We start from the raw sequence: 115,343 nt of genomic DNA, 5'->3' as shown, positions 1-115,343 counted from the left end.
AGGCGGCCGGGCTCGCCCTCGACCGTCCCGCCATGGGCGTGCTGGTGACCCTCCGTACGGTCGACCAGCCGCTGCGGATCGGCGAGATCGCCGACCGGATGCAGGTCGTGGGTCCGCACGTCACCCGCCAGGTGCAGGCGCTGGAGAAGCGCGGTCTGGTCCACCGGGTCGCCGACCCCCACGACCGCCGCGCGAGTCTCATCGAGCCGACCGGGGCGGGCATGGAGGCCGCCAACCGGTATGTGACGTCCGTGCTCGGCTGGTTCGCCGAGGCGCTCGCCGACTGGCCGCAACAGGACCGCGAGGACCTCACCCGCCTCCTCACCCGCCTCGCCGACGACGTGACGGCGCGTCTGGCGCGGTTCGACGCGGAGGAGTGAGCAGAGGGACCTACCCGGCGGTGGAGCGGGCCCGCCACAGGTCGCGCAGGAGGGCGATCTCGGACATGTGGTGGATGAACTCGAGGTTGTCCCCGGCCACGACGCCGATGTAGGGGTCGTCGGGGTCGGAGCCGTACGGGTACTGGGAGAAGCCGACGGTGTCGAGCTGCTCCTCGGTGACGTGGGCGACGTCCTCGCGCCAGCGGTCGATCACCGCCCAGAACCGTTCGAGTTCCAGGGCGGCGGAGGGGGTGAAGTCGACCAGCAGCCGCGGGTCCCGGCGTCGTTCACCGAAGGTCCACTCCCACTGGCCCGCGAAGCAGGAGTGCAGGTGCGCCAGCCGCCAGGCGATGGTGGTCACCGGCGTCGCGTCGGGCTCCGGCGTGCCGGTGTGGGCGAGGACCTGCTCGACGCGCTCGACGCTCACGCTCCAGTCGTCGGCGATCTTGGCGACCGGCATGCCGCTCGCGGCCTGCCGGGCCACCTCCGCGTACTCGCTCGCCGGGATGTCGGGGGCGCCCTTGTCGAGCACCCACTCGCCCGGCCCGTACGCCCTGGGTGTCACCGCCTCGCCCCGCCGCCGGATCGACCAGCAGCCGGCCACGGGCTCCCACAGGTACTCCTCGTCGCCGAGTCCCGCCAGCCGCACCTGGGCCATCTCCCTGGCCTGGTCGAACTGGTCGAGCAGCACGCCCAACCGATCCGTTCGCGCGCCCTCGATCTCCATGCCCGGCCCCTTCCACGGTTTCCGCGGTACCCCGTGCCCCGCGCCACGCGGCGCTCCGGCGGAGGCCGAGGCTAACGACTCACGTCCCGTGGGCGCGACCGATTTCCCGCCCGCACGGCGACGCGTGCCGCGGTCCGGCCTCAGGCGTCCGCGGACCCGGCCAGGGAACGCGGGCGCAGGTCGGTCCAGTTGGCCTCGACGTAGGCCAGGCAGGCGTCCCGGGTGTTCTCCTCGAAGACGGTCGTCCATCCGCCGGGCACCGCGGCGAAGGACGGCCAGAGCGAGTGCTGGCCCTCGTCGTTCACCAGGACGAGGAAACGGCCGTCGGGGTCGTCGAAGGGGTTGGTGCTCATCCGCGCTACCTCCCACTGAATTAGGTTAGGCTCGCCTAATGCGCGATGAGCTTAGCCTTCTGGATTTCCGCTCCACAAGGAGACGTTCATGACGCCGTCGGGGCCGGACCCCTTCGCCGCGTTCGGGCTGCCCGGCGCGCCCGGCACCGACGCCTTCTGGGCCGCCGTGACAACGCCCGTGGCGGTACCCGACGGTGACGGGTGGACGACCCTGTTCCTGTGGCGCGGGGTGCAGCCGGCGAGCGTCGTCTTCGAGAGCTGGTCGGCCCCGGTGCCGCTGCGCCGGTGGGACGACACGGACTGCTGGTACGCCGAGGTGCGGATGCCGGCGCGGCTGCGGGTGACCTACCAGTTCCTGGTGGGCGACGCGGCGTACGCCGACCCGTGCAACCCGGCGGGCGCGGGCGGCGACCGGTCCATCGCCGCCACCCCGGACGCCCCGGCCCAGCCGCACTGGCCCCCGGTCGGCGCCTGCGATGTCCTGCCGCTGCCCCGCACCCGGCTGCGCTGGACCAGCGAGCGGCTCGGCGGGCGGCGCACCGTGCGGGTCCATCCGGTGGGCGGGGGCGGGCCGTTGGTGCTGCTGCTGGACGGGGACGACTGGCTGTACCTGCACCCGGCGACGGCCGCCTTCGACTCGGCCGTCGCGAGCGGTGAGATGCCTCCGGTCACCCTGGTGTTCCTGCCCGCCAAGGACCGCGGGGCCGAGTTCGGGTGCCGGCCCGCGCTGTGGGAGGCGGTGCGGGACGAGTTGCTGCCCCTGGTGGCCCAGAGCGGGGTACCCGCCGACCCCGGCCGGACGGTGGTCGCGGGGCAGAGCCTCGGCGGGCTGAGCGCGCTGTACGCGGCGCTGGAGTTCCCGGAGTTGGTGTCGCGTGTCGCCTGTCAGTCGGCGTCGCTGTGGTGGACGCCCGGCGCCGAGGATCTGGCGGACCCGTTGGGCGGCCCGGTCGGCGGCACCCTCGCGGCACGCCTGCGCGCGCGTCCCGACCTGTCCGGGCTGCGGATCGCGTTCGACGTGGGCGAGCACGAGACGCGGATGCTCCCCCACTGCGCCCTGGTGGAGACCCTCACCGAACAGGCCGGTGCGACCGTGCGGGTCTCCAGGTCGGCCTCCGGCCACGACCGCGCGGGCTGGCGGCACGCCCTGCTCCGGGACGTGGCCTGGGCCCTCGGGTAGGGGTCACCGCGCCCGGCCCACCGGGCCACCCGGCCACCGGGCCTCCGGGTCACCGAGCCACCCGGCCACCGGCTCACCAGCTCACCGGCCCACCGGGTCACCTGGACCACCCGGCCACCGGATCACCGGGTCACCGGGTCACCGGGTCACCAGCTCACCGGGTCACCGCCAGGCAGTACGCCTCGTCGGTGGCCAGGAGGTTGCGGTGCGTGTCCTCGGCGGTGATGACGCCGTCGTCCAGGACGAGGACGCGGTCGGCGGCGTCCAGGAGGGCGGGGCTGCTGGTGATCACGAGGGTGGTGCGGTCCCGGCGCAGCTTGGCGACACCGCGCGCGATGAGCTGTTCGGTGACCGCGTCCACGGCCGTCGTCGGGTCGCGCAGCACCAGGACGTCGGTGTCGGCGGCCAGCGCGCGGGCCAGGGACAGCCGTTGGCGCTGCCCGCCGGAGAGGTTGGCGCCCCGGTCGCGGACGGCGTAGTCGAGCCCTTCGCGGTGCAGCGCGACGACGTCGGTCAGCATCGACGCCTCGACGGCCTCGGGGACCGTCCGGCTGGTGCCCGACGGGTCGATGTTGGACCGCAGGGTGCCCGCGAAGATCTCGCCGTCGTACGGGTTGACCAGCAGGTGCTCGCGGACGCCCTCGACCGCCAGGTCCGCGAGGTCCCGTCCGCCGACCCGCACCGTCCCCTCGTACCCGCCGGGCGGCACGTGCAGCGCGAGGACCGCCGCGAGGTCGGCCGCCGCCCGGGGCTGGTACGCCGCGACGGCCACGAACTCACCCGCCCGGACCCGGAACCGCACCTTGCGCAGCGCGCCGTGCCGCACGCAGTCGACCTCCAGGTCCCCGCCCGGGGCCGGTCGCTCCGTCCCCGGTGTCGTCACCGGCGGTGCGGTGAGGACGAGGGCCATCCGCTCGGCCGAGGCGCGCGCGATCATCACGTACTTCGGCATCTCAGAGAACAGTTTCAGCGGTTCCATGATGAACTGCGCGAGGCCCACGGCCATGACCAGTTCGCCGATGGTGATCCGGCCCCGGAAGGCCAGCCAGCCCGCCGTGAGGGTGACGGCGGCGGCGAGCACCGCGTTGAGGGCCAGGGCGGTGCCCGCGTAGACGCCGCTCACCCGGGCGACGGTGACGGACTGGCGCTTCGCCTCCGCGCTGACCTCGCGGTAGGAGCGGAACGCCGCGTGGTTGCCGCCGAAGCCGTGCAGCGGGCGCAGGCCGGTGATGAGGTCGGCGACCTTGGCGCCGGCCCGTGCCACCCGGGCCTGCTGCTCGCGGGTGCTGGAGCCGATGCGCTTGGACATCACGCTCAGGACGGACAGGATCGCGACGGTCCCCACGATGACCAGCAGCCCGAGCCGGAGGTCGGCCAGGCCCAGCGCGACCGCGGCGATCAGCACCGCCACGAGCGAGCTGATCAGCAGCGGCACCACCTCGATGATGTCGGCGGTCTGGTCGGCGTCCTCGGTGGCGATGGTCAGCACCTCGCCGGACTTGAGGTCGACGTCCCGGGCCACCGGCTGGAGTCCGCAGCCCGCGACGCGGACCCGCCAGCGGTGCGCCTCGGTCGTGTTGGCCTTCTGGAGGATCCGCATCCCGAACCGCCAGGACAGGGAGACGGTCGTGATGATGACGGCCAGCGCGGCGACGGAGACGCCGAGCGCGTGGAGGCTCCGGTCCCGCATGGTGTGTTCGACGATCAGGCCGAGGGCGATGGGGAAGGCCGTCTCACCGGCCTGGTAGAGGCCCATGAGGACGGTGCCCCAGGCCATCGCGCCGACGTTGCGCCGCAGGGCGGTGCGGAGGATGTCGGACCCCGCGCGGGGCCGCTGTGTGTCAGGAGTGGTCATCGAGGTGGAGGGCAATCGCTTCCGGGGTTCGCAGGGTGAACAGATCGCGGATCGTGATCACTGGACCGTACTCCCGGCGGAGCAGCCCGGTCAGCCGCACCGCCAGCATGGAGTGGCCGCCGAGGGCCACGAAGTCGCTCACGGCGCTCACCTCGTCGTCGTCCAGGTCCAGGGCCTCGGCGAAGAGTTCGCACACCGTCGTCTCGGTCTCCGTCTCCGGCGCGCGCTCCCCCGCCGTGGTCAGCGCGCCCAGCGGCTTGGCCGCCGGGAGCGCCTTGGTGTCGGCCTTGCCGTTCACGGTCAGCGGGATGGCGTCGACCTGGGCGTAGTGCGTGGGGCGCAGGAAGTCCGGCAGTCCGGCGCCCACGTCGGCGGCGACCTCGGCCAGGCCGGCGCCGTCCAGCACGAGGTAGGCGGCCAGCCGGTGGGCGCCGTCGACCTGCGGGTCGGGCTGGGCGACGGCGGCGACGAACCGCACCGCGGGATGGGCGGCGAACACGGCCTCGACCTCGCCGAGTTCGACCCGGTGGCCGCGGATCTTGACCTGCTGGTCGGTGCGGCCGAGGTACATCAGGTTCCCGTCGGGCCGCCGCACCACCAGGTCGCCGGTGCGGTACATGCGCTCGCCGGGGACACCGAACGGGCAGGCGACGAAGCGGTGCGCGGTCTGGGCGGGCTGCCCGAGGTAGCCGCGCGCGATGCCGGCGCCCGCGACGTACAGCTCGCCGGGCACGCCGTCGGGCAGCGGTCGCAGCCACGGGTCGAGCACGTACACGTCCGTGTTGTCGATCGCGACGCCCACCACCGGGTCCGGGCACTCGAAGGTGCCGACGCCGAGGGTGTTGATGGTGTACTCGGTGGGCCCGTACAGGTTGTAGCCGACGGTGCCCTCGGTCTCGGCCAGCCGCCGCCACAGCGCCGGGGTGACGGCCTCGCCGCCGAGCAGCACCAGCGCGGGCCGGCGGGCCGGGTCGTCGAGCAGGCCCTCGGCGACCAGTTGCTGCGCGTAGGTCGGGGTGACGTTGACGACGTCGATGCCGTGCTCCAGGCAGTACGCGACCAGTCGGGGCGCGTCGCGGCGCAACTCCTCGTCGCAGATGTGCACTTCGTGGCCGTCGGCGAGCCACAGCAGCTCCTCCCACGACATGTCGAACGCGAACGACACGGTGTGGGCGACGCGGAAGGTCCGGTGGCCGTGCCGCGCCAGGACCGGTTCGAAGATCCGGCGCTGGTGGTTGACCAGCATGTTGGTGAGTCCGGCGTACTCGGTCACCACCCCCTTGGGCCGGCCGGTCGAGCCGGAGGTGTAGATGGTGTACGCGGGGTGCCGCAGCCGGTGCGGGTCGTCCGGCGCGAAGGTCACGAACGGCTCGGCCTCGGGCAGCGGCCGGTCCAGCTCGATCAGGTCGAGGCCGCCGGTGAGCCGGTGCGAGACCGCGCTGGTCGTGAGGACGGCGTCCGGGCGGGCGTCCGCGACGATCGCGGCGATCCGCTCGTCCGGGTGGTCCAGCTCCAGCGGTACGTAGGCGGCGCCGGTGCGCAGGACGGCGAAGAGGGCCACGATCGAGTCGAGGGAGCGCGGCAGGGCGAGGCCCACGGTCGCCTCGGGTCCGACGCCGCGCCGGGCCAGTACACCGGCCACCGCCCGGCTGCGATCCCGCAGTTGCGCGAAGGTCATGGTGGAGCCGTGGGCGACGAGCGCCGTCCGTCGCGGGTCGCGGTCGGCCGCCCGGTCGAAGCGGTCCACGACGGTGTCCGTGCCGATGTCGGTGCGTGCGGCGGGGCGGGGTGCGGGGGCCAGGCCGGGGAGGGACCCGAGCGGCTCCTCGGACCCGGTGCGCGCGGCGAGGTCGTCGAGCACGCGCAGGTAGTCGTCGAGGAGGCGCCGGGCGCCCTCGGTGTCGTGGTCGCGGTACTCCAGTTTGACGGTGAGCCGGTCGCCCGGGGTGACCACCCACGTGAACGGATAGTGGGTGGAGTCGTCGGCCCGCACCGAGGTGATGCCGTGCCGGGCGTTCATCTCCGCGAAGGCGTCCGGGTCCAGGAAGTTCTGGAGGACGAACAGGTTGTCGAACAGCGTGTCGTGGCCGCCGGCCCGCTGGATCTCGCCGAGCCCGAGGTGCTCGTGCTCCATGGCGTCGACCCTGGCCGCCTGCACGGCCGTGAGGTAGGCGCGGACCGTGTCGTGCGGCCGGGCCCGCGTCCATTGGGGCACGGTGTTGAGCAGCACGCCGACGACGTCGGCCAGCCCTTCGCCCTCCCGGCCGGAGACGGTCACGCCGAAGACGGCGTCGGCGCGGCCGGTGCGGGCGCCGAGGAGGAGGCCGAAGGCGCCGGTCAGCACCGAGTTCAGCGTGACGCCGTACGTCCTGGCGGCAGCCCGCAGCGCGTCGGACTCCTCGAAGGTCAGCGTGTGCACGAGTGCGCGCGGCAGGTCGTCGGTGAGGGCGGGTGCCGGTCCGGCGAGCAGGGTCGGGCCGGGCAGTCCGGCCAGGTGCCGTGCCCAGAAGCGTTCCGACGCGGCCGGGTCCTTGGCGGCGAGGGCCCGGGTGTGGTCCTCGAAGGCCGGCGTGGCGGGCACGGCGTCGAGGGGCGCGCCCTCGACGGCGGCCTCGTAGGCGTCGAACAGGTCGCGCAGGACGATCTCCCGCGACCAGCCGTCCCACAGCAGCAGGTGGTAGCTGAGCAGCAGGCCGTCGCGGTCGTCCGGCAGCCGCACCACGGTCAGCCGGATCAGCGGCGGCTCGCCGGGGTCGAATCCCCGTTCCCGGTCGTCCAGCCGCAGGGCGTCGACCTCGGCGTCCGTCGCCGCCTCGACGGTGTGGACGTCGACTTGGCGGCCCGCCGCGAGGACCTGCACCGGGTTCCCGTCCTCGTCCGTGGTGAAGCCCGCGCCCACGGCCGGGTGCCGTGCCAGCAGGTACCCCGTCGCCCGGGACAACGCGTCGGCGTCCAGGCGCCGTTCGAAGGTGAAGTAGCTCTGGGCGACGTAGTGCCCGGCCGGGCCCGTCAACTGGGCCTGGAAGTACAGGCCCCGCTGGAGGGGGCCGACCGGTGCCGTGCGCTCGGCCGTCGCGGCGGCCGCCGCGATCCCTTCCAGCGCGCGGCACCAGTGCTCGGTGATCTCGTCGGGGACGCCCTCGGCCAGGGTGAAGGCCGCGTGCAGGCTGCCGGTGGCCGCGTCGGTCCACGCGTTCACCTCGACCGCGTACGGGGTGCCCTGGCCGCCGCCCGTGAGCCGCGGTGCCTCGGACTCGCCGCCCCGGCCCAGGTAGTGGAAGAGGACCTGCGGCCGGGCGGTGAGCAGCGGGGCGGTCTGCGGGTTGAGGTACCTGAGGCCGCCGTAGGCGACGTGCGCGTGCTCGTCCGGCTGGCGTGCGGCGACTTCGCGCGCCGCGGCGACGGGGTCGGTGTGCGCGGTGAGCCGTACGGGCGCGATGGCGGTGAACCAGCCGACGGTGCGGGTGTAGTCGTGGTCGTCGCGGGCCGGGGCCCTGCCGTGCCGCTCCAGGTCGACCGCCAGGTCGGTGGGCGCCGGCTGGACGCGGGTCAGCGCGGTGCGCAGCGCCCCGCACAGCAGCTCGGTGAGACCGACGCCCAGCGCGGTGGGCGCGGTACGGGTGACGCGGTCGCTCAGGTCGGGGGCGAGGACGACCGTCCGCTCGCGCGGGTTGACCGCGGGGGGCAGCGGGGCGGGCGCCTGGAGGGTGGTGATCCAGTGCGCCAGGCCGTCGGTCCCTTCCCCGGCCCGGTACGTCAGTGCTCGGGCGTACTCGGCATACGGCGTGGTCTGCGGTGCCGGGTCCGCGCCGCGCATCGCGTCGGCCAGGTCGTCCAGCAGGATCAGCCAGGACACGGCGTCGACGGCGAGGTGGTGCACGGCGACCACCAGCGTCCGGGTCGCCTCCAGCCACGTGAAGGCGATGACGTCGCCGTGCTCGGGATCGAGGCGGCCGGCCGCCTCGTCGGCCGCGCCCGCCGCGTCGGTCCCCAGGGCCCGGACCACGGTGACCTCGCGGACGGGTTCGGTGCGCAGGGACCACGCCCCGTGGTCGACGCGCAGCCGCAGCCGCAGCGCCGGGTGCGCGGCGACGACGGCCTGCGCGGCGCGCTCCGCGTCGGCGAACCCGGTGCCTTCGGGTGCCGCCAGCGTCCTGGCCTGGGCGAACCGGGCGAGCGATCCGCCCAGTTCCCGTTGGCGCAGGATGATCGGCGTGGGCGGCAGCGGGCCGTCCTCCTGACGGGCGGGTGCGGAGGCCGCGGGCCGTGGGGCGCGCGTGCCCAGGTGCTCGGCGAGCGCGCGGGGCGTCCTGAGCAGGAACACGTCGCGCGGCGCGATCGGCAGGCCGAGCGCCCTGGCCCGGTTGATCACCGTGATGGCGACGATGCTGTCGCCTCCGGCGGCGAAGAAGTCGGTGTCGGCGTCCGGGTCGGAGCCCGGCAGCGTCGCGGCGAAGAGGTCGACGAGTGACGCGAGCACGGAGTCCTCGCCGCCGTCCACCGCGCCCCCGTCCCCGTCCCCCGCAGCGCCGTACGACGCATCGCCGCTTTCGGGGGGTGTCAGTGCCGCGCGCTCGGTCAGCGCCCCGCGGTCGAGCTTCCCGTTGACCGTGAGCGGCAGGGCGTCCACGGGCAGCACCCGGCCCGGCACCATGTGCGCGGGCAGCGTCGCCGACAGCAGCGCGGTGAGGTCCGCGGGCGCCCGGCCCACCACGTGCGCGACCAGGTGGTCCGCGCTGTCGGCGACGGTGACGGCGGCGTCGACGACGCCGTCGAGGTCCCGGATCGCGGACTCCACCTCGCCCAGCTCGATGCGGAACCCCTTCAGCTGCACCTGGTCGTCGGCGCGGCCCACGAACTCCAGCTCGCCGTCGAGCGTGCGGCGGGCGAGGTCGCCGGTGTGGTACATGCGGGACCCGTCCGCCCTGAACGGGTCGGCCACGAAACGGGCGGCGGTGAGCCCCGGCCTGCCCAGGTAGCCGAGCGACACCTGGTCGCCGGCGACGTAGATGGCCCCGACCCGGCCCGGCGGCACCGGGCGGAGCCGGTCGTCGAGGAGATGGGTGACCAGGCCGGGGACCGGGCCGCCGATCGGGCTGGTGGTGGCCGCGCCGGGCGCGAAGTCGGCGGCGGTCAGCACCCGGTGGGTGACGTGCACGGTGGTCTCGGTGATGCCGTACATGTTGACCAGCTCGGGCGAGTCGGTGCCGTGCCGCTCGACCCAGTCGCGCAGCCGCCCGAGGTCCAGCGCCTCGCCCCCGAAGACGATCCGGCGCAGCGCGGGCAGCGGCTCGCCCGCGTGCCGGTCGGCCTCGGCGAACCGGTGGAACGCCGACGGGGTCTGGTTGAGCACGGTCACCCCGCGCTCGCGGACCAGGCGGTGGAAGTCGACCGGGGAGCGGGTCAGTCCGTACTCCGGCACCAGCAGCTCACCGCCGTGCGCGAGCGCGCCCCACAGCTCCCAGACGGCGAAGTCGAAGGAGAAGGAGTGGAACTGGACCCACACGTCGTCCGGGCCGAAGGACATCGCGGGCCGGGTCTGGGCAAGCAGCGTCACGACACTGGAGTGCGGGACGACGACGCCCTTGGGCCGCCCGGTCGAACCGGACGTGTAGATCACGTACGCGGGGTCGTGCCAGTCGGCCGCGGGTCCGGGCTCCGCGGCGGGGGGCGGGTGCTCCTCCCCCGGTACGAGCACGCGGGCCGGCCCGCCCGCGCGGTCCAGCAGCCCCGTGAAGCGGTCGCGCTGCTCCGGGTCCACGAGGACGACCTGCGGGGCGGAGTCGGCGAGGACGTACTCCAGGCGCGCGTCCGGGTACGCCGGGTCCAGCGGTACGTAGGCCCCGCCCGCGGCGACGACGGCGATCAGGGCGACGACCTGCTCGACGGAGCGCGGCACGGCGACCGCGACCCGCTTGCCGGGACCGACACCGGCCGCACGCAACTTGGCGGCCAACTCGTCCTTCGCCGCGGCCAGTTCGCCGTACGTCAGGGTCCGGGTTGCGCCGTCGAGGGCGCACTGGGTGACGGCGGTGGCGGCCGGGTCGCGGCGGGCCGCGGCGTCGAACAGGTCGCCCAGGGTGGTCGGGGTGACCGGCTCCACGTGTCCGGCGCCACCGGCCGCGGTCAGGTCGCCGACCGGGGCGTCCGGCCGGGTGAGCAGGGCGGTGAGGTGCCGGGTGAAGGTGTCCAGGATCTCGCGGACGCGGGTGTGTCCCAGCAGCTCGGCGTCGTGGATCACGTTGAAGCGCGGGCGGCCGTCCGGCGTGCGTTCCACCACCAGCGTCAGCGGGTAGTGCGGGGCGCCCTCGTTGACGACGGCGGTGACGGCGAGGGTGTCGCCGGGGCGCCGCAGCCCGGCCACGTCGGTCGCCACGTCGAACACCACCAGGGTGTCGAAGAGCGCTCCGGTACCCGCCCTGCGGGCGATCCGGGCCAGCGAGACGTGCTGGTGGGGCAGTACCGCGCTCTGGTGCGCCCGGACGGAGGCGAGCAGTTCGCGGGCGGTGGTGGTGCCGGACCAGCGGGCGCGCACGGGAACCGTGTTGATGAGCAGGCCCACCATGTCCTCGATGCCGGGCACGTCCGCCTCCCGCCCCGACACCGTGGAGCCGAACACCACGTCGTCGCTGTGCAGGAGGCCGCCCAGGGTGAGCGCCCAGGCGCTGTGCACGGCGACGCTCAGCGGCACACCGGCCGACCGGGCGGCCGCGTCGACGTCGGTGTCCGCCGTCACGGCGGTGTCGGCGAAGTGCGCGGAGGGTGTGTGGCCCTCGGCGATCAGCGACGGGCCGGGGAGTCCGGCCAGTTGCTCCTCCCACACCCGGTCGCTCGCCTCGTCGTCGCGGGCGGCGAGGCGGCGTACGTGGTCGGGGAAGCCGCCGAGCGCGTGGCCGGAACCCGGCGCGTGGTATTCGGCCAGCAGGGTGCGCAGCATGGGCGGCACGGACCAGCCGTCGGCGACGATGTGGTGCACGGTCTGCACCAGGACGTGCCGGCCGGCTTCCGTGCGGATGAGGGTGTACCGCATCAGCGGACCGGTGGCCAGGTCGAATCCGGCGCGGCGGTCCCGTTCGGCGAGGGCGCGGATCTCGTCGTCGGTGATGCCGGGGCGGTCCAGCGCGGTGAAGGGTGCCTCGACGCCGTTCTCCAGCACGGAGACCACCCGGCCGTCGGCCAGGGCCACGAAACGCGCGGCGAGGTTCGGGTGGAGGGCGAGCAGGCGGGTCGCCGCCGTCGCCAGCCGCTGCGGGTCCACCTCGCCCTCCAGAGTGAGCAGTTGCTGCTCGACGTAGCTGCCGGTGGCGTCGCCGTCGTAGACCGAGTGGAAGTACAGGCCCTCTTGCAGCGGGGTCAGCGGGAGGATGTCCCGCAGCGCCGGGCCGTCCAGCGCGTCGACGTCGGCCTGGGTGAGCGGCAGCGGGCGGAAGTCGCTGGGCGAGTGGCTGCCCTGCTCCAGCGCGGCAAGTCCCGTGAGGGCCTGCTCGTAGTAGGCGCCGAGGGTCGTGATGTCGGCGTCGGTGAACATGCCGTCGGGCCAGGAGATGGCAGTGATCAGCTCGTACCCGCCGGTGGGGCCGGGTTCGGCGATCGCGTTGAACTCCAGGGCGCGGGGCAGCCGCATCCGCGGGTCGCGCTTCTCGCCCAGTTGTCCGGTGGTGCGGGCGCGTTGCCAGTCTCCGGAGGAGCCCGCGTCGAAGCGGCCCAGGTAGTTGAAGAGGACCTGGGGTGCGGGCGCGTCGAAGGTGGCCTGGGCCAGGTGGCGCAGGGCGCCGTAGGAGACGCCGTGGTCGGGTACGCGCGCGAGGTCCTCCTTGACCGCCTTGAGCGCGGCGGCCAGGTACGCGGGGGCGGTGGGGTCGGTGGCGATGCCGGGGTCGACGGTCACCGGGAAGAGGGTGGTGAACCAGCCCACGGTCCGGGAGAGTTCCGGCTCGAAACCGGCGGTCGGGGCGACGAACGCGGCCTCGCGGCCGTGGCCCTCGAGTTCGAGGTGCGCGAAGGTCTGACTCTGGCCGAGGTCCCGGCGCCGTCGGGCGAGGGCGACGGCGAGCGCGGTGACCAGGACGTCGTTGACACCCGCGTGGAACTTCGCGGGGGTGTCGCCGAGGAGCGCCGCCGTGGTCCGGGCGCCGACCGTGACGGTCCGGGTCCGCTCGCGGGCCACGGTGTCGTCCTCGGTGAGGGCGCGTCTGCCCAGTGGTTCGTCGGGTCCCGGCAGGGGGCGCCGGTAGTAGGTGCTGTCCGCGTCGAACGCGGCGCGCTCCAGCAGTTGGGTCCAGCGCCGGAACGACGTTCCGACCGGCGGGAGTTGGATCGCCGTGCCCGAGGCGAGCTGCCGCCAGGCCGTGGCCAGGTCGTTCATCAGCACCCGCCAGGACACGCCGTCGATCACCACGTGGTGGACGACGACGGCCAGTTGCCGTGCCTCGCGGCGCCAGACGGCGCGCAGCATCGTGCCGCCCGTCGGGTCGAGTTCCCCGGTGGCGAGGGCGATGCACGCGTCCAGCGGCTCGTCGCTCTCCTGCCAGAGGGGCCCGGCAGGGACGGCGTCCGCATCCGGGATGTCGAAGCTCCAGCGGTCAGCGCGCACCAGCCTGGCCCGCAGCATGGGGTGGTGGCGGACGAGGGCGGTGAGGGCGGCGTCGAGGGCTTCGGCGGTCAGGTCCGCCGGGGTGTTGAGCACGACCGACTGGACGAAGCCGTCGATCGCGTCCGTGGTCTCGCCGAGCCACTGCACGACCGGTGATCCGACGACGGTGCCGGTCGCCACGTCGCGGTGGTCCACGGCCGTGGTGTCCTCGCGGCTCGCCACCGCCGCCAGCGCTCCCACCGTGCTGTGGGCGAAGATCTGTCCGGCCGTGACATGGAGTCCGGCGTCGCGCAGCGCGCTCAGCAGGGAGATCGCCAGGATGCTGTCGCCGCCCAGCTGGAAGAAGTCCTGGTCGACCCCCACCTGGTCCAGTCGGAGCAGTGCCGCGACCGCGGCGCACACCGTCCGTTCCTCGTCGGTGGTGGGCGCGGCGACGGTGGCCGTGGCGACCACGGGTTCGGGCAGCGCGTTCCGGTCGAGCTTGCCGTTCGCGGTGAGCGGGAACTCGGTCAGCACGACGATGTGGGTGGGCACCATGTACTCCACCAGGTGCGCGCCGGCCCACGCCTTGACGTCGTCCGCACGCAGGTCCTCGTGTCCGGCGGCCGGGATGACGTAGCCCACCAGGTAGGTGCCGCCCGCCGTGTTCGTCTTCGCGACGACGCAGGTGTGGCGCACGTGAGGATGCTCGGCGAGGCCGACCTCGACGTCCTCGATCTCCAGCCGCATGCCGCGGATCTTGATCTGGTTGTCCGCGCGGCCGAGGAAGTCGAGCGAGCCGTCGGGGGCGAAGCGCGCGAGGTCGCCGGTCCGGTACAGCCGGGAGCCGTCGTCCGCGAAGGGGTTCGCCACGAACCGGGAGGCCGTCAGGCCCGGCGCGTTGACGTAGCCGCGTCCCAGCAGCAGTCCTCCCACGTACAGTTCGCCGCCGACGCCGACCGGCACCGGGCGCAGTTCGTCGTCCAGGACGTACAGCTGGGTGTTGGGGTTGGCCCGGCCGATCGACGTAGACAGGCGCTCCGCCGCTCCCCGGTAGACGACGTGCGAGACGCCGATGGTCGTCTCGGCGGGGCCGTAGCCGTGGTAGAGGGGGATGTCGAGCCGGGTGCGGAAGCGCTCGTACAGTTCGGGCGTGAGCACCTCGCCGCCGCACCAGACGTGCCGGAGGCTGTCGAGGCGCCCCGAGTCGCCCGCCATCTCCAGGAGCACGTCCAGCATGGAGGAGACCAGGTAGGTGAAGGTGACGCGCTGTTCGTCGATCACGCTCAGCAGGTGCTGCGGGTCGCGTTCGCCGCCGGGGCGCAGGACCACGAGTCGGCCGCCGCTGACGAGGGGCAGGAAGATCTCGTTGATGGAGATGTCGAAGGACAGTGGCGCCTTGAACAGGGACGCGTCGTCGGGTCCGAAGCCCAGGATCTCGTGGATCTGCCACAACAGGCGTTCGCTGATCGCCTCGTGCCGGATCATGGCGCCCTTGGGCCGCCCGGTCGAACCCGAGGTGAAGATCACGTAGGCCAGGGCGTCGCCGGGGACGGTGATCCCGGTCCCCTCGGTGGGGTGGGCGGCGAACCGCCAGTCGCCGAGGTCCACGGCCACGGCATCCGGTTCTGTGCGGGCGTGCTCGCCGGAGGAGTTGAGCTGGACGACGACGCCCGCGTCCTCGATGACGACGGCCCGGCGTTCGGCGGGCCAGTGCGGGTCGAGCGGGACGAACGCACCGCCCGCCTGGAGCACGCCGAGCAGCCCGATCACCATCTCGGCGGAGCGTTCCAGGGAGATGCCGACGACGTCCTCTTCGGTGAGTCCCCGGGCGATGAGGTGATGGGCCAACTGGGCGGACAGCTCGGCCGTCTGACGATAGGTCAGCGTGCGGCGTTCGTCGACGACGGCTACGGCGTCCGGCCTGGCGCGTGCTTGTTCGCGGAACATCTCCACCAGGGTGGGGCGGACCCGGTCGGCGTCGGTGTCGTTCCACCGGGCGAGGTGCGCCAGCCGCTCCGCCGGGCCGGAGGGGCCGATGGTGCCGAGCGGGCGGTCCGGGAAGTCGGCGAGGTCGTCGAGGGCACGCTGGGCGTCGTCCGGTACGACGTCGTCCGGGAGCGTGATGGTCCGGCCGTCCGCGCCCACGCGCCAACCCCCGGGGGCCGTACCGCCGTTGTCGGCCCAGCCGAGCACGTCGGTGAACAGGGTGCCCGGGGTGAGGTCGAGCCCGGCGGGGCCGCGGCCCGAGGCCCAGTACGCCAGTCCGACGGCGCACGCCTCAGCGACCACCCGGTCGGAGAAGTCGCCGGTGCGTCGGCGTATACCGGTCAGCTGCGCGGGAGAAAGCCGTATGAGAGAAGCGGTCGGTTCCATCATCGAAGACTCAACGCCCCTTCCAAGGAGTGAAGGCAGGCTAACCTAACTTAGGCTTGCCTAACACCCCGCCTAACTGCCCTCGCGCCAGGCCCGCCACAGCCGTGCGTAGCGGCCGCCCAGGGCCACCAACTCCGCGTGCGTGCCCTCCTCGACGACCCGTCCGGCGTCCAGGACGGCGATCCGGTCCGCCGCCATCGCCTGGGTGAGGCGGTGCGCCACGAACAGCGTGGTACGGCCCGCGCACGCGGCCAGCACCGCCCGCTCCAGCTCGGCGGCGCCCTCGCTGCCCGCCTCCGCGGTCGACTCGTCGAGGACCACCACCGGCGCCCGACCGAGCACCAGCCGGGCCAGCGCGATCTGGGCGACCTTGGTCACGTCCAGGCGCTCTCCGCCCTCGCCCACCAGCGTGTGCAGCCCGTCGGGCAGCGCGTCGACCCACGGGCCGGCGCCCACGGTGCGCAGGGCGTCCAGGAGTTCGGCGTCCGTCGCCCGCGGCGCGGCCAGCCGCAGGTCGTCGGCGAGCGGCCCGGAGAACACGTGGGTCTCCTGGGTCAGGATGCTCACCAGGGCCCGCGCCCCGGCCTCGTCGAGCCCCGCCAGGTCGGTCTGCCCGACCCGCACCGACCCGGCCTGCGGGGTCCCGATGCCCGCGACCAGCGCGGCCAGGGTCGTCTTGCCCGCGCCCGTCGCCCCGACCAGGGCGAGCGAACCACCCGCCGGGATCGTCAGGTCGACGTCCCTGAGGACCGGCTCCTCGGCCCCTGGATAGGTGAACGTCAGCCCCCGCACCGTCACCGGGTACGGTCCGGCCGCCGCGCCGACGGACTCGTCGCCCACCAGCCGGTCCGCCGCGTCCTCCCCCAGCACGCCGACCAGGCGGGTCAGGCTCGCGCCGGACTTCTGCGCCTCGTCGAAGGTGAACATGATGGCGCCCAGCGGGGTGAACAGCCGGTGGAACAGCAGCGGGGCCGCCGACACCTCGCCCAGCGTGGCCGCGTCCGCCTCCAGCAGCGCGTAGCCCACCACGACGATGAGGGTCAGCCCGATGAACTCGGCGCGGTTCTCCCGGCCGACGAACCGGCCGAAGAACCGGAACACCTCGATGCCGAGGTCGCGCACCCGCCACGACTCGCGGGTGACCCGCTCACGGAAGGCGTCCTCCAGCCGGTACGCCCGGACGGTGTCGATGCCGTTCAGGCCGCTGATCAGGGCCTGCGCCCGGTCGGCCTGGGCCACCCGCTGCTTGCGGTACAGCGGGGCGGACCGCGGCAGGTACCAGCGCAGGGCCAGCGCGTAGGCGGGCAGCGCCCCGGCGCCCGCAAGGCCGAGCCGCCAGTCGAGGCCGAACATGCCGGCCGTGGCGATGGCGACGAGGACGCCCGCGGAGAACACCGTGGGAACGGCGGTGCGGATGCCCTTGGAGATCACGGCGACGTCGTCGCCGACCCGGGACAGCACGTCGCCGCGGCCCACCTGTTCGACGCGGGCGCTGGGCATGGCCAGGACCGCGCGGACGGCGCCCTCCCGCAGCCGGGCGAGCAGGTCGGCGCCCAGCCGCCCGATCAGGTAGGTCGACACGGCGGTCGCCGCCGCGCCGAGCAGCGCCGCGGCGACCATCAGGGCGCCGATCGTGACCAGGACGGACTGCGACTCGCCCCCGGCCACCGCGTCGACCACGCGACCCAGCAGCAGCACCGGGAGGACCTGGAGCGCCGCCCCGGCCACCGTGGTGAGCACCGTGGCGGCCGTCAGCCACGGCACCTCCCGGCAGTGGGCCGCGACCCATCGGGCCGCCTCGCGTCCGGTCGCCGTACGCAGGACGGGCGGGGCGGCAGGGGCGTCGGTCACGCCCACCCCTACCCGGCCGCCTTGACGAGTTCGTCGACGGCGTACGGCATCGACAGCAGGGTGCCCTGGGAGATGGCCGCGCCGACCGCCGGGCCCTCGCTGTCCAGCAGGTACGACACCTTGCCCTTCTTGACGGCGTCCAGGTTGCCGAACAGCTCGAACTTCTTCAACGCGTCCTGATCCGCCTTGTCGTTGATGACGAAGACGCGGTCCACGTCGACCAGGTCGACGCGCTCGGGCGAGAGCGTGGTGTAGAAGTCGCCGCCGGCGATCTTGTCGATCTCGGTCTGGTATCCGAAGCCGATGCCGGTCACCAGCCGTCCGCGCACGTCGGTGGAGGTGAACGGGGCCACCGAGTCCTTGTACCAGGAGAGCACCACGGCGGTCTGGTCCGCGAACCGGGGGTGGTCCTGCTTGGCCGCGTCCAGCTTGCCCTGGATGCCGGCGACCATCTTCTCGCCCTCCTCGGCCTTGCCGAGCGCCTTGGCGATGTGCAGCGCGTTGTCCTGCCAGGGAGCGCTGAACGGCTCCTTCTCGCCCTTGGTGCGGCCCACCGTGGGCGCGATCCTGGAGAGCTTGTCGTAGGCGGCCCGGTCGATCTCGGAGTAGACCGCGACGATCAGGTCGGGGCGCAGGGCGGCGATCTTCTCGTAGTTGGGGCCCGTGTCCCCGTTCTTCATGATGACCTCGGGCTTGGTGTCGCCCCACTTGTCCTTCACCCAGGGCCACTGGGTGTTGATGTCGGGACTCCGCCCGGCCGGGTTCGGGTACTGGTCGACCATGCCGACGGGCTTGATGCCGAAGGCCAGGACGGTCTGGTCGTCGGTGTAGCCGACGGAGACGACCCGCTCGGGGGCCTTCTCGACCTTCGTCGTGCCGAACGCGTGCTCCACGGTGACCGGGAAGGCTCCGGCGGCGGCCGGGGTGTCGCCGCCGGACCGGTCCGCCGAGTCGTCCGAGTCGGAACCGCAGCCCGCGAGGAGTCCGACGCCGAGCACGGCGGCGGACAGGGCCGCCGCGAGTCGTCGCCAGGGCTTCGTACGCGTCGTTCTGAGGAGCATCCCGAGATCCCTTTGCTGTCGCGCCGTCCACTGCGCCCGCCTGAGGGCAGCAGACCTTGTCGCGCCCGAGTGAGGTTAGCCTACCCTCACCGTGGCAACTACGGGGCCGGCCGGTCGAGTTCGACGTGGGTGCGTCCGATCGGCACGACGAGGGGGCGGTCCCCGACCGGGTCGTCGATCACCTTGGCGCGCAGTCCGAACGCCTCGTGCAGCAGGTCGGCGGTGATCACGTCGCGCGGATGCCCCTGCGCCAGGATCGCGCCGTCGCGCATGACGACGAGGTGGTCGCTGTAGCGCGTGGCCAGATTGAGGTCGTGCAGCACCATGACCACGGTGCGCCCGGACTCGTGCAGGTCGTCGACCAGGTCGAGCACGTCGACCGCGTGCGCGAGGTCCAGGTAGGTGGTGGGCTCGTCCAGCAGCAGCAGGTCGGTGCCCTGGGCCAGGGTCATCGAGATCCACACGCGCTGGCGCTGTCCGCCGGAGAGCGAGTCGACGGGACGGTCCGCGAGGTCGGACACGCCGGTCATGGCCAGCGCCCGCCGTACGACGTCGGCGTCGTCGGAGGACCACTGCCGCAGCCAGCTCTGGTGCGGGTGGCGGCCCCGGGCGACCAGGTCGGACACCGTCAGTCCCTCCGGGGCCACCGGCGCCTGGGGCAGCAGGCCGAGTTTCTTCGCCACGTCGCGGGTCCGGAGCGAGGCGATGTCCTCGCCGTCCAGCACGACCGTTCCGCCGGTCGGCCTGAGCAGCCGGGACAGGGTGCGCAGCAGGGTCGACTTGCCGCAGCCGTTGGGTCCGATGATGGTGGTGATCACCCCGGGCGGGATCGCCACGTCGAGCCCGTCGATGACGGACCGGGCCCCGTACCCGACGGTGACGCCCCGGGCCGCCAGCCGTGAGGCGCCGTCAACTCCCGTGCCGACAACTCCCGTTTCGGTCCCGGTGATGGACTGAACGACCACAAGGCCCCCTCGATTAGGCTCGCCTTACTTTGTACCAGCTATCTGCGGTTCGCCCGCACCAGCAGATAGACGAGGAAGGGCCCGCCGATGGCGGCGGTGACCACACCGACCGGCAGCGAGACGGGCAGCGCGGTGCGTGCGACCAGGTCGGAACCGGTCAGCAGCAGCGCCCCCACCAGGCCGGAGGCCACCAGCGGCGGGGTCGGGCACCTGGCCAGCCGCATCGCCACCTGCGGCGCCACCAGCGCGACGAACGGCACCGGTCCCGCCGCGCTCACCGCCACGCCGGCCAGCAGCACCGCGCACAGCAGCAGGACGGCGCGCACCGCGCCGTACCGGACGCCGAGCCCGGCGGCGACCTCGTCGCCGAAGTGCAGCGGCTTGAACTGGAAGGCGACGCAGGCCACGACGGCCAGCAGCACGAGCGTGCACCACAGCGCGACGTGGACCTCGTCCCACGACCGGTCGTCCAGCGAGCCGACCAGCCACGCCTGGGCCCGGGCCACGTCCCTGATGTCGGCGGTGACCAGCAGCCACGTCGTGATCGCCTGCATCACGGCGTTCACCGAGATGCCGATGAGGATGAGCCGGAAGCCGTCGATCCCGCGGCGCCACGCCATGACGTACACGAGCAGTCCGGTGCCGAGGCCGCCCGCGAGCGCCGCCGCCGACAGGCCCACGGAGTCGGTCACGGCCGTCGCGGCACCGCCCGACACCGTCACCAGGAACACCGCGACCGCCCCGGCGCCGCTGGTGATGCCGAGGACGTCCGGGCTGGCCAGCGGATTGCGGGCGATGGACTGGGTGAGGGCGCCGGAGACCCCGAGCGCGACGCCCACGACGAGCCCGGCGAGGGCCCGGGGCATCCGCAGGTCCATGATCACGAACTGGTCGACCCGCTCGCCCCGGCCGAGGATCGTGGCCACGACCCGGGGCAGCGCGATGGGGAAGTCCCCGACGCCGATGGACAGGCAGAACACCAGGAAGGCCGCCACCGCCAGGAGCAGGGTGACACCCGCGATCCAGGGCCGCCACACGAACGACACGCCGCCGAACCGCACCCCGGGCGCCACCGGGGCCCGCACGTCCGCCTTCGGCTCCACTGCCGCGTCCACCGCCGTATCCGCCCCGTTCGCCTTCATGCCCGCCCCGTTCACGCGTTCTTGAACTTCCCGCGCCACACCAGGACGGCGAAGAACGGTGCGCCGAGGAGCGAGACGACGACCCCGGCGTCCAACTCCCCCGGCCGTACGACCAGGCGCCCCACGATGTCGCAGACCAGCAGCACCACGGCCCCGAGCAGACCGGCGTACGGCACCAGCCAGCGGTAGTCCGGGCCGGTCAGGTACCGGGCCACGTGGGCCACCATGAGCCCGAGGAACGCGATGGGGCCGCAGGCCGCCGTCGCCGCCCCGGCCAGCAGGGTGATGGCGACGATGCCGACGGTACGGGTCAGCGCGGTGTTCACGCCGAGCCCCCGTGCCACGTCGTCCCCCAGGTTGAGCAGGTTGACGGAGGGCAGGGTGGTCAGCGCCAGCAGCAGCCCGGCGGCGATGAAGGCGGACACGGGTCCGATGACGTCGAAGCCGACGCCGGTCAGCGAGCCCGCGTTCCAGAACCGCAGGGCGTTCAGCGAGGCCTTGTCCGTCAGCGCGACCGCCGTGGTCATCGCCGCGAGGAACACCGTGACCCCCTGCCCGGCGAGCGCGAGCGTCAGGGGGTTGCCCGCCCCCCGGCCGATGCTGGACAGCCCGAACACGACGGCACCGGCGACCGCCGCGCCCAGGAAGCCGAACCACACGTACTGCAACGGGCTGGTGAACCCGAAGGCGGCGATCCCCGACACCACGGCGAACGAGGCGCCGGAGTTCACCCCCAGCAGCCCGGTGTCGGCGATGGGATTGCGGGTGTACCCCTGGATCAGTGCCCCGCCGACGCCCAGCGCGAGGCCGGCCACGACGGCGAGCACCGTGCGGGGCACCCGTACGGTCCGCACGATGAGCCTGATCTCGGTCAGCCGCTGGTCGGACTCGGGCGCCGCGAACAGCCCGTGCCAGACCTCGGCGGGACTGAGCGCCCGCGCGCCGACGGCCAGCGACGCCGCCGCCGCGACCACGAGGAGCGCCGCCAGCACACCCAGGCCGGCGAGCCGACGCCGGCGGGCCTTGGTCGGGCCCCTGGGCGCGGACGCGGGACGCTGGGCCGCAGTCGTGGTCATGGCGACGTACCCTAACGCGCGCCGGTGCCGGTCCCGTCGGCGACCGTACGGGCCTCGTCGGCAGCGGACTTGAGGCCCCGGTCGAGGAGCGAGTCGAGGATCTCGCCGACCCGGACGGCGGTGTTGGACAGCAGCGACGACGTGATGCCGTGCGTGTGCTCCGTGCCGCCCTGCAGATAGATGCCGCAGCGCAGGGAGGGGTCGGTGGCGACGCGGTAGTCGCGCTCGACGCGCACCCGGCCCTCGTCGTCGCGCAGGCAGCGGTCGGCGACCTCGCCGAGCAGGCCCAGGGGGTCGGCCGGGCCGTAGCCGGTGGCGAAGACCACGACGTCGGCGTCCAGGTGGCTCTCCTCGCCGCTGACCAGGGAGGTCACCGTGGCGCGCACCCGGTCCGGTGTCTCCTTGACGTCGGAGAGCCGGGACACGTTGAGGAAGCGCAGCCGCTCGGTGCCGAGGACCTTCTCCCGGTACAGCTCCCGGTACAGGTCGTCGATCAGGTCGATGTCCACCACGGAGTAGTTGGTGTTGCCGTGGTAGTCCATCAGCCGTCGTTTGACGCTGCCGGGCGCGGTGAAGTAGTCGTCGACCGCCGCCGGGTCGAAAATCCGGTTGGCGAACGCGCTGTCGTCGGCGGGGCTGTAGCCGTAGCGGGCGAAGACCGCGCAGACCTCGGCCGCGGGGAAGCGGCGGTGCAGGTAGGCGACGTTCTCGGCGGCGCTCTGACCGGCGCCGACGACGATGAACCGGGAGGGCGAGGTGCCCTCCAACGCGTCCACCCTGGCCAGCAGTTCGGAGTTGTGCCAGACGCGGTCGCCGCGCTCCACCCCCTCCGGCACGAGGGGGCGCAGCCCGGTGCCGACGACGAGGTTGCGGGCCCGGTGGACCTCCAGACCCTCCCCCGAACGGACCGTCACCTCCAGGTGGTCCACGGCTCCGTCCCGCACGACGGGTGCGACGCCGACGACCTCGTGGCCGTAGGAGACCATGTCGTCGACCTTGCCCGCGGCCCACTCGAAGTAGTCGTGGAACTCGACCCGCAGCGGGAAGAGGTTCTTGTGGTTGATGAAGTCGATCAGCCGCCCCTTGCTCTTCAGGTAGCAGAGGAAGCTGTACTCGCTGGCCGGATTGCGCAGGGTCACCAGGTCCTTGAGGAAGGACACCTGCATGGTCGCGTCGTCGATCAGCATGCCGCGGTGCCAGCCGAAGCGCGGTTGCTGCTCGAAGAAGAGGGCGTCGAGCGCCTCCTGCCCGCCGGCCTGTGCGTTGTGTTCGCGGATCGCGATCGCCATGGCGACATTGGACGGACCGAAGCCGATACCAATGAGGTCGTGGACCAGCGTGGAGTCAGCAGGAAGAACCTGTGACATGTCACTCCCCTCGAGCGCCGGAAACTTAGGTGAGCCTAAGCTAATGAGATACGGCTGTCGATAGGGCGGGTCGGGGGTCGATTCGAGCCAACTGACCGGTCTCACGGCGGTGTTGCGCACTAAGGTAAGGCTTGCTTAACTGCCCGGGTCAGTCCCTGCCTCGAGGAGGAACGCCCATGCGGGTCGTCATGTTCGGCTACCAGACCTGGGGGCACCGCACCCTGCGAGCCCTGCTGGACTCCGAACACGATGTGGCCCTGGTGGTGACCCATCCCAAGAGCGAGCACGCGTACGAGAAGATCTGGAGCGACTCCGTCGCCGACCTCGCCGAGGAGCACGGTGTCCCGGTGCTCATCCGCAACCGCCCGGACGACGACGAGCTGTTCGAGCGCCTCAAGGACGCCGATCCGGACATCATCGTCGCCAACAACTGGCGGACCTGGATTCCCCCGCGCATCTTCGGCCTGCCGCGCCACGGCACGCTCAACGTGCACGACTCCCTGCTGCCGAAGTACGCCGGGTTCTCCCCGCTGATCTGGGCGCTGATCAACGGCGAGACCGAGGTGGGCGTCACCGCGCACCTGATGAACGACGAGCTGGACGCCGGGGACATCGTCCGGCAGGAGGCGGTGCCGGTCGGGCCGAGGGACACCGCCACCGACCTGTTCCACAAGACCGTCGACCTCATCGCCCCGGTCACCATCGGCGCCCTCGGGCTCATCGCGGCCGGGCAGACGGAGTTCACCCGGCAGGACCGGTCGCAGGCGAGCTTCTTCCACAAGCGGTCCGCCGAGGACATCCGCATCGACTGGACCTGGCCGGCCGAGGACCTGGAGCGTCTGGTCCGGGCCCAGTCCGAGCCGTACCCCAGCGCCTTCACCTTCCACCGGGGCAGGCGGCTCGAGATCCTCGCCGCGGTGGTCTCCGAGGGCCGCTACGGCGGTACGCCCGGCCGGATCTTCTACCGCGAGGGCGAGGGCGTGGTGATCGTCGCCGGGGCGGACGCGCGCCGGGGCCGCAATCACGGCCTCGCCGTCACGCGCGTACGCACCGAGGACGGGCGGGAGTTGGCCGCGACGGAGTACTTCACCTCCATGGGCGGCTATCTGACCTCCCGTCCCTGAGGAACACCCCCGACCGGCCGTCCACGACGGGCGGGGCCCGACCGTGCTGCCACGGTCGGGCCCCGCGCGGGACGGTCGGGCGCGGCCTCAGCCGCTCTTGCGCCGGAACGAACGCTGGCTGGCGGCGGGGCCGTGGGTGCCCCGGATCTTCGCCACGTCGGTGCCCTCGGCGAGGGCCGCGGCCTCCGCCTGTTTGCCGCGCTTGCGCTCCAGCGCCTGGCGGAACTTGTCCTTCAGGTCGTACTGACCGTCGGCGTCGGGTGTCAGGGCGGGGCGCTCGTCCTCCGCCGGTTCCGAACCTGCTTGCGATGAAGACTCTTCAGTCATGACGACCTCCTGGGCTCGGACAACAGGAGCACAGCTTGTCACGACCGGCCGCCGGGAACCACCGAGTACGTGCCCGGGCCCGCCGGCAGGGTCACCGTGTACTGGCGCAGGTACGTGTCCAGGTACGGCGACCGGTCGCCCGGGGTGGCGATGTCGTCGGCCGGGTCGTCCAGGGCGAGCCGCAGCTTCGCCCCCCTGACCTCGATGGTCTCGCCGGAGGGTGTGTCGCGCCAGGAGCCGGTCTGGATGGAGCCGATCTCCACGGCCAGGACGTGCCCGGCGGCGAGCGTCCAGTCGGTCGCCTTCAGGTCGACGCTCAGGCGGCCCGACTTCACCAGGGAGACCTGCTCGTCGAACATGACCGCGGTGCCGTCGGGGGCGACGTCGTACAGCTTGAGCATGACGTTGCCCTCGCCGCGGGCCGTCAGGGAGACCTGCGGGGTGCCGGTGACGCGCGTGGCCTTCTTCAGCGGCTTCGACCAGACGAAGAAGCTGGAGGCGGTCTCACCGGAGCGCTGGCGCTTCGCCAGTTCCGCGGCCAGCCCGGCCGGGGCCGGCTGCTCGGTCGCGGGCGCGTTCTCCATGTCCCATGTGCCGGTCGGCTGCGGCGGTGCCTTGGGTGCCGGCCCGCCGGAGGCGGTCAGGGCCGCGCGGGCGGACGCGCCGCCGTCGTCCACGTAGGAGCCGCCGCCCAGCGGGAGGGTCACCGACCGCTCGGTGACGGGCCAGGTGCGCTGGGCCCGCCAGGCACCGGTGTTGTCCTCGACGGCGTAGGCCGGGTAACGCACCGTCGGACCGGTGCCCTTCAGGTACTGGTCGTAGAAGGCGAGGGTCTCGTCGTACCAGCCCTCGCGGCCCATGGCCAGGCGTCCGTCCTCGACGCGGTCGCCGCCGCGCACGTGGTCCCACTGGCCGAGCCAGCCGCGCTCGGGGCCGCGGTGGTTGTCGAGGTACTCCTCCATCTCCTCGGGCTTGGTGTTGTTCTCGATGAAGCCCTGCGTGACGAAGAGCGGGGTGTCGCTGCCCCTGGCCATCCTCGCCAGGTCACGGGAGGTCCAGTGCTCGTCCCGCTGGTCGGATATGCGGTAGCCGGCCGAGTTCTCCGTCAGGCACTCCGGGTGGCCCTCCTCGTAGCGGGCGGCGGCCTGGTAGCGGGGGTCGTCGTCCGCCATCGGGGGCATCGAGGCGATGGAGTTGTACGCGTCGGCGGTGCCCGTCACGTTCGGGCGCGGCACGCCGTTGGAGTAGATGTACTGGTACGTGTCCCACACGGGTTCCTGGGCGACGACGGCCTTGAGCGCGCGCTGGTCCAGGTTGTTGCCGATGAGGCCGGTGACGGCGTCGTAGGACTTGCCGTACATGCCGACCGCGCCGGTGGACCACGGCTGCTTGGCGGCCCAGTCGATCGCGGCCTTCACGTCGGCCTGTTCGCCCGGGCCGCCCCAGTCCAGGCAGCCGGTGGAGCCGCCGAAGCCGCGCAGGTCCACCATGACGAAGGCGTACCCCTGGTCGAACAGGTCGGTGCCCTCGATGAAGTCCTGGAAGCGGGCGGAGGGGCCGGTGTGGGACCAGCCCTCGGGGCCGGTCTGGCCCGCGTGGGCGAAGTACGGGCCGATCGACACGATGACCGGCACCTTCTCCTTCCGCTTCAGCCCTTCGGGCAGCAGGACGTCGGCATGGAGCCGGGTGCCCGAGCGGTCGGAGGACGGGAAGTAGTGCTGGGTCCAGACCGAGCCCTCCGGGACCCGGTCGTTCTCCTCGTGCGTGACGGGGCCGGTCCCGGCGGCGGTGGCCGGACCGTCCTCCGCCTCGTGCGCCGCGACGGCGGTGCCGCCCAGGCCGACGGTCAGGGCGAGGGCGGCGACGAGTGCCGATGCGGTCCGGACGACCGCGCGACGTGGTCTCACATGCTCCTCCTTGGAAGGCGGGTGCAGGCGGTACGGGTGGTGCAGGTCTAGCAGCGAAGTCCCCCGCGCGTCGATGGGGCCGAATCGCAACTTCCCCTGTCACATCGGGCGTTGGCGGACGCGACCGGGCAGCACCTGTCTCCGGCCGGGGCTGCCGGGCAGATGGGTCCACGTCGGGCCTCGCCCCCCGGTGCACGCCGACCGTGCCCGCCGGAATCGCCCGCGCCGCGGTCCGCGCCTAGGGTGGGGCACGCCGACGGAACCGGATTGCTTGCCGACCGCAGGAGAGTGGGGCGCCATGGCGCGGGGTGTCGAATCGATCCGGCGCACCGCCCTGGGCGCCCTCGGTGCCGTCCTGCTGCTGCTCGGCGTCGCGCTGCTGGTGCTGCCCGGCCCCGGCCTGCTGCTCGTCTTCGCCGGGGTGGTGCTGCTGGCGCGCGCCGTTCCGGCGCTGGACCGGTTCGTCGCCCCGGTCCGCACCCGGGCGATGCGTGCCGCCGAGGAGAGCGTCTCCTCCCCCTGGCGCATCGCCGGCTCCGTGCTCGTGGGGCTGTTCCTCCTCGCCGCCGGCGTGGCCTGGGGTCTCGTGCCCGAGCTGCCGTACTCCGGATGGGCCACCGGGGCGAGTCTGATCGTCTCCGGCTTCGTGCTGTTCGCCCTGCTCTGTTGGAGCCACCGCCGCGTCCAGGCGGCGCGTCGCGGCTCGTCACCGGCCAGAGGACACGGGCGTTGACCAAACGGGACGACGTTCCGTATATTTAACCGGGACAGCGTCCCGCTTATTCTTGCGCCGACGCGCCCCCTCCCGGCGGCCTCGCCGTCCCCGCCGTCGATTCATCGAACGGACCCACGCATCATGAGCGCACCGACCCACCCCACCGATGTCGTCTCCCCGCCCGCTCCCGTCCTCTCCGTCGCCCCGGTGGTCCTGCCGGCCCCGGGGCGGCCGGTGGACCTCCAGGTGCGGGTCTCCGCGCCGGTGACCGGGACCGGCCTGCCCGTCCTCCTGCTCTCGCACGGCCAGGGCTACTCGAACCACCTCTCCTCCCTGAACGGCTACGCCCCGCTCGCCCACTACTGGGCCGCACACGGCTTCGTCGTGATCCAGCCGACCCACCTCAGCTCGCGGTCCCTGGCGCTGGACCCCGGCACCCCCGGGGCACCCCTGTTCTGGCGGTCGCGCGCCGAGGACATGACGCACGTCCTCGACGGGCTCGACATCCTGGAGGAGGCCGTCCCGCAGCTCTCCGGACGGCTGGACCGGAGCAGGGTCGCGGTCGCCGGGCACTCGATGGGCGGACACACCGCGAGCCTGCTGCTCGGCGCCCGGCTCACCGATCCGGACGACGGCACGGAGGCGGACCTGGCCGACCCCCGCGTCAAGGCGGGCGTGCTGCTCGCCGCGCCCGGCCGGGGCGGCGACGCCCTCAGCGCGTCCGCCGCCGAGAACATGCCCTTCCTCCTGACCACGGACTTCTCCCGCATGGCCACGCCCGCGCTCGTCGTCGCCGGCGACCAGGACGACTCCGCCCATCTGACGGTGTCCGGGGCCCAGTGGCATGCCGACCCGTACACCCTCTCCCCCGGCCCCAAGTCCCTGCTGACCCTGTTCGGCGCGGAGCACGGCCTCGGCGGGGTGGCCGGATACGACGTCGCGGAGACCACCGACGAGGACCCCGCGCGGGTGGCCGCCGTACAGCGGCTCACCTGGGCCTATCTGCGCTCCGCGCTGTATCCCGGTGACACCGCCTGGCAGCGGGCCCAGCAGACGTTGGCGGCCGGGCCGGACCCGCTCGGGCGGGTCGAGTCCAAGTAGGCCCGCACGGTCGGCCGCGGGGCGCGGGCGGGGCCGCTGGTAAAATGGCGGCACGCTTTGAAGCGCCCGGGTCCGTACCGAGGGGTACGGACCCGCTCGCGTTCCGGGCGGCTGATCAGAAAGGTCCCCCATGAACGCGAAGCCGACCGCATCCTTCGACGGCCTCGGACTGCCGCCGGTGCTGGTGGAGACGATGGCCGCCCTCGGGGTGACCGAGCCGTTCCCGATCCAGGCGGCGACCCTGCCCGACGCGCTGGCCGGGCGCGACGTCCTCGGCCGGGCCCGGACCGGCTCCGGCAAGACGCTGGCCTTCGGGCTGGCCCTGCTCGCCAGGACCGCGGGCCGCCGCGCGGAGTCGAAGCGGCCGCTGGCCCTCGTCCTGGTGTCGACCCGGGAACTGGCCCAGCAGGTGAGCGACGCGCTGGCGCCGTACGCGCGGGCGCTCGACGTCCGCCTGACCACGGTCGTCGGCGGACTGTCGATCAACCGGCAGACCCAGGCGCTGCGCGACGGCGCCGACGTGGTCGTCGCCACGCCGGGCCGCCTGACCGACCTGGTCTCCCGCCGGGACTGCCACCTGAACCAGGTGCGGATCACGGTGCTGGACGAGGCGGACCAGATGTGCGACATGGGGTTCCTGCCGCAGGTCTCCGGCATCCTGGAGCAGGTGCCCTCCGACGGGCAGCGGCTGCTGTTCTCGGCCACCCTCGACGGCGACGTCGACCAGTTGGTGCGGGACCACCTCCACGACCCCGTTCCGGTGTCGGTCGACCCGGCGTCGGCCTCGGTGAGCACGATGGAGCACCACGTGCTGACCGTCCACCCCGCCGACAAGTACGCGACCGCCACCGAGATCGCGGCCCGCGACGGCCGGGTGCTGATGTTCCTGGACACCAAGGCCGGGGTCGACCGGTTCACCCGGCAGCTGCGGGCCGCCGGGGTGTCCGCGGGCGCCCTGCACAGCGGGAAGTCGCAGCCGCAGCGCACCCACACCCTCGCCCGGTTCGTGGAGGGCGAGGTCACCGTGCTGGTGGCCACCAACGTCGCGGCGCGGGGCATCCATATCGACGACCTCGACCTCGTCGTCAACGTCGACCCGCCGGCCGACGCCAAGGACTACCTGCACCGCGGCGGGCGCACGGCGCGCGCCGGGCGGGCGGGGAGCGTGGTCACGCTCGTCACCCCCGACCAGCGGCGCGAGGTGAACCGGATGATGTCCGAGGCCGGGATCCGGCCGACGGTGACCCCGGTGCGCTCGGGCGAGCAGAAACTGACGGCCCTCACCGGCGCGAAGCGCCCGCCGACCGGTCCGGCGCAGGAGGGCGGCAACGCCCCCTTCCGCGGGATGGGCACCCGGCCGGGCCGCGCCGCCAAGGGCTCCCGCAAGGCCGTCGAGGCGCGCAAGGCCGCGGAGGCGCGCGCGGCCGCCCGGGTGCGCAGGGGCCGCTGACCGCCGACCGCCGACCGGGCGGGCCGATCACGGCGCCGGGGAACGGGACTTGACGCCGGATCGGCACCGAGAACTTTGAACACACCGATGACAAAGTATGGACATGCCAAGCGGAAGTCTCCTACCTTGGCGGCGGAACGTCCGTCCTACCGCACAAGACCGGAGCGATATCCGGCACGGTCCGGTCCCCATCCCCCGGAGGACCAATGCACCCACGGTTGTTCTCGCGTGCCCGAAGACACCTCATCCTCCTGCTGACGTCGGCCGTCGCGCTCGGCGGCGCCTGGGCCGCCCCGGCGTCCTCGGCGGCGCCCGCCGACATCCCGCCGCAGGAACCCGGCGTCACCCTGCGCGTGTTCGACGTCCAGACGCCGCTGAACGAGCTGTGCACCCTCAAGCCGGGCCAGACCCCCAACCACGACAAGCTGATGCCGACGGTCGACTGGTCGAGCACCGCCGACTTCGGCGGCATCGCCGACAACTTCGTCTCCCAGGCGTCCGGTTACCTGGTCGCCCCGCGTGCCGGCACCTACGTGTTCCGGCTCGTCAGCGACGACGGCTCCCGGCTGACCCTCGACGACGCCACGGTGATCGACCACGACGGACTGCACGGCGCGGAGCCCAAGGACGGCACGGTCGACCTCACCGCGGGAGCGCACCCGCTGCGCATCGACCACTTCGACCGCGGCGGCGGCCAGCAGGTGCAGCTGTCCTGGATGCCGCCGGGCGAGAGCGAGTTCACCGTCGTCCCCACCGAGGCGCTGAGCACCGACGCCGGGGTGGTCCGGGTGACGGCGCCGGGCCGCAAGGAGTGCGAGGCCGGGCGCGACACCCCCGGCGACGGTCTGCCGCTGACCTCCGTGCGCCCCGACCTCGACCTCACCGACCTGCGCCCCGACGGCTTCGAACCGCAGGTCACCGGCATGGACTGGCTGCCCGACGGACGCCTGGCGCTCAGCACCTGGGGCGGCACCGACAACGTTGCCGGAGAGGTGTACCTCCTGGACAACGTCACCGGTAGGACCAGCCGCGACCGGGTGACCGTCGAGAAGGTGGCCAGCGGGCTGCGCGAGCCCATGGGCATCAAGTACGTGGACGGTTCGCTCTACGTCTCGCAGAAGCACGAGCTGACCCGGCTCGTCGACCGCGACGGCGACGACGTGACCGACGAGTACCGCACGGTCGCCACCTGGCCCTACGGCGGCAACTTCCACGAGTTCGCGTTCGGCCTGCTCTACCGCGACGGCTACTTCTACGTGAACCTCTCCGTCGCCATCGACCTCGGCGGCGCGACCACCACCCCGCAGCCCGCGCCCAACCGCGGGACGACGTACAAAATCAGCAAGAAGACCGGGAAGATCAGCCCGATCGCGGGCGGGCTGCGCACCCCGAACGGCATCGGCTGGGGGCCGGGCGGCGACCTGTTCGCCACCGACAACCAGGGCGGCTGGCTGCCCGCCTCGAAGCTGGTCCAGATCAAGCAGGACCGGTTCTTCAACCACTACACCGAGCCCGCGGGGCCCTTCGAGGACTCCCCCGTCACCGAGCCGGTGCTGTGGCTGCCGCAGAACGAGATCGGCAACTCGCCGTCCACCCCGCTGTACCTCACCAAGGGCCGGTTCGCGGGCCAGATGCTGATCGGCGACGTCACCTACGGCGGCCTCCAGCGCGCCTACCTGGAGAAGGTGAAGGGCCAGTACCAGGGCGCCGTCTTCCGCTACACGCAGGGCCTGGAGGCAGGCGTCAACCGGGTCTCCATGGGCCCCGACGGCGCGATCTACACCGGCGGCCTGGGCGCCGACGGCAACTGGGGGCAGGAGGGCAAGCTCAAGTTCGGCCTCCAGAAGCTGACGCCCAACGGCGGCAACACCTTCGACGTCCAGAAGATGCGGGCGGTGCCGGGCGGCTTCGACCTCACGTACACCCAGCCGGTGTCCGAGGAGACGGCCGCGGAGCTGGCCTCCCGCTACGAGGCCGAGCAGTGGCGCTACACGCCGACCGGCGACTACGGCGGCCCGAAGATCGCCGAGGAGGAGCTGGCCGTGCGGTCCGCGACGCTCTCGGACGACGGCCGCACCGTGCGGCTGCGGCTGGACGGCCTGAAGCCGGACCGCGTCGTGCACGTGCGCTCCCCGCGCCCGTTCACCTCCGCCTCCGGTGAGACGCTGTGGAGCACCGAGGCCTGGTACACCCTCAACGAGATGCCCGGCAAGCAGCCGCCGGCGGCCACCCGGTACGAGGCCGAGGAGGCGCGTCTGACGGGGAAGGCGGGCATCCACACCGACCACGCCGGCTACTCCGGCAGCGGCTTCGTCGACCGCTACGCCACCGAGGGCAAGGTCACCACGACCTTCGACGTGACCGTCCCGAAGACCGGCACCTACGACGTGGGCCTGCGCTACTCCAACGGCCCGAACCCCTTCGAGGGCACCAAGTCGCTGTCCCTGTACGCGGACGGGAAGAAGGTGCGCCAGACACAGCTCCCCTCCACCGGGGACTGGGACACCTGGTCCACCCGGACCGAGCCGGTGCGGCTGCGCGCCGGGCACAACACCGTCTCCTACCGCTACGACCCCGGCGACACCGGCCACGTCAACCTCGACCTGATCACCGTGCGCCCGCACGGCGCCCGGGTCGCCCTGTTCGACGGCACCGCCGCCTCGCAGGACCAGTGGCAGCACACGGACGGGAGGAAGGTGGCCTGGCCGCTGGCCGAGGAGCGGTCGATGGAGGTGTGCTGCGGTGACATCCGCACCAAGGACGCCTACCAGGACTTCAAGCTGCACGTGGAGTTCCGCGTGCCCCTGCTGCCGGACGACGTGACCGGCCAGGACCGCGGCAACAGCGGCATCTACCTCCAGGACCGCTACGAGCTCCAGATCCTCGACTCCTACGGCGACACCACCCCGGACACCAACGAGGCCGGGGCGATCTACCTCAAGAAGGCTCCCGACACCAACGCGGCCACGGCCCCGGAGACCTGGCAGACGTACGACGTCGTCTTCCGTGCCGCCCGCTTCGACGAGAACGGCGCCAAGACCGCCGACGCGCGGGTGACGGTCGTGTGGAACGGCAAGACGGTCCACGACGACATCGTGCTCGACGGGCCCACCGCGGCCGGCCGGGCCGAGACGCCCGCCGCCGGGGCGATCCGGTTGCAGGACCACGGGAACAAGGTCCGGTTCCGCGACATCCGCATCGAGCCGCTGGACTGACCCCCAGCCGTGGGGGGCGGCCCCTGACGGCCGCCCCGCACCTCCCGCTCCACCGGACGGTGGGTCCGAGTTCCCCGGCCGCCTGTGGGTAGGGTGAAACGAGAACTGCCCTGCCCGTCGAACAAGGAGCGGAATTGAGCGAGCCGGCGTCCATCGCCCTGCAGAAGGAGATCGCCCGGGAACTGGAGGTCGCGGAGACCTTCGACGCCGAACGGGAGATCGAGCGCCGGGTGGCCTTCCTCGCCGAGCGGCTGACCTCCACCGGTCTGCGCGCGCTCGTGCTCGGGATCAGCGGCGGGGTCGACTCGACCACCGCGGGCAGACTGTGCCAGCTCGCCGTGGAGCGGGCCCGCGCCGCGGGGCACGAGGCCCGTTTCTACGCGATGCGGCTGCCGCACGGCGTCCAGGCCGACGAGCACGACGCCCAGCTCGCCCTCTCCTTCATCCGGGCCGACCACGTACTGACCGTGGACATCAAGCCCGCGAGCGACGCTGCGCTCGACGCCCTGCTCGCCGCCGACGTGGCCTTCCGCGACGCCGGCCACCAGGACTTCGTGCACGGCAACATCAAGGCACGGCAGCGCATGATCGCGCAGTACGCGGTGGCCGGGGCGCACGGCGGCCTGGTCGTCGGCACCGACCACGCGGCCGAGGCGGTCTCCGGCTTCTTCACCAAGTTCGGCGACGGTGCCGCCGACCTCGTGCCGCTGACGGGCCTCACCAAGCGCCGGGTGCGCGCCGTCGCGGACGCGCTGGGCGCCCCCGCCGAGCTGGTCCGGAAGGTTCCCACGGCCGACCTGGAGACCCTCGACCCGGGCAAGGCCGACGAGGACGCCCTCGGAGTCACCTACGAGGAGATCGACGACTTCCTGGAGGGCAAGCCGGTGAAGGAGCAGACCTTCGAGAAGATCCTCACCCGGTACCGGCAGACCGACCACAAGCGCCGGCTGCCGATCGCTCCCTGACCGCCGGCCCCGGCCGATGGCGGGCGGCGGCCCCCACCGGCGGCCGCCGCCCGCCGATCAGGTCCTTTATGTGCGGTTTGCCAGAAGTCGCCTTAGTCTGGCCGATGAGGTGCCCGCACCAGGACCGACACCGGCCGGAGAGACGGAGCGAACATGGCGGACTTCATCGGCGCGGTGGACCAGGGGACCACGAGTACCCGGTTCATGATCTTCGATCACGGCGGCAACGAGGTCGCGAAGCACCAGTTGGAGCACGAGCAGATCCTCCCGCGCTCCGGGTGGGTGGAGCACGACCCGGTGGAGATCTGGGAGCGCACCAATTCGGTGATGCAGAACGCCCTGCGCAACGGCGGACTGTCGGGCACCGACCTGGCGGCCATCGGCATCACCAACCAGCGGGAGACCACGGTGGTCTGGGACCCGCGGACCGGCCGTCCCTACTACAACGCCATCGTGTGGCAGGACACCCGCACCGACGCCATCGCGGCGAGCCTGGAGCGCTCCGGCCGGGGCGAGGTCATCCGCCGCAAGGCCGGGCTGCCGCCCGCGACGTACTTCTCCGGCGGGAAGATCCAGTGGATCCTGGAGAACGTCGACGGCGTCCGCGAGGCGGCGGAGCAAGGACACGCGGTGTTCGGCAACACCGACTGCTGGGTCCTGTGGAACCTGACCGGCGGTCCCGACGGCGGCATCCACGCCACCGACGTGACCAACGCGAGCCGCACCATGCTGATGAACCTGGAGACGCTCGACTGGGACGACGAACTGCTGGGCTTCTTCGGCATCCCCCGCAGCATGCTGCCGACCATCAACCCGTCCTCGCACCGCGAGGCGTACGGCACGACCCGGACCTCCCGGCCGCTGCGCGCCGCCGTGCCCATCACGGGGGTGCTGGGCGACCAGCACGCGGCGACCGTCGGACAGGTCTGCTTCTCGCCCGGCGAGGCCAAGAACACCTACGGCACCGGCAACTTCCTGGTCCTCAACACCGGCACCGAACTGGTCCGCTCCCGGCACGGCCTGCTGACCACCGTGGCCTACCAGTTCGGCGACAACCCGCCGGTATACGCGCTGGAGGGCTCCATCGCGGTGACGGGGTCCGCCGTGCAGTGGCTGCGCGACCAGATGAAGATCATCAAGACCGCGGCCGAGAGCGAGGAACTGGCCCGCACCGTCGAGGACAACGGCGGCATGTACTTCGTCCCCGCGTTCTCCGGTCTGTTCGCCCCGTACTGGCGCTCCGACGCGCGGGGCGCGATCGTCGGGCTCGCCAGGTACAACGACAACGCGCACCTGGCACGGGCGACGCTGGAGGCCATCTGCTACCAGAGCCGCGACGTCGTCGAGGCCATGGAGCAGGACTCCTCGGTCCACCTGGACGTGCTCCGGGTCGACGGCGGCGTGACCGCCAACGACCTGTGCATGCAGATCCAGGCGGACGTGCTCGGCGTTCCCGTCAGCCGCCCCGTGGTCTCGGAGACCACCGCCCTCGGCGCGGCCTACGCGGCGGGACTGGCCACCGGCTTCTGGCGGGACACCGACGAACTGCGCACCCACTGGAGCGAGTCCAGGCGCTGGGAGCCCCAGTGGTCCGAGGACAAGCGCGCGGAGGGGTACGCGGGCTGGAAGAGGGCGGTGGAGCGCACCCTCGACTGGGTCGAGGTCCCCGAGAGCTGACCCCGGGGCGGACCACCTTAGGGTGATCCCATGTCTGCCGGATTGAGCGCCCCCAGAACCCGGGCCGCGCTGCGCACCAGCGCGCGTTTCTCGGGCGAGTTGCTGCTGATACTCGTCATGCTCGCCGTGACCCTGTGGGTCCTCGGCCGTATGTGGTCGGTGGTGTGGCCGCTGCTCGTCGGCCTGCTCCTGACCACGTTGACGTGGCCCCCGGCCCGCTTCCTGCGGCGGCACGGGTGGCGTCCGGCACTGGCCGCCACGGTGGTGACGGTGGGCTTCCTGCTGGTCGTCCTGGGCATCGTGGCCCTGATCGCCGTGCCGATGTCCTCGCAGACCGATGAGTTGACCGACGGCGTGGTCGAGGGCATCCAGCGGCTGCGCGAGTGGGCCGCGGGACCGCCGCTGAACATCGGGGACGACGAGATCACCGGTGCGGTCGACGCATCGGTGGCCCGCATCCAGGACAGCGTCGGCAGCATCACCACCGCGGTGGCGACGGGGGTGGGCGCGGTGGTCAACGGCCTGATCACCGCTGTCCTGGGCGTCTTCCTGATGTTCTTCTTCCTCAAGGACGGGCCGCGGTTCCTGCCCTGGCTGGCCCGCCAGTTGCCCGGCCGGCTGGCCACCGACGTCCCGGTCGTCGCCCTGCGGAGCTGGGAGACCCTGGGCTCCTTCGTCCGGTCGCAGGCCCTGGTGGGGCTGCTCGACGCCGTGTTCATCGGCCTCGGCCTGTGGATCCTGGGCGTGCCGTTGGTACTGCCCCTGGCGGTCCTGACGTTCGTGTCCGCGTTCGTGCCCATCGTGGGCGCCCTGTTCGCGGGCTTCGTGGCCGTGCTCATCGCCCTGGTGTCGAACGGCCTGATGGACGCGCTCATCGTGCTCGCGATCATCGTGGTCGTGCAGCAGTTGGAGGGCAACGTCTTCCAGCCCATCATCCAGAGCCGCGGCCTCGGTCTGCACGCGGCGGTGATCCTGCTGGCGGTGACGCTGGGCGGCAGCCTGTCCGGGATCGTGGGCAGTCTGCTCGCCGTCCCCCTCGCCGCGCTGATCGCGGTGGTGTGGAACTACGTGCGCGAGCAGTTGGCCGAGCCGCCCGAGGAGACCGCGACCGCCGAGGGCTGAGCCGGCGGACGAGCCCGCTCACGTGAAGGACGCGCCCTCGCGCGAAATGGCTCGCGGCCGGGCGGGCGGTGGTGTTGGCTGTCGGGCGTGGAACTCTTCAGCCGCTCCTGGTCGGCCCTGCTCGCCGCGGTCGCCGACCTCTCCGACGAGGACTTCGCCCGGCCGTCCGGCTGCACCGGCTGGCTCGTCCGGGACCTGGTCTGCCACCTGGTCATCGACGCCCAGGACGTCCTGATCACCCTGGCCACCCCGACCGCCGAGGAGCCGACCCGGGACGCGGTGACCTACTGGCAGGTCGTCGAGCCGCCGACCGGGGACGACCCGCTGGACGCGCTGATCGTCCGCCTGGCCGCCGCCTACGAGCAGCCGTGGCTGCTCAAGTTCCATCTCGACGACGTCGGTTCCGCCGCGGGCCGCGCCGCGGCGCTCGCGGACCCCACCGGCCGGGTCGGTACCCAGGACCAGGTGCTCACCGCGGGCGACTACCTCTCGGCGTACGTCCTGGAATGGTCCCTGCACCACCTCGACCTGATCGCGCATCTCCCGGAGGCCGCGGCACCGCCCGCGGAGGGGCTCAGCCGCTCGCGGGAGCTGCTGGAAGGGGTCGTCGGTGCGGCGTTCCCCGCCTCGTTCACCGACCGGGACGCGCTGCTGATCGGCACCGGACGGCGGGCGCCGACCGCGGCGGAGACGGCCGCGCTGGGCGAGTTGGCGGGGCGGCTCCCCTTCCCGATCGGCTGACCTGCCCATCGGGCCCCGGTGTGCCGCCCAGCGGATCGTCCAGCGGGTCGTCCGATCGGACGACGGGGCCCTCGTCCGATCGGCAGGGGCAACGGGGCCGGTGCGTCGACCCGTGCGGGTGCTCCGCGGGCCCACGCTGGAGGCACCCGTCCCCGACACCGCGGAGCCGTCCCACCATGACCGCCAAGCCACCCACCCCCGCCGACCTCGCCCTGTCGGACGCCGTGCGCCGCGGCGACCCCGACGCCGTCCGGGCGGCCCTGCGGGCCGGTGCCGACCGGGAACTGCGCGACGAGCGGGGCCGCACCCCGCTGCTGCTGGCGGCCCTGGCCGACCGGGTCGCGGTCGCCGAGGCCCTGGTCGCGGCCGGCGCGGACGTCAACGCGCAGGACGCGCGTGACGACAGCGCGTGGCTGGTCACCGGGGTCACGGGCAGCGTCGCGATGATGCGGGCGCTGCTGCCCGGGGGCCCGGACGTCACGCTGACCAACCGCTTCGGCGGCGTCTCGGTCATCCCGGCGAGCGAACGCGGTCACGTGGCCTACGTACGGGCGGTGCTCGCGGAGACGGACATCGACGTCGACCACGTCAACCGGCTCGGCTGGACGGCGCTCCTCGAAGCGGTCGTCCTCGGCGACGGCGACCGCGCGCACCAGGAGGTCGTGGCGGCCCTGCTCGCCGCGGGCGCCGATCCCGCACTGCCGGACGGCGACGGTGTCACGGCCCGTGTCCACGCCGAGCGCAGGGGCTTCGAGGCCATCGCGGACCTGCTGCGGCGGGCCGAGTCACGCGCCGGCGACGGCGCTCGCGAAGAGGGCGGGCGGCGGTGAAGCCGCGCTCCCCGGCGGGCCGCCTCGCCGCGCTGGCCGCCGTCACCGCCACGCTGGCCGGATGCGCATCGGACGGAGGTGGCGACGGGGCCGCGTCACCCGCGCCCGCCCCGCCCTCCAGCACGGCCCCGCGTACGCCCGACTCCGGCGGCGCGTCCGCGCGCACGCCGGAAGGCACCCTGCTGGTCACGGACTTCGGCGCGGACACCGTCACCTTCGTCGACCCCGCCGGGCGGGGCCGGGCGGCCGACCTGGGCTCGGTGCGGGTCGGGACGGCGCCGTACGGGATCGCCCTGGGCGAGGACGGCACGGCGTGGGTGGCGACCGCGGAGGGGGTGGCCGCCGTGGACACCCGCACCCGCGAGCGCACCGCCCTGATCCCGTACCGGACGGACACCGGCCCCGTGACGACCGGTGAGTACCGGGGCGGCGGCATGGGCATCGCCCTGTCCCCCGACGGCGGCCGCGTCTACGTCGGGGTCAACGTCCCCGGCGGCGACGGCGCACTGGAGGTCGTCGACACCGGGCGACGGCAGGTGACGGAGGTCGTGCCGGTCGGACGCCGTCCCTTCGACGTCGACGTCTCGGGCGACGGGCGGCAGGTCTACGCGACGAACCACGACTCGTTCGACGTGAGCGTCGTCGACACCGGCGACTGGACCGCGCGCCGCATCGAAGTCGCCCCCTACGGCACCGAGGGCGGCCTCGGCTCCTGGCTCAAGCCGCACTACACCGCCGTACGCCCCGCTGACGGAGCCCTGCTGCTGCCGTTCGAGGGTGAGCGTTTGGCGGTGGTCGACCCCGGCACCGGGCGGGTCCGGATCGAGGAGATGACCGCCGACACCCACCAGCACGGCGTCACGGCGGGCGCCGACGGCACGCTCTACGTGGTGGGGACGGGGCCGATCGACCCGTCCGAGGACGACGGCCCGTCCCTGACCGTCCGCACGCCCGACGGCGACGAACGGGTCATCCCCCTGGACGGCCCGCACGAGACCGTAGCCCTCTCGGCCGACGGCGGCACCGCCTACGTGTCCGGCGGCTTCACCCGCGACGGCTACTGGAACGGCCTGAGCGTCGTCGACCTCGGCACCGGCCGGGTGACCCGGCTCCCCGTGGGCGAGCGCCCCCTGGCCGTCGCGGTCCTGACGGAGCCCGGCATGACAGTCCCTGCCGTCACGTAGAATCCGCGGCATGGGTCGATGGGAGCCGAACGCGCGCGGCCGCCTGGAGCAGGCGGCGCTGGAGCTGTACGTGGAGCGCGGTTACGAACAGACCCCGGTGGCCGAGATCACCAAGCGTGCGGGGCTGACGGAGCGGACGTTCTTCCGGCACTTCGCCGACAAGCGGGAGGTCCTCTTCGGCGGTTCCGGCAGGCTGGAGGAGCTGTGCGCGGGCGCCGTCGCGGCGGCGCCCGCGACGGCGACGCCGATGGAGGCGGTGGCCGCCGCCCTGGACGCCGCGGCGGCCGCCTTCGAGGAGCGCGGCGATCTGGTCCGCCTGCGGCAGGGCGTCATCGACGCCAACGCCGAGCTGCGGGAGCGGGAACTGACCAAGCTCGCCTCCCTGTCCGGCGCCCTCGCCGACGCGCTGCGTGAGCGCGGCGTGGCGGAACTGACGGCGCGGCTGGCGGCCGAGGCGGCGATCGCCGTGCTCAAGGTCGCCTACGGACGCTGGATCGACGGGGGGCAGGAGTCACCGCTGCGGCCGCTGCTCGCCGAGTGCTTCGACATCCTCCGCACGGCCTCCGCCCGCGGCACGGCGAACGCCCGCTAGGGGGTGTCGTCGGGACCGGGTCGGCTCCGCCGCGGCGGTGCCCGGCGCGTTGCCGGGGTGTGCCGCACCCAGGCGGGGACCGTCCTGGTCCGTCCCCGCCGCACCGCACAGACTCGATGGCGCAGACAGCTGCGAAACCATCCATCGGGAGGACATCGTCATGACACGGACCAGCAAGGTCGTTCTGGTGACCGGCGCGAGCAGCGGGATCGGTGAGGCGACGGCCCTGCGCCTGGCCGCCGACGGCCACCGGGTGTTCCTGGGCGCGCGCCGCACCGACCGCCTGGAGAAGCTGGCCGGGCGGATCACCGCGGACGGGGGCACCGCCGGCTTCCGGCGGCTCGACGTCACCGACGCCGCCGACGTACGGGCCTTCGTGTCGGCCGCCGCCGAGCGCTGGGGCCGCGTGGACGTGATCGTCAACAACGCCGGCGTGATGCCGCTCTCGCCCCTGTCGGAACTGAAGGTGGACGAGTGGGACCGGATGATCGACGTGAACGTCCGCGGGGTGCTGCACGGCATCGCGGCGGCCCTGCCGCTCATGCGGGAACAGGGCGGCGGGCACGTCGTGAACGTCGCGTCGGTCGGCGCGTACGAGGTGGTGCCGACCGCCGCCGTCTACTGCGCGACGAAGTTCGCCGTGCGCGCCCTGTCCGAGGGGCTGCGCCAGGAGTCGGCCGGGGACATCCGGGTCAGCGTGGTCTCCCCGGGCGTGACCGAGTCCGAGCTGGCCGACTCCATCTCCGACCCGCGGGCGCGCGAGGACATGAAGACCTACCGCTCGGTGGCCGTGCCGGCCTCCGCGATCGCCGACGCCATCGCCTTCGCCGTCTCCCGGCCCGCCGAGGTGGACGTGAACGAGATCGTGGTGCGCCCGGCCGCGAGCGCCCAGTAGGCCGCCGGTGGCCGTGGACGCCGTCCGGCCGCCACCGTCCGGACGGGGCTTCCCGGTCCCGTCCGGGCCGTCGGCCAACCGGTGTACAGAAGGGGGCCGTTGCGACGTAGGTTGTGGTCAAGCACCCACGCCTCGGCTGAAAGACGGACCGCACCCATGAGCGACCCCTCGACGACCCCCGGCCACGCCGCGCAGCAGAAGATCGACACGTCTGTGCCGCACTCGGCCCGGATCTGGAACTACTGGCTGGGCGGGAAGGACAACTACCCCGTCGACGAGCAGGCCGGGGACGCGTACACCGCCGTCTTCCCCGGCATCGTCACCATCGCCCGCAGCAGCCGCGCGTTCCTGCGCCGCAACATCACCCACCTGGTCGCCGAGGCGGGCATCCGGCAGTTCCTGGACATCGGCACCGGGCTGCCGACCGCCGACAACACCCACGAGGTCGCCCAGCGCATCGCGCCCGAGAGCCGGATCGTCTACGTCGACAACGACCCGATGGTCCTCGCCCACGCCCGCGCGCTGCTGTACTCCACGCCCGAGGGGGCGACCGCGTACATCGACTCCGACGTGCTCGACCCCGACACCGTCCTCGCGGCGGCCGCCCGGACGCTGGACTTCGACCAGCCCATCGCGCTGATCCTCAGCAACATCCTGGGCCACATCCCCGACTACGACCAGGCGCGTTCCGTCGCCGCCCGGCTCGTCGACGCCCTGCCGTCCGGCAGCTACCTCTCGATCAACGACGGTTCGCGCGGCATCGACCCGGAGTTCGACCGGGCCCAGGACGCCTACAACGAGAGCGGTGCCGCGCCGTACGTCCTGCGCACCGTCGAGCAGATCACGGCGTTCTTCGACGGTCTCGAGCTGGTGGAGCCCGGTGTGGTCCCGGTGACCCAGTGGCGTCCGGACGCGGACACCGACGCCCCGAAGCTCATCGGCGAGCACGGCGGGCTCGCCCGCAAGCCGTGACGTCCTGACCGGCGGCCCGGGGCCGCACCCGGCGGTCCCGGACCGGCTGGTCGAGCCCTGGGTCGGCGAAACGGGGCAGCCGTCCTTCTCACGGCAGATCGCCCAAGCGGACCAGCGGTACGAGAGGCGGGACCAGTACGCCCGGATCGACGCGAACCGGGCCGGTCCGATCCCCGGTGCCCGCTGACCGCCGCCCGTCCGCGGGGCGACGCGCCACAGGGCGGGGTCGCGGGGAAACGAACGCTTCCCCGGGACCCCGCCCTGCTCGGCGATCTCCCGATCAGGCGGGGGTGATGTTCTCCGCCTGCGGGCCCTTCTGGCCCTGGGTGATGTCGAAGGTCACGGCCTGGCCTTCCTGCAGCTCGCGGTAGCCCTGAGCGTTGATGTTGGAGTAGTGCGCGAAGACGTCGGGACCGCCGCCGTCCTGCGCGATGAAGCCGAAGCCCTTTTCAGAGTTGAACCACTTGACAGTTCCGCTGGCCATGCCATTTGCCTTTCAGCCGTTATCGGATCCGCACCGCGCGAACCCGGAGGTGGTCGTCCTGGTCCTCCGGCGTTGCACAGCAAACCGCCCGCACTACGGCGCGGGCGGTCTGGGCGAACCACGACATCTGCTGCTGACGCTACACGGCATGTCCGAGCCTCACCAGTGAGTAAGGGGGGTGAGCGACAACCTTGTTGCCGACCGGAGACCTCGGCCGCCGCCGTGCGGGTCCCCACTGCGCCATCCGGGGGAGACGGCGAGGCGGCCGCACGACGCGGTTCCTGAAGTGGTCTAGCTATGAAGAGTCCACCCACGGAGTCGGAGATCGATATGACCGTCAGGAAAGCGCTGGCCCTGGTGATCGGCGCTGTCATGTGCACCGGCGTGCTGGCCACCGGCTGCACCCGGGAGCCCGCGGGCTCCCCCTCGCAGGACGCGCACGCACCCGGGAGTTCCACGGCCCCGCGCCCCGCTCCCCCGCGCTCCTTCCCCCGCCCCCTGCCCGGGGTCGGTCCGGTCATGCGGGAACGGCTCCCGGAGGGCACCCGGCAGGCCGTGGTGGTCACCGGCGAGGACGAGAGCTCGTCGCGGTCCCGGGTGGTGGTCTACGAGCAGTACCCGGCCGAGGGCTGGCGTGCGGTCGCCGGTCCCTGGCCCGCGCACAACGGCCTGCGCGGCTGGACCGACGACCACGAGGCGGGCGACCTGCACTCGCCCATCGGCGTCTTCGGCCTCAGCGACGCCGGGGGCCGGCTGCCGGACCCGGGCACCCGGCTCCCCTACGACGAGGACCCGGAGTTCTCCGTGTCGGGCACCGGGTACCTGGGCGAGCCCCTGGAGGGGTCGTTCGACTACGTGGTCGCCATCGACTACAACCGGGTGGCCGGCACCACCCCGCTGGACAAGACCCGCCCCCTGGGCGAGGACAAGGGCGGCGGGGTCTGGATCCACGTGGATCACGACGGGCCGACCAACGCCTGCGTGTCCCTGAGCGAGGAGCACATGCGGGCGCTGCTGACCGTCCTGGACCCGGACAAGGAGCCGGTCGTCGTCATGGGCCCGGAGCAGGTCCTGACGCGGTAGGGCGCCCGGGAGAGGCCGCCGCGGGGCGGGCCGGCCCGTAGGCCGTGCTCAGCCGACGGGCGGCATGTCGGTGGGCGCCGAGTCCAGGCCGGGCCTGCGCTCCCGCCAGGCGCCGCGGGTGAAGTCCGGGATCTCGACGGGGCGGCCGCCCCTGGCCAGCGACGTGACGCTGAGCGGGACGGGCGAGCACCAGGCGGCCGAGTCGTAGACGTCGATGTCCGGTACCAGGCCCGCGCGCATCAGCTGCACGGTGCGCCATTGCAGGACGTAGTCCATGCCGCCGTGGCCGCCGTTGTTCGCGGCGTCGTCGCCGACCTTCTGCCACAGCCAGTGGTCGTACTCCTTGCGGTAGCCCTCGAAGTCGCGCCAGGTGTGGCCGCTGTGGTCCGGCTCGATGTAGACGCGGGCGCCGGTCGGGGCGGGTCCGGCGTAGTCCTCGACGATGCCGCGGCTGCCCGCGAGGGTGTTGATCCGGCTGTAGGGCCGGGGCGAACTCACGTCGTGCTCCGCCCGGATCGTCCTGCCCCTCGCCGTTTCGATCATGCAGGTGACCAGGTCACCGTTGATGTAGGTCTCTTTCCAGGACGGGTGGTCGCGCGGGACGAAGCGGGCCCGGTAGTCGGCCAGTCCCTTCGGGGCCGTCGCGGTGGCGCGCAGGGTGGTCATGCGGTCGCCGCGGTTGACGTCCATGGCCGCCGCGATCGGCGCCAGCCCGTGCATGGGGTAGAAGGAGGCGGTGCTGCGGGTGTGCCACAGCCGCCGCCAGGAATCGGTGTAGTAGGTGTCCGAGAAGAGGAGTTCGCGCAGGTCGTGCAGGTAGCCGCCGTGTCCGTTGGTGAGGTCGCCGAACAGGCCGTCGTGCGCCGCCTTCAGCATGGCCAGTTCGTTGCGGCCGTAGTTGCAGTTCTCGGACAGGAGCAGGTGTCTGCGGGTGCGCTCGGAGGTGTCGACGAGGTCCCACAGCTGGCGCAGTTCGGTCGCGATGGGGAGTTCCACGACGGCGTGCCTGCCGCTGAGGAGCGCGGCCCGGCCGTGCTCGTAGTGGAACTCCCAGGGCGTGGCGACGTACACGAGGTCGATGTCGTCGCGGCGGAGCATCCGGGCGTAGGAGTCGGCGGAGCCACCGTACTCGGCGGGGCGCGGGGCGCCCTTGCTCTCCAGGCGGTCGGCGGCGCGTTTGGCCCGGTCGGCGCGGATGTCGCAGACGGCGGTCACGGTGCAGCCGGGCACGGCCGCCCAGCCGGTGATCATGCCGCTGCCCCGGTTGCCGAGGCCGATGACCGCGACGCGGACGGTCCGGTGGGCGGCGAAGGGCACGCCGATCATGGACTTCTGGCCGGGCCCGCGGCGGGGCGCCTGCTCGGCCGCCGCCGACGCGGACGGGGCGGCGGCCCCGATTCCGGCCGCGAGGGCGCCGGTGGCGGCGGCGGAGCCCAGGAGCAGTCGGCGTGAGACAGCGGGCGTTTCGGACATGACGGCAACACTCCTCGTGGCGGTTCGCATCACGGTCGGGGCGCGGTCGGGCAACGTCGGGCTGTCGAACACTTTCGGGGCATGACTCTGCGGCGTCAGCCGAGACATGTCAATACGTGCTCGATACAAAGCCGTTCCGAGCATTTCCGCGCACCCGCGGTGTCGCTACATCCCGTCCTGCACCACCCCGCGCGTGGAGAGCGTGACGGGGCCCTTGGTGGTGAAGTCCCCCGGCGGGATGCCCGGATGGTGCCCCTCGTCCGCGGGCGGTGTCCGGTCGCGCGGCCCCAGGGTGAGCCGGGAGACGATCCGGTAGCGGTCGCCCCGGTAGAGGGAGTGCACGTACTCGACGGGCCGGCCCCGGGTGTCGGTGGTCAGGCGCTCGAAGAGGAGGGCCGGGGACAGTTCGGGCACGTCGAGCAGGTCGGCCTCGGCGCGGGTGACCACGGTGGGTTCGATGGACTGCACGGCCTCGCTGACCCGGACGTCGTGCCGCTCGGCCAGGTGCTCGTAGAGGTCGCCCTGTTCCAGTTCCTCACTGGTCAGGTCCGAGACGAGGTCGGCGGGCACGTGCAGGTACTCGATGGCCATGGGTGAGCCGTCGACCAGGCGCAGGCGGGCCACGTAGTGGATCTGCGCCGCGGGCGACATGCGCAGCTTGCGGCCCACCCGGGCGCCCGCGGGCAGGGTGCGGACCTCCAGGAGCCTGCTGGTCCAGGCGCCGGCGGCCGGCGGGAGGCTGAAGGCCCGGCGGTCGGAGACCAGTTCCTGGGTGATCTTCTCGGCGGCGACGAACATGCCCCGGCCGTGCTCGCGCACCAGCAGTCCGGCGACCACCAGTTCGTCGACCGCGGCACGCAGCGTGGGCCGGGACACGCCGAGTTCGGCGCACAGCGTGCGCTCCGAGGGAATGGCGTCCCCCGGGCGCCGGTCCTCGATGAGTTCCAGGACGGCGTCGCGGACGCGCTCCCGTTTGAGCACCGCACCGGAGGCGGCGGCGTCGATCTCCATGCAGTACTCCCGTAACTGGTCTGCTGGTCAGCCGAGCTTACCTGTCCACCTCGGGCGCGAACCAGCCACTCCACGGGTTCGGTCGGCCGAAAACCCGTACATACGTGAGGGGTTGACGCCCTCATTGGTCCATGCCACCTTCGACCAACGCCAACTGGTAAGTCCAGCGCCCCTTACTGGTCAACTGCGGGTGTGTCGTCCCTTCCAGCTCTCCCAGAGGTGAACCGTGAAGTACCGTTCGCTCGCTCTGCTCTCCACGCTGGTGCTCAGTGCTGCGCTCGCCGCCTGCTCCTCGTCCGGTGGCAGTTCCGACGGCGCGGGAGACGGCGCGACCGGCCTCGACGTCTGGCTCATGCGCGACAGCGTCTCGGCCGGGTTCCAGAAGGAGTTCGAGACGGGCTTCGAGAAGGCCCATCCCGACATCGACGTGAGGATCCAGATCCAGGAGTGGGAGGGCATCGGCGAGAAGGTGACCGCGGCCCTGGCCGGCAACGACGCCCCGGACGTCATCGAGGTCGGCAACACCCAGGTCGCCCAGTACGCCCAGAGCGGCGGCCTCACCGACTTCACGGACCGGGTCGGGGAACTGGGCGGAGCCGACTGGCTGGCGGGGCTCGCGGAGCCGGGGGCGTACGAGGGCAAGCAGTACGGCATCCCGTACTACGCGGCCAACCGGGTCGTCATCCACCGCACCGACCTGTTCGAGAAGGCCGGGATCGATCCCGCGCGGATCAGGACCAGGGACCAGTGGATCGCCGCCACCCGCAAGCTGAACACGGGCGGGACCCAGGGCATCTACCTGCCGGGCCAGAACTGGTACGTGCTGTCCGGCTTCGTCTGGGACGAGGGCGGCGACCTGGCCGTGAAGTCCGGCGGCGAGTGGAAGGGCGGCCTGGACAGCCCCGGGGCACTGCGGGCCATGGACTTCTACCGGCGCCTCCAGGCCCTCGGCAAGGGCCCCAAGGACTCGGACGAGGCCCAGCCGCCGCAGGCCGAGGTGATGGCCAAGGGGCAGGTCGCCCAGATCGTCGCCGTGCCGGGCGGGGCCAAGGTCATCGAGGAGAAGAACCCGGAACTCAAGGGGAAGCTCGGCTTCTTCCCGGTCCCCGGCAAGACCGCCGGCCGTCCGGGCGCCGTCTTCACCGGCGGTTCCGACCTGGTCGTCCCGGCCGTCGCCGCCCACCAGGAGGAGGCGTTCACCCTCATCCGCGAACTGACCGGTGACGCCTGGCAGAAGAAGCTCGCCGTCGCCATGAGCTACGTACCGAACAAGACCACCCTGGCGGGCGCCGTCGCCGACGACCCGGGCACCGCGGCCATGGCGGCCGGCGCCGCGAACGGACACGCCACACCCAACACGCCCCAGTGGGCGGCGGTCGAGGCCAAGAACCCGGTCAAGGAGTACATGACGGCCGTACTCACCGGCGAGGACCCGAAGTCCGCGGCGGCACGGGCCTCCCGGACCATCACCGAGACGCTGGGCAGCGACTCCTGACCGCCGCTGTCCCCGACACCACGAGACCAGGAGGCGACGTGTCGACCGTCCGGGAGCAGAACGTGCCGCGCGGCGCCGCGGGCCGGGGGACCCTCTGGCCGTACCTGCTGGTCGCCCCCGCCGTGCTGGGCATGCTGTACCTGCTGCTCTATCCGCTGGCCCGCGCCGTGCTCATCTCCCTCCAGGACTTCCGGCTGCGGCAACTCATCCTGGGGAACGCCGAGTTCGTCGGGCTGCGCAACTACCGCACGCTGCTCGGCGACCCGGAGTTCTGGGAGGTGGTGCGCCGGACCTTCGCGTTCATGGCGGTCAACGTCGTCGCCATCATGGTGCTGTCCACCTTGGTCGCGCTGATGACCGAGCGGCTCGGGCGGGTGGCCAGGACCGTGGTCCTCAGCTCCCTGGTCCTGGTCTGGGCGGTACCGGTGATCGCGGCCACCACCGTGTTCCAGTGGCTGTTCCACTCCGAGTTCGGCATCGTCAACGAGACGCTCACCGGCCTCGGGTTCGCTTCGTACGAGGGCTATCCCTGGTTCGCGCACGGCGGGACCGCGTTCGGCATCGTGGTGGTGCTGATCGTCTGGCAGTCGGTGCCGTTCGCCGCGATCACGCTCTACTCGGCGCTGGTCACGGTGCCGGCCGAACTGTACGAGTCGGCCCGCATGGACGGCGCCGGGGCCGCCCGCCTCTTCCGTTCCGTCACCTTCCCGCTGATCCGGCCGATCTTCATGCTGGTCCTGTCCCTCGAAGTGATCTGGACGTTCAAGGCGTTCGTGCAGATCTGGGTGATGACCCGCGGCGGGCCGGGCGAGGCCACCACCATCCTGCCGGTGTACGCCGTGCAGACCGCGCTGGCCCACCAGCGCTACGACCTGGGCTCCGCCGCCTCGATGCTCACGGTCCTGCTGATGAGCGGCGTACTGGTCCTCTACTTCCGCCAACTGTTCCGTCAGGAGGGCGAGCAGCCGTGAGCACCCCGCGTTTGCGTCCCCCGGTGCGCCGCGCGCTGCGCCGTCTCCCGCTGCACGCCGCCGCCGCGCTCACCGTGGTGGTCTGCCTGTTCCCCGTGTACTGGATGGTCACGACCGCGTTCAAACCGTCGACGGACATCCAGAGTTACGATCCCCGGCTCGTGCCGAGCGCCTGGACGTTTGAGCACTTCCGCACGGCGGTCGGCGCCGACGGCTTCGCGCTGTTCTGGCGCAACAGCCTCCTGGTCACCCTGAGTGCCGTCCTGCTCGCCCTGCTGGTCGCCCTGGGCGCCGCCTACGCCGTGGCCCGCATGCGCTGGCGCGGGCGCCGGCAGTTCATGCTCGCGGTGTTCGTCGCGCAGCTGGCGCCCTGGGAGTCACTGGTCATCCCGGTCTACATCATCTCCCGCGACACCGGGATGCTCGACCGGCTGCCGACCCTGACCCTGATCTACTTCATGATCACACTGCCGTTCACGGTGGTCGTGCTGCGCGGCTTCATCGCGGGCATCCCGCCGGAGCTGGAGGAGGCGGCACAGGTCGACGGCTGCACCCGGGCCACGGCGTTCCGCAAGGTGGCGTTCCCGCTGCTGGCCCCCGGGCTCATGGCCACCTCGCTGTTCGGCTTCATCACCGCCTGGAACGAGTTCACCTACGCCAACTTCCTCATCATCAAGCAGCAGGACAGCCGCACGCTCCCGGTGTGGCTCTCCTCGTTCCAGTCGACCTTCGGCACCGACTGGGGGGCCACCATGGCGGCGTCCACGCTCTTCGCGCTCCCCGCGCTGATCATCTTCCTCGCCCTGCAACGGCATGTGACGGCCGGGCTGGCCTCGGGCGGCGTCAAGGGCTGACCGGGCCCGCCGTTCCCGCCCCGCTCCGTCCTTCCCACCCCCTCCCCCTCACCTCACGCACCGCCGACCACCGGAGCCGCCCTGTGGACCTGCCACGCCCCGAACTGGCCCTCGTTCCCCGCCCCCGCCGCCTGTCCACCCGCTCCGGCCGCTTCCGCCTCGACGGCACCACCCGGCTGCGGGTCACCCCGGGGGCCGGTGCGGCCGCGACCCTGCTGCGCACCCTGCTCGCCCCGGCCACCGGACTGCGCCTGGACTCCGCGACCGACGGGGCCTTCGTGCTCGCCCTCGACCCGGCGCTGAGCGGGCTTGGCGAGGAGGGGTACGGCCTGACCGTGAGCCCTCAGGGCGCCCTGCTCCGGGCCGCCCGCCCGGCCGGGCTGCTGCGCGGAGTGCAGACGGTGCGCCAACTCCTGCCCTACGACGCCCTGTCCGGGCGGCCGGTGCGCGGGGTGCCGTGGGAACTGCCGGCCGTGGAGATCACCGATGTGCCCCGGCACGCCTGGCGCGGCTCCATGCTCGACGTGGCCCGGCACTTCCAGCCGGTGTCCTATCTGCGGCGCTACGTCGACCTGCTGGCCCTGCACAAGCTGAACGTCTTCCACCTCCACCTCACCGACGACCAGGGCTGGCGGATGCCGGTGGCCGCACACCCGCGGCTCACCGAGGTCGGCGGCCGGCGCGCGGAGTCGATGGTGGGCCCGGCGGGCGGCGACCGGTTCGACGGCGTGCCGCACGGCGGCTCCTACACCCGTGCCGAGCTGCGGGAGCTGGTCGCGTACGCGGCGGAGCGCGGGGTGAGCGTCCTGCCGGAGACCGGCGTGCCGGGGCACGTGCGCGCCGCCCTGGCCGCCTACCCCGAGCTGGGCACCGACCCGGCCCGCCGGCTGGACGTGTGGACGCGCTGGGGCGTGTGCGAGAACGTCCTGGGCACCGGCGACCACGTCCTGGACTTCTTCCGCACCGTCCTGGACGAGGTGATGGACGTCTTCCCCTCGCCGTACGTGCACCTCGGCGGGGACGAGGTCCCCACCACGGAGTGGGAGCTAAGCCCGGCGGCGCGGGCCCGTGCCGCTCGGGAGGGGCTGGCAGGGCCCCGTGCGCTGCATCCCTGGTTCATCGCGCGGCTGTCCGAGCACCTAGTGCGCGCCGGACGCAGGCCGGTGGTCTGGGCCGAGAGCGGCGTCGCCCTCCCCCCGGACTGCACCGTGATGAGCTGGCGCGAACCGGCACACGCCCGGGCGGCGGCCCTGCGCGGCCACCAGGTCGTGCACGCCGACCACCGCGCGACCTACTTCGACTACGCGCGCACCGCGGATCCCGGGGAGCCGCCCGCCCAGCCCGGCGGCGTCGTCGGCCTGCGCGCCGTCCACGACATGGACCTCGCACCGCCGACGCGGGAGACGGCGTCCCGGGTGCTGGGCGCCCAGGGCCAGTTGTGGACGGAGTTCGTGCGCACCCCCGAGCACATCGAGTACCTCACCTTCCCCCGGCTGTGCGCGCTCGCCGACCGGGTCTGGGACGGCACGCCGGACTGGCGGGACTTCACGGCCCGGCTGGCCGGGCACCGCGCCCGCCTGGACGCCCTGGACGTCCCGCACGCCGCCCCGCCGGCCGGTCTCGTCTCCTCGTCGTTCCCCCACGCCACGCACCATCCGTCGACGCTCCCGCGCAGGCGGGAGCCATGCCGAAAGGACCCCGCATGAGAAACCGACCCGCCGTCGGCCGCGCCCGCCTGGCGCTCGCCCTGGCCGTCCTCCTGGGAGGCGGTGCGCTGACCGCACTCCCCGCCCAGGCCGCTCCCGCCGCCGACGGTCTCACCGTCCAGTACCGCACCAGCGCGAGCGGAGCCACCGCGGACCAGACGGAACCCTGGTTCAAGGTCCGCAACACCGGCTCGGCCACCGTGCAGCTGAGCCAGGTGAAGATCCGCTACTACTTCAAGGCGGACTCCCCGAACGCCTCCTACCGCTTCGCGTGCTCCTGGGCGGTGCGCGGCTGCGCCGCCGTCACCGGTACGTTCGGCACGCTGAGCAAGCCGACCGCGACGGCCGACCGCTACCTGGAGGTCGGCTTCACGGCGGCGGCCGGCTCCCTGGCCCCCGGCGCGGACACGGGTGACCTGCAACTGCGCTTCCACCAGAGCACCTGGCAGACGCTGCGGCAGAGCGACGACTACTCCTTCGACGGCGCGCAGACCTCGTACGCGAACTGGGGCAAGGTCACCGCGCAGCTGGCCGGGGCCACCGTCTGGGGTACGGCTCCCGAGGGCAACGACCCCACCGACCCCACCGACCCGACGGACCCGACCGATCCTCCCGGCGGCGGTCAGACCCTCTTCGACGACTTCGCCTACAGCTCGCACACGGACCCCGCGATCTCGGCACACGGCTGGAGCGTGCGCTCCAACTCCGGCGGGCCCGGGGTTCCCGGCGCCACCTGGGACCCGTCGAAGGTCACCTTCGTCTCCGCGGGCGGCAACTCGGTGATGAACCTGGAGACCTCCACGGCCGGCACCGGCGCGTCCACCACGCAGACCGAGGTTCTGACCAAGTCGATGAAGTTCAAGGAGGGCACGTACGCCGCGCGGGTCAAGTTCGCCGACGCGCCCAAGTCCGGGCCCGACGGGGACCACCTGGTGCAGACCTTCTTCACCATCAACGACCTCAAGGCACCGATGGCCGACGACTACGCCGAGTACGACTTCGAGTACCTGCCCAACGGCGGGTGGGGCGAACCGTCGAACATCCTGTACACGACCTCCTGGGAGACCTACAACCCCGATCCCTGGCAGGCCGTCAACCAGCACTCCGAGCAGCGCACCGGCTACGCCGGCTGGCACGACCTGGTGGTGACGATCGACGACGAGGCCATCACCTACTACGTGGACGGGCAGGTGTTCGGCACGCACGGCGCGCAGTACCTGCCGGAGCGGCCGATGTCGATCAACTTCAACCAGTGGCTGATCGACCTGAACGGCCAGACCTCGACGACGCCGCGCGCCTACGACCAGCAGGTCGACTACGTGCTGCACGTCAAGGACCAGGTGCTCACCCCGGCCGAGGTGGCCGCGAAGGTCGCCGGGTACCGCGCCGCCGGTACCGCCTTCGTGGACGAGGTGCCCGCCCCGTGACCCCTGGCGGGGACGGTCAGAACAGCCGCTCCTGACCGGGCGCGGGCCGTCCCCGCCGGCCGCGCGGCCGGGTGCCGGGTTCCGGTGCCGTCTCCCCGAACAGGGGGGCGGTGCCGTACTCGTCGGGCTCGGCCGGGACGGTGGCGGGCCCGGTGCCCACGTTGAGGACCAGCGGGGCGTCCCGGTCGAAGTCGCCCGGCGTCATCGCCACCCAGTCACGGTCCTGCCGCTCTCCCACGCACCGACACCTCTCTCGCGCCGCCCGCCGCGACCACGCGACGCTACCAGCCCCGCGGGAGCCGCGTGATCACGGCTCCCGCCCGGCCCGCATCCATCGTTCCCGGACATCCGGGAACCAACGCATGGTGATTGTTTCTGCGCCGTAGAAGCTCGTTTCGATCATCTTCCTGCATGGCTTCTCTGGTTTCGCACTCTTGACAGGGCCTGGATCCGGTCGATTTACTCCCGATCAACGCCGATGTCGTGTGATCGGCGGCAGAGGTACGCCCAGCCGGTAGCTGGCTCGCGCCAGGAGCCCGGACTGAGTCGCCAGGACGGCCACGCGCCTCCGAGGCGGGGACGTGCCCACCATCCTCCGGAGCTCGAACCATGAGCCGTACACAGGTGCACACCCCCAGGAAGCCGGTACTGGCCGGCATAGGTGCCACCGCCGTTCTCGTCACCGCCGCCGCGCTCGTGCCGGGCAGCACCCCGGCCGAGGCGGCGACCTACAGCCCGCCGCCCGCCCACGCGGGCTTCGACTACCAGATCGGCGGCGCCTACACCCCGCCGGCCGGTGTCAAGGTGGTCAGCCGCGACCACACGGCCTCCCCCGCGCCGGGCCTGTACAACATCTGCTACGTCAACGCCTTCCAGGCCCAGCCCGGCGCCGAGCAGGACTGGGACGACGACCTGCTGCTGCGCGACGCGAACGGCGACGTCGTCTACGACACCGACTGGGGCGAGGCCTTCCTCGACATCCGCACCGCCGACAAGCGCGAGCGTATCGCCGAGAAGGTCGGCACCTGGATCGACGGCTGCGCCGACAAGGGTTTCCAGGCCGTCGAGCCGGACAACTACGACAGCTACACCCGCGCGGGCGACCTGCTGGACGCCGCCGACGCGCAGGGCCTGATCAAGCTGCTGGCGGAGCGCGCGCACTCCGACGGGCTGGCCATCGGGCAGAAGAACACCGTCGAACTGGCCCCGAACCGCGAGCGGAACGGGCTGGACTTCGCGGTCGCCGAGGAGTGCGGCGAGTGGGACGAGTGCGGCGACTACACGGACGCGTTCGGCGACCGGGTGATCGTCATCGAGTACACCGCCAAGGGCCTGTCGAAGGCGTGCGCGGACTTCGGCGACGAGCTGAGCATCGTCCGGCGCGACCTGGACGTGTCGCCGAAGGGCAGCAGCGGCTACCTCCGTGAGACCTGCTGACACCGCCCGACGGCCAGTGAAGTCCTTGGAGGTACAGATGGATGCGGTCCGACGTGCCGCGCGCCCCTCGCGCAGGGGTGTGCTGCGGGCCGGCGGGGGCGCCGCCCTCGCGGCGGTCGCGGGCAGCGCGGTGACCGGCTGCGCGGCCGGCACGGACGACGGCGTCGCGGCCGACGGCACGGTCACCGTGGAGATGTGGCACGGCCAGGCGGACACGGCGAAGAAGGTCCTGGAAGGGCTCGTCGCCGACTTCGAGCGGGCCCATCCGAAGATCAGGGTGAAGCTGGGCGGCGGCGTGCTGTCGGACGTCATGCTGCAAAAGGTGACGGCCGCCCTCGCCGCCGGTTCCTACCCCGACATCGCCTACATCTTCGGGTCGGACCTGGCCCGGGTGGCCCGCAGCCCGCAGGTCGTGGACCTCACCGACGCGGTCGGGTCGGGACCCGTGCCGTGGAAGAACTACTGGGCGGCCTCCAGGGACGCCGTCACGCTCAACGGCAGGGTCAGGGCCGCCCCCGCGGTGCTCGACTCGCTCGCCGTGGTCTGCAACAAGAAGCTCTTCCGCGAGGCCGGGCTGGACCTGCCGAAGGCCGGCTGGACCTGGCGGGACTTCGTCTCCTGCGCGCGCACGCTCACCGAGTCGGGCCGGGGCCGGTTCGGCACCGGCTGGCCGGGCACGGGCGACGAGGACACCGTGTGGCGTCTGTGGCCGCTGATCTGGGACCTGGGCGGCGACGTCGTCGACGACGGGGGCAAGGGCATCGGCTTCGCCGACACCGGTGCCCGGGCGCTTCAGGTGGTGGCCGACCTGGCCCGGGACAAGAGCGTGTACGTCGATCCCAAGCCCGGCAGCGAGCAGATGTACCAGGTGTTCCAGTCCGGCCGCATGGGCATGGTGGTCACCGGCCCGTGGCAGCTGCCCGACATCGAGACCGCCGGGGTCGACTACCACGTCGCTCCCCTGCCCTCCTTCAGCGGACGCCCGGTCACCATCTCGGGTCCGGACACCTGGACGGTGTTCGACAACGGCGAGGCCCGGTCCAAGGCCGCCCGGACCTTCCTGGCCTGGCTGGCCCGGCCCGAGCAGGACGTGCGCTGGGACATCGAGGCCGGCAGCCTCCCGCTCAGCCGCCGCACCGAGGCCCTGCCCGCCTGGCAGGACAAGGTCGCCCGCACCGAGGGCCTGAACGTGTTCACCACGGCGTTGGAGACGGCGCGGGTGCGCCCCGTCCACCCGGCGTACCCGGAGGTCTCGCAGGCCCTGGGACAGGCGATCGTCGCCGTGCTCCTGGGGCGCAGCACCCCCGAGAAGGCGCTGCGTGCCTGCGCCGACGAAGCCAACGCCGCCCTGCTCATTCCGCGTTGAGGAGCCACACCGCCATGCCGCGCCTCCCCCGCCCCATCACCGTCGTGGACCCGCCGCCGGACCCACGGCCACTGCGCCGCAAGCGCCGCCGCGAGACCGCCGCCGCCTGGGCGTTCGTCTCACCGGCGGTCCTGATCGTCCTCGGCCTGAGCATCGTCCCGGTCGTCTGGTCGCTGCTGCTGTCCTTCCAGGCCAGCGACCTGGTCACGCCCAGCCGCTGGGTCGGTCTGGACAACTACCGCGCTCTCGCCCAGGACCCGAACTTCAGCCAGGCGGTCCGCAACACCCTGCTCTACACGGTCCTGTACGTGCCGCTGAGCCTGCTGTTCGGCCTGGCCCTCGCCCTGGTCCTGAACCGGCGCATCCGCCTCGTCGGCCTCTACCGCACCCTGATCTTCGTGCCGTTCGTGCTGTCGGCGACCGCGCAGGGCGTGCTGTTCTCGTTCATCCTGGACCCGGAGTTCGGCGCCGCCAACTCGGTGCTGCACCGCCTCGGCGTCTCGTCGCAGGGCTTCCTGTCCGACCCCTCCCAGGCCCTGCTGGTGCTGGTCGCGATCACCCTGTGGAGCGGCACCGGGTTCTGTGTCGTCGTCTACCTCGCCGCCCTCCAGGACGTGCCGCAGTCCCTGATCGAGGCGGCGCGCCTGGACGGCGCCGGGCGCCGGCACCTGCTGCGCCACGTCACGCTGCCCACGCTCACGCCGGTCACCGTCTTCCTGGTGCTGTGGCAGGCCATCCAGTCCCTCCAGGTGTTCGACCTGGTGTACGTCACCACCAAGGGCGGGCCGCTCGGCTCGACGACGGTGATCGTCTACTTCATCTGGGAGCAGGCTTTCAAGAACGCCACCGCCGGATACGGGGCCTCGGCCGCCTACGTCCTGGCCGTCGCCCTCGCTCTGGTCGCCGGGGCGGTCCGCATCGTCCGGCGTCGGGGACGCCACCGTCTCGAAGGGGCCCGATCATGACGGCGACCTCCGCCCGGCCCGGCACCGCCGCCGGCGCCCACCACGTCGTGCAGGCGCCCGCCGGTGAACGGCGCCGCCCGCGGCTCCCGTTCAGCCCCTGGCACCTGCTGCTCGCGCCGCTCGCCCTGGTCTTCGCCGTGCCGCTGGTCTGGCTGGTGCTCAGCTCGGTGATGAGCAACGCGGAGATCAACCGGTTCCCGCCGGCGCTGTGGCCGTCCGGCATCGACCTCGGCGGCTACCGCTATGTGCTGGGCAACGCGATGTTCCCGCGCTGGTTCGTCAACTCGCTGATCGTCTCCGCCGTCACGGTCGCCGCGAACCTGGTCTTCGGCTCGCTGGCCGGGTACGCCTTCGCCCGGATGCGGTTCGCGGGCTCCCGGGTGCTGATGGGGCTGATGCTGGCCACCATGGCGGTGCCGTTCCAGCTGACCATGATCCCGACGTTCCTGGTGATGAAGAAGCTCGGCCTCATCGACACCCTGGGCGCGTTGATCGTGCCGTCGCTGGTCACGCCGTTCGCGGTGTTCCTGCTGCGGCAGTTCTTCCTCTCGCTGCCCAGGGAGCTGGAGGAGGCCGCCTGGATCGACGGCTGCTCCCGGCTGCGGGTGCTGTGGCGGATCGTGCTGCCGCTGTCCCGTCCGGCGCTGGCCACGGTGGCCGTGCTCACCTTCCTGACCACGTGGAACGACCTGACCTGGCCACTGATCGCCATCAACCACGACACGCAGTACACGCTGCAACTGGGCCTGACCACGTTCCAGGGGCAGCACCACACCCAGTGGGCGGCCGTGATGGCGGGCAACGTCATCACCGTGCTGCCGGTCCTGCTCGCCTTCCTCGGCGCGCAGAAGACCTTCATCCAGTCGATCACCTCCAGCGGACTCAAGGGCTGACCACCCGCCCTCCGTCCGCCGCCACCCGCAACGGAAAGAACCCCGCATGAGCACCGCCCACCCGACCGCACCCAAGATCACCTTCGTCGGAGCCGGCAGCGTCGTCTTCACCCAGGGTCTGCTCGCCGACCTCTTCGCCTTCGACGAGCTGAAGTCCGCGCACATCGCGCTGCACGACATCGACGCGGAGCGCCTGGCCACCGCGCGGGCCGCCGCCGAGTACATCGCCGCCGAGCGCGGTGCCCGTCCGCGCGTCACCGCGCACGCCGACCGCCGCGAGGCCCTGGCCGGCGCCGACTTCGTCATCAACATCGTGCAGGTCGGCATGGGCGAGGCGACCCGGACCGACTTCGAGGTCCCGGCCCGGTACGGACTGCGCCAGACCATCGGCGACACCCTCGGCGTCGGCGGCATCTTCCGCGCCCTGCGCACCTTCCCGCTGCTCAAGGCGCTCGGTCAGGACATCGCCGAGGTCTGCCCGGACGCCTGGCTGCTCAACTACACCAACCCGATGGCGATGAACGTCCAGTACCTCGCCGAGGCGACCGGCCTGACGCGGGTGGTGGGACTGTGCCACTCCGTGTACTGGACCGTCCAGGGCCTGTGCGAGCTGCTGAAGGTCCCCTACGAGGAGGTCACCTACCGGGCCGCGGGCGTCAACCACCAGGCGTGGGTGCTGCGCCTGGAGCACGGGGGCGAGGACCTCCACCCGCGCCTGGACGCCCTGATCGCCGAGGACCCGCAGCTGCGCCGCCGGGTCCGCATGGACATGTACCGACGGCTCGGCCACTACCCGACGGAGACCAGCGAGCACTCCTCCGAGTACGTCCCCTGGTACCTGCACCACGACAGCGAGATCGACCGGCTGCGGCTGCCCGTCGGTGCCTATCTGGGCATCGTGGACGAGAACGTGGCCGAGTACGAGCGCACCCGCGACGCGCTGGCGTGCGGGGCGCCGCTCACGGTCGAGGGCACCATGGAGTACGCGCCGCAGATCATCCACAGCATGGTGACCGGCACGCCCCGCACGGTCTACGGCAACGTGCCGAACCACGGGCTGATCGAGAACCTGCCGGCCCGGGGCACCGTCGAGGTGCCGTGCCTGGTCGACTCCGCGGGCCTCCAGCCCACCCGCGTCGGCGCGCTGCCCCCGCAGCTGGCGGCCCTCAACCGGGCCTACCTCAGCACCACCGACCTGGTGGTGCGGGCGGCGACGGAGGACGACCCGCGGCACATCAGGCACGCCGCGATGACCGACCCGGCGACGGCGGCGACGCTCAGGGTCGAGGAGATCTGGCAGCTGTGCGACGACATGGTCCGTGCGCACGGGGACCGGCTGCAACCGGGACTGCGGGGCGCACTGGCCCTCTGAGCGGACCGCCGCGCGGCGGCACTGGCGCGGCCCCGCGTACGGGGGAGAACGCGGGGCCGCACCTGCAAGCTATCGGAGTAGTGGTCCGCCTGCCAGACCCGGCGCCCTCCGGCCGGAGCGCACCTTCCCCGCCCGTCCGCCACCGGCGCCCGTCTCTCAGGGCTTTCACCGGGTGGCTTCACCCGACCGGCGGGCAGGAGCGTCGGCGGGAGCGGGGGGGCGCGCCGGAACGGCGCGCGCTGCGGGGCGGGCCGTGCGGGGCCCACACTGAGGTCATGGGTTACCCCGATCCGCCGCCGGCGGCGGTGTCACGGCGTTTTCCCGACGGGCCGGCGAGCGTGGCGGCGGCCCGCCGGTTCGTGTGCGCCGCGCTGGACGGTGCCCCTTCGGACCTGGTGGGAACGGCCCAGCTCCTGGTCAGCGAGCTGGTCACCAACGCGGTGCTGCACGCGCGCACCGAGGTCGAGGTGAGCGTGGCCCGCCTGGACGGCCGGGTGCGGGTGCGGGTCGGTGACCGGCGGCCGAGCCGTGGACTCGTACCGCAGCGCTGCTCGCCGTACTCCGGTACGGGGCAGGGACTGGCGCTGGTGGAGCAGCTGGCCTCCCGGTTCGGGGTGGACGGCGGCGACGCGGGCAAGACGGTGTGGTTCGAGCTGTGGCACGACGGTCCCCCGCCGCCGCCGGCCGGGTGGGAGACCAGCGTGCCGCCGCGGTCCGCCGACCGGACGGTGACGCTCGTCGACCTGCCGACCGCCCTGGAGTTCGCGGGCCGGCAGCACCGGCACGCGGTGCTGCGCGAGCTGACCCTCGCCGCGTCGGCGGGCGACCCCCTCGGGGTGCCGTCCGAGGACCTCGTGGCGGCCAACGACGTCAACAACGTGATCAGCGCCGGTGTGGCGGCCGCGCTGGCGGAGCCGGGCCCCGAGTCCGGTCTGCGCACCCTGGCCCTCCCCCTGCCGGCCGCCGCCCTGCCCGCGGTGCGGGCACTGCGCCGCGTACTCGGCCTGGCCGAGGCGCGGGCGCGGGAGGAACGGCTGCTCACGCTCCCGGCCCTGCCGCGCGGGCGGGCCTTCCAGGACTGGCTCTTCGACGAGATCGCCGGGCAGCTGTCCGGCGGCCGGCCCACCGCGTGGACCATGGTCCCCCGCCCGCCGGAGGTCAGCTCCGCCGAGCTCGTCCCGTGGGACGTCGGCCAGGTGCGGGCCAGCCGGATGCCGACCGTCGCCGCCGACGAGGGCAACCGGATCGTGGCGGCCAACGGGGCCGCGGCGGACCTGCTGGGCTGGGACCCGGACGACCTGGTCGGGCGCCGGCTCAGCACCCTCGTCCCCGAGCATCTGCGCGAGCGGCACACGGCGGCGTTCACCTCGATGCTGCTCACCGGCCGCACCCGCATCGTGGGGCGCTCGGTGCCGCTTCCGGCGCTGCACCGTGACGGCAGGCTGGTCCCGGTGCGGCTGTACATCCAGACGCAGGAGACGGCCGACGGCCGCACCGTCTTCGTCGCCCAGCTGGTCCCGCGGGCGGCCACGTTCCTGGGCGGTCCCCGCACTCCCGGCAGGATCCAGGAGGCGGCCCTCGGGGAGCCCGACGGGGGCCGGTCACCGGCCGTTCCGGAGGCCGGTGGCGGCACGGACGGGGCCAGGGCCGGTGCCCGGGGCGGCATGACGGCGCTGGAGCGACTCACCCTCCTGGCCGAACTCGCGGCGCAGCTCAACAACACACTGGACCTGGACGAGGGGTTGCAGCGTGTCGGTCGGCTCCTGACGCGGCAGCTGGCCGACTGGTGCGTGGTGGACCTGTTCACCGCCGACGCCCGGGTGGACCGGGTCTGTGTCGTCCACCGGGACCCCCGGGCCCTGCGCCCGGGGGCGTACGAGGGGACGCTCTCGGAGGTCTCCGACCGGTCGCGGGGGCCGCTGGCCCGGGTGCTGCGCGGCGCCGGGCCGCTCCTGCTGACCGACGCACCGCAGCCGGGCCAGACCGCGAGCGCGCTGGACCGGGCGTATGTCGACCTGTTCCGGGAGCTGGGGGCTAGCAGCGCCGTCGTCGCTCCGCTGCGGGCCCGCCGCAAGATCTTCGGCGCCCTGACCCTGGCCCGCGCGTCCGGCGGGCCGCCGTTCACGGAGGAGGACCTCACGCTGGTCGACGACCTGGTGCACGGTCTCGCGCTGGGGGTGGACAACACCCGTCTGTACCAGGACACCCGCTCCATCGCCGAACGGCTCCAGCGTTCGCTGCTGCCGGTGCTGCCCGAGGTGGAGGGTCTGCGGCTGGCCGCCCGCTACGCCGCCTCCTCGACCACCGCGCAGGTCGGCGGGGACTGGTACGACAGCTTCGTCCTGCGCGGCGGGGACACCGCGCTGGTCATCGGCGACGTCACGGGGCACGACCTCGACGCGGCCATCGCGATGAGCCAGTTGCGCAGCATGCTCCGCGGCATCGCGGTGGACCGCGAGGAGCCGCCCGCAGAGGTGCTGCGCCGGCTGGACCTGGCGAACCACAGTCTCCACCAGGAGGCGACCGGCACCTGCGTCTACGGCCTGATCAAGGGACCGCCCGAGGGCCCCTGGGAGCTGACGCACTCCTCCGCCGGCCATCCGCCGCCGCTGCTCACCACCCGGGACGGCCGGACCCGCTACCTCGAGGGCGGCGCCGGCCTGCTGCTCGGCATGGACCCCTACGCGGTCCGCGGCACGGCCCGTGACGCGCTGCCGGCCCACTCCACGCTCCTGCTGTACACCGACGGCCTCGTCGAGCGCCGGGACGAGCCCCTCGACGAGGCCCTGGACCGGCTGCGCCGGCACGCCGCCGACCTGGCCCGCGAGCCCCTCGACACGTTCTGCGACGAGCTGCTGATCGGCCTGGGGGCGGACAGCGCGGACGACATCGCGGTCCTCGCCGTCCGCCCCTCCCCGCCCTCGGCCGTGCGGCCCGGGACGCCCCGGGGGTGACGGCCGGGGCAGGCCGTCGTCCGTGTGCCCCGGGGGGGGCGACGGGCGCCGGGTGCCGTGCCCGTTCGGGCATCACCTGCTGCCTCCACGGCTCCTGACGCCGGTACGGGAGTGGCGATAGCGTCCCCTCGTGAGCATCACGTCCCGGCGAGCGGCCAGATGAACGACGAGCGGCTGACCGTGGCGCGGACGCCCGACGGCACGGACGGCACCCGGCCGGACCAGTCCGACCAGCCGGGCCGGCCGGAGCAACCGGAGCAGCCCCGCAGGCGAAAGCGCCGCGGACCGGGGCCCTTCACCCTGTTGCTGCTGCCGGGGCTGCTGACCGTCACCGGGGTGGCCGCCTTCCTCGCGCTGGGCGGGCTGCCCGACCCGTGGCCGAACGACTCCGACACCGGCGCGTCCGCCGGGGCCGACATCGATCCCTCCTACGTCCCGTGGCTGCGCAAGGCCGCCTCGGCCTGCACCGTCCTCGAGCCGTCCGTGCTCGCCGCGCAGATCGACCAGCTCTCGGGCTGGGTCGACGACTCCGACGAACTCTCGGGCCAGAAGGGCATCGCCGCCTTCACCGACAGCGAGTGGCGGACCTGGGGCAAGGACGACGACGGCAACGGGACGTCCTCGCCCCGCGACCCGGCGGACGCCATCATGGCGCTGGGCCGGCGGGACTGCTCGCTGGCGAAGAAAGTCACCGAACTGCGCACCGAGGGCCGGGTCAGCGGCGACCTCGTGGAGCTGACCCTGGCCGCGTACGCCGCGGGACCGGACGCCGTGACCGAGGCGGGGCGCGTCCCCGCGGGGGCGAAGACGTACCTCGACGAGGTCCAGGCCCTGCTGCCGCGGTACGAGGCACTCGACCGGGAGGGCTCCGGCCCCGGCGCGGGCGGGCCCGCGGGCGCCCTGCTCACCGCGCCGGTGAGCCCGCTCACCGTCACCTCGCCCTTCGGGTCGCGGGAGCACCCGCTGACCGGGGTGACCAAGCTGCACACCGGCGTGGACTTCGCCGCCCCGCAGGGCGCGCAGGTCGCGGCGGCACGGCGGGGCCGCGTCGTGTTCGCCGCGCTCACCAGCGCCTACGGCAACCGCATCGTGATCGACCACGGGACCATCCAGGGCAAGCGGGTGGAGACGACCTACAGTCACCTCTCCGCCCTGGGCGTGGCCGTGGGACAGACCGTGGAGGCCGGGACCCCGATCGGACGGGTCGGCTCCACCGGTCTGTCCACCGGCCCCCACCTGCACTTCGAGGTCATCCTCGACGGGTACTACACCGATCCGCGCCCCTGGCTGCCCGCGTAGGGGTTTGATCCGGCGGATCGTGTCGAAGACCTCTGCATGACCCAGTCGAAGCGCGAGACAGAGCGGAAGTACGAACCCCCCTTTGGCGGCGTCGCCGGACTGCCCGACCTCACCGGCGCCGGGCCCGTCGCCTCGGTCACCACGGCCGGGCCCGAGGAACTCGACGCCGTGTACCACGACACCGAGGATCTGCGGCTCGCCCGCTCCTCGGTCACCTTGCGCCGCCGTACGGGCGGTCCGGACGCGGGCTGGCACCTGAAGCTGCCCCTGGCCGGGGACACCCGGGAGGAGGTGTGGGCCGCGCTGTCGGACGACGTGCCCGAGTCGCTGCGCGAGCTGGCCCTGTCCCGGACGCGGGGTGCCGAGCTGCGTCCGGTCGTACGCATCCGGTCCACCCGCACCGTGCGCCGGCTGCGCGACGCGGACGGCAGGGTGCTCGCCGAACTGAGCCTCGACGAGGTACGCGCGGACGCGGCGGCCTCCGGCGGTGGCCGCGCCGAGTGGGGCGAGCTGGAGGTCGAACTCGCGGACGGGGTGGACGCCGGGCTGCTGGACGTCGTCGAGAAACGGCTCCGCAAGAAGGGGATCGTCCGCGCCGACTCCCCGTCCAAGCTCGCCCGGGCGCTGCGGGAGACGGGGGTGGAGGCGGAACGGGAGCGCGGCTCGGCGGTGGTGGCCGGGTCGGCCGGCGCGTACGTGCTCGCGTACGTGGGTGATCACGTCGGCAAGCTGGTGGCGTGGGACCCGGCGGTCCGCCGTGACCTGCCCGACGCGGTGCACCAGATGCGCGTCACGTGCCGACGGCTGCGCGGTTGCCTGCGCTCCTACCGGTCGGTGCTCGACCGGCGGGTCACCGATCCCCTGCGCGCCGAACTGCGCTGGCTGGCCGGTGAGCTGGGTGCGGCGCGGGACCAGGAGGTGCTGGGCGAGCGGATCGGCGCCGCGGTGGCGGAGCTGCCGGACACGCTCGTGCTGGGTCCCGTCGCCGCCCGGCTGCGCGTCTGGGAGGTGTCCCAGGGCGGCGAGGTGCGGTCCCGTACGCGGGAGGCCCTGGCCACGCCCCGCTATCTGCGGCTGCTGGACGCCCTGGACTGTCTGGTCCGGCAACCGCCCCTGCGCGGCAAGGCCGCGGGCAAGCCCGCCCGCACGATGGCCCGGGCGGTGCTCAAGGAGTACGGCCGTCTCGCCGGGCACATGGAGAAGGCGCTCGCGCTTCCGGTCGGCCGGCCGCGGGAGACGGGGCTGCACGAGGCGCGCAAGGCGGCCAAGAAGCTCCGCTACGCGGCCGAGGTCGCGCGGCCCGCACTGGGCAAGCCGGTCGCCCGGCTCGGCAAGCGCGCCAAGGCGGTGCAACGGCTGCTCGGCGAGCACCAGGACGCCGTGGTCGCCCAGGACACGTTGCGGCAGTTGGCGGTGGCCGCCCACCGGGCGGGTGAACCGGCGTTCACCTGGGGAGTGCTGCACGGCCTGGAACGGGCGGGGGCCAAGGCCCGGCGGCAGGAGCTGCCCGAGGTGTGGCGGAAGGTGTCGGACCCCGCGCTGCGGGCGCCGCTGGAACACTGAACGGCGGTGCCGCCCCGGCGAGTCGGCCGCTGCGCGCGCCGTACGGCACGGGCCGCGCTCACGCGGCGCGTGCCCGCTGCGGCAGCGCGCGCAGCGGCGCCGCCGGGGTGCGGGTGGCGCTGACCCGGTAGGTGATCCGGTCCGGGTCGGCGAGCGGCTCGCCGAGGGTGATCCGGCCCGCGGCGTGCAGCGCGTCGCACTCGGCGGTCGGCAGCGCGGCGTAGCAGCCGCCCCGGCCGGTGGCGGAGTCCAGGGGGCGCCAGTAGCTGTATCTGCGTCGTCCGTCCGCCCGCACCGTGACGAAGACGGGTGTGCGCGCGTCGGTGACGATGCGCAGGACCTCGGCCCCGGCGGCACCGATCGGGTCGGGGCGTCTGGCGCCACGGAAGTCGGCGGTCTGCGGACGGGCGGCGGCGGTGAGCGGCATCGGCGGTGGCCTTTCCAGGTCAGTGACTCGAGAACGCCTACCCGGTCCGGCCGGAGTTGATCTCGATGGAGCGCATTCTTCAGCACGGCACTGACAACTCCTGTCCGGAGTCTTGCCGGATCAAAGGCTCAGCACTTAAATCACACCTTGAACTAAGCCGCTGCGTCACGCGGTCGACCGGTCCTGTCCGCATCCCCAGAAAGCGCCCGCATGAGACTGAGATCCTTGGGTGTCGCGCTCGTCGCCACGGCGGCACTCGTCACCCTCCCCGCCCCGATGACGGCCACCGCGGCCGACACCCCCCTCTCCCAGGGCCGGACGGCCACGTCGTCGTCGGCCGAGAACGCCGGAACGCCGTCCGGCAACGCCGTCGACGGCGACACGGCCACCCGCTGGTCCTCGGCCGCGAGCGACGACCAGTGGCTCCAGGTCGACCTCGGCGCCACCGCCTCCGTCACCCGCGTGGTGCTCGACTGGGAGGCGGCCTACGGCAAGGACTACAAGATCCAGCTCTCCCAGGACGGGAGCACCTGGAGCGACGCGAAGTCGGTCACCGGCGGCGACGGCGGCACCGACACGCTCGACGTCTCCGGCCAGGGCCGCTACGTCCGCATGCAGGGCGTCCACCGGGCCACCCCCTGGGGCTACTCGCTGTGGGAGTTCCAGGTCTTCGGCACCACCGGCGGCACCGCGCCGGGCGGCTCGTGCGGCACCGCCAATGCCGCGCAGGGCAGGCCCGCCTCCGCCTCCTCCGTGGAGAACGCCGGGACACCCGCCGCCGCGGCCTTCGACGGCGACGCCGGCACCCGCTGGTCCAGCCAGGCATCCGACCCGCAGTGGGTGCGGGTCGACCTCGGCGCCGTACGGGACCTGTGCAAGGTGGACCTGAACTGGGAGGCCGCCTACGCCAAGGACTTCCGGATCGAGGCCTCCTCGGACGGGCAGAACTGGCAGACGCTGAAGAGCGTCACGGGTGGCACCGGGGGCAAGGTCTCCTACGACGTCAGCGGCTCGGGCCGCTACCTCCGGGTCCACGGCACGGCCCGCGCCACCGGCTACGGCTACTCGCTGTGGGAGGTCGCCGTGCACACCGGCACCACCGGCACTCCCCCCGTCGAGGGCGGCGGCGACCTGGGGCCGAACGTCATCGTCGTCGACCCCGCCACACCGAACCTCCAGCAGAAGTTCGACCAGGTCTTCGCCCAGCAGGAGTCGAACCAGTTCGGCGCCGGGCGCTACCAGTTCCTGATGAAGCCGGGCACCTACAACGGCATCAACGCGCAACTCGGCTTCTACACCTCCGTCTCCGGTCTCGGTCTCAACCCGGACGACACGCAGATCAACGGTGACATCACCGTGGACGCGGGCTGGTTCAACGGCAACGCCACGCAGAACTTCTGGCGTTCGGCCGAGAACCTCGCCATCACGCCGTCCAACGGCACCGACCGCTGGGCCGTCGCCCAGGCCGCCCCGTTCCGGCGCATCCACGTCAAGGGCGGCCTCAACCTCGCGCCCAACGGCTACGGCTGGGCCTCCGGCGGCTACATCGCCGACTCGAAGATCGACGGCACCGTCGGCCCCTACTCCCAGCAGCAGTGGTACACCCGGGACAGCTCGGTGGGCGGCTGGACCAACGGCGTCTGGAACATGACGTTCACGGGCGTCGAGGGCGCCCCGGCGGGCAACTTCGAGACCGGCCCGTACACCACGCTCGACACCACGCCGATCTCCCGCGAGAAGCCGTTCCTCTACCTGGACGGCAACGAGTACAAGGTGCGCGTGCCCGCCAAGCGGACCAACGCGCGCGGGGTCTCCTGGCCCGCCAACGCCGGCGGCACCTCCCTGCCGCTCAGCCAGTTCTACGTGGTCAAGCCGGGCGCGACGGCGGCGACCATCAACGCCGCGCTCGACCAGGGCCTCAACCTGCTGTTCACGCCCGGGGTGTACCACATCGACCAGACCATCGAGGTCGACCGGGCGAACACCGTCGTACTCGGCCTCGGGCTGGCCACGATCATCCCGGACGGCGGCGTCGACGCCCTGCACGTGGCCGACGTCGACGGCGTGCGGCTCGCGGGCTTCCTCATCGACGCCGGACCGGTGAACTCCGACACGCTGCTGCGCATCGGGACGCCGGGCGGGAACGCCGACCACTCCGCCAACCCCACCACCATGCAGGACGTGTTCATCCGCGTCGGCGGCGCGGGACCCGGCAAGGCCACCGACTCCGTCGTGGTGGAGAGCGACGACGTGATCATCGACCACACCTGGATCTGGCGGGCCGACCACGGCGAGGGCGTCGGCTGGGAGACCAACCGCGCCGACTACGGCCTGAGAGTCAACGGCGACGACGTCCTCGCGACCGGGCTGTTCGTCGAGCACTTCAACAAGTACGACGTCTACTGGAGCGGGGAGCGCGGCCGGACGATCTTCTTCCAGAACGAGAAGGCGTACGACGCCCCGAACGCGGCCGCCATCACCCACGACGGCATCGTCGGCTACGCGGCCTACAAGGTCGCCGACTCGGTGAACACGCACGACGCGGTGGCGCTCGGCAGCTACTGCAACTACACGTCCGACCCGGCGATCGTCCAGCACCACGGGTTCCAGGTGCCGGTCAAGCCGGGTGTCAGGATGCGCAACCTCCAGGTAATCTCACTGGGCGGCAAGGGCCAGTACCGCCATGTCATCAATGACACCGGCGCGGCCACGTCGGGGACGGACACCGTGCCGTCCAAGGTCGTCCAGTTCCCCTGAGCGCACGACGCGCCCCGCGATGGTGCGGGGCGCGTCACCCGGCGGGCGAAGAAGCCGGCCTCTCAGGCGAGTTGCACCAAGAGGTCGCCGCCCTCCACCTGCTGGATGCGGTTGATGGCGAGCCTGGTCACCGTGCCGGACTTCGGCGCGGTGATGGACGCCTCCATCTTCATCGCCTCGATGGTGGCGACGGTCGCCCCGGCCGCCACCTCGTCGCCCTCGGCGACGGCGAGGGTCACCACACCGGCGAACGGCGCGGCGACATGGCCGGGGTTCGCCCGGTCGGCCTTCTCCGTCACCGGGACGTCGGAGGCCGCCGAGCGGTCGCGGACCTGGATCGGGCGGAGCTGCCCGTTCAGGGAGGACATCACGGTGCGCATGCCGCGCTCGTCGGCGTCGCCCACCGCCTGCAGCTCGATGAGCAGCCGGACGCCGGGGTCGAGGTCGACCGTGTACTCCTTGCCCGGGCGCAGCCCGTAGAAGAAGTCCTTGCTGTCGAGGACGCTGGTGTCGCCGAACGAGGCGCGGTGCGCGTCGAACTCGCGGGCCGGACCGGGGAACAGCAGCCGGTTGAGCGTCGCCCGGCGGTCCTTGTCCAGTCCGCCGCGGTCGTCCTCGGACAGTGCGGCGAGCGGCTTGGCCTCGGCGCGGCCCCGCAGCGCCTTGCTGCGGAACGGCTCGGGCCAGCCGCCGGGCGGGGTGCCCAGCTCGCCGCGCAGGAAGCCGACCACGGAGTCGGGGATGTCGAACCGGTCCGGTTCGGCCTCGAAGTCCGCCGGGGAGACACCGGCGCCCACCAGGTGCAGGGCCAGGTCGCCGACCACCTTGGAGGACGGGGTGACCTTCACCAGGCGGCCGAGCATCCGGTCGGCGGCGGCGTACATGGCCTCGATGTCCTCGAAGCGGTCGCCGAGGCCGAGCGCGACGGCCTGGGTGCGCAGGTTGGAGAGCTGACCGCCGGGGATCTCGTGGTGGTAGACGCGCCCCGTCGGGGAGGCCAGGCCCGCCTCGAAGGGGGCGTAGACCTTGCGGACGCTCTCCCAGTACGGCTCCAGGTCGCCGACGGCCTGGAGGTCGAGGCCGGTGGGCCGCTCGGTGTGGTCGGTGGCGGCCACGATCGCCGACAGCGACGGCTGCGAGGTGGTCCCGGCCATGGACGCCACCGCACCGTCCACGGCGTCCGCACCCGCCTGGATCGCGGCCAGGTAGGTGGCGAGCTGACCGCCGGTGGTGTCGTGGGTGTGCAGGTGCACCGGCAGGTCGAACTCCCGGCGCAGCGCGGAGACCAGCGTCGCGGCGGCCGGGGCCCGCAGCAGTCCGGCCATGTCCTTGACCGCGAGCACGTGCGCGCCGGCGTCCACGATCTGCTCGGCGAGCCGCAGGTAGTAGTCCAGGGTGTAGAGCCGCTCGGAGGGGTCGGACAGGTCGGCGGTGTAGCACAGCGCGACCTCGGCCACGGCGGTGCCGGTCTGCCGTACGGCGTCGATGGCGGGCCGCATCTGCTCGACGTCGTTGAGGGCGTCGAAGATGCGGAAGATGTCGATGCCGGTGGCGGCGGCCTCCTGCACGAAGGCGTCGGTCACCTCGGTCGGGTACGGGGTGTAGCCCACGGTGTTGCGGCCGCGCAGCAGCATCTGGAGGCAGATGTTGGGCACCGCCTCGCGCAGCGCGGCCAGCCGCTCCCAGGGGTCCTCGGCGAGGAAGCGCAGGGCGACGTCGTAGGTGGCGCCGCCCCAGCACTCCAGGGACAGCAGCTGGGGCAGGGTGCGGGCGACGACGGGCGCCACGGCGAGCATGTCCTTGGTGCGCACCCGGGTGGCGAGCAGCGACTGGTGGGCGTCGCGGAAGGTGGTGTCGGTGACGCCGATGGTGGACGACGCGCGCAGCCGGCGCGCGAAGCCCTCGGGACCCAGTTCGGCGAGCGACTGGCGCGAGCCCGACGGGGGTTCGCCAGCGGGCACGGCCGGCAGCTTGGTCAGCGGGTCGATCAGCTCGGGGCGCTCGCCGTGCGGCTTGTTGACGGTGACGTCGGCGAGGTAGGTCAGCAGCTTGGTGCCGCGGTCGGCGGAGTGGCGGGCGGTGAGCAGGTGCGGGCGCTGTTCGATGAACGAGGTGGTGACCCGGCCGGCCTGGAAGTCGGGGTCGTCCAGGACCGCCTGGAGGAAGGGGATGTTGGTGGCGACGCCGCGGATGCGGAACTCGGCGACCGCGCGCCGGGCGCGGTTCACGGCGGTGGTGAAGTCCCGTCCCCGGCAGGAGAGTTTGACCAGCATCGAGTCGAAGTGGGCGCTGATCTCCGTACCGGCGTGGGTGGTGCCGCCGTCGAGGCGGATGCCGGAGCCGCCGGGCGAGCGGTAGGCGCTGATCTGCCCGGTGTCCGGGCGGAAGCCGTTGGCCGGGTCCTCGGTGGTGATGCGGCACTGGAGGGCGGCGCCCCGCAGGGTGATGTTCTCCTGGGCGAGTCCGAGGTCGGCGAGCGTCTCACCGGCGGCGATGCGCAGCTGGGACTGGACCAGGTCGACGTCGGTGACCTCCTCGGTGACCGTGTGCTCGACCTGGATGCGCGGGTTCATCTCGATGAAGACGTGGTTGCCGTCGCGGTCGACGAGGAACTCCACGGTGCCGGCGTTGCGGTAGCCGATCCGCCGGGCGAAGTTCACGGCGTCGGCGCAGATCCGCGCCCGCAGGTCCGGGTCGAGGTTGGGCGCGGGGGCGAGTTCGATCACCTTCTGGTGGCGGCGCTGCACCGAGCAGTCCCGCTCGAAGAGGTGGATGACGTCGCCCGCGCCGTCGGCGAGGATCTGCACCTCGATGTGGCGGGGTTCGACGACCGCCTTCTCCAGGAAGACGGTGGAGTCGCCGAAGGCGGAGGCGGCCTCGCGGGACGCCGCCTCGATGGCCTCGCGCAGCTGGGCGGGCTCCTCGACGCGGCGCATGCCGCGCCCGCCGCCGCCCGCGACGGCCTTGACGAACACGGGGAAGCCGACGTCGTCGGCGGCGCGCACGAGTTCGTCCACGTCGGTGGAGGGCGCGGAGGAGCCGAGCACCGGGACGCCCGCCTCGCGGGCGGCGGCCACGGCACGGGCCTTGTTGCCGGTCAGTTCGAGGATGTGCGCGCTGGGTCCGACGAAGGTGATCCCGGCCTCTTCGCAGGCGCGGGCCAGTTCGGGGTTCTCGGACAGGAACCCGTAGCCCGGGTAGACGGCGTCGGCCCCCGCACGGCGGGCGGCGCGGACGATCTCCTCCACGGAGAGGTACGCGCGCACCGGGTGCCCCGGCTCCCCGATCTCGTAGGCCTCGTCGGCCTTGAGCCGGTGCAGCGAGTTGCGGTCCTCGTGCGGGAAGACGGCGACGGTACGCGCGCCGAGCTCGTAGCCCGCACGGAACGCACGGATCGCGATCTCACCGCGGTTGGCGACCAGCACCTTGCGGAACATTCTTGATCCCTTCAGCCTGCCGGGTGACGAGACCATGGTGTCGGCGCCGCCCTCGGTACGCCATGTGAGCCGGGCCACTCCCGGCCCCCTCATGAAGGCGCGCCGTCGCTGTCGGGTCGGGGGCCCGCGTCACCGCAGGGCGGCGGCGAGGCGGTGGCGGATGCGGTCGATGCCGACCGGGGTGCGGGAGGGCGCGGCGGTGGTGCAGCCGGGCAGGCCGGCCCTGGCCAGGGTGGACAGCAGCGCCCGGGGCCCGCTGTCGAGGTAGGTGGTGAACCCGGCCAGGCGCAGTGCGCCGAGGGTCCGGTGGAAGGCGAGCGGCTCGCAGAGGTGGGCGGCGGCCACGGTGCGCAGCTGGGCCGGGGTGCGGGCGGGCCCCGCCGCGCCGGCCGTGTACACGGGGAGCGCGGGCGGGGCGACGGGCTGGGCGCGCAGGAGGCGCCGGAAGGCCCGGTGCACCTCGGTGAGCAGGGGGTGGTGGTAGGCGGTGCGGCTGGTCAGCACGGTGGCGCGGCGGCCGAGCGCCTCGGCGGTGCGCCGAAGGGCGGCCAACTGGTCGTCGGGGCCGGCCAGGACCGTCTGGCCGGGGGCGTTGCGGGCGGCGATGCGGACCTGCGGCAGGTCCTCGGCGCGCAGCAGGTCGCTCGCCCGCTCGGCGGTCAGGTCGGTGGCCAGCAGGCCCGCCGCCGGGAGCGCCGCGTCGCGCAGCAGCCGGTCGCGGACGTGGAGCAGCCGGACGCCCTGGTCGAGGGTGATGACTCCGGCCACGGTGAGCGCCGCGAGGTCGCCCACGCTGTGGCCGAGCACCGCGTGGACGGGCGGCGTCGCGAGGTCGAGCAGGAGGGTGGCGGAGGCGACCACGGCGGCGTAGGTGGCCAGGTCGAAGGCGAGGGGGTCGGTGCGCACGAGGCGGTCGGGTTCGGGTGCCGCGGCGTCGGTGAGGAGGCGGCCGACGGGTGTGCGGGTGCCGCCGAGCGCGCTGCCGTGGGCGTCCACCGTCCGCAGCACCCGCGCGACGGACGGGACCTCGCTCAGGTGGCGCAGGGCGCCGGGGAGGTAGGCCCCCTGGCCGGGGCACATCAGCACGGTGCGCGGTGTGCCGCCGGCGGGGGCCGGGCGGTCGTTCCTCATGAGGCGTCGGCGAAGGCGAGCGCGACGTTGTGCCCGCCGAAGCCCATGCTCGTGGTGACGGCGGCGAGCGGCCCGGAGGGCAGTGCCGCCGGGTCGCGGCCGACGACGTTCAGACCGATCTCGGGGTCCACCCGTTCGAGGCTGCACGCGGGCGGTGCCGTCCGGTCCCTCAGGGCGAGGACGGTGAGGACGGCTTCAATGGCTCCGGCGGCACCGAGGGTGTGCCCGAAGGCGGCCTTGGTGGCGCTGACCGCCACGTCGTCCACCCGCTCGGCGAAGACGCTGTGCAGCGCCTGCGCCTCACCGAGGTCGCCGAGCGGGGTGGAGGTCGCGTGGGCGTTGATGTGCCGGATCTGCTCCGGCACGAGCCCCGCGTCGCGCAGCGCGGCGCCGACGGCCGCCGCACAGCCCGTGCCGCCGGGCGCGGGCTGGGCCACGTGGTGGCTGTCGTTGGTGATGCCCGCGCCGGTCAGCCGGCCGTGGACGCGGGCGCCGCGGGCGGCGGCGTGCGCGGCGCTCTCGACGACGAGCATGCCGGCGCCCTCTCCCATCACGAAGCCGTCCCGGTCGGCGTCGAAGGGCCTGGAGGCGCCCTTGGGGTCGTCGTGGCGCCGGGAGAGGGCCTTCAGCCGCGCGAACCCGGCCAGGGCCAGCGGGTGCAGCGCGGCCTCGGCGCCGCCCGCGACCACGAGGTCCGCGCGGCCGTCCCGGATCATGCCGAGGGCCTGGGCGAGGGCCTCGGCTCCGGAGGCGCAGGCACTGACGGGGGCGTGCACGCCGGCCTTGGCGCCCACCATCAGCCCCACCTCGGCGGCCGGGTGGTTGGGCAGCATGACCGGGATGGTGCGCGGGCTCACCCGCCCCGCGCCCTGCGTCTGAAGGCGGCTGTTCTGCTCCAGGACGCTGGTGAGTCCGCCCAGGCCCACCCCGACGACCACGGCCACCCGCGAGCCGCTCTCGGCGAGCGCCGACACGTCGGGGAACCCCGCGTCGCGCACGGCCTCGCGGGCGGCGACGAGGGCGAACTGCGCCGCGCGGTCGCAGTGCGCCGCCTTGGCGGGCGACAGGGCCGTCCTGGGGTCGACCGCCGCCGGGGCCGCGAGGTAGACCTGCGCGGGCCCGTCCGGTGCGCCGAAGTCGACGCGTTCGACGCCGCACCCGCCGTCCAGCAGGGCCCGCCAGGTGGCGGGGACGTCGCCGCCCAGCGCGGTGGTCAGCCCCAGCCCCGTGACGACGGCGGACCGGTCCTCGGGGGCGGGGTCGGCCGCGTGTCGTGGGCTCACGCGGTGCCGCCCGCCGGGGCGGTGACGGCCGTGGCGAGGTGGGCGGCGATCTGCCGCACCGTCGTGAGCCGGTCCGCCTCCTCCTGGGGCACCTCGATCTGCCAGCGGTCCTCGATCGCGGCGACCAGCTCCAGCCGGGCCAGCGAGTCGACCCCCAGGTCGTCCTGGAGGGAGGAGTCGGGCCCGATCTCCTCCGCGGTCAGGTCCTCGACCGTGGCGGCCAGCAGGTCCCGCAGTTCGTCGAGCAGCTGTCCTTCGTCGACGGTGGACGGCATGTCCGGTACCTCCTTGGTCGGTGCGCGGCGCGCCCGGGGGCGGTGGGCGGGAGGACCCGGTCCCCTCGGGCGCGCCGGCGGTCTCCGGCGAGCTGCCGGTTCACGCGGACAGGCTGTCCGGCCGTCCGGCGGGGCAATCGCCGGGGACGGGGTGACGGCGGAGCGTCGGGGGCACGGGACGGGCTCCTGTGAGCACCGGTGTCCGCCCTTCACCTTGAAGCGCCCCGGGGCCGACCGAGGGTCGCGGGCGTCGCGTGCGTAAGGGGGCGGGCCGGGCGGGTGCGGTGGTGCCGTACTTCCTCAACGGACTTTGGCGGCTCTTTTAAGGCTTTCTGAAGACGACCTTCGAACGTGCGTTTCCACGCCGGCCGGGTCCTAGGCTCTCGCACACCCCCCACGGTCCCGGTGGGCGCGGTCGCGTCCACCGGGTACGGGGCTCCGTCAGCCGACCGACAAGCCGAGGTGTCCTGCGCATGGGTTCCCGCCGAGCCGCCCGCCCGTCCCGCTCCCACGCCCGCCCCCGCGGTGGGCTCAGGACCCGCGGCACCGCGCTGGCGCTGGGCGCCGTCACCCTGACCGCGGGCGTCGGGATCACGCTGGCCGTCACCGACGGCGACGACGGCGGGGCCTCGGACCGGGTCACCGCGAACGCCGCCGAGCCGGCGCCGAACGCCGAGGACGCGGCGGGCGGTGCGGCACCGCTCGCGTCCACGCCGGCGAGCCCGAGCGCCTCGGCGAGCGGTTCGCCGCGTCCGAGCGCCGAGCCGAAGAAGAAGCCGAAGCGGACGGCGAGCCCGACGACCAGCGCCGCGAAGGCGCCCGCGCCGTCCTCGAAGGCTCCCGTCGGGGCCACCACGAAGAGCGCCGGTGACCGGTCCGGCGGTGGCAGCGGCTCCGGGGCGGGCGGCGGGGCGGGATCGGGTTCCGGCTCGGGCTCGGGTTCCGGCGCGACGGGTGGTGCCGAGGCGCGGGTCCTCGCCCTGGTGAACGAGGAGCGGGCCGCGGCGGGCTGCGCGCCGGTCACCGCGAACGACCGGCTGACCCGGGCCGCCGACGACTACAGCGACGTGATGGCGAGCAGCGGGGTGATGTCCCACACCGGCCCCGACGGCTCCACCATGGCGAGCCGGGTCGAGGCCGCCGGCTACCAGTGGTCGACCCTGGGCGAGAACATAGCCCGGGGCCAGGCGGACGCCGCCGCGGTGATGGACTCCTGGATGAACAGCCCCGGCCACCGGGCGAACATACTCAACTGCTCCTTCAAGGAGCTGGGCGTCGGCGTCCACTTCGGCGACGGCGGCCCCTGGTGGACCCAGGACTTCGGCACCGGCCGCTGACGCCGGTCACCGCCGCCCGGCCAGGCCCGTCACCGTTCACCGGTCACCGCCGCCGGCCGCCCGCGCGTCCGCCAGCGCGAACGACACCGTCACCCGTGCGCCCCCGAGCGGCGCGCGGCTGATCGTCAGTTCCCCGTCCGCCGTACGGGCCGCCCGGGCCACGATGTCCAGGCCGAGCCCGGTGGAACCGCCGACGCTGACGCCCCGGGTGAGGGCCGCCTCGGGGTCCGCGACGCCCGGTCCCGCGTCGTCGACCGTGAGGTGCACGTGCCGGTCGCGGCGTTCCACGCGTACGACGAAGCGGGTGCCCTGTGGGGTGTGCCGGAAGACGTTGCCGATCAGGGCGTCGACGACGGCGGCGAGGTCGTCCTCGGGGAAGGCCACGGGGGTCGGGCGCGGGGTGAGGGACCGCTCGCACAGCCGCTCCTGCTGGGTGGCGAGGACCGACCAGAAGTCCAGGCGCAGGGCGACCACCTCGGCGACGTCGCACGGTTTCGCCGTGCCCGCCCCGGTCCCGGCGAGCTGGGCGGCCGCCAGGGGCGTGCGGGCCGCCGCGATGATCGAGTCCAGCTCGCGTTCGAGCTGCCCCGCGGCCTGAGTGACCCGCTGCGCGCTGGGCGTCGCGCCCATCCGGTCGGCCTCCAGGTAGAGGGCGGTCAGCGGGGTGCGCAGCCGGTGCGAGAGGTCGGCGACCAGCTCGCGTTCGACGGCGAGCAGGTCGACGACCCGGTCGGCCATGGTGTTGAACGCCACTCCCGCCTCCTGGAGCTCGGGCGGGCCGTCCGGTTCCACCCGTACGCCGAGGTCGCCGGAGCCGAGGGCGAGGGAGGCGCGCTTGAGGCCCCGGGAGGAGCGGACCACGCGGGCGCCCAGCCGGTCGGCGACCAGCACCGAGCCGCCCACCAGGCCCACGGCGAGCAGGGCCATCACCCCCCAGGAGGCCGTCACGCCCCGGGTGAGGTCGGCGGCGGGCACGTAGGCCTCGACGACCGCGACCCGGTCGCCCCGCAGCACGACGGGCTGGAGGTAGGCCCAGCCGTCCGGGGTGTCCACGGCGAGCGTCTCGCGCCCCCGTACGGCCCGGTCGAGCGCCTCCTCGGGCGCGTGCGGGGTGCCGACGAAGCCGCCGTCGGGCAGCCGTACGACCAGCTGGTCGGCGGAGCCGAGTTCCGCGACGGCCTGCTGGACGTCGGCGCGCCGGGTGGTGAGGGCGAGCACCGGCGAGAGGGCCGCGGCGCGCTGCTCGGCGGCGGTGGTGACCCGGTCGCGGGCCTGTTCGCGCACGAGGAGGGCGAGCGGGACGAGGAAGGACAGCGCCACCATGGAGGTGACGGCCAGGGCGATCCCGGCGAGGGCACGTCTCATGGCGTGCTGACCAGCTTGATGCCGATGCCGCGCACGGTGTGCAGATAGCGGGGCTTGCGCGCCTTCTCCCCCATCTTGCGGCGCAGTGCGGACAGGTGGACGTCCACCGTCTGGTCCTCCACGTACGGCTGCTGCCACACCTCGGCGAGGATCCGCCGGCGCGAGATGACCTGGTCGGCGTTGGCGGCCAGGTAGGCGAGCAGGTCGAACTCGCGGCGGGTGAGGGGCAGTTCCCGTCCGGCGAGGTGGGCGGTGCGGGCGGTGGGGTCGATGCGGAGGTCGGCGACCCGGAGGACCGGCAGCCGCGCCGCCCGGAGGTCGGCGGGCGCGGAGCGGCGCAGCACGGCGGCGAGCCGGGCCGCGAGCTGGCCCCCGGAGAAGGGCTTGACCAGGTAGTCGTCGGCGCCGGCGTTGAGCAGCCGGATGATCTCGGTCTCGTCGTCCCGGGCGGTGGCGACCAGCACCGGGACGCGGGATATGCCCCGGATCATCCGCAGCACGTCGAGTCCGTCGAGGTCGGGCAGGCCGAGGTCGAGCACGACGATGTCCGGCGGGCTCTGGGTGATGTCGCGCAGCGCCTCGAAACCCTGGTGTGCGGTCTTCACCGCGTAGCCGTGCCCGGTGAGCACCTCGATCAGCGCGGCCCGGATCACCGGGTCGTCCTCGACGACAAGTACGGAGGCCATGGGCAGGCACGTTAGCCGGTCCGTCACTATGGTGTCGTGTCCCGCCTCCTGCGCTACCTGATCATCTGGCTGTCCTGCACGGCGGCCAGTGTGACGGCTGTCATCATCACCATCCACTTCGTGGTGGGGTCGACCCGGCCGACGGCGCCGGTCGCGCAGACGGCGCCCGAGGAGCTGCCGGCCCCGCCCCGCCCGACCGTCTCCAAGACCGTGACGGCCACCCCCAGCCCGTCGCCGACCAGCCGGAAGCCCAGCCCGAAGCCGTCCCGCACCAGCGCGCGGCCGCCGGAGCCGGCCGCGACCCCCACGCCGACGCCGAGCCCCCGCACCACGGCCCCGCGACCCCCCGCGGGCGGGGGCGACCCGGGCTGCGAGGAGGGCGGGGCGGGCGTGTACACGGTGCCGTCCGAGGGCGGCAAGGCGACCGTGCGGTTCGGTGGTGGCGGGGTGTGCCTGATCTCGGCGGTGCCGAGCCGGGGCTTCACGGTGAGTACGGAGCAGGACGCCCCGCAGACGCTGAAGGTGACGTTCACGGCGAGCCGCCACCGCTCGGAGATCACCGCGACGACGCGGCCGCAGAGCCGGGCCGACGTCCGCGAGGTGTCCTGGTGACGGTCACGTCGTGGCGCAGGAGGCGCCGTTCAGGGTGAACGCGGTCGGGGCGGTGTTGGTGCCGCCCTTGTGGGCGGTGAAGCCGAGGGTGACCGTGCCGCCGGCCGGGATGGTCGCGGTGTAGGAGGCCGGGGCGACGCTGACCGCGCCCGCGTTCTGGGTGGCGGTGCCGCCCCACATGTTCGTGACCGTCTGGCCGTCGGCGAAGGCGAAGGCGAGCGTCCACGGGCCGACGGCGGCGCTCCCGGTGTTGCGGACGGCGATCTCGCCCTGGAAGCCGCCCGGCCACTCGCCCACGACGCGGTAGCCGACGGAGCAGGCGCCGCCCGGGGTGCCGCCGCCCTCGTCGGTGGTGACCTCCACGGCGGCGGAGGGGGCGGAGCGGTTGCCCGCCGCGTCGCGGGCGCGGACGGCGAAGGTGTAGGTGGTGGCGGCGGTGAGTCCGGTCACGGTGGCGGTGGTGGTGGCCGAGGAGGCGACCGTGGTCTCGGTACCGTCGCCGACGCGGACGACGTCGTAGCCGGTGACCGCGGTGTCGTCGGTGGCCGCGGTCCAGCCGAGGGTGACGGAGGTGTCCGTGACCGCGGTGGCGGCCGGGGTGCCGGGAGCCGTCGGGGCCCGGGTGTCCGGGGCGCCGCCGCCGTAGACGGTGGCCTCCTTCGCGGTCCGGGCGATGCCGTTGGCGCCGTGGAAGACGCGTTCGCCCCAGCCGCTCAGCCTGCTCGGGTCGAAGTCGAGCGCCAGGTCGAGGACCGGGTCGGTGTTGCCGCTCCACGACCAGGCCAGGTAGCCGAGGCCCAGTCGCTCGGCGGTGGCCATCATGGTGTCCTCGTCCGGGTCGCCGTACTGGTCGGCCGGACCGCCGAACTCGCCGATGAGGAGGGGCAGTTCCGCGTCGACGAACGCGTTCAGGTAGTCGGTGATCTCCTGGGCGGTGTCGAAGACGCTGTACATGTGGATGGAGAACATCAGGTTGCCGGTGGGGTCGGCGTCGTAGACCGACCGCGCGTTGGCGCGCATGACGCCCTGCCAGTCCTGGCCCCAGTTGGGGGCGTCCACCATGATCGTGTGCTGGAGCCCGGCGGCGCGCAGCTTCTTGACGGCCGCCACGGTCGGCTCGGTCCAGCCCGCGGGGTCGGTGTTGCCCCAGGGCTCGTTGCCGATGTTGACGACGACGTAGTCCTCCTGGCCGGCCAGCACGTCCTTGAGGCCGATCCAGTAGTCGGCGGCGTGGTCGAGGGTGCCGGCCGCGGCGTCCTCGCCGTAACCGGTGGTGTCGTGCACCTCCAGCACGCAGATCAGCCGGTTGGCCTTGCACTGCCCGATGACGGCGGCGACGTCCTCGGGGCCGTTCTCGCGCCAGCGGTACCCGTCGGAGAGGACCACCCGGACGCTGTTGGCGCCCAGCGCCTTGACGTCGGCCAGGGACTGCGTCTCGCCGGGGTACCAGGTGTGGGCGTGGTTGACCCCGCGCATCACGAAGTCGTTGCCGTTGCCCTCCACCAGCCGGCCCTCGCTGATGTGCAGGCCGGCCGCCCGCGCACCGGCCGGCCGGTCATCCGCGGCCCGGTCCGCGGGCGACTGGGCCACGGCGACGCCCGGGCAGAGGGCACCGACGACGACCAGCCCGATCAGCGCGGCGAGACCGGCCACCAGGCGGGCCGCGAGGGTGTTGGGTGCGGGGGTATCGCGTCTTGCTGTGCGCACGGCGACTCCAGGACTGAGTAGTGCGGACACGAGGGGGGTGGGGCGATGACTCCGGACTGTGGGAGCGCTCCCATGCGCCTCCATGAAACTCACTGCGCCACGTACACGTCAAGGCTGCGGACAGAAAACGCTTGCCCCGCCCGGAGCGGGGGCGGGGCGGCGCCGGTACCGTGCCGGTCCGGCCCTCACTCCACCGTCACCACGACCGAGTGCCAACCGCTCGCGCCGTCGGGCACGGTACGGGTACGCCGCTGTGTCTGCACCTGACCGGTCCGGTCGGTCGCCCGCACGGTGAGGGTGTGACCGCCCTTGGTGGCCCGCCAGGCGTACGACCACTGCCGCCAGGTGTCGCGCGAGTCCTCGGCGGCCAGGGTGGCCTCCTGCCAGGGGCCGTCGTCCACGCGGATCTCGACCTTGTCGATGCCGCGGTGCTGCGCCCACGCGACTCCGGCGACCATCCCCGTGCCCGCCTCCGGCCGGGCGAACGGCTTCGGCGTGTCGATCCGGGACTGGGTCTTGATGGGTGCCTCGCGGGCCCAGTCGCGCTTGACCCAGTACGCGCCGTAGGCGTCGAACGTGGTCAGCTCGATCTCCTCGATCCACTTGCAGGCCGAGACGTAGCCGTAGAGGCCGGGCACCAGCATGCGGACGGGGAAGCCGTGGTCGAAGGGCAGCGGCTCACCGTTCATGCCGAGGGCGAGCATCGCGTCCCGGCCGTCCATGACGTCCTCGACGGGGCTGCCGATGGTCATGCCGTCCACGGAGCGGGCCACGAGCTGGTCCGCCGGGCCACCCTGCGACGGACGCCGGACGCCGCACTCCTCCAGCAGGTCGGCGAGCCGGACGCCGATCCAGCGGGCGTTGCCCACGTACGGGCCGCCGACCTCGTTGGACACGCAGGTGAGGGTGATGTCCCGCTCGATCAGTTCCCGCCACAGCAGGTCGTCGAAGGTCAAGGTCCTCTCCCGGTCCACCCCGTCGCCGTGCACGCGCAGCCGCCAGGTCGTGGCGTCCACCTTGGGGACCACCAGGGCGGTGTCCACCCGGTAGAAGTCGCTGGTGGGAGTGAGGAACGGACTGGCCCCGGCCACCCTGACCTGGGCCCGCCGGGGCACGGCCGGGGCGCGTGAGCCGGGCGTCGGCAGGATGACGTTCTCCCGGGAGGCGACCGCTTCCCGGCCGCCCACGCCGCTCAGGGCCCGGCCGAGGACACCGGCCCCGGCCGAGGCCGCGGCGGCGGCGGTCGCCGCGATCACGAAGCGGCGCCGGTCCCAGCCCCCTCCCTGTTCTCCCCGCTCCCCCGGCGCCTCCCGGCGCGCCGGCGGCAGGAGGCCGACGAGGACGTACAGGAGCGCCGCGCCCGCGATCGCCCCCAGGACGGAGGGGAGGGCGTCCGTGACGCCGGTGGAGTCGGGCCTGCCGAGGGCCGCCGCGGCGCCGACGACGCCGAAGACGAGGACTCCCGCGGCTCCGGTGCGCCGGTGGCGGGCGGCGAACGCGCCGAGGGCCAGGGCGAACAGGGTCAGGACGGCGAGGATGCCGAGCTGGAGCACCAGCTTGTCGTCGGCGCCGAAGGTGCGGATCGCCCAGTCCTTCACGGCGGCCGGCGTACGGTCGATGGCGGCGGCGCCGACCGCGACGACCGGGCCGGCCTGCGGGCGTACCGCGGCCGCCGCCAACTCGGCGACGGCGAGCGCGGTGCCACCCGCCAGGAGCCCGCTGAGTGCCCCCAGCGCGAGGCGGGTCCAGGTCCTGGCCGACGGTTGGCGTGGGGTCTTGTCGTGGTCGCTCACGCCGGTAATCCGGCACCGGGCGGCGGACGGATTGGTGGCGCACCGCCCGCCGTCACCGCTCCCCGGTCCCGAAGGCGTGGTCCAGCACCGTGCGCAGTGCGTGTCGCACCGCCGTGCGCGACTCGTCGGTCACGTCGATCGTCTCGAAGCCGTGGTGGCCGTGCGGCACGTCGATGACCTCGACGTCGGCCCCGCAGTCCTCGGCCGCGGCCAGGAACTCTTGGACGGTGGCGGCGAGTTCCGGCATCTCCCGTCCCACCCGGGTGAGGACGACGGGCAGGTCACCCGCGTTGGCCACGGCGCGCGCCGGTCGCAGGCGGGTCTCGGACAGTCCCCAGTTCGGCAGGGGCGCCAGGACGGGGTAGGTGGCCGCCAGGCAGCGCAGCCACGTCGGGGGCGCGTCCAGCCAGTCGGCGGCGATCAGGCCGCCGCCGGAGAAGAACCACAGCGCGACCCGGTCCCCGTCCACGCGCGGATCGGCCCGCGCCAGCTCCACGGCGGCGGCCACGTCCGCGGCGGCCCGCTCGTAGTCGCCGAGGTCGTGCAGGCGGTGATCGAGGAGGACCCCAACGGCTCCGTCCCCGGCCACGCACCGCGCGTAGCCCGTCAGGCCGGGCCAGTCCCGCGGGGTGGGCCGGGCGTCGGCGGGGACCGGACCGCCGTGCACGAACACCACTGCGGGCCGCGGCTCCTCGGCGTCGGGCAGGTACAGGTCGACGTTCCCGTGCCGCTCCCTGGGGACGTCGGGCACGTCCATCAGGAACGGCTTCAGGTGCGCCGGCCCCGCGGCGTCGTCGACCGGTTCCAGCCGGTGTCCCTCGCCCGCCGCGGCCCGCAGCAGTACGTCCGTCAGCTCTTCGGGGCAGGACAGCATCGGCCAGTGGCCGGTGGGGAGTTCGAAGAAGGTCACCCGGGGGTCGGTCAGGGGGCGCAGCGCGGGGTCGCCGAGGCGCACCAGCATCTGGACCAGCTCGATGCTGGTGCCGTTGCCGGTGCACAGCACGCCGGTGGTGGGCACCTGGGCGACCGCGCCGGTCAGCCGCAGCGGCTGGAGCAGGGTGCCCAGGGGCTGCGGCGCGGCGAGGGCGGTGAGCCGGTCCAGTGCGGCGTCGGGGACTCCCGCGGTGCTGCCCCAGCGCGGCCACGCGTCGTGCGCCGGGGGTGGCAGCGTCTCCTGGGTCCGGTCCGCGCCGCCGGTCCCGACGGTTTCGGCGAGGCGTTCGCGCAGCGACTGGTCGGGCACGGCGGCCAGGGCCGGGACGCCGTCCCTCGGCAGGCCCGAGTCCAGGTGGACGATTCGCTCGATGCGCTCCGCACGCCGGTCGGCGGCACCGACCGCCGGGTGGATGCCGTAGTCGTGGCCGACCAGCACGATCCGCCGGTCCTCGGCCGCGCCCACCGAGTCGATCGCCGCGAGCACGTCCGCGATGTGGGTCTCCAGGTCCACGGCCGCTTCCGGGGCCGCGCGTGGTCCGTCGAGGCCGGTGAGGGCGACCGTGTGCACGTCGGCGCCCGCCGTGGTGAGGCGCGCGGCGGTGTCCTGCCAGATGTGTGTGCCGGTGAACATGCCCGGCACCAGGATGAACGTGGTCATGGTCTGCTCTCTCCTCCGTCCACGGGGTGCGGCCCGGCCGGATCACCGGGCCGCTGTCGCCGGTACGGTAGGAACTCCCCCTGAGGGAGGTTCAAGTGTTCACGTCGGACGACGGTCTGTGCGGCATCGGCGAACTGGCCGAGGGTGCGGGGGTCACCGTCAAGACGGTCCGCTTCTACTCGGACCGGGGCCTGCTGCCGGAGGCGTCCCGCAGTGCCGGCGGGCACCGGCGGTACGGTCCGCAGGCACTCGACCGGCTGCGGCTGATCCGTTCGCTGCGTGCCCTGGGGCTGGGCGTGCCCGAGGTGCGGCGGATTCTCGACGAGCGGTACGCGGACGGCGTGGCGGGCGGCGGGAGCGGGGCGGGCGGGGCGCTGGAGGCCGCGGTGGCGGGCCGGTTGCGTGAGGTCGGCTCGGAGCTGCGGGCGTTGCGCTGGCGGGAGGCCGCGCTGCGGCTGGTGCAGGAGGCCCCGCCCGGCGAGCAGGCCGACCGGCTGCGGCTGATCGGTGCCGTGTCCGTCCCGCCCAGCACGGCGCCGCTGGTGCGGTTCTGGCGGGGCTGGCTGCCGGCGCGGATGCCGGACCGGTCGGCCGGCGCGTTCCTGGACGTGGCGGTGCCGCAGCCGCCCGACGACCCCGCTCCGGCCCAGGTCCTGGCCTTCGCCCGGCTCAACGCCCTCACCCTCGCCCCGTGCCCGGGCACCGCCCGGCCCCAGCCCGAGGCACACCGGGCCGCCGGGGCGCGGGGGGCCGCCCTGCTGTACGCGGGGCTCGCGGAGGCGTACGAGCTGGCCGGAGTGCAGCTGCGCCGGGGCCGGGGACCGCACCCGGGTGAGGCGCTGGACGGGTTCGTCACCGCGTACACGAGTGCGTACGGAGTACGGGACACTCCGGGCTTCCGCCGCCGGCTGGCCGGGCAGCTCGCGGCCGATCCCCGGCTGGACGGCTACTGGGAGCTGGTGGCCGAGGTGAACACCGCGCCGGGCGGGCGGCCGGAGCCGACCCCCGGGACCGCGCACGACTGGCTGCTGGCGGCGCTGACCGCGCAGACGGGGGCGGGGCCGGATCAGGGCACGTCGCCCCGCCAGTCGAAACGGCGGGCGTCGCCCGGCCTCGGGGCGTAGGCGGAGCGGCCGCCCGGGCCGTAGCGGCCTATCTCCGTCGCCAGTGCCACGGGACGGTCGCGCTCCTGCTCCGTGAGGTCCGTGACGTCCAGCAGCAGGCCGTCCAGGGGGCCGCCCACCAGGTGGGCGTAGACGCGCCCGGCGCGCGGTCCGGGGCTGTCGTGGTCGGCGCCGTAGACCCTGCCCCGCATGAACTCCACCTCATCCATGAGGTGAAGCCTCGCATCCGCCACTGACAACGGCCCGCGCGCCGGGGACCGGCGGCCCCTACACGGGGGGTTCGTCCAGCAGTTCGAGGAGGCAGCGTGCGCCCGCGGCGGCCGTCGCGGCACCGGCGGCGCCGGACGCGGTGGGGAAGAGCCTGCCGTAGGCGGCGGCGCGGTTCAGGGCGCTGAGCCGCCAGGCGAGGCTCACCGCGCGCCGCAGCTGGGCGGGCGTGTGTCCGGCGCCGGTCCAGGGTTCGAGGTAGGCGTCGCGCAGGCGCGGCAGTACCCGCGTCCCGTAGTGCTCGGCCGCCCGGCGGGCGGGGACGGCGAGGCTGGAGAAGGGGTGGGCGACGACGGCGTCGCCCCAGTCGAAGAAGGTGAACCGGCCGGGTGCGGGACGAAAGAGCTGACCGTCGTGCAGGTCCGCGTGGTCGAGGGAGTCGGGGACGCCCAGGGCGGCGAGTTCCGCGCACCAGTCCGGCAGGCGGGGGCGCAGTTCCCGGAGCGCGGCCCGGTCCCGGGGCGGCAGCGGGGTCTCGTCGAGCCGGTCGAGGACGCCGGGCAGCGCGTCGGCGGGCACGGCGGGCACCCCCAGGCGTGCGATCTCGCTCGCGCGCGGGGTCAGGGCGTGCTGCACGGCCGCGTACTGGCGCAGGAGTTCCTCCCACGCGTCAGGGGTGACCGTCTCCCGGGCCAGGACGTCCCGGAAGAGCGGGCCCCCGTCGGGCAGCAGCGACCAGCCCCGGCCGGTGTCCACCGCCAGCGGCTGAAGGACGTGTCCGGGGACCCAGCGGGCGAGCACCGCGGTGAGCGCGCCCTCGAAGGCGCTGCCCGGCGGGTTCGCCTTGAACCAGACGGCGTCGCCTCCCTGGACGCCCAGCCGCAGCAGGACGGACCACGGGCGCAGCCGCACCCGCCACGGTCCCGTCGGACGCAGGCCGTGGGCCGCCAGCCGGGCCTCGATCCAGCCGACGGCCTCGGTGCGCCAGGCCGGTTCCTCCCAGGGGGTGACGGTGTCCTGGTACCGCCCCCGGTCCACGGTCACCGGCGCGTCGCTGAGCATCACGCCATCCCAGCACCGTGCGCCGCCCGCGGCCACCGGATTTCGCCCGCCCCGGGGGCCCTGGGACGGGCCTCCGGGGCGGGCGGGGCGGATCAGGCCAGGTCGAAGCGGTCGAGGTTCATGACCTTGACCCAGGCGGCGACGAAGTCGTGGACGAACTTCTCCTTGGCGTCGTCGCTCGCGTAGACCTCGGCGAGCGCCCGCAGCTCGGAGTTCGAGCCGAACACCAGGTCGGCGCGGCTGCCGGCCCACTTGACCTCGCCGGTGGCGGCGTCGCGGCCTTCGAAGGTGGTCTGGTCCTCGGACGTCGACTTCCACGTGGTGCCCAGGTCGAGCAGGTTGACGAAGAAGTCGTTGGTCAGCGAGCCGGGCGTCCGGGTGAACACGCCGAGCTGGGACTGCTGGTGGCCCGCGCCCAGCACGCGCAGGCCGCCGACCAGGACGGTCATCTCGGGCGCGCTCAGGGTGAGCAGGTTCGCCCGGTCCAGGAGCAGGTACTCGGCCGGCAGCCGGTTGCCCTTGCCGAGGTAGTTGCGGAAGCCGTCGGCGGTCGGTTCGAGCGCCTCGAACGACTCGGCGTCGGTGTGCTCCTCCGTCGCGTCCACACGGCCCGCGGCGAAGGGGACCTCCACCTGGAAACCGGCTTCCTTGGCGGCCTTCTCGACGGCGGCCGAGCCGCCGAGGACGATCAGGTCGGCCAGGGAGACCTTCTTCGCGCCGGACCCGGAGTTGAACTCCTGCTGGACGCCCTCCAGGACGCGCAGCACCTGCGCCAGCTCGTCGGGCTCGTTGACCTCCCAGCCGCGCTGCGGCTCGAGGCGGATGCGGGCGCCGTTGGCGCCGCCGCGCTTGTCGCTGCCGCGGAAGGTGGACGCCGAGGCCCACGCGGTGGTCACCAGCTGCGCCACGGACAGGCCGGACTCGAGGAGCTTGGTCTTGAGGGTCGCGATGTCCTCGGCGTCGATGGGCTCACCCTCGGGCTCGGGCAGCGGGTCCTGCCAGAGCAGGGTCTCCTCGGGCACCTCCGGGCCGAGGTACAGGGACTTGGGGCCCATGTCACGGTGGGTCAGCTTGAACCAGGCGCGGGCGAAGGCGTCCGCGAACTCCTCCGGGTTCTCGTAGAACCGGCGGGAGATCGGCCCGTAGACGGGGTCGAGGCGCAGCGACAGGTCGGTGGTGAGCATCCGCGGGCGGTGCTTCTTCGACGGGTCGTGCGCGTCGGGGATGATCTCCGGGGCGTCCTTGGCCACCCACTGGTTGGCGCCGGCCGGGCTCTGCTCCAGCTCGTACTCGTACTCGAAGAGGTTCTTGAAGAAGCCGTTGCCCCACTGGGTGGGCGTGCTGGTCCAGGTGACCTCGAGACCGGAGGTGATGGCGTCGCCGCCCTTGCCCGTGCCGTGGGTGCTCTTCCAGCCCAGGCCCTGCTGCTCCATGGCGGCGGCCTCGGGGTCGTCGCCGACGGCGTCGGCGGGACCGGCGCCGTGGGTCTTGCCGAAGGTGTGACCGCCGGCGATCAGCGCGACGGTCTCCTCGTCGTTCATCGCCATGCGGCGGAACGTCTCACGGATGTCGCGGGCGGCGGCGATCGGGTCCGGGTTGCCGTTGGGGCCTTCGGGGTTGACGTAGATGAGGCCCATCTGGACGGCGCCGAGCGGGTTCTCCAGCTCGCGGTCGCCGGTGTAGCGCCGGTCGTCGAGCCAGGTGGTCTCGGGGCCCCAGTAGACGTCCTCCTCGGCCTCCCAGACGTCGGCGCGGCCACCGGCGAAGCCGAAGGTCTCCAGGCCCATCGTCTCCAGGGCGACGTTGCCGGTGAGGACCAGCAGGTCGGCCCAGGAGAGGTTCTGGCCGTACTTCTTCTTGACCGGCCACAGCAGGCGGCGGGCCTTGTCGAGGTTGCCGTTGTCCGGCCAGCTGTTGAGCGGGGCGAAGCGCTGCTGGCCGGCGCCCGCGCCGCCGCGGCCGTCGCTGATGCGGTAGGTGCCCGCGCTGTGCCAGGCCATCCGGATCATCAGCGGGCCGTAGTTGCCGAAGTCCGCGGGCCACCAGTCCTGCGAGGTGGTCAGCACCTCGGCGATGTCCTGCTTCACGGCCGCCAGGTCGAGGGCGTTGAAGGCCGCGGCGTAGTCGAACTCCTCACCCAGCGGGTTGGCGACGGCCGGGTTCTTGGCGAGGATCTTCAGGTTGAGCCGCTCCGGCCACCACTGGCGGTTCCCGCCACCCTGCGTGGGGTGCGGGGCGCGACCGTGGGCGACCGGGCAACCACCCGGCTCCTCGGCCTTCGCGTCGGTCACGATGGCGTCGTGGTTCTCGGACATGGGAATCCTTCCGGACGGGGCGGATCAAGGTGCTGGGGAACTGCCGGGGGTGGAGCAGTCGGGGCACAGGCCCCGGTAGATGACCTCGGCCTCGTCTATCACGAAGCCGCGGTCGTCGGAGGCGGTCAGGCACGGCGCGTCGCCGACGGCGCAGTCGACGTCGGCGAGGGCACCGCAGGACCGGCACAGGACGTGGTGGTGGTTGTCACCGACCCGTCCCTCGAACCGCGCCGGGCCGCCGGGCGGTTCGATACGGCGCACGAGCCGTGCCGCCGTGAGGGCGTGCAGGGCGTCGTACACGGCCTGGAGGGAGACGTGCCCCACGCGCAGGCGCACGCCGGAGGTGAGCGCCTCGGCGTCGAGGTGGTCCCCCGCCCGTACGGTCTCGAGCAGCGCGACACGGGCGGCGGTCACCCGCAGTCCCGCCCGGCGCAGTTCGTCGGCGGTGGCCGGATTCCGGGAGTGCCGGGATGCCGTCATGGCGGCGAACCTACTCCCTGAAACACGAACCACTCAAGGAAACGAACAACTCCAGCGTGGTAAACAACGTGCGTGGTGGGCACTGGCATGGGATGCCGCCCCGTACGACGCGACGACAGGAATGAGTGGCCGGTGCTTTGGAAGACGTTCCGCTGGGCCTTCGCCGTCACGGCCCTCGGCCTGGCGGCGGGCGTGCTCTACGACGGCTGGACCGCCCTCGGCATCGTGGCGATCCTGTCCGTCCTGGAGATCTCGCTGTCCTTCGACAACGCGGTGATCAACGCCGGGATCCTGAAGAAGATGAACGCCTTCTGGCAGAAGATCTTCCTCACCGTCGGCATCGTGATCGCGGTGTTCGGCATGCGGCTGGTCTTCCCGGTGGTGATCGTGGCGATCAGTGCCCGGCTGAGTCCCTGGAACGCGGTGCATCTGGCGCTCACCGACAAGGACCGCTATCAGGAGCTGGTGACGGACGCCCATCCGTCGATCGCGGCCTTCGGTGGCATGTTCCTGATGATGATCTTCCTGGACTTCGTGTTCGAGGACCGGGAGATCAAGTGGCTGGGGTGGCTGGAGCGTCCGCTGGCCAAGCTCGGCAGGGTGGACATGCTGTCGGTCTGCATCGCCCTGGTCATGCTGCTGATCGCCGCGACCACCTTCGGCTCCCACGCCCACCAGCACGGCGGCACGCACGCCGACAAGGCGGAGACGGTCCTGCTCGCGGGCATCGCCGGTCTGATCACCTACATGGTCGTGGGCGGCCTCTCGGGCTTCTTCGAGCAGCGGCTCGAGAACGAGGAGGAGCGCGAGCAGGAGGCGGAGAAGGACGCGGAACGGGCCGGAAGGTCCTCCGGGTCCCCCGTCCGGCTGGCCGGCAAGGCCGCGTTCTTCATGTTCCTCTACCTGGAGGTCCTGGACGCCTCCTTCTCCTTCGACGGCGTCATCGGCGCCTTCGCCATCACCAACGACATCGTCCTGATGGCCCTCGGCCTCGGCATCGGCGCCATGTATGTGCGTTCGCTCACCGTCTACCTGGTCCGCCAGGGCACCCTCGACGACTACGTCTACCTGGAGCACGGTGCCCACTACGCCATCGGCGCCCTGTCGCTGATCCTGCTGGTCACCATCCAGTACGAGATCAACGAGATCATCACCGGCCTCATCGGCGTCGTCCTGATCGGTGCGTCCTTCTGGTCCTCCGTGCGCCGCAACCGCGCGCTGCGGACCGCCTCTTGAGCGGCCCGGCCGGTGCGCTAGGTTTGCATCGCCTTGACCACGATCACTCGCGATCCCTCACGCTACGGAGCCGGCAACGCCATGAGCGACATCGTCAACGGACTCGGCCGGGCCGCCGCCTACGGCGGCCTGGGGCTGGTCCTCCTGGTCCTCGGCATCGTCCTCGTGGACGTGCTGACACCCGGAAAGCTCGGCCGGCAGATCTGGGAGCAGCGCAACCGCAACGCCGCCCTGGTGCTCAGCTCCGCGCTGCTCGGCATCGGCGGCATCGTCTTCACCTCCATATGGACGACGTACGACGACTTCGGCAAGGGCCTGGTCTCCACGGCCGTGTTCGGACTGCTGGGCCTGGTGATGATGGCGGTGGCCTTCCTGGTGGTCGACCTGATCACCCCGGGGCGGCTGGGCGCGACGCTGGTCGAACCGGAGCCGCACCCGGCGGTGTGGGTGACGGCGTCCTGCAACCTCGCGGTCTCCGCCGTCATCGCGGCCTCGATCGCCTGACGCCGCTCCCCCGTCACCGCAGGCGCCTGATGTCCCCGCGCACCCGGTAGAAGCCACCCGACGCGGCGTGCAGCGCGTCGACCACGTAGCGCGCGCCCGGCTCCCGGATCGCCCTCGGGAACTGGACGTTCCACGACCGGTCGTACCCTTCCGACACCACATGGATGCGGGTGCGGCCGTTCTCCTGGACGCATTCGACGACGACGGAACCCGCAGGCGCCGCGGTCACGGTCGTCACGGCGGCGGCAGCGGTGGCGGGCGCGTACGTCGGCAGGGTGGCGGCGAGCTTCACGTCGCGGGCGACGGGCACCGAGCCCTGCTGGGCGGCCGTGACCGCCGCCTCGCTGGCGTCCACGCACACCAGGGAACCGTCGGTGGTGACGAGGAACAGCCGCTCGTCGCGGTACTGCATGGACAGCGCGGAGCCGCCGCCCGTGCCCAGCTTCCACAGCCGGGTGCCGTCCCGGTCGAAGCAGTACACCGAGGACGCGGAGTCGCCGGCGAAGACGAACCGGCCACCGGGAGAGGTGGCGCACGAGTACACCGGGCTGTCGCACCGGTAGGTCGCCTCGACGGCGCCGGTGGCCTTGGAGAGCCGCTGGACCGTGTGCCGCGCGGTGCCGGCGTAGACGGCGTCGTCCTCCTGCCAGCCGAAGAGCACAGCCCCCTGGGTGGGGGTGTGCCACAACTCGGCGCCGCCGTCCGGGGAGTGGGCGGTCACGCCGCGGGTGTGCCCGTGGTAGACGGCGCGGTCGTCGGCGCGCACCATCCAGGCGTGCTCACCGCGTCCGCCGCGCGACCACTGGTGTTCGTCCTCGTGGTCGATCACGGTGAGCCGTCCGGCGCGGTCCGCGACGTTCAGCACGCCCTCGTGGATGTCGAGCCAGAAGATGTCCACGTCGGCCGCGATGTCGTAGGCGGCGAAGGGCAGTTTGGACGACAGGTCGTAGACCCGGCCGTCGTCGCAGCCCGCGTAGATCCAGAAGTCGTCCGCGACCAGGCACTTGACGCCGTCGGGCAGTTGGTAGCGGGCGAGGACCTCGCCGCCGTGGGCGAGGGTGTAGACGTCGCCCGCCTGGTTGCCCACCCAGCACCGGTCCTCGTCGATGTGGATGCCGAACGCCGCGGAGCCGGTGCGGAACCGCCACAGGACCGGTGCGACCGCGCGGGCGGTGGACGGCGCGGAGGCCACCTGCCGGCGGGTGACCGCGCGGGGCGCGCGCTGTCCCCGCACGGCGGCCTCGTAGCCCTTGCGGACCTTCTCGCCTATCTTCTTGGCGGCCGCGGCCTCGGCCTTCTTGGCGGTGGGGAAGGTCGACGTCTGGGTCTGTCCCGCCGCGCCGATCCTGCCGTAGCGCACCGTCACGACCTGCCCCTGGACGGTCACTTCGTAGAACTTGTGCGCGCTTCCGTCGTCCTGCGACAGCTCCAGGTACGTCGTCGACATGGCAGACCTCTCCCCGCTCGGGCCCGCGGCGTGTTCCGCGGTTTCCACTGATCACACCGTAGGAGGTGCCACTGACAGTGGGCCGCGACCACGGACCGGGGTGCGGCGGCGGCTGCGGGTGCGGCGGCTCAGGAGACGGTCGCGGGCGGCGGGGTCCAGCGACGGCTGCGGGCCGCGGGGCCGGAGAGGCCGTACTCCTTCCTCAGTTGTTCGGGGATGGCGTAGTGCATCACACGTCCGCGGGTGAGGGAGGAGAGTTCGAGGGCGGTGGTGAGGTGGCCGAGCCGGTCCAGGGCCCAGGCGCCCAGCGGCGAGCGGTCCTCGATCGTCTCCAGGACGCCGAGGAGGTGCGGCGCGGCCTTGACGACGGTGTCCCAGGGGGTGCGGGGCACGTCCAGCCAGTCGGCGCACGTGTCGCCGACGAGGTAGCGGATCAGCGCGGAGACGACCGGGTCGAGGAGGGTGCCGGGGACGACGTCCTCGTACAGGTCGATCAGTTGCCGTGTGAGGTGGGCGCCCTCTTCGGAGGGGCCCATGTGGCGGAGCATGTACGCGTCGAGGAACTGTCGCGCGTCCTCGAGCGTGGTGGGGACGGCCGCCTGGTCGACGCCGAGGATGGCACCGACGACGCGCCAGGCGTAGTAGTAGGCGTCCGCGCCCTCGGCGGACATGTGGATGCCGAGCCGGTGCAGGCTGTCCAGGACGAGCAGGGAGAAGAACATCTGCCCGCCGATCATGTCCTCCTGGCAGATCGGCACGCCGAGGGTGTCGGTGTCCCAGCGGTTCTCGCGCGTGAGGTGGTGGCGGATGGCGGCGTGCAGGAGGCGTACCTTCTGGGCGGCCGGGACGAAGCGTCCGCCGGCCTCGAACGCGTCGGGCCGCATGAGGTAGACGGTGAACTGGCCGGTCTCCGCCATCCGTTTGGAGGGGTAGTTGAGGCCGTGGGTGGCCGACAGCAGCCGGGCGACGTGCGGGACCAGGTAGCAGGCGGGCATGGACGCGAACGACAGCGCGGTGGAGATGTGCACGTTGTTGTCGATGAAGAACAGGCGGGCCTTCTCCATCTCGTCCCAGTCCACCCAGTCCGGCGGGGTGGCGGTCACCCGCAGGTACTCCCGGGCGACGCCGGGCAGGCCCTCGGGGAGTTCCTGGCCGGTGGTGGAGACGTAGCGCATCAGGGAGTTGAAGGTGCCGACCTCGCCGCGCTCGAACAGGGTGGCGACGACCGCGTCGGCCAGTTCGTCTCCGCTGCGGCGCAGGGCGTCCATCGACTTCTCGGTGGGGGGCATCGTGGTCTCCTCGTCAGTGCGTGCGGTCGGTGGCCTGCCGGGCGAGTTCACCGAGCGCCCGGCGCGCGTGCGGTGGTGTCCCGGCGCTGTCCAGGGCGCGGGTGGCGCGCTCCACGCGGGTCGCGATCATCTGCTCGATCCGTTGCGGCGCCCGCAGCTCCCGCATGAGGTGGCGCACCTCGCGCAGATGGGTGGCGTCCAGGTCGTCGCGGCCCAGCAGGCGCCGCAGCCGGGCTCGTTGGGACGCGTCGGCGGCCTTCCAGGTCTCGGCCAGCAGGGCGGTGGGCCGGTGGGTGCGCAGGTCGTCCAGGGCCGCCTTGCCGGTGCGTTCCTGGTCCCCGAACAGGCCGAGCAGGTCGTCGCGCAGCTGGAACGCCTCGCCGAGCGGCAGTCCGTAGGCCCGGTAGGTGTCCCGCAGCGCGGGGGCGGCGCCGGCGAGCAGGCCGCCGATGAGCAGGGGGTGCTCGACGGTGTACTTGGCGGTCTTGTAGCGGACGACCTTCAGGGAGGTGTCGGTGTCCGGCGCCCCGCCGGTGTGCAGGATCTCCAGGCACTCACCGGCGATGAGTTCGCGGGCGAGCGCGGTCCACAGGTCCCGGGCGCGGGCGAGATAGGCGGCCGGCAGACCGCTGGTGGTGAACAGGCGGCCCGCGAGGACCATCAGGTGGTCGCCTACCAGCATGGCCAGGGATCGCGCCGCCGTCCGGGCTCCGGGGCGGCCGTCCCGGGCGAGCACGGCCTCCAGGGCCACGTGGGCGGTGGGCAGGCCGTGGCGCAGGGCGCTGTCGTCGATGAGGTCGTCGTGGACGATCGCGGCGGCGTGCACCAGTTCCATGGAGGCCGCCGCCCGCAGCAGCGCGTCGCTCTCGGGCTGTCCGGCCGCCCGCCAGCCCCAGTAGCAGAAGGCCGCGCGCAGCCGTTTGCCGTGTCCGGCCGCGTTCCGCAGCTGCTCGGCCACGGGCGCGAGGTCTTCGTCGACCGCCACGAGGTGACCGGCCTCCTCGGTCAGGAAGTCCCGCAGGACGCCGTCGACGCGGGCCCTGAAGCCGACCGGGTCCCAGTGGTCAGACATCGCCGTCGTCGGCGGCCCGGCGCGCCTGCACGTGCTGGGCGAGCACCTCCAGGTGAGCGGGGGGCACGTGCGCGCAGCGGTCCAGGGCCAGCCTGCCCCGGGCCTGGAGGTCCTGTTCCGCCTCACGCACCAGGTCGGCGGTGTCCGAGCGGCCGAGGAGCCCGCGCAGGCCGCTCATCGCCGAGCCGATCGTGCTCACCGCCAGGTCGGCCAGTCCGGCGACCAGCAGCACGGCCCGGTCGTCACCGCCCGGTCCCTGTCGTGTCGAGTGCGCCATGCTTCTCCCCCAAAGGGTCACGGGACGGAAGCGCCTGGTCGACGGCGCCTCCGGTCAGAGCATGACCGGGCACACGGGGCGGAAGATCCCGAATACCCCTTTGAGCGACATGGGGAACAGGTGTCAGGCGGTCCGCTCGACGCTCCACCGCGGCAGCCGCTCGAAGAAGGCGACGGCGTCCTCGCGCCACCGGGGCCGCCACCCCGTCGCCACCGCGCGGGCCTGTTCGGCGTATTGGCGCATGTCCGCGCGCATCCGGTCGGCGACGCCGGCGCGTTCGGCGATCGCGCGGATCTCCGCGACGGTCTCCGGTGTGCAGGCGGGATCACCCAGGGCCTGCTCCACGAAGGCCCGCTCCGGCCCGCTCACGGCGGACAGCAGGCGGACCACGGTGTACGTGTGCCTGCCCTCGCGGATGTCGGTGCCGGTCGGCTTCCCCATCGCCGCCGGGTCACCGAACAGGTCCAGGTAGTCGTCGCGCATCTGCCCGCAGATGCCGATCAGCCGGGCGTAGTGGCTCAACTCCGGTTCGTAGGCGTCCGGTCGGCTTCCCGCGGCCAGGAGGCCGAGGCGCAGCGGGGCGAGGACCGAGTACCGGGCCGACTTGTGGTCGGCGACGGTGTGCAGGAGCTCGTCGTCCGGGGCGGCGGGGGTGAAGTCGCGTTCCAGGTCGACGATCTGGCCCACGAAGGTGTCGGCCGCCGCCCGGGTCTGGACCTCGACCATGGCCTGGCGCAGCCCGACCGGCAGCCGGGCTTCGAGGAGCACGCGCAGGGAGAGCGCCAGCGCGAGGTCGCCCGCGAGCACGGTGAGGGCGAGAGCCGCCCGTGGATGCCGGGGGAACTTCTCCCGGAAGGCGTAGTAGGTGCTGGGGCCGCCCCTGCGGGTGGCGCTGTCGTCGATGAGGTCGTCGTGCACCAGGCCGTGGGTCTGGAGCAGTTCGACGCTCAGCGCGGCGGCGTCCAGCCCTTCCACCGGCTCGGCGGTGACCAGCCGCGCCGCCTCGTGCAGCAGAACGACCCGCATCCGCTTGCCGCCGCGCAGCGACAGGTCGCGCAGCAACTCCACGCAGTCCGGGGTGAAGCGGCTGAAGGACGGGGCGTCCAGCGTCGCGCCGAGCGTGTCGAAGTACTCCGCGAACAGCGCGTTGAACCGGCGCTCGTACCCCGCGACGCGGTCCGGCGGCTGCTCGGTCATGACGAAGTCCTCCTGTGAACGGGCGGATGGCGCGCTCAGCAGTGTGTCAGGACGGGCCGTGAGGCGCGCGGCGCGGGTCGCGCGCACACACCTCGGCCCGGTCCCGCCGATCGCGGGGCCGGGCCGGGGTGGGAGTGCCGCTCAGCCCTGGCGGGCCTTGGAGCGCGGGGTCTTCTTGTTGATCACGTAGGTCACGCCCCGGCGGCGCACCACCTGTGCGCCGGGCTTGGCCTTGAGGGCGCGCAGGGAGTTGCGGACCTTCATGACTGCCTCCTCGTTCTCCTCGGTGCCGTTCAGCGTTCCTCGCGGAACGGCACGTGCTCCCCCGCCACCGGGTCGTACTTGCGCAGGACGAGCCGGTCGGGGTCGTTGAGGCGGTTCTTGCGGGTGACGTAGGTGACGCCGGTGCCCGCGGTCGACTTCAGCTTGACGACGGGGCGTGCGGTGCTGCGTGCCATGGTGCTCCTTCCGACCGCGGCGCGGGGCTGTCGTTCTGTCCCGCGCATGTCAGTCACGCTCCACAACGCCGGCGGCCGCCGGGGCATTCCCCCGCGGCCGTGCCGGTTAGCACTCCTGCCACAGCCGGGTCATCACCCGTACGCCGAAGCGCAGGCCCTCCAGCGGCACCCGCTCGTCGACGCCGTGGAAGAGCCGGCCGTAGTCGAGGTCGTGGGGCAGCTTGAGCCCCTTGAAGCCGAAGCAGCGGATGTCGAGCTTGGTGAAGGCCTTGGCGTCGGTGCCGCCCGGGTTGCAGTAGGGCACCGGGTGGCCGTCGGGGTCCTCGGCGCGCACGGCGGCGCACATGGCGTCGACGAGCGGTCCGTCGAAGCCGGTCTCCATGGCGATGTCGTGGTTGACCCACTCGCGGGAGACCGAGGGCAGGAGCAGGGCGTCGATGGTGTCGATCAGCTCCTGCTCGTGGCCCGGCAGGAAGCGGCCGTCCACGCGGGCCGTGGCCCGGCCCGGGATGACGTTGGTCTGGTAGCCGGCCGTGAACATGGTGGGGTTGGCCGAGTTGCGCAGCACGACCTGCATGAAGTCGGCCACGTGCCCGAGCTTGGCCAGTTCGGCGTCCAGGTCCTCGGCGTCGAGGTCGAGGTCGGTCCCCCGGAGCCGCGCGGCCTCGGCGAGCAGGGCCCGCACCGGCTCGATCAGCCGGATGGGGAAGGTGTGCCGGCCGATGCGGGTGAGGGTCTCGGCGAGGTCGGTGACGGCGTTCTCGTCGTTCGGGGAGGAGCCGTGTCCGGCGCGCCCGTCGGCCGTCAGCTCCATCCAGGCCATGCCGCGCTGGGCGTTCTCGATCGGGTAGAGGCGCCGGGTGTCGTCGAGGGCGTAGCTGAAACCGCCGCCCTCGCCGATGGCCTCGGTGACGCCCGCGAACAGGTCGGGCCGGTGCTCCACCAGCCAGTGGGCGCCGTACCTGCCGCCGGCCTCCTCGTCGGCGAGGAAGGCGAGGACGATCTCGCGGGCGGGCCGGGTGCCGGTGCGGGCGAAATGACGGGCGGTCGCCAGCATCACGGCCACCGTGTCCTTCATGTCGATGGCGCCGCGGCCCCACAGGTAGCCGTCCCGGATCTCACCGGAGAACGGCGGCACCTGCCACTCGGCCGCGTCCGCCGGTACGACGTCCAGGTGGCCGTGGACCAGCAGGGCGCCGCGGGCCGGGTCGGTGCCCGGAATGCGGGCGACGACGTTGGCGCGGCCCGGGGCGCTCTCCACCAGCTCGGCGGCGAGGCCGGCCTCGGCGAGGCGGGCCACGACCCAGTCGGCGCAGGCCCGCTCGTCGCTCGTGGGGTTGGAGGTGTCGAAGCGGATCAGCTCGGCGCAGAGGTCGACGACCTCCCGCTGGGCCTCCTCGGAGGCCGGGACGGGGCCGGGGGCGGTGGTGCTCACGGTGCTCCTACGGTGGCCGTGCCGGAGGCGGCCGGGGTGGGTTCGGTGGTGTCGTCCAGGGCCGTGGTGCCGTACGTCCTGATCCAGCCGGCGAGGCCGAGGACGCAGTACAGGACGAAGGCGGTCAGCAGGGAGTTCAGGGCGGGGATGCCGCCGTCGTAGAACTTGCCGACGCAGAAGGCGACCGCCCAGATGACCAGGGACATCGGCACCCAGGTCGGCGAGGTGGCGGGCAGGGTCTCCGCGTCGCGGGTGGCGTCCAGGGGTGCCCGCATGCGGCGCACCACCCAGTACTCGGCGACGATGATGCCGCCGACCGGCGGGATGGCGACGCCCAGCACGGACAGGAACTCGGTGAAGTGGGTCATGATGCCGACGGCGGAGAGCAGGGTGCCCGCGATGCCGAGGACGATGGTGACCGCGCCGCGGTGCACCCGCTTGCCGAAGACGACCTGGAAGAAGTTGACGACGCCGAGCGAGGAGCCGTACAGGTTCCAGTCGTTGATCTTCGCGGTGGACATCAGGACGACGAGGACACCGAAGACGCCGGAGGTGGAGAGCACGATCTGGGAGACCTGGCCGCTGCCGACCAGGTGACCGAGCAGGACGCCGGTCAGGCCGACGATGTACTCGGAGAGGATCATCGACGAGGCGCTCTGGAGGAAGACGTGGCTGCCCTTGCGGTTGTAGCGGGTCATCTCCGGGGAGACGATCGCGCCGGTCATGAACCCGCCCGCGATGGCCGTCGCGGCGACGGCGAGCGGGATGGTCTCGCCGGGTGCCGGGGAGTGGATCAGCTCGGAGAACGAGTGGTCGCTCAGCGCGTCGGTGACCGACCAGGCGACCATGGCGAAGAACAGCGGCGTGACGATCTTCGCGAAGACGGCCATGTACCGGAAGCCGAAGATCACCAGCACCGTGATGGCGACACCGGCGGCGGTGCACCACAGCCACGCGGGGCCGCCGACCAGCGCGGACACGCTGTCACCGAAGATCGTGTTCTGAACACCGAACCAGCCGACGAGGCTGACCGAGATGACCAGGCTGACCAGCGCGGAGCCGTTGCGGCCGAAGCCCGCCCAGCGGGTGAGCAGCGGGGTGGCCAGGCCCTCGCGCATACCCGCGAGGCCGATCGCGAAGATCACGACTTCGAGGATCACCGCGCCGAGGGTGAACGCGAGGAAGGCATCGCCGAAGGTCATGCCGACGCCGATGGTGGCGCCGAGGGTGAACTGCGAGATGGAGCCGGACTGCGCGAGCCACTGCAACAGCATGGTCCAGAAACCGAGCCGCTTGTCGCGCGGGACGCGGGAGAGCGCGTAGTCGTCGCTGCCCACGGCTCCCGTGGCCGGTTCCGCCGGCTGCGCCGGTTCCGCTGCGGGGTTCTTGTGCGTAGTCATGATCACGATCCCCCGGGTTCGCGGCCGAGGGTCTGCAGCCGGGTCAGCGAGCCGTAGCGGGACACGAGGGCGTCGAACTCCTGGTCGTCGTGGAAGTCGAGCTGTCCGCCGCCGTAGGCCTTGGCGGTCTCGACGGCGAACCGGGCGGCGGCCGCGATGTCGGTCTCGTGGCTCGCACCCGTCTGGCAGCCGGGCACCGCCGCCGCGGAGGTGATGGCGAGGCCGACCACCGGGGCGGCCGTCGCCGTGGCGGGCTGCAGGATCGAATTGATGTGGTGTACACCGTTACCGTACGGGGTGATGTCCTGGGTGGTCACGGGGTACGTGACCAAGGGCTCACCGGTCACCACGGCCAGCAGCTCGCCGAGCCGCTCGCTCACCTTGAGCACCCAGCCCTCCTTGACAGTGGGCGACAGGGCGAGGCCCTTGTGGTTGATGATCCGGTTGCCCTTGGTGGTGTCGACGGAGAGCACGGCCTCCATCTCGCCGGTGACCTCGTGCCGGTTCATGGTCGCGATGTCGACGGGCGAGTCCATGAACGGCACCGGGTCGTGCGGCGCGGTCGGGGCGTTCGGGCAGATGTGCGTGGCCACGATCACGTCCCCGTCGAGCACGTCGCCCCGGCGCCGCATGTCGAGCAGCTTGGCGGCGGTGGCGAGCGCCGCGACCGCGCCGTCCGCGTCCGAGACCAGGCCGACGGCCTCCGGGCGCGCCCCGACGCCGCCGAGCCGCCCCACCACGCCGAGCGTCCGCGCAAAGCCCCCACGGGTACGGCCCGCCCGGCCCGGTATCCGCACGAGGACGAAGTCCGTCGAGCCGCGCTCGCCGGTGACGGTGGTGACCTCGGCGCCGGAGCCCTCGGGGCCCGCCACGGAGTCGAGGTGGGCGGCGACGCGCTTGCCGTCGACGTCGGGATCGTCGAGCAGATCCACGAGGTCCAGGACGTACTTCAACATGGGCAGTTCTCCTGATCCGCACCGGGGGCGGTGCTCCCAGCAGATTCGGGATCGACTAGCGTTGTCCGCAACTGTTTCCCGTTATCTGCAATACGGGTCTGCATGGTGAGATGGTGCGACGCGAGGGAGAGGAGCCCGTCATGACCGGTCGCCCGGTCGAACCCGTGGACCGCAGGACGCCGGCCGGGGCGCTGCAGACCGTCGACCGCGCCCTGCTGGTGCTGCTGGCGTTCGAGCGCACCCGCCCGGACTGGGGCGTCACCGAGATCGCCGCCGAGTTCGGCTGGGACACCTCGGTCGCCCAGCGTCTGCTGTCCACCCTCGCGGGCCGCGGCTTCCTGGTCTCCGACCCGGCGACCCGCCGCTACCGCATCGGCCCGGCGGCCCTGCGCCTGGGCCGCCTGTGGGAGCGCTCGGGCTCCCTGGAGCTGCTCGCGGAACCGGTGCTCCAGGAGCTGCGGGCGGCGACCGGTGACACGGTGCTCTTCTGCCTGCCCGACAGCTTCCACATGCGCTGTGTCGCGGCCGTCGAGGGCGAGGAGGGGCCGCTGCGCTACTACCCGCTGGTCGGCGAGCTGTATCCCGCGCACGCGGGCGCCACCAGCAAGTCGTTCTACGCCTTCCTGCCCGACGAGCAGCGCCACCGGCTCTTCCGCGGGCGCCCGATGGCGCGCTTCACCGAGCGCACGGTCACCGACCCCGACCAGCTGGAGCGCGAGTTCCGCACGGTGCGCGCGCAGGGCTACGCGTGGACGGTGGGCGAGTACGACGCCGGGATCGGCACGGTCGCCATGCCGGTGTTCCTCGGCTCGGAGCCCTACGGCAGCCTCAGTCTCGGCGCCGCCAAGGAGCGCTTCCCCGAGGGGCCCGAGGACCGGCTCGAGGTGCTGCGCCGCGCCGCCCGGCTGCTGGAGCAGCGCCTGACGCACCCGCCCCAGCACCACCGGCGTCCGCGTTCCCCCCGCACCTCCCCCACCGCCTGACCCGCCGAGCCACCCGAACCACCGATCCACCCGTCTGCGAGGACCGACCCCGTGAATCTGCTGCTCCTGTCCAACTCCACCCAGCACGGCCGCGGCTACCTGGAACACGCCCTCGACACCGTGACCGGCTTCCTGCCCGCCGGGGCCCGGCTGGCCTTCGTGCCGTACGCGCTGGCCGACCACGACGCCTACACCGCCCGGGTCCGCGGCGCGCTCGCCGGTGCCGGGATCGAGGTGCGGGGCGTGCACGAGGGCGGCGACCCGCTCGCCCGGCTCGGTGAGGCGGACGCCGTGTTCGTCGGCGGCGGCAACTCCTTCCGGCTGCTGTCCGCGCTGTACCGCACGGGACTGCGGGAGGCGCTGATCGAGGCCGCGACCGGCGGGCTGCCGTACATGGGGGCCAGCGCCGGGACCAACATGGCGGCGCCCACGCTGCGCACCACCAACGACATGCCGATCGTCGAACCGCCGTCCTTCGAGACGCTCGGCCTCGTCCCGTTCCAGATCAACCCGCACTACCTCGACCCGGACCCCGGCTCGACGCACAAGGGCGAGACCCGCGAGCAGCGGCTCACGGAGTTCCTGGAGGAGAACGACGTGCCCGTGCTGGGCCTGCGGGAGGGTTCCTGGCTGCGGGTCGAGGGCGACCGTGCCGTGCTCGGCGGCGAGCGCGACGCCCGGCTGTTCAGGCGGGGCACCGCCCCGCGCGAGCTGGCGGTGGGCTCGGACCTGTCCGAACTCCGGCGGGCGCGGGCCGAGTTCGACACCCGCGCCTGACGGCGGGTACGGCGACGACCGGCACCCCGCGCGGTCTGTCGAAGGTGCCGCATCGTCAATAGCCTGGTGCGGCACTGCCGTTGTCGACCGAGGAGTCCCATGTCCACCGCGCAGCAGGTCCCCGACATCCTCTCCCCCGAGTTCGCGGCGAACCCGTATCCGGTCTACCGGATGATGCGGGACAGCGCTCCCCTCATCCGGCACGAGGCCACCCAGAGCTGGATCGTCTCGCGCTACGAGGACGTGGAACGCGTCTTCAAGGACCGCGGCGGGCAGTTCACCACGGAGAACTACGACTGGCAGATCGAGCCCGTGCACGGCAGGACGATCCTCCAGCTGAGCGGCCGGGAGCACGCGGTCCGGCGCGCCCTGGTCGCCCCGGCCTTCCGCGGGACCGACCTCCAGGAGCGGTTCCTGCCGGTGATCGAGCGCAACTCGCGTGAGCTGATCGACGCCTTCCGGCACACCGGCCGGGCCGACCTGGTCGCCGACTACGCCACCCGGTTCCCCGTCAACGTCATCGCGGACATGCTGGGCCTGGACAAGGCCGACCACGACCGGTTCCACGGCTGGTACACCTCGGTCATCGCCTTCCTCGGCAACCTCTCCGGCGATCCCGCGGTCGCGGCGGCCGGTGCGCGCACCCGGGTGGAGTTCGCCGAGTACATGTTCCCGATCATCCGGGAGCGGCGCGAGAAGCCGGGTGACGACCTGCTGTCCACGCTGTGCGCCGCCGAGGTGGACGGGGTCCGGATGAGCGACGAGGACATCAAGGCGTTCTGCAGTCTGCTGCTCGCGGCGGGCGGCGAGACCACCGACAAGGCGATCGCCGGCATCTTCGCCAACCTGCTGGCCCACCCGGAGCAGTTGGCCGCCGTGCGCGAGGACCGGAACCTGATTCCCCGGGCTTTCGCCGAGACGCTGCGCTACACGCCGCCGGTCCACATGATCATGCGTCAGACGGCGACGGACGTCACGCTCAGCGGCGGCACGATACCCGCCGGTGCCACCGTCACCTGTCTGATAGGGGCGGCCAACCGGGACGAGAGCCGCTACCGCGACCCGGACCGCTTCGACATCATGCGCGACGACCTCACCACGACGACCGCCTTCTCGGCCGCCGCCGACCACCTCGCCTTCGCGCTCGGCCGGCACTTCTGCGTCGGGGCGCTGCTGGCGAAGGCCGAGGTCGAGACCGGGGTCGGACAGCTCCTGGACGCGCTGCCCGACCTGCGGCTGGAGGACGGCTTCGAGGTGGTGGAGCAGGGCGTGTTCACCCGGGGCCCGCAGTCGCTGCCGGTGCGCTTCACCCCCGTGGCCTGACGACCGCGCCGGCGCTCAGGCCACGGGGGTGAAGAGCGCGGGCAGGGCGGTCAGGCCGCGCATCCAGATGGACGGACGCCAGGTCAACTCCTCCGGCTCCACCGCGAGTACGAGGTCGGGGAGCCGTTCCAGGAGGGTCTCTACCGCGGTGCGGGCGATGACGTCGGCGAGCAGGGGTGCCGGATAGGGGCACCGGTGCTCGCCGTTGCTGAAGGACAGGTGCGCGGAGTTCTCGGCGCCGACGTGTGCCTCGGGCCAGAGCTGCGGGTCGGTGTTGGCCGCGGCGAGGCCGAGCACGAGGCAGTCACCGGCGCGGATCTGCCGACCGCCCAGCTGGGTGTCGTTGACGGCCCAGCGGCCGATGAAGTTCTGCGTGGGGGTGTCCAGCCACAGCACCTCGTTGAGGGCCTCCCCCACGCTGAGGCGGCCGCCGGAGACGTTCAGGGCGAAGCGTTCGTCGGTGAGCAGCAGCCGAAGGGTGTTGCCGATCCAGTTCGCGGTGGGCTGCTGGGCGGCGGCGATGACGGAGATCAGGTCCTGGACGACCTCCTCGTCGGTGAGTCCCGCGGGGTGGGTGAGCATGCGGGAGGTGACGTCGGGCCCTGGCCGCTCGCGCTTGTGGCGGACCAGGCGGTGGATGCGCTCGCCCACGCGCGTGTACGCGGCGACCGGGTCGTCGCCCTCGGCCGCGTCGAGGGAGACGCGCAGGTCCTCGACGAGCTGCTGGGTCTCGGCGCCGGTGTGCGGCATCCCGCACATGCGCACGGCGGCGCGCATCGGCAGGGGGTGCGCGTAGCCGCTCATCAGCTCGGCCCGGCCGCTGCCGGCGAAGGCGGCGATGAGCCGGCCGGCGAGCTGCCGGCAGTCCCGGGCCAGCTCGAACTGGTCGATGCCGGCCAGCGCCTGGGTGATGACACCGGCCCGCCGCCGGTGCTCCTCACCCTCGGTGAACAGGACGGACGGCTGATGTCCCACGTAGGGCAGCAGGGGCCAGTCGGGCGGGATGGCGCCCCACTGGTTCCAGCGGCGCGAGTCCCGGGCGAACAGTTCGTCGTGGCTGGTGACATAGCTGACCTCGGGGTAGCCGAGGACCAGCCAGGCGGGGATGCCGCCGTCGAGGAGCACGGGTGCGACGGCGCCGTGTGCGGCCCGCAGCCCCCGGTACAGCTCCGACGGCGTCTGCTGGTACTCCAGTCCGGCCAGCGGTACGGCGTCCGGGTGCGCGGGGCAGCCCGGTGCGGCGACGGGGTGGGGTGACGGGTCGATGTCGGTCACGATGCGCTCTCCTGGGCCAGGGCCAGTTGGTAGAGGTGGTCCACGAGGGTGACCAGCACGTTCTTGCCGGAGGTCCGCACCCGCGCGTCGCAGTCGATCAGCGGCACGTGGTCGGGCAGCGCCAGGGCGAGCCGGATCTCGTCCAGGGAGTGCCGGGCGGTGTCGTCGTCGAAGCGGTTCACGGCCACCACGAAGGGGGTGCGGTGGTGTTCCAGCCGGTCTATCGCGTACCAGGAGTCGTCCATGCGGCGGGTGTCGACCAGGACGACCGCGCCGAGGGTGCCGGAGAACAGCCGGTCCCACAGGAACCAGAAGCGCTCCTGGCCGGGGGCGCCGAACAGGTACAGCACCATGCGCTCGTTGAGGCTGATCCGGCCGAAGTCGAAGGCCACGGTCGTGGTGGTCTTGGACGTGACCCCGCCGGTCTCGTCGACGCCGACTCCGGCCTGGGTCATGACCTCTTCGGTGTTGAGCGGCCGGATCTCGCTCACCGAGCGCACGAGGGTGGTCTTGCCGACGCCGAAGCCGCCCACGACGACGATCTTCAGCCCGGTCTCCGCGGCGTCGGTCAGGGGTTTGCGGCCCGAGGACCCGACGGCGCCGGAGAGCGTGGTGGGGCCGGCAGAGGTGGTGGAGCCGGAGGCGGCCGGGTCAGAGGTTGCGGAGCCCATGGAGCACCTCCTGGAGAAGGGCGGTATCGGGGTGCGACGCGGCGGTCCGGACCGGCCGCGGGTGGCGGGCGGTGATGGACCCGGTGGCGAGCAGGTCGCCGAGCAGGATGCGGACCACCGTGACCGGCAGGGTCAGCTCGGCGGCGATCTCGACCACGGCCGTGGGGTGCCGGCACAGGTCGAGGATGCGGACGTGTTCCGACTGCATGCCGGCCGACGGCCCGCACTCGGCGACCACCAGGGTGACGAGGTCGAACGAGTCGTCGGCGCGGCTGCGCCCGCCCGTGACCGTGTAGAGCCGGTCGGGTGCGCCGGTGTCCACGGGCCTGCGCGTCACGACGAGCTGCCTCCGGGGACGGCGTGGCGCGGCTCGGCCCGCAGGTGCTCACCGATCTGCTCGACCAGCTCGGTCATCTGGTGACCCACCACGCCGGGATCGGCGTCCTCCACGGCGACGACGGCCAGGTGCGCGCCTTCGCCCGCCTCCACGATGAACAGCAGTCCCCCGTGGAACTCGGTCATGGAGTGGCGGACGCCGCCGGTTCCGTTGCCGAACTCGACGGAGGCGCCCTGGGCGAGGGCCTGGATGCCCGAGCAGATCGCGGCGAGCTGGTCGGCCCGGTCCTGGGTGAGGTGTTCGGTCCAGCAGAGCTTGAGGCCGTCGCGCGAGAGGACGAGGGCGTGGCGGGTGCCGGGGGTGCGGTCCAGGAGGTTTTGCAGGAGCCAGGTGAGGCTGTTGTCGGTGGTCTGCATGTGGGGTGCGGGGACGGTGGTTCCGGGTGCTGCGGTCACCGGCCCGTTCCTCCAATCTCACGAGCGACACGGGCAAGAGGGGCGAGGGCCCCGAGACGGGGCCGTGCGGCGCGGTGCGGTGCGGTGCGGTGGGGGCGCGAGGCCGGTCGCGGTCCGGCCGCCTAGCCCGCGGGCGGTTCGGGTTCCGGGGTCCCGCCGGCCGCCCCCGACCGGCGTCCGCGGTGGAAGGCGCCGAAGCTGGCCCCGGCGTCGCGGGAGGTGGACGCGGCCGGGGCGACGGGCGGCCGCTGCTGCTCGCGGCGCTCCCGCTCGGCGTCCGCCTCGGCCATCGTGCGGCCCGGGGAGCGCAGGGGCAGGCCGCCCGGTGTGGCGGGCGCGGGTCCGGAGCGCGCCGCTTGTTCGGGCGGGCCGGTCCGCTCCTGCGGCCGGACGTCCGGGGCGCGCCGGGTGAGCGACGGGGCTTCCGCGGCGGGGGCCGGGCCGGGGACGGTGGGGGCGCCGCCGCCGAAGGTACGGCCGGTCAGCACGGGTCCCGGGTCCCGCTGCTGGGCGAGCAGTTGGGGCGGCACCAGGACGACGACGCCCGTGCCGCCGCGCGAGGAGGGCCGGTAGCTCACGCCGACGCCGTACTTGGCGGCCAGCCGTCCCACCACGGCGAGGCCGAGGCGGGTGCCCTGCAGCGAGGCGAGGTCGTTCATCCGCCCCGACACCGCCTGTTCGGCGTGGCGCATGGCGGCGTCGGCCATCTTCAGTCCGCTGTCCTCGATGGTGACGACGATTCCGGCGGTACGTTCCTCCACGTAGACATGGACCTCGTCGATGGGCGGCGAGAAGTTGGCGGCGTTGTCCATGAGTTCGGCCAGCAGGTGCATGACGCCCTCGGCCGCGTAGCCGGAGATCGCGGCGTCGGTCGAGCAGTGCATACGGACCCGTTGGTAGGCGGCGATCCGGCCGACGGCGCCGCGCAGGATGCTCTCCATCACGATGGGCCTGTTCCAGGCCCGGCTGGAGCGCCCGCCCATCAGCAGGGCCAGCCGGTCGGTGATGAGGCCGAGCTGCGAGGTGCTGTGGTCCAGGCGCAGCAGGTCTCCGAGGACCTCCTCGCCGTGACGATCCTGCATGTCCCTCAGGTCGGCGAGCATGCTGACGGCCTTGGCCTGGACGCGGCTGAGGGACTTGGCGGAGGCGGCCTGCGCGGCGGCGGTGCGCCGTTCGCTGTGGGCCAGTTCCCGGACGAACAGCTCGGCGCAGGCGCGGGCCTGTGCTCCGCTGGGCCATTCCAGCTCGGCGAGGACGATCTCCGCGGAGGTGCCGTCCCGCAGTTTCTCCACCGCGGCGGGCAGGGTGCTGTGCGTCAGGTGTTCCAGCTCGGCGGTGACCCGGCGCGTCTCCCGCAGCGCCTGCTCCCGCCTCGACGCGGCGTCCTCGGCCCGCCGTACGGCGTCCTCCACCAGGACGGCGAAGCTCTGTACGACCTGACGCAGGTGGGGGCCGGAGGCGGGAGCGGTGCGGGCGACGGCCTCGTCCGCACCGGTGCCGTCGCGCACCTGCTGCGCGATGCCCGGCAACGCGACGTTGACCAGGTGCACGAGCCCGGCGTTCTCCTGCGCGAGCTGGGCCTTGAGGGCGCTGATCTCCGTCCGCCGGACCGCCGCGGTGCGGCGCGCCCGGCCGACCAGGTGGGAGCCGAGGACGACGGACACGGCGACGCACAGCCAGGACGTCACGGCGAGGGTGGCGGTCCAGCTCCGGGCGGCCTCGGGAGCGGCCGCCCAGGCGGCACCGGCGGCCGCGGCGGCGGCCGGCAGCACGAGCAGGGCGACGGCCGGGGTGGAGCGGTGGGGTTTCCGCGTCCGGGGCGGGGTGGGGGGTGCAGACACTGACATTCCGCGGTCCCTCGGGTCCTTGAGAGCGGGGAAAGGGCCGGTCGACCTGGGTCGGCCGCGGGCCGGAGCCGTGCCACCGGTGAGTGGTGATCACTCCGGCGGGCTTGCGGCTCATGCTAGTCACCGGGTTGACCGCGCATGCCGGACCGGCCGCGGACCCCACCGAGGAGCGAACTTTCCCGACATCTCGCCCATCGAACGCACCGATGTGGTACAGGCGTTCTGCCTGTGACGGGTGGTCCGAGGGCGGGTGGTCCGGGGCAGGTGTTCCGGGGCTGGACGGTCCGTGGGCGGGGTCGAGGGCCCGCGCTCAGTCGCCCAGGTGGCGGGCGAGCGCCCGGGCGACCTCTCGTGCGGCGGGTGCCGTCCATCGCCTGCGGTGCCGGGCGAGCCGTACCGGTGTGTCGGGGAAGCCGGGACCCTCGACCCGGACCAGGCGCCCGCGCCGCAGTTCCTCCGTCACCGTGGTCAGGGGCAGCAGGGTCAGTCCCAGCCCGGCCGCGACGCAGTTGCGGGCCGCGTCCACGCTGCCGAACCTGGTCAGCCGCGGCCTGCCGTCCGGCACCCGGAGCAGCCGGCGGGCCAGCGCGTCGCTGTAGGAGCAGCCCTCTTCCAGCAGGAAGAAGCTCTCCCCCGCGAGTTCCGCCCAGTCCGCCGCCCGCTCCCGGGCGGCCAGGGGGTGTCCGGGAGCGGCGACGAGGACGAGCGGCTCGCGGCCGACCGGCTCGGACGTCACGTCGGGGAAGTCCGTCTCCTCCTCCAGCAGCAGGGCGAGGTCGAGCCGTCCGGACCGCAGTCCGTCCAGGCACTCCCGGGTCCCGGCCGCGTACAGGTGGACGTCGACCTCGGGGTGGCTCGTGCGCAGCGCGGCGACCAGTCCCGGCAGGCGGCTCGCGCACAGGGACTCCGGGCTGCCGATCACGACCCGCCCCGTCACGGCGCCGGAGTCGTCGCTCGCGGCCCGCAGCCGCGCCACGGCGTCGAGCACCTCCTCGGCCCGCTCCAGGAGCCGACGGCCGGCGTCGGTGAGCAGGGCGCCGGTGGGCAGGCGGTCGAAGAGCCGCACGCCGAGGTCCTGTTCCAGGGTGCGGATGTGCACGGTGACCGTGGACTGGGCCAGGTGCAGTTCGGCCGCGGCGGCGGTGAAGCCGCCGGTGCGGGCGAGCACGGTGAAGGTCGTCAGCAGTCGGGTGTCCACGGAGCCAGCGTATGCGGTTTCGTGATGGAGAGGATCGTGAAAGATCGTTGGACACGATCGGCCGACGGCTGGCAGCGTGTCCGCCATGACGACAGAGATCCTGCGCTACTCGGCCTTCACCCACGACCCGGCGGGCGGGAACCGGGCCGGAGTCGTCCTGGACGCCTCCGGCCTCGACGACACGGCGATGCTCGCGATCGCCGCCGAGGTGGGCTACTCCGAGACCGCGTTCGTCACCGGCGGCGACGCGGCGCGACGGCGGTTCCGGGTCCGCTACTTCAGTCCGCTCGCCGAGGTGGCGTTCTGCGGGCACGCGACGGTCGCGCTGGCCGTCGCCCTCGCCGAGCGGCTGGGCCCGGGCGAGGTCGTCCTCGGCACGCCCGCCGGTGAGATCCCCGTGTCCACCGCGGTCGACGGGAGCGGAGCGGTGCGGGCCACCCTCACCAGCGTGCCGACGCGTTCGCGCCCGGCTCTGTCCGCCGAACTCGACGACACCCTGCGGGCGCTCGGCTGGAGCCCCGCCGACCTGGACCCCGCGCTGCCCGCCCACGTGGCGTTCGGGGGCAACGACCACCTCGTGCTCGCCGCGGCGTCCCGGGCCCGGCTGGCCGATCTCGACTACGACTTCGACGCGCTCGCCGAGGTCATGCGGCGGTACGGCTGGACGACGGTGGACCTGGTGTGGCGCGAGTCGGCGGAGCGCTTCCACGCCCGCAACCCGTTCCCCGTCGGCGGTGTCGTGGAGGACCCGGCGACGGGTGCGGCCGCCGCGGCGTTCGGCGGCTACCTCCGTGAGCTGGGTCTGGTCGCCCGGCCGGGCACGATCGCGATCCGCCAAGGGGAGGACATGGGCCGGACCAGCGAGCTGCTGATCGAGGTGAGTCCGCGCGATCCGCGTACTCGGGTCACGGGGCAGGCCGTGCCCGTCTCCGGGGCGTCGGTCTGAGGCCGCCTCAACACCGTCTGGGCGACTGTGGGATGCGGTGGGGCCCGACTGCGGTTCGGATGGGTGCCATGCGCAGACCCATAAGCGTGGCGAAACGCCACTCACGCCTGCTCACCTCAGGCGTCATCCTCGCCGCCCAGTCACTCCTCCTGACCCTGGCCGCCGTTCCGGCCACCGCCTCCGCCGACGACACCCGGACGCCCGCCCGCGGCACCGCCCACATGGGCACCGGCGTCCTCGCCCACGAAGGGGTCCAGGGCCACCCCGTCGGCACCCGCGTCGCCCAGACCGAGGGGGTGGACGTCTCCAGCCACCAGGGCAACGTCGCCTGGTCGACCCTCTGGAAGAGCGGCGTGAAGTGGGCCTATGTGAAGGCCACCGAGGGAACCTCCTACCGGAACCCGTACTTCGCCCAGCAGTACGGCGGTTCGTACGACGTCGGCATGATCCGCGGCGCGTACCACTTCGCGACCCCGGACACCGCCGGCGGCGCCGCCCAGGCCGACTACTTCGTCGAGCACGGCGGCGCCTGGTCCAAGGACGGCAAGACCCTGCCGGGTGTCCTGGACATCGAGTACAACCCGTACGGGGCCACCTGCTACGGACGGACGCACAGTCAGATGGTGAGCTGGATCCGGGCCTTCCTGGACCGGTACAAGCAGCGCACCGGCCGCCACGCCGCCATCTACACCTCCACCAACTGGTGGACGCAGTGCACCGGGAACTACAGCGGTTTCGGCGCGAACAACCCCTTGTGGGTCGCCCGGTACGCCTCGACCGTGGGGACGCTCCCGGCCGGCTGGGGCTTCCACACGATGTGGCAGTACACCTCGACAGGGCCGACCGTCGGGGACCACGACAAGTTCAACGGGACATTGGACCGCGTCAAGGCCCTGGCCAAGGGCTGACGCGCTCCGCCGGGCCCCCGAGCCGGCCGCCGCGTTCAGCGGCCGGCTCGGGGGCCCAGGATGTCGGCGACCTGCTCGCGCACCACGTCCCGGGCCCCGGCCGGGAGCGCGCCGAGGTCCGTCCGCTCCAGGGCGTCGAGAGTCTCGTCGGGGCCCGCGTCGCATCCGGCGGTCTCGCTGAGCACGTCGTAGCCCTCGCGGACGGCGACGCGCAGCCGGTGCCGGCCCTCGCCGTCGACGTGCACGGCGGTGGCGACCACCAGGGGCGGCGGGCCGCCGGCTTCGGCGGGCTGCTTGCGGTAGCCGCTGGCCACCGGCGTACGCCAGCGCAGGCCGAGCAGCAGGTGACGCTTCGCCACGACCTCGGCCAGATCGGTCTCGTAGGGCTGGTCCGGGCCCAGCACCGTGGCGCGGGCGTCCAGGACGAGGGCCGCGGGCAGCAGGCAGCGCAGGCTGCTGCCGACGAGGTTGCCGCCGACCGTGGCCGTCCGGCGCACGGCTCCGGTGCCGACCGAGCCCGCCGCCCGGCGCAGTACCTCCGGCACCCGGTCGTCTATGCGGTGCAGCACGACGGCCGCGCCCAGCGACTCGGGTTCGACGGCGGTCGCCTCCGGCAGTCCGCGCAGCGACATGGCCAGGTCCGGGAAGCCGTCGCGCTGCCAGGTGGCCCAGACGAGAGTGGCCCCGCCGACGGGCACCGCGCCCTGCGCCATGCACTCCTGCGCTTCGGTCACGGTCGTGGGCTGACGCAACAGCATGGCGATCGACCTGCTTCCCGGGAGTCGGCGGCCGGACGACACCGCGTCCTCCGCCGGGCGTTCACGCTCCCTGGGATTGTCCGTACCACGAAGGGGGCGCGTACAGGGCTCACGCGTTCCTCACGTGCGCCCCCCCGCGCGCTCCAGGGGCTACGGCCCCTGACGCGTGCCCGCGCGGTCATCCCGTCGGTGTCCGTCCGGCGCGGGACGCCGGGCACCGGGCGCGGGGCGCGGCACGACCGTCGCCGCGCGAGTGCGGCGGCGCCGACAGCCACGCCTCCCGGCGTCGGCGGTCCCAGGAAAGAACGGTGAGGCACCGATTCCCCACGGCGTGCTGGAAGCGGGGCCGTGCGGCCAGGACGGCCGCCCGGAAGGGGCCGCGTCAGCGTCCGTCCGGCTCCGGGCGTCGCGCGACGAAGACGAACTCCCGCCCTTCCCGGTCGGGGGCCCCGCGCACCTCCCGCACCACGTAGCCCTGTTCGGCCAGGTCGGCCGCCACCTCCTCCCGCTCCCGGAAGCGCAGCGTCGAGTCGGAGGTCAGCACCTCGCCGTCCGCGCCGAAGACGTAGGTCCAGCGGAAGGTGACCAGCGGACCGCTCACGTCCAGCAGCCGGCACCAGCTCTCGACGGTGCCTGTACCGGGGACCTCGGCGACCTGGTGGGTGTGCTCGCGGGTCCACTCCTCCCAGGCGCGCCGGGCCGGGTCCCGGGTCTCGAACACCAGGTGCCCGCCGGGCCGCAGGGCCTGGTACGCGCCGCGCAGTGTGTTCTGCCAGTCGGACCGGCCGGTGATCGCCTGGGCGACGTTCGCCGTCATGGTCGCGAGGTCGACGCGCAGCGGCGGGAGCGAGGCGGCGTCGCCCTCGATCCAGCGCACCCGGTCGGCACCCGGCCTGCCGCGGGCCACGTCGAGACTGGCTCCGGCGGGATCGACCCCGACGACGTCGAGGCCGCGGTCGGCCAGCAGCAGGGCGAACACCCCGGTTCCGCAGCCGATGTCCAGCACGCTCCGGGCGCCGAACTCGTCGGCCGTGCGCAGATACGGGACGAGGTCGCCGCGGTCGGAGTCGAACACGTCGTGGAGCGCGGCGAGCCGCGGATGCCGGAAGCACTCGTCAGCCATACGGCCGACGATAGCGTCACCCCCGCCGGGGAAGAGGGTGGGCATGCGCGCACTCGTGATCAACTGCACCCTCAAACCCTCCCCCCAGCCGTCGAACACCGAGGCGCTCGCCGCCACGGTCATCGCGGCGCTCAAGGGCCACGGGGCGGAGGTGGACGTCGTACGGGCCGTCGACCTGAACCTCAAACCGGGGGTGGAGACCGACATGGGCGACGGGGACGACTGGCCTGCCGTGCACGAGAAGCTGCTGGCCTCGCAGATCCTGGTCATCGCGTCGCCGACCTGGCTCGGCCGCCCCTCCTCCGTCGCCCAGCGGGTCCTGGAACGCATGGACGCCATGCTCGGCGAGACCGACGACGAGGACCGCCCGGTCGCCTACAACCGTGTCGCCGGTGTCCTGGTCACCGGGAACGAGGACGGTGCCCACCACGTCATCAGCGAGATCAGCGGCGGGCTCGCGGACATCGGCTACACCATCCCCGGCCAGGCCTGGACCTACTGGCACCTCGGCCCCGGCCCGGGTCCGGACTTCCTCGACGACGACCGCGGCCACGACTGGTCGGTCTCCACCGGCCGGGCCATGGCCTCCAACCTGGTGCACGCGGCGCGCGCGCTCGGCGCGCTGCCGCTGCCCGCCCCGCCGTCCTGATCCGGAGTCCGACCGCGCATGTCTGCCGGAGCCGATACGGGGCATTCGTGCACGTGCAATGACGTACGAAACGCATGAGGAGCTGAGGTCCGCCATGACGCACGACCTGACCCCGAAGTACACGGTCCCCGGTATCGAGCGCGAGGCCGCCGGACGGCTCATCGGCGTGCTGCGGCTGCGCCTGCACGCCCTCAACGACCTGCACCTGACCCTCAAGCACGTGCACTGGAACGTGGTGGGTCCGCACTTCATCGCGGTCCACGAGATGATCGACCCGCAGGTCGACCAGGTGCGCGAGATGGCCGACGACGTCGCCGAGCGCATCGCCGCGCTCGGCGGGGTGGCCCAGGGCACGCCCGGGGCGCTGGTGTCCGAGCGCAAGTGGGACGACTACTCCATCGGACGGGCGGACGCCATCGCCCACCTCGGCGCGCTCGACGTGGTGTACACCGGCGTGGTCGAGGGGATGCGCGCGGCGATCGAGGAGGCCGGCAAGATCGACCCGGCCACGGAGGACCTCCTGATCGGCCAGCTCAGGGACCTGGAGCAGTTCCAGTGGTTCGTGCGGGCGCACCTGGAGAGCGCCGGCGGCACCCTGGCCACGGGCGACGCCACGTCCGAGACGGAGGCGGCGGCCCGCGGCGCGGACATCGCGTAGCCGGGCCGCACGGACCCGCACGGCGGTGTCCCGGCCGCACGGCCGGGACACGCCCGCGCGGTCAGCGCCGGCCGAGGCGGCGTTCGCCGCGGCTGCCCTGCTCGTAGGGCAGGTGGTAGTGGGCGAAGACCGCGCCCTCGTCCTCGGCCGCCAGCTCACCGTCCGGATCGATCCCGGGCGCGTCCTTCACCAGCGACTTGTCGTAGGTCACCTTCAGGTAGGACGGTCCGACGGTCGCCTTGTCCACCGGCACGAACACGAGCCGCCGGCGGGTCGGCAGACCGATGGTGACCGTGGCGAACGCCGGCCGGTCGGTGACGGTGTCGACATAGATGGACTCCAGTGTCCCGATCTTGCGGCCGTCGTAGTCCACGACGTCGAGGCCGCGCCAGTCACGAATGTTTTCGGCTTCAAACATGCCCAGTCTTCCCTTCCGAGGACGCGCTCAGTGTCTTGTTCCCCGCTTCGCCCGGCCGTCGCCTGTCTGTCCCCTCACCGGCGTAGGGCGCCCACTCGGGATAGGCTGCCTGGCCGGGAGAGGCGCCCGGGCTCCCGCGGGTGCCCGGTGGACAATCCGAAGGGGATCGAGTGTGGATGGCACAGGTGCCAAGGGCGGCCCGGCCGGCGCCGGGAACGGTGCCCTGCTGGACGTGGGCCCGTTGCCCGGTCGGCCCGGCATCCGGGCCAGTGGTGAGATCAACGTGAGCACCCGGCTCTCCTGGGAGAACGCCCTCACCGACCTGTCCCGCCGGCACACGGACGTGTCCTACGTGGAGCTGTCGGGGGTGCGGTTCGTCGACGTGGCCGGGGTGACGGCACTGGCCGTCACGGCCATGAACCTGCCCGCCGGCCGGGTCGTGGTGGAGCACCCGCCGCCGCAGCTGCCGCGGGTACTGGACCTGTTCTGGCCGTCCCTGCAGCGGATCGAGGTGGCGCCCCGATGACCACGGCAACCACCGACGGGCGCTTCGACCATCCGGCGCTGTTCTACCGCTCGGCGGCCGAGTACACCGACCGCACGGTGGAGTTCGTACGGGAGGGACTGGCCGCGGGTGAACCGGTGGCGGTGGCCGTGCCGGGCCCCAACCTGGAGCTGGTCCGGGCGGGACTCGGCGCGGACGCGCGGAACGTCACGTTCCTGGACATGACCGAGGCCGGGCGCAACCCGGGGCGGATCATCCCGGGCGTACTGCGGGCGTTCGCCGACACGCACGCGAACGTACGGGTGCGGATCATCGGCGAGCCGGTCTGGGCCGAGCGCAGCGCCGTGGAGTACCCGGCCTGCGCCCAGCACGAGGCGCTGATCAACGCGGCCTTCGCGGGCCGTCCCGCGACGATCCTGTGTCCGTACGACGAGACGCGGCTGGCCCCGGAGGTCCTGGCCGACGCCCTGACCACCCACCCGACGGTCATCACCGACGGCGGTGAGCGGGTCAGCGAGGAGTACGACTGGCGCGCGGTCGTCGACCGCTACAACGAGCCGCTCGAGCCCGCTCCCGACGCCGAAGCCCTGGCCTTCGGGTCCGGGGAGCTGCCCGAGGCGCGCCGCTTCGCGGCCGACCGGGCCGCCTCGCTCGGGCTGACCGGGCGTCGGCTCCAGGACGCGGAACTGGCGGTGTCCGAGCTGATCACCAACAGCGTGGTCCACGGTGGCGGCGACGGAACGGTCGCGGTCTGGGCCGAGGCGGGACAGGTGGTGTGCGAGGTCCGCGACGCGGGCCGGCTCACGGATCCGCTCGCCGGCCGGCGGCCCCCGGAGCGCGGGCAGATCGGTGGCCGCGGCCTCCTGCTCGTCCACTACGTCGCCGATCTGGTGCGGGTCCACACGACCGACGAGGGCACCGTGGTCCGCTTCTACCTGGGGGTGTGAGGCACCGTTGCGGACCCCCTGCCGAAATTCTGGAACTCCACCAGGTGTGCGAGGCATGACCCGGGGTAGGCGACCGGTCGTCGGCCGACTGGGTGACACGACGACCGATCCACCGGGAGGGCACATCATGACGACGACGACCGCACAGGCCACCGAGCACGCCACCACGGGCATGCCGGAGATCGCGGACCCGTCCAAGGTGGCGCCCAGGGACGCGCGGGAGTTGTCGAAGCTGTTCTTCGAGCAGCTGACGGTCCTGGAGGAGGGCACGCCCGAGTACCAGTACGCGCGCAACACGCTGATCGAGATGAACATGTCCCTGGTCCGCTTCGCGGCCGGCCGGTTCCGCAGCCGCGGGCCGGAGGAGATGGAGGACATCGTCCAGGTCGGCATGATCGGTCTGATCAAGGCCATCGACCGGTTCGAGCTGACCCGCGAGGTCGAGTTCACCTCCTTCGCCGTGCCCTACATCGTCGGCGAGATCAAGCGGTTCTTCCGGGACACCTCGTGGGCGGTGCACGTGCCCCGGCGCCTCCAGGAGGCCCGCGTCCAGCTGGCCCGGGCCACCGAGGAGCTGCGCAGCCGGCTGGGCCGCAACCCCACCACCCAGGAGCTGTCGGAGCTGAT

The 115,343-nt window shown here is 73.1% G+C and carries 95 protein-coding genes and 1 pseudogene (1 of these 96 running past the window's edge); 47 read left to right on the top strand and 49 right to left on the bottom strand.

Annotated features, from left to right (window positions below):
- On the top strand, positions 1-380 hold the 3' portion of the coding sequence (locus ACIRGB_RS21785; protein ID WP_403867458.1) for a MarR family winged helix-turn-helix transcriptional regulator. The gene continues 136 nt to the left of window position 1, outside the view; 380 of the gene's 516 nt are visible here — the last part of the coding sequence; its start codon lies beyond the left edge, outside the window; its stop codon occupies positions 378-380.
- Between the two features lie 10 nt (positions 381-390).
- Here ACIRGB_RS21785 and ACIRGB_RS21780 read toward each other — a convergent pair whose 3' ends face one another.
- Positions 391-1,107, bottom strand: a complete 717-nt coding sequence (locus ACIRGB_RS21780; RefSeq protein ID WP_403867455.1) for a DinB family protein — start codon at positions 1,105-1,107, stop codon at positions 391-393.
- Between the two features lie 140 nt (positions 1,108-1,247).
- Entirely contained in the window at positions 1,248-1,460 is a 213-nt protein-coding gene (locus ACIRGB_RS21775; protein WP_052841344.1) for an MbtH family protein, read from the bottom strand.
- A gap of 88 nt (positions 1,461-1,548) precedes the next feature.
- Here ACIRGB_RS21775 and ACIRGB_RS21770 point away from each other — a divergent pair, with 88 nt between their 5' ends.
- Positions 1,549-2,640: an alpha/beta fold hydrolase gene (locus ACIRGB_RS21770; protein ID WP_403867452.1), complete on the top strand. Its 1,092-nt coding sequence runs from the start codon at positions 1,549-1,551 to the stop codon at positions 2,638-2,640.
- A 154-nt stretch (positions 2,641-2,794) separates the two neighbouring features.
- Here ACIRGB_RS21770 and ACIRGB_RS21765 read toward each other — a convergent pair whose 3' ends face one another.
- The 8 genes from ACIRGB_RS21765 to ACIRGB_RS21730 form a co-directional block, all read right to left on the bottom strand.
- A complete protein-coding gene (locus tag ACIRGB_RS21765) occupies positions 2,795-4,495 on the bottom strand; it encodes an ABC transporter ATP-binding protein (RefSeq protein WP_403867449.1) in 1,701 nt (566 codons plus the stop codon).
- On the bottom strand, positions 4,482-15,446 hold the full coding sequence (locus ACIRGB_RS21760; protein ID WP_403867446.1) for an amino acid adenylation domain-containing protein: 10,965 nt from the start codon (positions 15,444-15,446) through the stop codon (positions 4,482-4,484). The genes ACIRGB_RS21765 and ACIRGB_RS21760 overlap by 14 nt, the downstream gene beginning before the upstream one ends.
- A gap of 69 nt (positions 15,447-15,515) precedes the next feature.
- Complete coding sequence (locus ACIRGB_RS21755) at positions 15,516-17,300, bottom strand: ABC transporter ATP-binding protein (protein ID WP_403867443.1); 1,785 nt, start codon at positions 17,298-17,300, stop codon at positions 15,516-15,518.
- A 2-nt stretch (positions 17,301-17,302) separates the two neighbouring features.
- A complete protein-coding gene (locus ACIRGB_RS21750) occupies positions 17,303-18,355 on the bottom strand; it encodes an iron-siderophore ABC transporter substrate-binding protein (RefSeq protein ID WP_403867440.1) in 1,053 nt (350 codons plus the stop codon).
- A gap of 98 nt (positions 18,356-18,453) precedes the next feature.
- Positions 18,454-19,320 (bottom strand): ABC transporter ATP-binding protein, encoded by an 867-nt coding sequence (locus ACIRGB_RS21745; RefSeq protein WP_403867437.1) that lies wholly within the window; start codon positions 19,318-19,320, stop codon positions 18,454-18,456.
- Positions 19,321-19,358: 38 nt separating this feature from the next.
- Positions 19,359-20,462 carry a FecCD family ABC transporter permease gene (locus ACIRGB_RS21740; RefSeq protein WP_403867434.1) on the bottom strand — a complete coding sequence of 368 codons (1,104 nt, stop codon included), beginning with the start codon at positions 20,460-20,462 and terminating at the stop codon, positions 19,359-19,361.
- 11 nt (positions 20,463-20,473) lie between these two features.
- Entirely contained in the window at positions 20,474-21,538 is a 1,065-nt protein-coding gene (locus tag ACIRGB_RS21735) for a FecCD family ABC transporter permease (RefSeq protein WP_403867430.1), read from the bottom strand.
- 11 nt (positions 21,539-21,549) lie between these two features.
- Entirely contained in the window at positions 21,550-22,905 is a 1,356-nt protein-coding gene (locus ACIRGB_RS21730) for a lysine N(6)-hydroxylase/L-ornithine N(5)-oxygenase family protein (protein ID WP_403867427.1), read from the bottom strand.
- Between the two features lie 176 nt (positions 22,906-23,081).
- On the opposite strand from ACIRGB_RS21730, the gene ACIRGB_RS21725 reads away from it, so the two are divergent.
- Entirely contained in the window at positions 23,082-24,029 is a 948-nt protein-coding gene (locus ACIRGB_RS21725) for a methionyl-tRNA formyltransferase (RefSeq protein ID WP_403867424.1), read from the top strand.
- Between the two features lie 87 nt (positions 24,030-24,116).
- Here ACIRGB_RS21725 and ACIRGB_RS21720 read toward each other — a convergent pair whose 3' ends face one another.
- Positions 24,117-24,356: a DUF5302 domain-containing protein gene (locus tag ACIRGB_RS21720; protein ID WP_403867421.1), complete on the bottom strand. Its 240-nt coding sequence runs from the start codon at positions 24,354-24,356 to the stop codon at positions 24,117-24,119.
- Positions 24,357-24,394: 38 nt separating this feature from the next.
- Positions 24,395-26,263, bottom strand: coding sequence for a CocE/NonD family hydrolase (locus tag ACIRGB_RS21715; protein WP_403867418.1), 1,869 nt, complete (start codon positions 26,261-26,263; stop codon positions 24,395-24,397).
- A 298-nt stretch (positions 26,264-26,561) separates the two neighbouring features.
- Between ACIRGB_RS21715 and ACIRGB_RS21710 the strand changes: the two genes are divergently transcribed.
- From ACIRGB_RS21710 to ACIRGB_RS21645, 14 genes and pseudogenes are all read left to right on the top strand, one after another.
- On the top strand, positions 26,562-26,996 hold the full coding sequence (locus ACIRGB_RS21710; RefSeq protein WP_403868162.1) for a PGPGW domain-containing protein: 435 nt from the start codon (positions 26,562-26,564) through the stop codon (positions 26,994-26,996).
- A gap of 123 nt (positions 26,997-27,119) precedes the next feature.
- Positions 27,120-28,079, top strand: coding sequence for an alpha/beta hydrolase family protein (locus ACIRGB_RS21705; RefSeq protein ID WP_403867415.1), 960 nt, complete (start codon positions 27,120-27,122; stop codon positions 28,077-28,079).
- Between the two features lie 130 nt (positions 28,080-28,209).
- Positions 28,210-29,529, top strand: coding sequence for a DEAD/DEAH box helicase (locus tag ACIRGB_RS21700; protein WP_403867412.1), 1,320 nt, complete (start codon positions 28,210-28,212; stop codon positions 29,527-29,529).
- A 206-nt stretch (positions 29,530-29,735) separates the two neighbouring features.
- Complete coding sequence (locus ACIRGB_RS21695) at positions 29,736-32,744, top strand: family 16 glycoside hydrolase (protein WP_403867409.1); 3,009 nt, start codon at positions 29,736-29,738, stop codon at positions 32,742-32,744.
- Positions 32,745-32,878: 134 nt separating this feature from the next.
- Positions 32,879-33,709 carry an ammonia-dependent NAD(+) synthetase gene (gene nadE / locus ACIRGB_RS21690; RefSeq protein WP_398908738.1) on the top strand — a complete coding sequence of 277 codons (831 nt, stop codon included), beginning with the start codon at positions 32,879-32,881 and terminating at the stop codon, positions 33,707-33,709.
- Positions 33,710-33,862: 153 nt separating this feature from the next.
- Positions 33,863-35,386 (top strand): glycerol kinase GlpK, encoded by a 1,524-nt coding sequence (glpK, locus tag ACIRGB_RS21685; protein WP_403867404.1) that lies wholly within the window; start codon positions 33,863-33,865, stop codon positions 35,384-35,386.
- 30 nt (positions 35,387-35,416) lie between these two features.
- Complete coding sequence (locus tag ACIRGB_RS21680; protein WP_403867401.1) at positions 35,417-36,508, top strand: AI-2E family transporter; 1,092 nt, start codon at positions 35,417-35,419, stop codon at positions 36,506-36,508.
- Positions 36,509-36,595: 87 nt separating this feature from the next.
- Positions 36,596-37,249, top strand: a complete 654-nt coding sequence (locus ACIRGB_RS21675; protein ID WP_403867398.1) for a maleylpyruvate isomerase N-terminal domain-containing protein — start codon at positions 36,596-36,598, stop codon at positions 37,247-37,249.
- Positions 37,250-37,425: 176 nt separating this feature from the next.
- Positions 37,426-38,079, top strand: coding sequence for an ankyrin repeat domain-containing protein (locus tag ACIRGB_RS21670; protein WP_403867395.1), 654 nt, complete (start codon positions 37,426-37,428; stop codon positions 38,077-38,079).
- Positions 38,076-39,263, top strand: a complete 1,188-nt coding sequence (locus ACIRGB_RS21665; protein ID WP_403867392.1) for a YncE family protein — start codon at positions 38,076-38,078, stop codon at positions 39,261-39,263. Before ACIRGB_RS21670 ends, ACIRGB_RS21665 begins: the two co-directional genes overlap by 4 nt.
- Before the next feature lie 10 nt (positions 39,264-39,273).
- Positions 39,274-39,855 carry a TetR/AcrR family transcriptional regulator gene (locus tag ACIRGB_RS21660; protein ID WP_403867389.1) on the top strand — a complete coding sequence of 194 codons (582 nt, stop codon included), beginning with the start codon at positions 39,274-39,276 and terminating at the stop codon, positions 39,853-39,855.
- Positions 39,856-40,015: 160 nt separating this feature from the next.
- Positions 40,016-40,750, top strand: a complete 735-nt coding sequence (locus ACIRGB_RS21655; protein WP_403867386.1) for an SDR family oxidoreductase — start codon at positions 40,016-40,018, stop codon at positions 40,748-40,750.
- A 156-nt stretch (positions 40,751-40,906) separates the two neighbouring features.
- Positions 40,907-41,722: an SAM-dependent methyltransferase gene (locus ACIRGB_RS21650; RefSeq protein ID WP_403867383.1), complete on the top strand. Its 816-nt coding sequence runs from the start codon at positions 40,907-40,909 to the stop codon at positions 41,720-41,722.
- Positions 41,723-41,729: 7 nt separating this feature from the next.
- Positions 41,730-41,873: pseudogene (locus ACIRGB_RS21645) on the top strand (alpha/beta hydrolase); the annotation flags it as partial.
- Between the two features lie 129 nt (positions 41,874-42,002).
- Here the strand turns inward: ACIRGB_RS21645 and ACIRGB_RS21640 are convergent.
- Positions 42,003-42,206, bottom strand: coding sequence for a cold-shock protein (locus ACIRGB_RS21640; protein WP_003978336.1), 204 nt, complete (start codon positions 42,204-42,206; stop codon positions 42,003-42,005).
- A 330-nt stretch (positions 42,207-42,536) separates the two neighbouring features.
- Between ACIRGB_RS21640 and ACIRGB_RS21635 the strand changes: the two genes are divergently transcribed.
- On the top strand, positions 42,537-43,289 hold the full coding sequence (locus ACIRGB_RS21635) for a hypothetical protein (protein WP_403867380.1): 753 nt from the start codon (positions 42,537-42,539) through the stop codon (positions 43,287-43,289).
- A gap of 48 nt (positions 43,290-43,337) precedes the next feature.
- On the opposite strand, the gene ACIRGB_RS21630 is transcribed toward ACIRGB_RS21635, so the two are convergent.
- Both ACIRGB_RS21630 and ACIRGB_RS21625 read right to left on the bottom strand, forming a co-directional pair.
- Positions 43,338-44,762, bottom strand: coding sequence for a Gfo/Idh/MocA family protein (locus ACIRGB_RS21630; protein WP_403867377.1), 1,425 nt, complete (start codon positions 44,760-44,762; stop codon positions 43,338-43,340).
- Positions 44,763-44,927: 165 nt separating this feature from the next.
- Entirely contained in the window at positions 44,928-45,773 is an 846-nt protein-coding gene (locus tag ACIRGB_RS21625) for a GntR family transcriptional regulator (RefSeq protein WP_403867374.1), read from the bottom strand.
- Positions 45,774-45,999: 226 nt separating this feature from the next.
- On the opposite strand from ACIRGB_RS21625, the gene ACIRGB_RS21620 reads away from it, so the two are divergent.
- The 5 genes from ACIRGB_RS21620 to ACIRGB_RS21600 all read left to right on the top strand — a co-directional run bounded on the left by ACIRGB_RS21620 (position 46,000) and on the right by ACIRGB_RS21600 (position 52,226).
- Positions 46,000-47,268, top strand: coding sequence for an extracellular solute-binding protein (locus ACIRGB_RS21620; RefSeq protein WP_403867371.1), 1,269 nt, complete (start codon positions 46,000-46,002; stop codon positions 47,266-47,268).
- 38 nt (positions 47,269-47,306) lie between these two features.
- Complete coding sequence (locus ACIRGB_RS21615; RefSeq protein WP_403867368.1) at positions 47,307-48,239, top strand: carbohydrate ABC transporter permease; 933 nt, start codon at positions 47,307-47,309, stop codon at positions 48,237-48,239.
- Positions 48,236-49,093 (top strand): carbohydrate ABC transporter permease, encoded by an 858-nt coding sequence (locus tag ACIRGB_RS21610; protein ID WP_403867365.1) that lies wholly within the window; start codon positions 48,236-48,238, stop codon positions 49,091-49,093. The genes ACIRGB_RS21615 and ACIRGB_RS21610 overlap by 4 nt, the downstream gene beginning before the upstream one ends.
- Positions 49,094-49,176: 83 nt before the next feature.
- On the top strand, positions 49,177-50,799 hold the full coding sequence (locus ACIRGB_RS21605) for a beta-N-acetylhexosaminidase (RefSeq protein ID WP_403867362.1): 1,623 nt from the start codon (positions 49,177-49,179) through the stop codon (positions 50,797-50,799).
- Positions 50,796-52,226, top strand: coding sequence for a cellulose binding domain-containing protein (locus ACIRGB_RS21600; protein WP_403867359.1), 1,431 nt, complete (start codon positions 50,796-50,798; stop codon positions 52,224-52,226). The genes ACIRGB_RS21605 and ACIRGB_RS21600 overlap by 4 nt, the downstream gene beginning before the upstream one ends.
- Positions 52,227-52,242: 16 nt before the next feature.
- On the opposite strand, the gene ACIRGB_RS21595 is transcribed toward ACIRGB_RS21600, so the two are convergent.
- Positions 52,243-52,464 (bottom strand): hypothetical protein, encoded by a 222-nt coding sequence (locus ACIRGB_RS21595; RefSeq protein WP_403867356.1) that lies wholly within the window; start codon positions 52,462-52,464, stop codon positions 52,243-52,245.
- Between the two features lie 371 nt (positions 52,465-52,835).
- Here ACIRGB_RS21595 and ACIRGB_RS21590 point away from each other — a divergent pair, with 371 nt between their 5' ends.
- The 8 genes from ACIRGB_RS21590 to ACIRGB_RS21555 all read left to right on the top strand — a co-directional run bounded on the left by ACIRGB_RS21590 (position 52,836) and on the right by ACIRGB_RS21555 (position 64,075).
- Positions 52,836-53,663, top strand: coding sequence for an endo alpha-1,4 polygalactosaminidase (locus ACIRGB_RS21590; protein ID WP_403867353.1), 828 nt, complete (start codon positions 52,836-52,838; stop codon positions 53,661-53,663).
- Positions 53,664-53,700: 37 nt separating this feature from the next.
- Entirely contained in the window at positions 53,701-55,029 is a 1,329-nt protein-coding gene (locus ACIRGB_RS21585) for an ABC transporter substrate-binding protein (RefSeq protein ID WP_403867350.1), read from the top strand.
- Between the two features lie 14 nt (positions 55,030-55,043).
- The gene (locus ACIRGB_RS21580) at positions 55,044-55,994 is read left to right on the top strand and encodes a carbohydrate ABC transporter permease (RefSeq protein WP_403867347.1); all 951 of its coding nucleotides are present in this window, start codon (positions 55,044-55,046) and stop codon (positions 55,992-55,994) included.
- Positions 55,991-56,887 carry a carbohydrate ABC transporter permease gene (locus ACIRGB_RS21575; protein WP_403867344.1) on the top strand — a complete coding sequence of 299 codons (897 nt, stop codon included), beginning with the start codon at positions 55,991-55,993 and terminating at the stop codon, positions 56,885-56,887. The genes ACIRGB_RS21580 and ACIRGB_RS21575 overlap by 4 nt, the downstream gene beginning before the upstream one ends.
- A gap of 46 nt (positions 56,888-56,933) precedes the next feature.
- On the top strand, positions 56,934-58,259 hold the full coding sequence (locus tag ACIRGB_RS21570) for an alpha-glucosidase/alpha-galactosidase (protein ID WP_403867341.1): 1,326 nt from the start codon (positions 56,934-56,936) through the stop codon (positions 58,257-58,259).
- Between the two features lie 275 nt (positions 58,260-58,534).
- Positions 58,535-61,213, top strand: a complete 2,679-nt coding sequence (locus tag ACIRGB_RS21565) for a SpoIIE family protein phosphatase (protein ID WP_403867338.1) — start codon at positions 58,535-58,537, stop codon at positions 61,211-61,213.
- 159 nt (positions 61,214-61,372) lie between these two features.
- Positions 61,373-62,512 carry a M23 family metallopeptidase gene (locus tag ACIRGB_RS21560; RefSeq protein WP_403867335.1) on the top strand — a complete coding sequence of 380 codons (1,140 nt, stop codon included), beginning with the start codon at positions 61,373-61,375 and terminating at the stop codon, positions 62,510-62,512.
- A 36-nt stretch (positions 62,513-62,548) separates the two neighbouring features.
- Complete coding sequence (locus ACIRGB_RS21555; RefSeq protein WP_403867332.1) at positions 62,549-64,075, top strand: CHAD domain-containing protein; 1,527 nt, start codon at positions 62,549-62,551, stop codon at positions 64,073-64,075.
- A 58-nt stretch (positions 64,076-64,133) separates the two neighbouring features.
- On the opposite strand, the gene ACIRGB_RS21550 is transcribed toward ACIRGB_RS21555, so the two are convergent.
- Positions 64,134-64,502 carry a hypothetical protein gene (locus tag ACIRGB_RS21550; RefSeq protein WP_403867329.1) on the bottom strand — a complete coding sequence of 123 codons (369 nt, stop codon included), beginning with the start codon at positions 64,500-64,502 and terminating at the stop codon, positions 64,134-64,136.
- A 210-nt stretch (positions 64,503-64,712) separates the two neighbouring features.
- Here ACIRGB_RS21550 and ACIRGB_RS21545 point away from each other — a divergent pair, with 210 nt between their 5' ends.
- Positions 64,713-67,259: a discoidin domain-containing protein gene (locus ACIRGB_RS21545; RefSeq protein ID WP_403867326.1), complete on the top strand. Its 2,547-nt coding sequence runs from the start codon at positions 64,713-64,715 to the stop codon at positions 67,257-67,259.
- A gap of 62 nt (positions 67,260-67,321) precedes the next feature.
- Here the strand turns inward: ACIRGB_RS21545 and ACIRGB_RS21540 are convergent, their stop codons facing one another.
- From ACIRGB_RS21540 to ACIRGB_RS21525, 4 genes are all read right to left on the bottom strand, one after another.
- Complete coding sequence (locus ACIRGB_RS21540; protein ID WP_403867324.1) at positions 67,322-70,696, bottom strand: pyruvate carboxylase; 3,375 nt, start codon at positions 70,694-70,696, stop codon at positions 67,322-67,324.
- A 129-nt stretch (positions 70,697-70,825) separates the two neighbouring features.
- A complete protein-coding gene (locus ACIRGB_RS21535; RefSeq protein ID WP_403867321.1) occupies positions 70,826-71,827 on the bottom strand; it encodes an ACP S-malonyltransferase in 1,002 nt (333 codons plus the stop codon).
- Entirely contained in the window at positions 71,824-73,110 is a 1,287-nt protein-coding gene (locus ACIRGB_RS21530) for a beta-ketoacyl-[acyl-carrier-protein] synthase family protein (RefSeq protein WP_403867318.1), read from the bottom strand. Before ACIRGB_RS21530 ends, ACIRGB_RS21535 begins: the two co-directional genes overlap by 4 nt.
- Positions 73,107-73,385, bottom strand: coding sequence for an acyl carrier protein (locus ACIRGB_RS21525; RefSeq protein ID WP_403867315.1), 279 nt, complete (start codon positions 73,383-73,385; stop codon positions 73,107-73,109). Before ACIRGB_RS21525 ends, ACIRGB_RS21530 begins: the two co-directional genes overlap by 4 nt.
- Positions 73,386-73,858: 473 nt before the next feature.
- Here ACIRGB_RS21525 and ACIRGB_RS21520 point away from each other — a divergent pair, with 473 nt between their 5' ends.
- Complete coding sequence (locus ACIRGB_RS21520; protein ID WP_403867312.1) at positions 73,859-74,722, top strand: CAP domain-containing protein; 864 nt, start codon at positions 73,859-73,861, stop codon at positions 74,720-74,722.
- 36 nt (positions 74,723-74,758) lie between these two features.
- Here the strand turns inward: ACIRGB_RS21520 and ACIRGB_RS21515 are convergent, their stop codons facing one another.
- Positions 74,759-76,087 carry an ATP-binding protein gene (locus ACIRGB_RS21515; RefSeq protein ID WP_403867309.1) on the bottom strand — a complete coding sequence of 443 codons (1,329 nt, stop codon included), beginning with the start codon at positions 76,085-76,087 and terminating at the stop codon, positions 74,759-74,761.
- Entirely contained in the window at positions 76,084-76,773 is a 690-nt protein-coding gene (locus ACIRGB_RS21510; RefSeq protein ID WP_403867306.1) for a response regulator transcription factor, read from the bottom strand. The genes ACIRGB_RS21515 and ACIRGB_RS21510 overlap by 4 nt, the downstream gene beginning before the upstream one ends.
- 36 nt (positions 76,774-76,809) lie before the next feature.
- Between ACIRGB_RS21510 and ACIRGB_RS21505 the strand changes: the two genes are divergently transcribed.
- Positions 76,810-77,385 carry a hypothetical protein gene (locus ACIRGB_RS21505; protein ID WP_403867303.1) on the top strand — a complete coding sequence of 192 codons (576 nt, stop codon included), beginning with the start codon at positions 76,810-76,812 and terminating at the stop codon, positions 77,383-77,385.
- Between the two features lie 3 nt (positions 77,386-77,388).
- Here the strand turns inward: ACIRGB_RS21505 and ACIRGB_RS21500 are convergent, their stop codons facing one another.
- The 3 genes from ACIRGB_RS21500 to ACIRGB_RS21490 all read right to left on the bottom strand — a co-directional run bounded on the left by ACIRGB_RS21500 (position 77,389) and on the right by ACIRGB_RS21490 (position 82,479).
- Positions 77,389-79,092, bottom strand: coding sequence for a cellulase family glycosylhydrolase (locus ACIRGB_RS21500; protein ID WP_403867300.1), 1,704 nt, complete (start codon positions 79,090-79,092; stop codon positions 77,389-77,391).
- 185 nt (positions 79,093-79,277) lie between these two features.
- Positions 79,278-80,885: a molybdopterin-dependent oxidoreductase gene (locus ACIRGB_RS21495; protein ID WP_403867297.1), complete on the bottom strand. Its 1,608-nt coding sequence runs from the start codon at positions 80,883-80,885 to the stop codon at positions 79,278-79,280.
- Between the two features lie 52 nt (positions 80,886-80,937).
- Positions 80,938-82,479 (bottom strand): alpha/beta hydrolase, encoded by a 1,542-nt coding sequence (locus tag ACIRGB_RS21490; RefSeq protein WP_403867295.1) that lies wholly within the window; start codon positions 82,477-82,479, stop codon positions 80,938-80,940.
- A 95-nt stretch (positions 82,480-82,574) separates the two neighbouring features.
- Here ACIRGB_RS21490 and ACIRGB_RS21485 point away from each other — a divergent pair, with 95 nt between their 5' ends.
- Positions 82,575-83,603 carry a MerR family transcriptional regulator gene (locus ACIRGB_RS21485; protein WP_403867292.1) on the top strand — a complete coding sequence of 343 codons (1,029 nt, stop codon included), beginning with the start codon at positions 82,575-82,577 and terminating at the stop codon, positions 83,601-83,603.
- Here ACIRGB_RS21485 and ACIRGB_RS21480 read toward each other — a convergent pair.
- From ACIRGB_RS21480 to ACIRGB_RS21465, 4 genes are all read right to left on the bottom strand, one after another.
- Positions 83,546-83,812: a hypothetical protein gene (locus tag ACIRGB_RS21480; protein ID WP_403867290.1), complete on the bottom strand. Its 267-nt coding sequence runs from the start codon at positions 83,810-83,812 to the stop codon at positions 83,546-83,548. The two genes, ACIRGB_RS21485 and ACIRGB_RS21480, sit on opposite strands and share 58 nt — an antisense overlap.
- Before the next feature lie 58 nt (positions 83,813-83,870).
- A complete protein-coding gene (locus ACIRGB_RS21475) occupies positions 83,871-84,872 on the bottom strand; it encodes a phosphotransferase (RefSeq protein ID WP_403867287.1) in 1,002 nt (333 codons plus the stop codon).
- A 92-nt stretch (positions 84,873-84,964) separates the two neighbouring features.
- Positions 84,965-87,187, bottom strand: coding sequence for a catalase/peroxidase HPI (katG, locus tag ACIRGB_RS21470; protein ID WP_403867284.1), 2,223 nt, complete (start codon positions 87,185-87,187; stop codon positions 84,965-84,967).
- Positions 87,188-87,211: 24 nt separating this feature from the next.
- The gene (locus ACIRGB_RS21465; protein ID WP_403867281.1) at positions 87,212-87,667 is read right to left on the bottom strand and encodes a Fur family transcriptional regulator; all 456 of its coding nucleotides are present in this window, start codon (positions 87,665-87,667) and stop codon (positions 87,212-87,214) included.
- Between the two features lie 132 nt (positions 87,668-87,799).
- Between ACIRGB_RS21465 and ACIRGB_RS21460 the strand changes: the two genes are divergently transcribed.
- Positions 87,800-88,903: a DUF475 domain-containing protein gene (locus tag ACIRGB_RS21460; protein ID WP_403867278.1), complete on the top strand. Its 1,104-nt coding sequence runs from the start codon at positions 87,800-87,802 to the stop codon at positions 88,901-88,903.
- A gap of 81 nt (positions 88,904-88,984) precedes the next feature.
- A complete protein-coding gene (locus ACIRGB_RS21455) occupies positions 88,985-89,407 on the top strand; it encodes a DUF350 domain-containing protein (RefSeq protein ID WP_403867276.1) in 423 nt (140 codons plus the stop codon).
- A gap of 13 nt (positions 89,408-89,420) precedes the next feature.
- Here ACIRGB_RS21455 and ACIRGB_RS21450 read toward each other — a convergent pair whose 3' ends face one another.
- From ACIRGB_RS21450 to ACIRGB_RS21405, 10 genes are all read right to left on the bottom strand, one after another.
- Positions 89,421-90,854: a WGR domain-containing protein gene (locus ACIRGB_RS21450; RefSeq protein ID WP_403867273.1), complete on the bottom strand. Its 1,434-nt coding sequence runs from the start codon at positions 90,852-90,854 to the stop codon at positions 89,421-89,423.
- Between the two features lie 128 nt (positions 90,855-90,982).
- Positions 90,983-92,143, bottom strand: a complete 1,161-nt coding sequence (locus ACIRGB_RS21445; RefSeq protein WP_403867271.1) for an oxygenase MpaB family protein — start codon at positions 92,141-92,143, stop codon at positions 90,983-90,985.
- A gap of 13 nt (positions 92,144-92,156) precedes the next feature.
- Positions 92,157-93,215 (bottom strand): polyprenyl synthetase family protein, encoded by a 1,059-nt coding sequence (locus tag ACIRGB_RS21440; protein ID WP_403867268.1) that lies wholly within the window; start codon positions 93,213-93,215, stop codon positions 92,157-92,159.
- The gene (locus ACIRGB_RS21435) at positions 93,208-93,492 is read right to left on the bottom strand and encodes a polyprenyl synthetase (protein WP_403867265.1); all 285 of its coding nucleotides are present in this window, start codon (positions 93,490-93,492) and stop codon (positions 93,208-93,210) included. Before ACIRGB_RS21435 ends, ACIRGB_RS21440 begins: the two co-directional genes overlap by 8 nt.
- 123 nt (positions 93,493-93,615) lie before the next feature.
- Positions 93,616-94,689: a polyprenyl synthetase family protein gene (locus tag ACIRGB_RS21430; RefSeq protein WP_403867262.1), complete on the bottom strand. Its 1,074-nt coding sequence runs from the start codon at positions 94,687-94,689 to the stop codon at positions 93,616-93,618.
- A gap of 141 nt (positions 94,690-94,830) precedes the next feature.
- Positions 94,831-94,953, bottom strand: coding sequence for a type B 50S ribosomal protein L36 (gene ykgO / locus ACIRGB_RS21425; protein WP_403867259.1), 123 nt, complete (start codon positions 94,951-94,953; stop codon positions 94,831-94,833).
- 29 nt (positions 94,954-94,982) lie between these two features.
- Complete coding sequence (gene rpmG, locus ACIRGB_RS21420) at positions 94,983-95,147, bottom strand: 50S ribosomal protein L33 (protein ID WP_003978292.1); 165 nt, start codon at positions 95,145-95,147, stop codon at positions 94,983-94,985.
- 106 nt (positions 95,148-95,253) lie between these two features.
- On the bottom strand, positions 95,254-96,582 hold the full coding sequence (locus ACIRGB_RS21415) for a M20/M25/M40 family metallo-hydrolase (RefSeq protein ID WP_403867256.1): 1,329 nt from the start codon (positions 96,580-96,582) through the stop codon (positions 95,254-95,256).
- Positions 96,579-97,982 (bottom strand): cytosine permease, encoded by a 1,404-nt coding sequence (locus ACIRGB_RS21410; protein ID WP_403867253.1) that lies wholly within the window; start codon positions 97,980-97,982, stop codon positions 96,579-96,581. The genes ACIRGB_RS21415 and ACIRGB_RS21410 overlap by 4 nt, the downstream gene beginning before the upstream one ends.
- Before the next feature lie 2 nt (positions 97,983-97,984).
- A complete protein-coding gene (locus tag ACIRGB_RS21405; protein ID WP_403867250.1) occupies positions 97,985-98,938 on the bottom strand; it encodes a DUF1177 domain-containing protein in 954 nt (317 codons plus the stop codon).
- Between the two features lie 140 nt (positions 98,939-99,078).
- Here ACIRGB_RS21405 and ACIRGB_RS21400 point away from each other — a divergent pair, with 140 nt between their 5' ends.
- From ACIRGB_RS21400 to ACIRGB_RS21390, 3 genes are all read left to right on the top strand, one after another.
- Positions 99,079-99,921, top strand: a complete 843-nt coding sequence (locus tag ACIRGB_RS21400) for an IclR family transcriptional regulator (protein WP_403867247.1) — start codon at positions 99,079-99,081, stop codon at positions 99,919-99,921.
- 51 nt (positions 99,922-99,972) lie between these two features.
- Positions 99,973-100,698, top strand: a complete 726-nt coding sequence (pepE, locus tag ACIRGB_RS21395) for a dipeptidase PepE (protein WP_403867244.1) — start codon at positions 99,973-99,975, stop codon at positions 100,696-100,698.
- Between the two features lie 99 nt (positions 100,699-100,797).
- Positions 100,798-102,021: a cytochrome P450 gene (locus tag ACIRGB_RS21390; RefSeq protein ID WP_403867241.1), complete on the top strand. Its 1,224-nt coding sequence runs from the start codon at positions 100,798-100,800 to the stop codon at positions 102,019-102,021.
- Between the two features lie 15 nt (positions 102,022-102,036).
- Here the strand turns inward: ACIRGB_RS21390 and ACIRGB_RS21385 are convergent, their stop codons facing one another.
- The 6 genes from ACIRGB_RS21385 to ACIRGB_RS21360 all read right to left on the bottom strand — a co-directional run bounded on the left by ACIRGB_RS21385 (position 102,037) and on the right by ACIRGB_RS21360 (position 107,804).
- Positions 102,037-103,296, bottom strand: a complete 1,260-nt coding sequence (locus ACIRGB_RS21385) for a cytochrome P450 (protein WP_403867239.1) — start codon at positions 103,294-103,296, stop codon at positions 102,037-102,039.
- A complete protein-coding gene (locus ACIRGB_RS21380) occupies positions 103,293-103,967 on the bottom strand; it encodes a GTP-binding protein (RefSeq protein ID WP_403867236.1) in 675 nt (224 codons plus the stop codon). The genes ACIRGB_RS21385 and ACIRGB_RS21380 overlap by 4 nt, the downstream gene beginning before the upstream one ends.
- Positions 103,948-104,304 (bottom strand): DUF742 domain-containing protein, encoded by a 357-nt coding sequence (locus ACIRGB_RS21375; protein WP_403867234.1) that lies wholly within the window; start codon positions 104,302-104,304, stop codon positions 103,948-103,950. Before ACIRGB_RS21375 ends, ACIRGB_RS21380 begins: the two co-directional genes overlap by 20 nt.
- Positions 104,301-104,720, bottom strand: coding sequence for a roadblock/LC7 domain-containing protein (locus ACIRGB_RS21370; RefSeq protein ID WP_171986992.1), 420 nt, complete (start codon positions 104,718-104,720; stop codon positions 104,301-104,303). Before ACIRGB_RS21370 ends, ACIRGB_RS21375 begins: the two co-directional genes overlap by 4 nt.
- Before the next feature lie 161 nt (positions 104,721-104,881).
- Complete coding sequence (locus ACIRGB_RS21365) at positions 104,882-106,606, bottom strand: ATP-binding protein (protein ID WP_403867232.1); 1,725 nt, start codon at positions 106,604-106,606, stop codon at positions 104,882-104,884.
- Positions 106,607-106,916: 310 nt separating this feature from the next.
- Positions 106,917-107,804 carry a LysR family transcriptional regulator gene (locus ACIRGB_RS21360; RefSeq protein ID WP_403867230.1) on the bottom strand — a complete coding sequence of 296 codons (888 nt, stop codon included), beginning with the start codon at positions 107,802-107,804 and terminating at the stop codon, positions 106,917-106,919.
- Between the two features lie 85 nt (positions 107,805-107,889).
- On the opposite strand from ACIRGB_RS21360, the gene ACIRGB_RS21355 reads away from it, so the two are divergent.
- Positions 107,890-108,750, top strand: a complete 861-nt coding sequence (locus ACIRGB_RS21355) for a PhzF family phenazine biosynthesis isomerase (protein WP_403867227.1) — start codon at positions 107,890-107,892, stop codon at positions 108,748-108,750.
- A gap of 68 nt (positions 108,751-108,818) precedes the next feature.
- Positions 108,819-109,658, top strand: a complete 840-nt coding sequence (locus ACIRGB_RS21350) for a lysozyme (RefSeq protein ID WP_403867224.1) — start codon at positions 108,819-108,821, stop codon at positions 109,656-109,658.
- Positions 109,659-109,693: 35 nt separating this feature from the next.
- Here the strand turns inward: ACIRGB_RS21350 and ACIRGB_RS21345 are convergent, their stop codons facing one another.
- Together ACIRGB_RS21345 and ACIRGB_RS21340 are read right to left on the bottom strand one after the other, a co-directional pair.
- Positions 109,694-110,416 (bottom strand): FAD binding domain-containing protein, encoded by a 723-nt coding sequence (locus ACIRGB_RS21345; RefSeq protein ID WP_403867222.1) that lies wholly within the window; start codon positions 110,414-110,416, stop codon positions 109,694-109,696.
- Between the two features lie 382 nt (positions 110,417-110,798).
- Positions 110,799-111,539: a class I SAM-dependent methyltransferase gene (locus ACIRGB_RS21340; protein ID WP_403867219.1), complete on the bottom strand. Its 741-nt coding sequence runs from the start codon at positions 111,537-111,539 to the stop codon at positions 110,799-110,801.
- A 43-nt stretch (positions 111,540-111,582) separates the two neighbouring features.
- Here ACIRGB_RS21340 and ACIRGB_RS21335 point away from each other — a divergent pair, with 43 nt between their 5' ends.
- A complete protein-coding gene (locus ACIRGB_RS21335; RefSeq protein WP_403867216.1) occupies positions 111,583-112,188 on the top strand; it encodes a flavodoxin family protein in 606 nt (201 codons plus the stop codon).
- Between the two features lie 94 nt (positions 112,189-112,282).
- A complete protein-coding gene (locus ACIRGB_RS21330; RefSeq protein WP_403867213.1) occupies positions 112,283-112,846 on the top strand; it encodes a Dps family protein in 564 nt (187 codons plus the stop codon).
- A gap of 61 nt (positions 112,847-112,907) precedes the next feature.
- Here the strand turns inward: ACIRGB_RS21330 and ACIRGB_RS21325 are convergent, their stop codons facing one another.
- Positions 112,908-113,264 carry a PRC-barrel domain-containing protein gene (locus tag ACIRGB_RS21325; protein WP_403867210.1) on the bottom strand — a complete coding sequence of 119 codons (357 nt, stop codon included), beginning with the start codon at positions 113,262-113,264 and terminating at the stop codon, positions 112,908-112,910.
- Positions 113,265-113,436: 172 nt separating this feature from the next.
- On the opposite strand from ACIRGB_RS21325, the gene ACIRGB_RS21320 reads away from it, so the two are divergent.
- The 3 genes from ACIRGB_RS21320 to ACIRGB_RS21310 form a co-directional block, all read left to right on the top strand.
- Positions 113,437-113,790: a hypothetical protein gene (locus ACIRGB_RS21320; protein WP_403867208.1), complete on the top strand. Its 354-nt coding sequence runs from the start codon at positions 113,437-113,439 to the stop codon at positions 113,788-113,790.
- Positions 113,787-114,716: an anti-sigma factor RsbA family regulatory protein gene (locus tag ACIRGB_RS21315; protein WP_403867205.1), complete on the top strand. Its 930-nt coding sequence runs from the start codon at positions 113,787-113,789 to the stop codon at positions 114,714-114,716. The genes ACIRGB_RS21320 and ACIRGB_RS21315 overlap by 4 nt, the downstream gene beginning before the upstream one ends.
- Before the next feature lie 127 nt (positions 114,717-114,843).
- On the top strand, positions 114,844-115,343 hold a 500-nt coding region (locus ACIRGB_RS21310; RefSeq protein ID WP_403867202.1), incomplete at its 3' end, for a sigma-70 family RNA polymerase sigma factor.

It is taken from the genome of Streptomyces sp. NPDC102490 (genome assembly GCF_044765285.1).
GTDB lineage: Bacteria > Actinomycetota > Actinomycetes > Streptomycetales > Streptomycetaceae > Streptomyces.
This window is presented reverse-complemented; position numbering and strand designations above follow the sequence as displayed.

Coding starts and splice junctions, on each gene's coding strand:
- ACIRGB_RS21780 (WP_403867455.1), bottom strand. CDS start 1,107: ATGGAGATCGAGGGCGCGCGAACGGATCGGTTGGGCGTGCTGCTCGAC.
- ACIRGB_RS21775 (WP_052841344.1), bottom strand. CDS start 1,460: ATGAGCACCAACCCCTTCGACGACCCCGACGGCCGTTTCCTCGTCCTG.
- ACIRGB_RS21770 (WP_403867452.1), top strand. CDS start 1,549: ATGACGCCGTCGGGGCCGGACCCCTTCGCCGCGTTCGGGCTGCCCGGC.
- ACIRGB_RS21765 (WP_403867449.1), bottom strand. CDS start 4,495: ATGACCACTCCTGACACACAGCGGCCCCGCGCGGGGTCCGACATCCTC.
- ACIRGB_RS21760 (WP_403867446.1), bottom strand. CDS start 15,446: ATGATGGAACCGACCGCTTCTCTCATACGGCTTTCTCCCGCGCAGCTG.
- ACIRGB_RS21750 (WP_403867440.1), bottom strand. CDS start 18,355: ATGCTCCTCAGAACGACGCGTACGAAGCCCTGGCGACGACTCGCGGCG.
- ACIRGB_RS21740 (WP_403867434.1), bottom strand. CDS start 20,462: ATGAAGGCGAACGGGGCGGATACGGCGGTGGACGCGGCAGTGGAGCCG.
- ACIRGB_RS21735 (WP_403867430.1), bottom strand. CDS start 21,538: ATGACCACGACTGCGGCCCAGCGTCCCGCGTCCGCGCCCAGGGGCCCG.
- ACIRGB_RS21730 (WP_403867427.1), bottom strand. CDS start 22,905: ATGTCACAGGTTCTTCCTGCTGACTCCACGCTGGTCCACGACCTCATT.
- ACIRGB_RS21725 (WP_403867424.1), top strand. CDS start 23,082: ATGCGGGTCGTCATGTTCGGCTACCAGACCTGGGGGCACCGCACCCTG.
- ACIRGB_RS21720 (WP_403867421.1), bottom strand. CDS start 24,356: ATGACTGAAGAGTCTTCATCGCAAGCAGGTTCGGAACCGGCGGAGGAC.
- ACIRGB_RS21710 (WP_403868162.1), top strand. CDS start 26,562: ATGGCGCGGGGTGTCGAATCGATCCGGCGCACCGCCCTGGGCGCCCTC.
- ACIRGB_RS21705 (WP_403867415.1), top strand. CDS start 27,120: ATGAGCGCACCGACCCACCCCACCGATGTCGTCTCCCCGCCCGCTCCC.
- ACIRGB_RS21700 (WP_403867412.1), top strand. CDS start 28,210: ATGAACGCGAAGCCGACCGCATCCTTCGACGGCCTCGGACTGCCGCCG.
- ACIRGB_RS21695 (WP_403867409.1), top strand. CDS start 29,736: ATGCACCCACGGTTGTTCTCGCGTGCCCGAAGACACCTCATCCTCCTG.
- glpK (WP_403867404.1), top strand. CDS start 33,863: ATGGCGGACTTCATCGGCGCGGTGGACCAGGGGACCACGAGTACCCGG.
- ACIRGB_RS21680 (WP_403867401.1), top strand. CDS start 35,417: ATGTCTGCCGGATTGAGCGCCCCCAGAACCCGGGCCGCGCTGCGCACC.
- ACIRGB_RS21670 (WP_403867395.1), top strand. CDS start 37,426: ATGACCGCCAAGCCACCCACCCCCGCCGACCTCGCCCTGTCGGACGCC.
- ACIRGB_RS21660 (WP_403867389.1), top strand. CDS start 39,274: ATGGGTCGATGGGAGCCGAACGCGCGCGGCCGCCTGGAGCAGGCGGCG.
- ACIRGB_RS21655 (WP_403867386.1), top strand. CDS start 40,016: ATGACACGGACCAGCAAGGTCGTTCTGGTGACCGGCGCGAGCAGCGGG.
- ACIRGB_RS21650 (WP_403867383.1), top strand. CDS start 40,907: ATGAGCGACCCCTCGACGACCCCCGGCCACGCCGCGCAGCAGAAGATC.
- ACIRGB_RS21640 (WP_003978336.1), bottom strand. CDS start 42,206: ATGGCCAGCGGAACTGTCAAGTGGTTCAACTCTGAAAAGGGCTTCGGC.
- ACIRGB_RS21635 (WP_403867380.1), top strand. CDS start 42,537: ATGACCGTCAGGAAAGCGCTGGCCCTGGTGATCGGCGCTGTCATGTGC.
- ACIRGB_RS21630 (WP_403867377.1), bottom strand. CDS start 44,762: ATGTCCGAAACGCCCGCTGTCTCACGCCGACTGCTCCTGGGCTCCGCC.
- ACIRGB_RS21625 (WP_403867374.1), bottom strand. CDS start 45,773: ATGGAGATCGACGCCGCCGCCTCCGGTGCGGTGCTCAAACGGGAGCGC.
- ACIRGB_RS21600 (WP_403867359.1), top strand. CDS start 50,796: ATGAGAAACCGACCCGCCGTCGGCCGCGCCCGCCTGGCGCTCGCCCTG.
- ACIRGB_RS21590 (WP_403867353.1), top strand. CDS start 52,836: ATGAGCCGTACACAGGTGCACACCCCCAGGAAGCCGGTACTGGCCGGC.
- ACIRGB_RS21585 (WP_403867350.1), top strand. CDS start 53,701: ATGGATGCGGTCCGACGTGCCGCGCGCCCCTCGCGCAGGGGTGTGCTG.
- ACIRGB_RS21580 (WP_403867347.1), top strand. CDS start 55,044: ATGCCGCGCCTCCCCCGCCCCATCACCGTCGTGGACCCGCCGCCGGAC.
- ACIRGB_RS21575 (WP_403867344.1), top strand. CDS start 55,991: ATGACGGCGACCTCCGCCCGGCCCGGCACCGCCGCCGGCGCCCACCAC.
- ACIRGB_RS21570 (WP_403867341.1), top strand. CDS start 56,934: ATGAGCACCGCCCACCCGACCGCACCCAAGATCACCTTCGTCGGAGCC.
- ACIRGB_RS21565 (WP_403867338.1), top strand. CDS start 58,535: ATGGGTTACCCCGATCCGCCGCCGGCGGCGGTGTCACGGCGTTTTCCC.
- ACIRGB_RS21560 (WP_403867335.1), top strand. CDS start 61,373: ATGAACGACGAGCGGCTGACCGTGGCGCGGACGCCCGACGGCACGGAC.
- ACIRGB_RS21555 (WP_403867332.1), top strand. CDS start 62,549: ATGACCCAGTCGAAGCGCGAGACAGAGCGGAAGTACGAACCCCCCTTT.
- ACIRGB_RS21550 (WP_403867329.1), bottom strand. CDS start 64,502: ATGCCGCTCACCGCCGCCGCCCGTCCGCAGACCGCCGACTTCCGTGGC.
- ACIRGB_RS21545 (WP_403867326.1), top strand. CDS start 64,713: ATGAGACTGAGATCCTTGGGTGTCGCGCTCGTCGCCACGGCGGCACTC.
- ACIRGB_RS21540 (WP_403867324.1), bottom strand. CDS start 70,696: ATGTTCCGCAAGGTGCTGGTCGCCAACCGCGGTGAGATCGCGATCCGT.
- ACIRGB_RS21535 (WP_403867321.1), bottom strand. CDS start 71,827: ATGAGGAACGACCGCCCGGCCCCCGCCGGCGGCACACCGCGCACCGTG.
- ACIRGB_RS21525 (WP_403867315.1), bottom strand. CDS start 73,385: ATGCCGTCCACCGTCGACGAAGGACAGCTGCTCGACGAACTGCGGGAC.
- ACIRGB_RS21520 (WP_403867312.1), top strand. CDS start 73,859: ATGGGTTCCCGCCGAGCCGCCCGCCCGTCCCGCTCCCACGCCCGCCCC.
- ACIRGB_RS21515 (WP_403867309.1), bottom strand. CDS start 76,087: ATGAGACGTGCCCTCGCCGGGATCGCCCTGGCCGTCACCTCCATGGTG.
- ACIRGB_RS21510 (WP_403867306.1), bottom strand. CDS start 76,773: ATGGCCTCCGTACTTGTCGTCGAGGACGACCCGGTGATCCGGGCCGCG.
- ACIRGB_RS21490 (WP_403867295.1), bottom strand. CDS start 82,479: ATGACCACGTTCATCCTGGTGCCGGGCATGTTCACCGGCACACACATC.
- ACIRGB_RS21480 (WP_403867290.1), bottom strand. CDS start 83,812: ATGGATGAGGTGGAGTTCATGCGGGGCAGGGTCTACGGCGCCGACCAC.
- ACIRGB_RS21475 (WP_403867287.1), bottom strand. CDS start 84,872: ATGCTCAGCGACGCGCCGGTGACCGTGGACCGGGGGCGGTACCAGGAC.
- katG (WP_403867284.1), bottom strand. CDS start 87,187: ATGTCCGAGAACCACGACGCCATCGTGACCGACGCGAAGGCCGAGGAG.
- ACIRGB_RS21465 (WP_403867281.1), bottom strand. CDS start 87,667: ATGACGGCATCCCGGCACTCCCGGAATCCGGCCACCGCCGACGAACTG.
- ACIRGB_RS21455 (WP_403867276.1), top strand. CDS start 88,985: ATGAGCGACATCGTCAACGGACTCGGCCGGGCCGCCGCCTACGGCGGC.
- ACIRGB_RS21450 (WP_403867273.1), bottom strand. CDS start 90,854: ATGTCGACGACGTACCTGGAGCTGTCGCAGGACGACGGAAGCGCGCAC.
- ACIRGB_RS21445 (WP_403867271.1), bottom strand. CDS start 92,143: ATGCCCCCCACCGAGAAGTCGATGGACGCCCTGCGCCGCAGCGGAGAC.
- ACIRGB_RS21440 (WP_403867268.1), bottom strand. CDS start 93,215: ATGTCTGACCACTGGGACCCGGTCGGCTTCAGGGCCCGCGTCGACGGC.
- ACIRGB_RS21435 (WP_403867265.1), bottom strand. CDS start 93,492: ATGGCGCACTCGACACGACAGGGACCGGGCGGTGACGACCGGGCCGTG.
- ACIRGB_RS21430 (WP_403867262.1), bottom strand. CDS start 94,689: ATGACCGAGCAGCCGCCGGACCGCGTCGCGGGGTACGAGCGCCGGTTC.
- ykgO (WP_403867259.1), bottom strand. CDS start 94,953: ATGAAGGTCCGCAACTCCCTGCGCGCCCTCAAGGCCAAGCCCGGCGCA.
- rpmG (WP_003978292.1), bottom strand. CDS start 95,147: ATGGCACGCAGCACCGCACGCCCCGTCGTCAAGCTGAAGTCGACCGCG.
- ACIRGB_RS21410 (WP_403867253.1), bottom strand. CDS start 97,982: ATGACTACGCACAAGAACCCCGCAGCGGAACCGGCGCAGCCGGCGGAA.
- ACIRGB_RS21405 (WP_403867250.1), bottom strand. CDS start 98,938: ATGTTGAAGTACGTCCTGGACCTCGTGGATCTGCTCGACGATCCCGAC.
- ACIRGB_RS21400 (WP_403867247.1), top strand. CDS start 99,079: ATGACCGGTCGCCCGGTCGAACCCGTGGACCGCAGGACGCCGGCCGGG.
- ACIRGB_RS21390 (WP_403867241.1), top strand. CDS start 100,798: ATGTCCACCGCGCAGCAGGTCCCCGACATCCTCTCCCCCGAGTTCGCG.
- ACIRGB_RS21380 (WP_403867236.1), bottom strand. CDS start 103,967: ATGGGCTCCGCAACCTCTGACCCGGCCGCCTCCGGCTCCACCACCTCT.
- ACIRGB_RS21370 (WP_171986992.1), bottom strand. CDS start 104,720: ATGCAGACCACCGACAACAGCCTCACCTGGCTCCTGCAAAACCTCCTG.
- ACIRGB_RS21365 (WP_403867232.1), bottom strand. CDS start 106,606: ATGTCAGTGTCTGCACCCCCCACCCCGCCCCGGACGCGGAAACCCCAC.
- ACIRGB_RS21355 (WP_403867227.1), top strand. CDS start 107,890: ATGACGACAGAGATCCTGCGCTACTCGGCCTTCACCCACGACCCGGCG.
- ACIRGB_RS21350 (WP_403867224.1), top strand. CDS start 108,819: ATGCGCAGACCCATAAGCGTGGCGAAACGCCACTCACGCCTGCTCACC.
- ACIRGB_RS21345 (WP_403867222.1), bottom strand. CDS start 110,416: ATGCTGTTGCGTCAGCCCACGACCGTGACCGAAGCGCAGGAGTGCATG.
- ACIRGB_RS21340 (WP_403867219.1), bottom strand. CDS start 111,539: ATGGCTGACGAGTGCTTCCGGCATCCGCGGCTCGCCGCGCTCCACGAC.
- ACIRGB_RS21335 (WP_403867216.1), top strand. CDS start 111,583: ATGCGCGCACTCGTGATCAACTGCACCCTCAAACCCTCCCCCCAGCCG.
- ACIRGB_RS21330 (WP_403867213.1), top strand. CDS start 112,283: ATGACGCACGACCTGACCCCGAAGTACACGGTCCCCGGTATCGAGCGC.
- ACIRGB_RS21325 (WP_403867210.1), bottom strand. CDS start 113,264: ATGTTTGAAGCCGAAAACATTCGTGACTGGCGCGGCCTCGACGTCGTG.
- ACIRGB_RS21315 (WP_403867205.1), top strand. CDS start 113,787: ATGACCACGGCAACCACCGACGGGCGCTTCGACCATCCGGCGCTGTTC.